This window comes from Pseudomonas sp. LM13, from assembly GCF_041381355.1.
Taxonomy (GTDB): Bacteria; Pseudomonadota; Gammaproteobacteria; order Pseudomonadales; family Pseudomonadaceae; genus Stutzerimonas; species Stutzerimonas frequens.
Genome location: NZ_JACBXH010000001.1, coordinates 1 through 111,775 on the forward strand (window position 1 = coordinate 1; position 111,775 = coordinate 111,775).

Genomic DNA, 111,775 nt, shown 5'->3' on the forward strand with positions numbered 1-111,775 from the left:
TTAGGAGCAAAGAGGGCTCGAAGCTTTGTATTTGCGGAGCCGAAAGGTTGCCGTAGGCCCTAGCAAGCATTCCTCGCTCGCCGCCTCCGCGCGGGGCGAGGCTCTGGCGGCAGGTTACGGTCGTCGCAGGACCGCCCATTGCAATCATGCCCTCAGAAATAACACAGTCAGGCCAGCCGCTGCGCTGGCGCTTACTCAAGACGGCGCCAGAAGGGCAAGCAAGGGGAGCCATTCAGTTGTGAAACGGACGGGGCCTCATCTTGCATCTCACTTAAGCTCCACCACTTCCATTTTCGAATCGAGCTGCTTCAGCCCATATGCGATCCGATCAGCGCCAGGCCTGGGCAGCTTTGATGAATGCTCTATGCTGGTTCAATCCAGCCGCCCCGTAGCAAGGAGCCCCCATGCCCAGCCTCGAATATCTGATTACCTGCCTGGTCGTCGTGCTGATACCTGGCGCGGGAGTGATCTACACGGTTTCGATCGCGCTGGTGCATGGGCGTCGCGCCGGTATCCTGGCCGCGCTGGCCTGTACGCTCGGGATTCTGCCGCATCTGTTGGCGACTATTCTCGGTGTCGCCGCGATCCTGCATTCCAGTGCGCTGGTTTTCGAGACGCTGCGCTACGCCGGTGCTGCGTACCTGCTCTATCTCGCTTACGCGACTTGGCGCGATCGTTCCGCGCTGGCGGTGGGTGGCGATGGTGCGACACTCGACATTCGTTCGCTGGTTGCCAAGGCGCTGCTGGTCAACCTGCTCAACCCGAAGCTGACCATCTTCTTCCTCGCCTTCCTGCCGCAGTTCGTCCGGCCGGGCGCCGGTGACGAGCTTGTGCAGTTGCTCGGGCTCAGTGGGACCTTCATGCTGCTGACCTTTGTCATCTTCGCCATCTACAGCCTGCTGGCGCATGCCTTTCGCAAGGCGGTCATCGAGTCGCAGCGGGTCCAGGCCTGGCTGCGTCGTGGGTTCGCCGCCTCCTTCGCCGGCCTCGGTGCCAATCTGGCGTTGGCCGACCGATAGACGACCAGGCGATCGAGGCCAGACGAGCAGAAACAGCCCAAAGGCTACGGCAACAGCCCGATGACGCCGGCCCACGCTTCTAGCAAGTAACCTGGGTTATGCTGCGGCACGCCCGGCGCCTCAAGCGCTGAGCTTCCATCAGGAACCCTTGCGTCGTGTCGATTCGCTCCCGTCTGGTTTGGCTGGTCATTGCCGTCATCGCCCCGGCACTGGCGTTTGCGCTGTATGGCACCTATGCGGTCTATCGTGCGCAATCGGCCCAGGTCGACGAGGGCATGAAAGAGGTCTCGCGTGCCGTCGCGCTAGCCGTCGATCGCGAGCTGAATCGGTATGCCACGATCGTTTCGACGCTCGCCGCCTCCCCGACCATCATCAGGGGCGACCTGCGCACCTTCCACGAGCGCCTGCAGCAGACCAAACATGCGGTGGGCAGCAGCGTGACGATCTTCGATCCGCAAGGCACGCCCCTGGCTGATACGGACTATGCCTTTGGCACGCCGTTGCCGAGCCTGCCTGATTTTCGCAGATGCAAGACCGCGGCTCAGATCGAGGTCAGCCCGTCGTTCCGCGACCCGGTGAGCGGCGTGCAGAGCATCGCGATCCGCCGCCCGGTGATGCGTGACGGCGAAGTGGTGTATTACCTGGCCATGGAGTTTCCGGTCGCCAACATCGGCGCGCTGTTGGCGCAACAAGCGCTGCCGGAGAAGTGGCTCGGCGTCATCCTGGATCAGGACCACACCGTCGTGGCACGCACACGTGAACCCGACAAGCACGTCGGCCGGCATGCCAGTGCCGATTTCGTCAGTCAGCTGCACGCCTCGTCAAGCATCGATGGGAAAGTGCAGTCCGTCACTCGCGACGCCGTGCCGGTGACGACCTTCTTCAGCCATGCACCAGCGTCCGGTTGGACGGCGTTGATCGCCATTCCGCGCGATGATTTGCTGGCCAGCGCGCTCGCGCCGCTGGGCACTGTCGTGCCGGGCATTCTGGTCGTTCTGGCGTTGGCGATCATACTGGCGATTGCCGTCGGTCGAACCATCACGCGACCGCTGGCGCAGCTCGATGACGCCGCCAGCGCCCTGGCGCGAGGCGAGGTGTTCGATCCGCCCAACACCGGAATGAATGAAACCGACCGAACCGCGCAGGTGATGGCCCAGGCCAGCGTGACGATCCACCGCTCCAGCCAGGAGATGGCCCGCAGGGTCAAGGATGCGGTTGCACAGGCCGAGCGCTCGCATCAGGCGCTGCTGCAGGGACAGAAGCTCGAAGCACTGGGCAACCTGACGGCGGGCATCTCCCACGAGTTCAACAACCTGCTGCAAAGCATGACCATGGGCCTGCAGCTGGCCGAAATGCTGACCTCGCACCCGCGCGCCAAGCGTGCCATCGAGGGCTGCCAGCGCTCCGCGAACCGGGCTACGCGGCTGACGCGACATCTGATGACCTTCAGCAGAAGCCGCACCGCCGACGCCGAGCAGGTCGACCTGCGCCTGTTGATCCTCGGCATGCACGAGCTGCTGACCGGTGCCCTTCCCAACCGCGTGACACTGACGCTGGAGCTGCCAGAAGGGGCGTGGCCGGCGGTACTCGATCCGGTGCAATGCGAGCTGGCCATCCTCAACCTTGCGATCAACGCCCGTGATGCGATGCCGGAAGGTGGCCCGCTGGTCATTGCCCTGCATAAGCTCACCCTGGTGCAGGACAATCCGTTCGGCCTGGCGCCGGGGCCCTATCTGTGCGTGGACGTCGAGGATTCCGGCTGTGGCATGAGCCCGGACGTCCAGGCACACGTGTTCGAACCGTTCTTCACCACCAAGCCGGTCGGCGAAGGGACGGGGCTGGGTCTGGCCAGGTCTATGGTTTCGCCCGCCAATCCGGCGGGACGGTGTCGCTCCAGAGTGAGGTCGGCAAGGGAACCCGTGTCTCCCTGCTGCTGCCGCGCAGGGAACACGACGCCGCCGCCGCGCTAGAGGATCAGCAAGTATCCGTGCGCGCCGGGCGCCCGGCGCGGGTGCTGGTGGTCGATGATGACGCCGAGGTACGCGAGGCGATGGTCGCGATGCTCGACGAGCTGGGTTATCAGGTCGATGAGGCGCCCTCGGCAGATGAAGCGCTGGCGAGGCTGGCCGACCGGCGTCAGCCGGCCATCGACATCCTGCTGTCGGACGTAGTCATGCCTGGCCAGCTGGACGGTGTCGGGCTCGCCGAAGAAGTGCAGCGGCTCTATCCAACGATCCCGATCGTCCTGGCGACCGGCTACACCACGCGGCTCACGGTTGCGTCAGCGTTTCGCGTACTGGCGAAACCGTTCAGCCACCAGGCCCTCGCCGAGACCCTGGCGGAAATCCTCGACTCGAACACGCCCGAGCCATAAGCGTCCGCCCAAGGTGCTGTGATTCCGCCGGTTCCTCTGCTTGCCGTCGGAATCACTCAGACGCACTCAGCCGTAGATCGCCGGCTCCCGATAGTGCCGAGTGCACGCCTCGCCGTTCTCGCGGAACAGGTGGCACTTGTCGGCCTTCAGGCCGGCGGCAAAGGTCTCGCCCTCGGTGACGCGCAGGTTGCCGTCGACGCAGAGGGTGATGACGTCCTGCAGACGCTCGAGGGTGAGGTAGAGCAGGTTGTACTGGCCCAGCCGCTCGGCGACGGCGATCTGGCCGTGGAAGGTGAAGTCGGCTTCTTCCGGCATGACGAAGTGCTCGGGGCGGATGCCGAGGGTGAGCGGGTCGCCTGGGCTGACGTCGCTGCCGTCCACCGGCAGGGTCAGTGGGTAGCCGCTGGGCAGTTCGATGGTGACCGCCTCGGGGCTGGCGGAAATGGCGCGCACCTCGACGAAGTTCATCTGCGGCGAGCCGAGGAAGCCGGCGACGAAGCGGTTCTTCGGGTAGTGATAAAGGTGCAGCGGCTGGCCGACCTGGGCGATCTCGCCGGCGTTGAGCACGACGATCTTGTCGGCCAGGGTCATGGCTTCGACCTGGTCGTGGGTCACGTAGATCATGGTGGAGCGGATGCGCTGGTGCAGGCGGGCGATCTCGATGCGCATCTGCACGCGGAGGAAGGCATCGAGGTTCGACAACGGTTCGTCGAACAGGAAAACCTTCGGCTCGCGGACCATGGTGCGGCCGATGGCGACGCGCTGGCGCTGGCCACCGGAAAGATCCTTGGGCTTGCGTTCGAGCAGCTTGTCAAGCTGCAGGATCGCCGCGGCCGCCTCGACGCGGCGCGCGATCTCGCGCTTGTCGACACTGGCGAGCTTGAGGCCGAAGGCCATGTTCTCCGCTACCGTCATGTGCGGGTAGAGCGCATAGGACTGGAACACCATGCCCACCGAACGATCCTTCGGCGGCAGGTCGTTGACGCGCTGGTCGCCGATCAGCAGATCGCCCGAAGTGATGTCCTCCAGCCCGGCGATCAATCGCAGCAGCGTGGACTTGCCGCAGCCGGACGGGCCGACGAAGACGACGAACTCACCGTCTTCGATATCCAGGTCGATATGCCGGGTGATCGGCGTACCGTCATAACTCTTGCAGATGTCGCGCAGCGTGACACTGGCCATCGTTGTTGTTCTCCGTTGCTGCGATGCACTCGTTTCGATGGCAGCGGCGGGTCATGCCCACCGCTGCCGGCACGCCGTCAATCCGCGAGCCGCACATAGCCGAAGCCATGCGCAGGCAGCCGCGCCCAATGACCGTCGTACTCGGCGAAGCTCGCCGGCACGTCCACCAGCGGCACCGCTTGCGCCGGCAACTCGTAGCTGCGCGGCAGGTCGCCGAGGTTGAACAGGCAGAGCCAGGCTTCCCCGCCCAGCCGGCGCTCGAACACCAGCAGGGCGTCGTCATGGTAGACCATGCGGATGTCGCCCTCGATCAGCAGGGGCTGTTCGCGCCGCCAGCCGAGGAAGCGCCGGTAGCAGTTGAGCATCGAATGCGGGTCGGCATCCTGCGCGGCCACCGACAGCGAGCGGTGCGAATCATCCACCGGCAACCACGGCTGGCTGCCGGTAAAGCCGGCGTGATGTGCCTCGCTCTGCCACGGCATCGGCGTGCGGCAACCGTCGCGGCCCTTGAATTCCGGCCAGAAGGTGATGCCGTACGGATCGACCAGATCCTCGTAGCGCAGTTCCGCTTCCGGCAGCCCCAGCTCCTCGCCCTGATAGAGGCAGACGCTGCCACGCAGGGACAGCAGCAGTGCCATCAGCAGGCGACCGCGTTCTGGGTCGGGCCGACCATTGAGGGCCCAGCGGGTCATCACCCGCACGACGTCGTGGTTGCCCATGGACCAGCAGGACCAGCCATCGGCCAGCTCGCGCTCGATGCCCTCCACCGTGCGGCGGATGTAGGCCGGGCTGCACTGCTCGGTAAGCAGGTCGAAGGAATAGGCCATGTGCAGGGTGTCACCGCCGCTGGTGTAGGCGGCCATGGTGCGCAGCGATTCGTCGCAGCCGATCTCGGCCACCGACGAAGCGCCGGGATAGCGCTGCAGCAGGGCACGCAGACGACGGAGGAATTCCAGGTTCTCCGGCCGCGTCTTGTCGTAGATATGCCGCTGGTAGGCGTAGGGGTTGTCGATGCGCACGCCGATGCTGCCCTCGCGAATCTCCAGATTCGGCGGGTTGTCGCGCAGCTCGGCGTCATGGAAGTAGAAGTTCGCCGCGTCCAGGCGGAAACCGTCCACCCCGAGCTTGAGCCAGAACTCCATGTCGTCGAGCAGCTGTTCCTGTACGGCCGGGCAATGGAAATTCAGGTCTGGCTGGCTGGACAGGAAGTTGTGCAGGTAGTACTGCCGGCGCCGGCTGTCCCAGCTCCAGGCCGGGCCACCGAATACCGAGAGCCAGTTGTTTGGCACGCTGCCGTCGGGCTTGGGATCGGCCCAGACGTACCAGTCGGCCTTGTCGTTGTCGCGGCTGGAGCGGCTCTCCGCGAACCAGGGGTGCTGGTCCGAGGAATGGTTGAGCACCTGGTCGATCAGCACGCGCATGCCGCGCTCGTGGCAGGCCTCGACCAGGCGGACGAAGTCGTCCAGCGTGCCGAACAGCGGGTCGACGCCGCGGTAGTCGGCCACGTCGTAGCCGAAATCCTTCATCGGCGAGGTGAAGAAGGGCGACAGCCAGATGGCGTCGACGTTGAGGCTGGCGATGTAGTCCAGCTTGTGCAGCACGCCGGGCAGGTCGCCCACGCCATCGCCGTTGCTGTCGAAGAAGCTGCGCGGGTAGACCTGATAGATCACCCCGCCGCGCCACCAGTTCTGAAGTTGCTCGGACATACCACGTACCTTGAGTGAGCGTGAAGACGGGGCCACTCTAGGTGCGGCAAGCGGTCGCAACATCCTCCGGCGGCGGGCTCTTGCAGGCGTAAGGGCCGGGCGTAGACCGCCCGCTGGCCGAGGGCGTAGAGCGGCCCAGCGAGCCGGTCAGCGCACCCGCGCCGGGTTGCCGACCACGGTGGCGCCGGCCGGCACGTCGCGGGTGACCACGCTGCCGGCACCGATCAGCGCATCGTCGCCTACCGTCACACCCGGGAGGATGATCGCCCCGCCACCGACCCAGACGTTGCTACCGATATGGATCGGCCGGCCGAACTCCACGCCCGAACGACGCGCCTCGGGGTCACGTGGATGGTCGGCGGTGTAGAGCTGCACCGCCGGCCCGATCTGCGCGCCGGCGCCGATGTGCACCTCGACCACATCGAGAATCACACAGTTGAAATTGAGAAAGGCGCCTTCGCCCAGGTGGATGTTGTAGCCGTAGTCGCAGTGGAACGGCGGACGGATCACCGCGCCGGCACCGACCGAGGCCAACCGCTCGGCCAGCAGCGCCCGGCGCTCGTCCGGCGAGGCTGCCAGCGCTGCGTTGTAGCGCACCATCCAGGCCTTGGCCGCGGCCTGGTCGGCGAGGATTTCCGGGTCGCCTGGGTGGTACAGCTCGCCCGCCAGCATCTTCTGCTTTTCACTCATCGTCATCGTGGCGCCTCCGTTTTGCGAAGCCTCGAAGGTGCCACAGCTGGTCGCCGCCCTCCTCCTCCCTGACGGTCGCGAGCGGATGAGACGATCGACGGTCGCGCCTTCGCATTAACCGCCGGGCTCGACTAGGGTTGCTGCACCTCTACCCGTCCGGAGCACTGCCCGTGAAACTGATCGGTCGCTACATGTCGCCATTCGTCCGCCGCGTCGGCGTCAGCCTGCATCTGCTGGATATACCGTTCACCAACGAGCCCCTCAGCGTTCTGACGGATAGTCTGAAGATCCGCGAATACTCGCCGCTGGGTCGAGTGCCCGCCTTGGTGCTGGACGATGGCCGGGTGCTGATCGACAGCAACGCCATCCTCGACCATTTCGATCAGCAGGCGGGCGCCGAGCGAGCGCTGCTGCCGCTGTCCGGCGCCGAGCGCAGCGAGGCGATGAACCTGCTGGCCTTCGCCGTCGGTGCCTGCGAGAAAACCGTGGCGGCGTACTACGAGCGCGATCGTAGGCCGGAAGGGCTGGTGTGGGACGATTGGTACCGCCATTGCGAAGACCAGGCGCGTGGCGCGCTGGCCTTGCTGGATGCACGCCAGGCCGAGCGCGGCGAGCGGCCCTTGCTGGGCGAACGCATGAGCCAGGTGGATATCAGCGCGGTGGTCGCCTATGACTTCGCCCGCCTCACCCTGCCCGACACGCTGGCGCCGGACGGCGCATTCCCCCACCTGGCCTCAGCGTCTCGGCGCGCCAACGCCCTGCCCGCCTTCGCTCAGACGCAGTGGAAGGGCTGACCTCTACTCGCCCTGAATCTTGCTCAGCAGGTCGCGCGCCAGCTGCACCGCCTCACTGCGATGGGTGATGTTGAGCTTCTGGTAGAGGCTGCGGATGTGCGTCTTGATGGTGGTCGGCGCGACGTTCAGGTGATCGGCGATCTGCTCGTTGGACTGCCCGGCGTGGATCAGGCTCAGCACCTGCCATTCGCGCCGGGTCAGCGGCGAACGGCGAATCAGCTCCGGCACATCGGGGCGGTTGATGATGTCCTGAATCACCGCCTCGTCCAGCGTGATGCGAATGGCGCGGCTGAAATCGCGCTGCTGCTGCGCCAGCTGGATCAAGCGCGCGGCGCGCTGGGCCTCGGCTTCATCGAGGGTGCGCTCGTGCAGCAGGCACTTGAGCATACCGATGATCGGCTTGCCGACGCGCAGGAAGCTGCCGATCGCGCCACTGCCGCTGGCCAGGGTCATGGCCCGTTGCAGGTGATCCAGCGCCTGCTGGCGTTCCTCGCGCAACCAGTGCAGCTGCGCCAGGAGGATATGGTTGCGGTTGCGGTCCATGATCAGGCCGTGGCGCTCGGCATCGGTCAGCAGCTGGCGCAGGATCGGCAGGGCGCGCTCCAGCTGCCCCAGCGCCAGGTGAGCACGGGCGTGATTGCGTGCATTGAGCTGGGCGAAGTGGTTGGCGCCGCCGCTCACCGGCGGCGCGCTGAGCAGCCACTGGCGGATCGCCTCGCGATCCTGGCTGGAGTCCCAGTAGGCGAGCATGATCGCGTGGGCATTGGCCAGCCAGTCGATGTGGTAACGGTCGTCGGCGAGCATCGTCTGCAACTGCGCGATGTAGTCGGCACAGGCGTGCTGCTGGCCGCGGGCGTAGGCGACGCCGGCCAGCAGCGCGTAACTCTGCAGGCGCCAGCGTGGGTCGTCCAGTTCGTCGAGGATCTGGATACCCTGCAGCGCGCACTGCTCGGCAGCGTCCAGCTGGTGCCACTCCAGCAGCACCTGGCCGCGCACCCGGTAGATGAACTCGACGATGGGCGTGGCCTGCAGGTTCTGCTGCTCGATGTACTGGATGGCGCGCTCCTGCAGGGTATAGGCCTTCTGCAGATGCCCCTGGGCGATGGCGATTTCCGACAGCTGGCCGAGACTCCAGACCACCAGGTGCGAGGCATTGATCTCCCGCGCGCGGCGCTCGGCTTCCTCGTACTGTTTCTGCGCCTGCGGCAGTTCGCCCTGGACGAAATGCGCCTCGGCCAGGCCCGACATCGCCGCTACCCGTGAGGTGCGCATGATCAGCGGCTCGCGGGTCAACGCCTCCCGCGCCAGGGCGATGGCGCGCTGCTCGTCGCCCTGGTTCATCGCCACCTGCGCGCGTACGGCATTGAACTCGCAGACGATGCGCGCCCAGTCCTGCTCCGAGCAGCTGCGCTGCAGCGCCAGCTCGCCGGCCTTGAACCAGCGCTCGACATGATCGAACTGATAGGAGTTCTGCGACACCCAGGCCTGCAGCAGGGTGAGCAGCGGCGAGCCGGCGATCACCGGTTCCGGCAAGGTTTCCAGGCACTGTTGCAGCAACCCGAGACGACCCTGGCGATAGAACGCCCGGCCGTGGCGCTGCAGGATCTCGTCGACCTGCTGCGGGTCGCCGGCCTGCACGGCATGGCGCGCAGCTTCCTCGGGCATGTTCTCGGCCAGCAGCGCGGAGGCTGCACGCAGGTGCAGCTGGTTGACCCGCTGCGGCTGGTGGGTGCGCAGCTCGCCCTGCAGGAACACGGCGAACAACGGGTGATAGCTGTACCAACGGCGCAGGCTGTCCAGCGGCTGGATGAACAGGCCGCCACGCTCGAGCCGTTCGAGCATCTCGCGGCCGTGACAGGCTTCGGTCAGGCGATCGGCCAGGGCGGCGTCGAAGCGGTCGAGCAGGCAGGTCGCCTCGAGAAAACCGCGCAGGTCCTCGGGCAGCCCCTCGATCACCTGTTCGCGCATGTAGTCGCGGATGTCCGGGTGACCGAGCTGCAGGTTCTCCAGGAACAGGTCCATGCCACGGCTGGTCTGCACCTCCTGCAAGGCCAGCTGCAGCGCGCAGGGCCAGCCACCGATGCGGCGGTTGAGACGCTCGACCTGCTCGCGATTGATGCTGACCGGCACGCCCAGCTCCAGCAGCGCCTGCACTTCGTCATCCTCGAAAGCCAGCTGGCGCGCGTCGAGCAGCAGCAGCTGATGCTTGACCCGCAGCTCGGCGACACCCAGTTCGGGCAGGCGCCGGCTGCACACCAGCAGGGTCATCCAGCTCGGCATATGGCGCAGGAAGAAGCGCAGGCCGGCGATCAACTCGGCGTCGTGCAGCACCTCGAACTCGTCGAGCACGATCAGGATCGCCTCGTGCTCGTCCGGCAGCTCGGCCAGCAGCTGGGTGAACAACGCATCCAGCGATACCCGGCCCTGCTCGGCCAGCGCCACGGACAGAGGACAGCCGGCATCCAGCTGGCGGTCCAGCGCCTGGGTCAGGTAGCGACCGAACTGCAGCCCCAGGTTGTCGCTGGCATGCAGCTGCAACCAGGCGATACGCCCATCGAAGGCCCGCGCCCACTGCGCCGCCAGGGTGGTCTTGCCGAAACCGCTGGCGGCATGCAGCACCGCCAGGCGCACCTGCGGCAGGCGCTGCTGCCACTCGTCCAGGCGCGGCCGTTCGAGCAGGCCCGGCGGCAGCATGGGGATCGCCAGCTTGGTGGGTATCAATGGCAGTAGAGGTGGCATCGCGGCATTCATGGACGGTTCCCTGTTCTTGTTCTTGTCGTGGCCTGGCGCACCGGTTCGCACCGTTCTCGCTCCCCGGTTCCGCGCCTCGTTCAACTCAGGTGGTCAGCCCTTCACCCCGCCGGCGGTCAGGCCACCGACGATCCACTTCTGGCAGTAGAGGAACACGGCGGTGATGGGCAGACCGGAGAGTACCGCGGCGGCGGCGAAGTCGCCCCACAGGTAGTTCTGCGGGTAGAGGTACTGCTGCGCGCCGACGGAAAGGGTGAGCTTGTCCACGTCCATCAGCAGCACCGAGGCGATGGGGTATTCGGTGACGCTGGTGATGAAGGCGAGGATGAACACCACCGCCAGGATCGGCACGCTCATCGGCAGCAGGATATGGAAGAACGCCTGCCAAGTGGTCGCCCCATCGACGATGGCAGCCTCCTCCAGCGAGGCGTCGATGCTCTCGAAGTAGCCCTTGATGGTCCAGATGTGCAGCGCCATGCCGCCCAGCGAGGCGACGATCACCGCGCCGTGGCTGTTCACCCCGAGCCAGCTGACGTGCTGGCCGAGCTGGTCGAACAGGGCGTAGATCGCCACCAGCGAGAGCACCGGCGGGAACATCTGGAAGATCAGCATGCCTTTGAGGATCGGCGCCTTGCCGCCGAAGCGCATGCGCGCGAAGGCGTAGGCGCTGGTGGTCGACAGGAGCAGGATCAGCGCCGAACTGACCAGGGCGATCTTCACCGAGTTCCACAGCCATAGCAGCACCGGGAACGGCGGGTTCGTCACGCTGCCGTCCTCGTGGGTGTAGGGAATGCCGAGGGCCAGCGACCAGTGTTCCAGCGTCGGGTTCTCGGGAAACAGGCTGCCGGTGGCGAAGTTGCCCTCGCGAAAGGAGATCGACACCACCATCAGCAGCGGGAAGAGGATTGCCGCGACGAAGGCCAGCAGCGCCGCGTGGGTCGCCCAGAGCCGGTAACGCGCGGATTTCGGTTGCACCATGGCCATGACCGTCTCCTTATACCTTCACTTTCGAGAGTTTGAGATTCAGCAGCGCCATGGCACCGACGAGGATGAAGATCATCGTGGCGATGGCCGCAGCCAGGGCGAAGTCCTGCCCGGAATCCTGGAAGGCAATGCGGTAAGTGTAGCTGACCAAGAGATCCGTGGTGCCGGCCGGCGTGGTCGCGCCGATGATGTCCGGGCCACCGCGGGTCAGCAGGGTGATCAGCACGAAGTTGTTGAAGTTGAAGGCGAAGCAGGCGATCAACAGCGGCATCAGCGGCTTGATCAGCTGCGGCAGGGTAATGCGCAGCAGGTTGTCCAGCGGACTGGCGCCATCGATCGCCGAGGCCTCGTACTGATCCCGCGGGATAGCCTGCAAGAGGCCCATGCACAGCAGCAACATGTAGGGGTAGCCGAGCCAGGTGTTGACGATGAGGATCATCGTGCGTGCCAGGGTCGGGTCGCTGAACCAGTCCGGGCGGATGCCGAACAGCCCCTCGAGCAGCAGGTTGATCTCGCCGAAGTTCTGGTTGAACAGGCCGCGGAACACCAGGATGGAAATGAACCCCGGCACCGCGTACGGCAGGATCAGCATCAGCCGGTAAAAGGCCTTGCCGCGCACCAGCTCCCATTGCAGCAGGCTGGCCAGCACCAGCCCCACGGCGAGGGTGAAGACCACGGTGAGCCCGGCGAAGGCGAAGGTCCAGGCGAAGATCTGCACGAAGGGTTCACGGATGCTCGGCTCGCTCAGCACCCGGGTGAAGTTGGCGAAGCCGGCGAACACGGTGAAGCCCGGCGGCACCGCTTTGCCCGTCTCGTCGACATAGAAGCCGCGCTCCATGTCGGCGGTCAGACGAGTACCGCTGCGGGTATCGACCAGCACGCCGGGGCCATCCTTACTGTAGACGGGTTCGACGGCGGCGACTTCACGCAATCCGTACAGCCGCAGCAGGCTGCCGTCCGGCCCCTGCATGACCCATTGTTCCAGCGCCTTGCGCCGCTGAATCACCTCGCGCAGCGGCAGCGCCTCGCCCAGCCCTTCGACGTCGTCGGCCGGCTGCAGCGTCAGCGGTGTTTCCGCATCCGGTTCGCCGGTCAGCGGCGAGCTGACGAACACGCCCTGCTCGCCCTTGTCCACCCGCAGCCGCTCGCCATCGGGGCTCGGGTGCAGGGTGAAGCGAAAACGCTCGCCGGCCAGGTAGGTCTGGCTCAGGTGATACTGCTCTACCTGGGCCAGGCTCAGCAGGTTGCTGCCACTGTAGTTGGTAAAGCCGATGCCCACCGTGTACAGCAGCGGAAAGATGACGAACACCAGCATCCCGGCCACCGACGGAAAGATGTAGCGCTGCGCGTACATCCGCCGGTTGATGAACAGGTAGCTGGCGATTCCGGTCACCACCAGCCCGAGCAGGGCGAAGGCCATCTGCCCCTGCACGTAGAGCGCGACCACCAGGTACAGCGCGAAGGCATTGAAGGTCATCCACGCCAGCCAGCGCAGGCCGTTGGTCAGGGAGCGGGGCAGGCCCCGGGAGGTCGTTCGGGTCATGGCTGGGCTGGGCAACTCGGCACGGGCATTCACGGGAGCGGAACCTTTGAGAACGGAGCATAGTCCGCCGGCGCGCCCGAGGCGGCGGCCGGCGACGGGTTCATCGGGTGATGCGCTTGGCGGCATCGTCCAGGGCGGCGTCGACATCCTGCCGGCCGGAGGTGATGTTGGTCAGCGCGGCGGCCATGGACGACCAGAACGCACCCATCTCCGGCACGTTGGGCATCGGCTGGCCCATCTGCGCGTTCTCGAAGGTCGCCTTGATGTGCGGATTGCTGGACAGCTCTTCCATGTAGGCGGTGTTAGCCACCGCACCCAGCGGCACGTCGGCGTTCACAGTCTTCAGGCCGTCGACCTCGAGCAGGTAGTTCTCGAGAAACTCCACGGCCAGGTCCTTGTTCGGGCTGGCGGCGTTGAGCAGCGCGGCGGCGACGCCGACGAAAGGCTTGCCCGCCTCGCCATCGATGGCGGGGATCGGCGCCACGCCGAAATCGATGCCGCTCTTCTCGATGTTCGACCAGGCCCATGGGCCGCTGATCATCATCGCCGAGTCACCCTTGTTGAAGGCTGCCTCGGCCACGCTGTAATCGGCACCCTTGGGCATCACGCCCTTGTCGATCAGCTCACGCAACACCTTGGCACCGGCCTTGGCGCCGGCGTTGTTGACCCCGGTGGACTTGACGTCGTAACCGCCGTCGGTCTGCTCGAACACGTAGCCGCCCTTGGCCGAGAGCAGCGGCCAGGTGAAGTAGGTGTTGTTGTAGTCCCAGAGGATGGCGCGCTTGCCCTGCGGGGCGAGCGTCTCGTTCAGCGCCAGGACGTCGTCGAAGCTCTTGGGCGGAGTATCGACCAGGGCCTTGTTGTAGATCAGGCCGATGGTTTCCACCGAGATCGGGTAGCCCCACAGTTTGTTGTCGTAGGTCACCGCCTGCCAGGAGAAGTCGGCGATACCGGACTTGGTCTCGGCGCTGGGTGTGACCGGGGTGAGCAGGCCGCTCTTGGCCCACTCGCCGATACGGTCGTGGGCCCAGATGAAGATGTCCGGGCCGTTGCCGGTGGCCGCCGCCTGCTGGAACTTGTCGGTGGCGCTGTCCGGGTGGGCCACTTCCACCGGAATACCGGTCTCGGCGGTGAACCGCTTGCCAACCTCTGCCAGGCCCTTGTAGCCCTTGTCGCCGTTGATCCAGACGACCAGCTTGCCTTCTTCGATCGCTGCCAGCGCCGGCAGCGGCAGGCTGAAGGTGGCCGCCAGGCCGACAGTGGCGATACACCAGAATTTCTTGTTCATGCTTCGCTTTCCTCGTGGCTTCTTATTAGTTGTTCCACCTGCTGCCGGCCTGAGGCTCTGACAGTCGTTCCATCCTCGGCGCGTCCCGTGCCATCTACATCCTCCCCCTCCAGGAGGCGGAGGGCGTAGATGTGGGGCGTAGGCAGTGGCCCGCAAGCGCACAAAATACGCCATCAGCCTAGCGCTTACGCCTATACCTGGCAGCCAACGCGCAGTCAAATGTGGCAAAAAAGCATAATGGAGCCACTTCGATGCGTGCCCACCGCCTACCCGCCCTGTCGCTGCTGCTCGGATTCACCCTAGCGCTGCCCGTACTGGCCGATCCCGAGCTGGCTGCCCGGCTGGATGGCCAGCCGCTGCCGTTGAACTGGAATACCCTGGCCAGCGACCGCTACGACATCGAGCTCAGCCTCGCGCCCGGCCAGTTGCAGTTGCGCATGCCCCAGGCCAGTGGCGAGGCCGTGGCCCTTGCGCCCTTTCGCCGTCAGCCGCTTGGCACAGACAGCATTTACCGCTACGAAGTGCCCGAGGCCGGACGCTATCGGCTGATCGTCGAGACCGGCGCCGCGCCGGCCCTGCGCCTGCTGCCGATCAAGGCCGCCGAGCCGCAGGCAGCCACCGCGGTCTGCAAGCCATGGGAGGGCGGCGCAGTGGAGGTGACCGTTGGCGAGGTGTTCCGCGACGGCGAAACCCTGCGCGACGCACTGTCCGGCGCCACGGCGGTGGTCCGCGACGGCCGGGTCAGGCTGCAGCCCGCCGCCGGCAGTGACGGTCTGCTGCTGCTCGAACGCGCCGAAGCGCCCGAGCAGCCGGTCGCACGCGACTGGCGCAACGCGATCGTCTACTTCGTGCTCACCGACCGCTTCGCCAACGGTGATCCAGGCAACGACCGCAGCTATGGCCGCGCACCGGATGGCGCCGAGGAGATCGGCACCTTCCATGGCGGCGACCTCAAGGGACTGACCGAACGCCTCGACCATATCGCCAGCCTCGGCGTCGATGCGCTGTGGATCAGCGCGCCCTACGAGCAGATTCACGGCTGGGTCGGCGGCGGCGATCGCGGCGACTTCCGCCACTACGGTTACCACGGCTACTACGCGCTCGACTTCACCCAGCTCGACGCCAACATGGGCAGCGAAGACGACCTGCGCGCGCTCATCAGCGCGGCCCATGCCCGCGGCATCCGCGTGCTGTTCGATGTGGTGCTCAACCATCCGGGCTACTCGACCCTGCAGGACATGCAGCAGCTCGGCTTCGGTGCTCTGCGCGACGGCATGGCCGAGTACCTGCCCGAGCAGTGGACAACCTGGCAGCCGGAAGCCCACGAGAATCTGCATGCCTACCACAACCTGGTGGACTACGAGCACCCGAGCTGGACCGCCTGGTGGGGTCGCGACTGGGTGCGGGCGGGCATCGCCGACTACGACACGCCACCCAGCAGCACCGTCGATCCACTCAAGGGCTCGCTGGCCTTCCTGCCGGATTTCCGCACCGAATCCGAGGCGGTCGTCGCGCTGCCGGAGTTTCTCGCGCGCAAGGCGCAGACCCGCGCCGAGCCACGCGAAGGCTACCGGGTGCGCGATTACCTGATCGAATGGCTGACCGGCTGGGTGAGCGAGTTCGGCGTCGACGGCTTCCGTGCCGACACCGTCAAGCATGTCGAACCCTCGACCTGGGCCGAGCTGCGCGTGGCGGCCGAGCGCGCCCGCGCCGACTGGGCCCGCGCCAACCCGGACGATCCCATGGCCGGCGAGCCGTTCTGGATGGTCGGCGAAGTGTTCGGTCACGGCCCCGAGGCCAGTGACTATCTGGACCAGGGCTTCGACGCGCTGATCAACTTCGCCTTCCAGGATCAGGCGCTGGCCGCCAGCGACTGCCTGGCTGCCGCCGAGCCCAGTTACGCCGACTATGCCCGGCGCCTGGCCGAAACGCCCGGGCACAACCTGCTGAGCTATGCCTCGTCGCATGACACCGCGCTGTTCAACAAACTGGTCAAGGGCGACCTGGCGCGCCAGCGCGGACTCGCCGCCGCCCTGCTGCTGGCGCCCGGCGCGGTGCAGGTCTATTACGGCGACGAGAGCGCCCGCGCCTTCGGGCCCACAGGTTCGGACCCCTTCCAGGGCACGCGCAGCCCGATGAACTGGGACGAGCACGAGCGCCCGGAGATCGCTGGACTGATCGATTACTGGCAGCGGGTAGGCCAGTTCCGCGCGCGCCACCCGGCGATCGGCGCGGGTACGCATCGACTGCTGTCGTCCGGGCAGCCCTATGCCTTCGCCCGCACGCTGGGCGACGACCGCATCGTCGTCGTGCAGGCCGGTGCATCGCTCACCCCCTGAATCGCCCGTCCCGGGCCGCAGCCCGGGACGCAGCCGCCCCTGCCTGGAGCCCGCAATGAACGCAACCCTGAACCCGCGCCAGCAGGCGCAGCTGGCCTTTGTCGCCAGCGGAGCGGAACTGCAAGTCGGCCAGCCGCAGGACTGCCCGCTGCCGCTGGCCACGCTGGTCGCCACCGACGGCAGCGAACCCTATGTCAGTCGCACGCTGTCCGGCGGGCTCACCGCCCACGTCTACCGGATCGAAGCCGCAGGCCGTAGCTGGACGCTCAAGCGCGCCCGCGAGCGCTGCCTGGTACAGAACGCCGATGGCCAGACCTCGTTTCTCAACGAGGTCCAGCGGCGCGCCGACCTGCGCGCGCTGAAGGCCCGGCCCGAGCTGGCCGAGCCGCTCGCCGGGATCGTCGACACCTGCTATGCGAGTTTTCGTCACGGCGTGCTGCTGTCGCCCTGGATCGACGGCGAGGTCGTCGGCGACTGGGATGAAACGCGCCTGGCAGACCTGTTCGACTGCGTCATCACGCTCGCCTCGGCCGGCCTGTTCGAGTGGGACCTGTGCCCCGGCAACGTACTCGACGACGGCCGCATCCGGCTGTTCGACTTCGGCTACCTGTACCGCTTCGATCCGCTGCGCGAGTTCAACAGCGATGGCCTCGCCTGCCCGGGCTTCCACCCGGTCGAGCGTTTCGAAACGAGGCAGTTCTTCGCCTGGCTGCTCGGCCAGGAGGCACTCGGCAGCGCCCGTGCGCTGGCGGCGTTCCGCCTGGAGAAGGCGATCGCCCTGGACCGCTACCGGCGCTGGCGGGCCGAACTGGCCGGCCGCGGCGCCAGTCCGGCCGTGCTCGAACGGCTGGACCGGCTGATCGACAGCTGGCGCACCGCCCTTGCCGGCTCGGCCGAGGCGCTCTACCTGCGCGAGGCCTGGCGCTCGCATCGCCTCGACCTGGCCGACGATCTCGACGGCCAGACCTGCACGCCGCAAACACTGCAGCGCCTGGCCTGGCTCAGGGAAACGGTTGGCGCACGCCACGCCGACCTGCTCGCCGCCGACGCCCTGGCCCATGAGCGGGCCCCGCAACGCGCCGCCCTGCTCGACGAGCTGCGCCGCGCCGAAGCACAGGCCATCGGCTGGCAGGTGCCGCGCGCCTAGGCCAGACGGGGACAGCCGGACCGTAGCCGCCGCCCGGTCGCGCTCAGGTGCGGTAGCGCGCGCAGAGCGCCTGCTGCTCGGCGGACATGCGCGCCTGGCGTTCGCTGCTGTCGCTGATCGCCACGACGCTGTCCATGTGCAGCTCGGCCGCGGCATCGATCGCATGCATGCCGCGCGACACCTCTTCGGCGGCGAGCCGTTGCTGGCCGGTGGCCGAATCGATTTCCCGCGACATGGTGGCGATGTGCTCGACCTGGCTGCGGATTTCCTGCATCAGCCGATCGGCCTGCCCGACCTGATCGAGGGTGCCCTGCATCTGCGCGCGACTGGCCTCCACCGAACGCACCGCCGAACCGATGCCCTGGGCCAGGCGTTCGATGCGCTGCTGGATCTCGCCGGTCGATTGCGCCGTGCGCCGGGCCAGGCCGCGCACCTCGTCGGCGACCACCGCGAAGCCACGCCCCTGATCACCGGCGCGCGCCGCTTCGATCGCGGCATTGAGCGCCAGCAGGTTGGTCTGCTCGGCAATCGCACGGATCACATCGAGAATCTGCCCGATCTGCTCGCTCACCGCCTCCACGTTGGCGATCTCGGCCACGCTGGTTTCCAGCTGCTCGGCCAGGGCTTGCGTGCCGATGCGGGTCGCGGCCATCCGCTGGCTGCCCTGCAGGGTCAGTGCCTCGACACTGCCGACCCGCGTGGCCGTCTCGCCGGCATGCTGCGCCACCTCGCCAAAACTGTTCTCCAGCTCGGCCAGGCTGACGGCGAGCGCTCCTATGCTGCTGCGCTGCTTCTCCAGCCCGGCACGCGCCTGGCTGCAGGCCTGGGCATTGCGGCGGGCGATCTGGTCCTGTTCGTCGGCGTTGCGCCCGAGCTGGGCCAGTGCGTCGCGCAGGCTACCGGCGACCCGGTTGACCCAATCGCCGACACGCCCGAACTCGTCCGCGCGCTGGTACTCGCAGCCGCCGCGCAAATCACCGTCGGCCAGGTGCTGCAGGCTGCCGCTGACGGCGGCCAGGGCCATGCGCATGGTGCGCCCCAGCCACAGGCCCATGGCCAGCGCCACCGCGATCGACAGCCCGGCCATCGCCAAGAGGCCGGCCACACCCTGACGATAGGTCTGCGCGGCCAGGCCCAGTTGCCTGTCGCTGGCCTGCTGGGCGCTGGCGATGAGCGTGCCGATGTCCTCGCGTGCCTGGCGCTGCAGCCGACCGAGCTGCAGTTTCCGCTCTCGGTTGGCCTGCTGGTCGGACAGCCAGGCGTAGTACTGCGCCACTGCACCATTGCCGGGTACAGTCAGTTGCTGCTCGATGGCGGCGAACGGCGCCTGGAAGCTGTGCGCGTAGTCGGTACGGCTGTCCTGGTGCGGTGCCAGATCGAGGAGAACGTTGTCCAGCTTCTTCTGCAGGGCCGGCAGCCGCTGCGCGATCTGCGCACCCGCTTCATCGAGTGCCTTGATCGAAGACACGCCGATGGCATCGAACAGCAGCGCCTCGACCTGCTCGAGCGGGATGATGAACTGCTTGATGGAATAGGCGACCAGCTCGTCGCCCGTCACGAACTGCGCCTGCAGCAGGTCCTGCTTGAGCCGCGAGAACTGCAGCTGCAGATCGCGCAGCGCGACGGCGTTGCGCCCCACGCGCGCGAGCAGGTCGCGCTGCGCATCGATCAGCGCCAGGCTGCGGCGGTCGAGCTCCGGCAACAGCGCCGCCAGGCGTTGCTTGGTCTCGGCATGTGCCGGCGTCACCCGCTCCAGCTGGGCGAACAGCTCGAGGGCCTGGTCCTGCAGCGTGCGATGCCGGCCGACATAGCCGTCGAGCTGGTCAGGTCGGTCCTCGGCCAAGGCGTCGGACAGGTTCTGCGTCAGGCTCTGCAACGTACCGAAGAAGCTCTCGCTGACCAGCAGACGCGACGCGGTCGACGAGATTTGCTCGGCATTGCCTTGCAGGCGGCCGATGGCAACCAGGCTGGTGCCGGCTACCAGCATCAGCAAGGCCACCAGTGCGGCGATCAGCAGGTACAGCCGGGCCAGGAAGCCAAGCCGGAAAGGGGTCGAGCGGGTCTGGGCCAACATGAACAGCTCCTGATACGACAGCGCAGCGCGAAGGCTTTTATGGTTGTCGTGCCAGCATCGGCGGCCCGGCCCGTCGCCGGCCTCCTCCCTGCCCACCCTGGGTCGGGAGGAGCCGCCCGGCGTAGGCGTAGCCGAGGCCGGGCGGGCATGTCGTCAGAACGAGCCGCTGGTGCTCGCGCCGGCGGCGGCCTGGACCTGGTTGTTGCCGCCCGATTGCCACTGACGCACCAGCGTCGCGTCCGCCTCGTTGCGGATCAGGCACTTCCATTCCACATTCTGGCCGGCTGGCAGGGCGATGCTGCCCTTCCAGGTCGGATAGCTGCTGGTGTCGGTCAGCCGTACCGCGGAGGCCGGGCTCCAGTTGCCGAGCTGGCTGACGTTGCCCACCGCGTAGACGCTGTCGCCCATCTGCGTCACACCGTTGTCGCAGCGGAAGTTCACATTGACCAGGCCGCCCTCGCCGCCGTCATTCCCGCCGCCATCGCCGCTACCGCTGCGCCAGACGCGCACCTGGCCGTTGCTGGCGTTGACCGCCTCGCTGAAGCTGCCGCTGGCGACCTGGCCGGGGTTGGCCAGATCGGAGTTGAGCGCCACCACCAGGGTCTGCTGGCTGCCGCTGACGGTGGCGACCAGGCCGCTGTAGCCGCTATGGAAGCTGATCGCCGAATCGGCGCGCACGTCGGCGGTGCGCCGCACCTGAATCAGCTGGCGGATGAAGTCGCCGTAGCCCCAGTCGTACATGTGCGACCAGTAGACCACCGGCGTGCCGGGGCTGGTGAGGATGTAGGCGTAGGCCTGGCGGATCAGCCCGTCCTGCAGCGCCCAGTGGTGCTGGCCGCCGTTCTGCCCGGGCGAATAGCCGGTGTCGTGGTTGTCGACGAAGGTCACCGCCACCTCGCGCCAGCGCGGGTCGGGGTTGCCGTTAAGGCCATGCTTCCAGTCGGCGACCGAGCCGTTCTGCATGCGCTCCTTGAGGGCGAAGTCGAACACCGGGCACTTGGCCCGGTCGGACCAGTCCTTGATGATCTGCTGCCAGCTCGCCGTGTTGCGCCAGTCCCAGCTCGGGTACTCGGACGGGCTTTTCCACAGCTCGCCAACGCAGAAACTGCTGTCGGCGCTGTCGCTCATCCAGCTGTCGACCCGTTCGGGCGCATAGCCGCGAACGAAGTCGAAGCGGAAGCCGCCGGCGCCGTAGCCGCTGCGCAGGTTGGCAAGCTCGTCGCGAAACATGCCGTAGATCTGCGGATGGCCGGTGTTCAGGTCCGCATCGCCGCCGATGAAGCGGTCGCCGTCGTCGCAGTCATTGGGGTAGTTGCCCGGGTCGGCGCAGTCGTTGCGCCAGAAGCCCTGGCCGGCCGGCAGGTTGATTTCCTTGTTCGGGTAGCCGCGGTTCATGTGGTTGGGCACCACGTCGTAGAGCACCTTCACGCCGGCGCCACCGAGCGCGCTGGCGGCCTGACGCAACTGGGCGTCACTGCCATAGCGGCCGTTCTTGTTGAAGTCGTGCCAGAAGTAGCCTTCACCGCCGCCGGACTTGCTGCCGTCGCTCCAGCTGGAGAAGTCACGCCAGGGCACCGGCATCCAGATTGCCGAGAAGCCGTCGGCGGCGATGGTCGCGGCCTGCTGGCGGAGGATGTTGTACCAGTCGTTCGGCGCCTCGCGGACGACGTTCCAGTGGAAGCCCTGGAGGATGATTTCGTCGCCGCCGTGGTAGCGCACGGCGTTGGGGCTTTTGCCGGCCTGGTCGGCCATTGCCGGCAACGGCAGCAGGATTGCCGCCAATACGGCGGCACGCAGGATGTGGCTCATCGCAATACTCCGGTTCTTGTGCTTGTACGGGTAGCCGACGGCAGAGCCGCCGGACGAGGATGAACGCCGGTCGGAGCATCGACCGGCCCGCGCAGGCTGCTCCTGCACGCCACCGTCACCAACCTCCCCCGCCGAGTTGCCGGCGGCGTAGTGGCCAGGCCGAAGGCGGCTGGCAATCATCTGCGCCCCTCTCGTCCCAGCCCCGCCCCGGGGATTACGCCGCTCTCATCCTGATTACGCCCTGGCGCTGCGCCAGCGAAATCCGCGCCGCGGAGGATGCCGCCCCCGGTGCCATCCCCGAGGCTTTCGCCACCGCGCTGCACCGTCACCGGCCGACAGCGAAGGCGTGAACGTTCGGCATTAACAAGAAAAACAAGGACCTCGTCATGAAGCACACCGCGCACCCCAGCTTTGTTCTCAAACCCGCCTGCCTGCTCGCCGCCCTGCTGGTCGGCGGCCCGGCCCTGGCGGTCGATTTCCACGGTTACCTGCGTTCGGGCGTCGGCGCCACGGCCGGCGGCGGCGATCAGGCCTGCTTCCAGGCCGCTGGCGCACCGGCGAAATATCGCCTGGGCAACGAATGCGAAACCTACGCCGAGATCGGCCTCGGCCAGGAGGTGTGGAGCGAAGGCAACCGCAGCTTCTACGTCGACAGCATGATCGCCTACCGCTCCGATCAGGGTAACGACTGGGAAGCCGGCGGCACCGATACCGATGGCGACGAGAACAACCCGTTCGACGAGGCCGGCACCACCTCCATCCGCCAGTTCCACGTGATCGGCAAGAACCTCATCCCGAGCCTGCCGGGCGCGGCGATCTGGGCCGGCAAGCGCTACTACAAGCGCCACGACGTGCACATCAACGACTACTACTACTGGGATGTCTCCGGCCCCGGCGCCGGCATCGAAGACATCGACCTGGGCTTCGCCAAGGCCAGCGTGGCGTGGATTCGCAACACCGACGGCGACTGGGTCTACCAGGGCTCGGGCACCGGCACCAACCTGGCCAACGACACCCTCGACTTCCGCCTCGGCGGGATCGACGTCAACCCGGGCGGCAAGCTGGAGATCGGCTACGACTACGGCAAGGCCAACCTCACCGACGAGCAGGAACGCGACCCCGGCTACGAGGACCAAAAGGGCCATCTGGTCACCCTCGAGCACACCCAGAGCAACTGGTTCGGCGGCTACAACAAGCTCGCCCTGCAATACGGCACCGACGGCATCATCGGCAGCAGCGGGCGCAACAGCACCGGTAACAGCGACGGCAAGATGTTCCGCCTGGTCAACCAGGGCGTGGTCGGCCTGAGCGACAACATCGAGATGATGTACGTGCAGATCTACGAGGACCGCGACTTCGACAACGACTCCGGGCAGACCTGGGCCAGCTTCGGCGTGCGCCCGGTGTACAAGTGGAGCGACGTGATGAGCACCGCGCTGGAGTTCGGTTACGACCGCGTCGATCCGCAGGCCGACGGCGAACGCAGCCGCGACCTGAAGAAGCTCACCCTCGCCCAGCAGTGGTCGGCCGGCAACAGCTTCTGGGCGCGCCCGCAGATCCGCGTGTTCGCCACCTACGCCAAATGGGACGGCGGCCGTTACCAGGCGGCCAGCGAGTCCATTGATGCCGGCGACGACGACGGCCTGACCTTCGGCGTGCAGGCCGAAGCCTGGTGGTAAGCCGCAACGTTTAAGTGCCGTCGCGGACCGACCGCGACGGCTCCCCTTCCGCTCCCACCGTCCAGACGGTGCCTTTGCCCCGACGCTGGCAGGTCGGGGCATTTTTTTGTTCGGAGAACCACCATGCATCGGATGTTATTTCTTGCCGCCGGGCTAGCCGCCCTGACGGTTGCCGGCTGCAGCAGCGAGCCGCTGCGTCGGGTCGACGCCCTCGCCGCCAGCCCGGCGCCGCTGCAAGGCTCGGTCGAACAGGCGCGTGATGCGCTGGCCGCCGCACCGACCTGCTGCAGCAGTATCGACCAGCTGCCCTTCCAGCCACTCGAGGCCGGTTTCACCGGCGACGTGCTGATCAACACACAGGCGCCGGCCTACAACTTCGAAACCGGCAAGAGCTTCTTGCGCGCCTTCACGCTGCCAGCTGGCGGTCCATCATTCGAGATCCGCCTCTACAGCCAGGCCGGCAGCAGCGTGCTGGCGCCCAACGCCATGCTGCTCGACAGCCGCATGCGTCCGACCCGCCTGCTGGATGCCGACGATTTCGTCTACGTTCCGCCGACCGGGCTCAAGGGTGACAGCCTGGACGCGCGCCTGCGCATCGACCGCTCGCAGCCGGAGCACCCGGGCAACGAGCGCTATCTGATCCTCTACACCAGCGAGGCGCAGATGGCCGGCCAGACCGTTCTGCAGCACCCGGCCAAGGCCTACGCCAAGGCGCTGGGCAACGAGCCGCCGAGCATTCCCGATCCGGTGGCGCAGCACTCCCCGGTGGGTGTGATCAAGCTGGTGATGATCCCCGACAGTGCAGCCGGCTCGACCGCCAAGGGCTACGTGCCGGGCTACAGCATCGGCCAGGAGATGGGCAACGAACTGCCCGTCGCGCCGGCCCCGGCAGTGCTGCCGGAAACCTCGGCCTACTACCGCCAGGCGATCGATGCCGCGCTGGCGCAGAAGGATCTCGAACGCGCGCTGCGTCTGGCCGACGAGGCGGCGCGGGTGGGCGATACCACGGCCAAACGCCATTTGCTGGAGCGTATCCAGATCAAATGACCCGTACGGGGCGCCGTGAACGCCCCGATTTCATACGCAGGATGCAGCCATGAAAATAACAAGATCTGCCTTGAGCCTTCTGCTTCTGCTCAGCACGCCGGTACTGGCACTCGAGCGTGATGCCCTGACGATCTGGATCAACCAGGACAAGGGCTACAAGGCCCTGGACGAAATCGGCAAGGATTTCACCAGGGCCACCGGCATGCCGGTAATCGTCGACACCCCTGACGACCTGGCGGTCCAGTTCGACCGCCTCGCCACGACCAGCCGGGGCCCGGACATCGTCATCTTCGCCCACGATCGCTTCGGTTCCTGGATCAACAACGGGCTGCTCGAACCGGTGGAGCCCAGCGCGCAAGCCCTGGCGCGTGCGCCAGCGTTCGCCTGGGAGGCGGTGACCATCGGCGCGCGCTACTACGGTTATCCGCTGGCCACCGAGGCGGTCAGCCTGATCTATAACCTGGACCTGGTACCCGTGCCGCCACGCAGCCTGGCGGAAGTGGCGACGCTGGATCGCCGCCTGCGTGCCGAGGGCAAGCGCGCGATCGAATGGGACTACCGCAACCTCTATTTCTCCTGGCCGATTATTGCCGGCAGTGGCGGCTATAGCCTGAGGAAGAACAACGGCATCTATGACCTCACTGACATCGGCCTCAATACGCCGGGCGCCATCGAAGGCATGGAGTCGATCAAGCGCCTGCTCGACGACGGGCTACTCGATCCCGCCGCGACCTATCAGAGCATGATGGAAGGCTTCAAGGACGGGCGCACGGCCATGATCATCAATGGGCCCTGGGCCTGGAACGAGGTACGCCAGGCCGGTATCCGCTTCGCGGTCGGCGACATTCCCACCGCCGACCCGGCGCGCCAAGGCAAGCCTTTCGCTGGCGTGCTCGCCGCCGCGATCAACAGCAACAGCCCGAACAAGGCCGCAGCCCATCGCTTCATCGAGGACTACCTGACCAACGCCGACGGCCTGGCGCGGATCAATGCAGAGAAACCCCTCGGCGCAGTGGCCAACCTGGCCTTGATGGAACGCCTGCGGCACGATCCGCTGATCGCCCACACCTATGCTTCGGCACAGGCGGGCGAAATCATGCCGGACATTCCGGAAATGAAGCGCCTCTGGGCGCTGATCACGCCCCGCATGGAGCCCATGCTGAGCGGCCGCAAGCCCATCGCGGATACCCTCGACTACATCGCCGAGCGCTTGGCCAAAGGCTCGCAGATGCAATCCTGGCGTCGCCGGCATTATCCGCTGAGCCCCAATCTGGCCGAGCAGCGATAACCGCAGTCACCGTGCTGACGAGAGGTGCCAAGCGCATCGGCTGGGCTTCAGCCCATCCGATGCAGAAAGTCGCAAGTCGCCAACGCGCGAACGAGGCGACTTGCACGCCTGGACACTGCGGTGGATGGGTGGAGCGTCACCCACCCCACGATCGCTGCTGTAAGCGTCGGGTGGCGCTTCAGTCCACCGGATGCGGGGCCCGGTGGCCGAACCGGCTCCTGGGCACAGCGGGCCAATGCGCACCGCCTCAGGCGGTCAGCTTCAACCCCACCAGCCCGGCCAGCAGCAGCACGACGCTGAGCAACCGCGCCGGCGAGGCGCTTTCGCCAAAGATGACGATGCCCAGCGCCACGGTGCCCAGCGCACCGATACCGACCCATATCGCATAGGCGGTACCCACCGGCAGAACCTGCATGGCACGGGCGAGGAGGAAGAAGCTGGCGGCCATGGCCACCAGGGTGAGCACGCTCGGCAGCGGGCGGGTGAAACCTTCGGAAGCCTTGAGGCCAATGGCCCAGCCCACTTCGAGCAGGCCGGCGATGATCAGCATGATCCAGGCCGAATGCATGACGATGACTCCAGCAACGGCAGGGCCGTCCCCGCATGATTCGACACGCCGACGGGTCGTCCCGCGGCGGATGCGACCCTAGCACAGCCGCGCACCGTTTTGGACCACTCACAGCGCCCGTTGATGAATAGCGTTCCTAAGCGGGGGATATGCCGAACCATCGCAGATGCCAGCGGTGGTTGGATGAAGCGTCATCCACCCTACGAGCCCCCGTAGGGTGGAAAACTGCGAAGCATTTTCCACCTTGAATAGCGGACAGATGCCCCTGCCTCAGGCCACCTCATGCCCGCGGGCCGCTTCGCTCAGGTAGAACCAGGCGGGACGCTCCAGCTCCAGTTCGGCGCCCAACAGCGCCTCCTCGATCCGCTCCCAGCGCAGGCTGCCGAGGATCGGCAACGGCCGGCCGGGCAGCTGGCGCAGCCAGGCCAGCGCCACCTGATTGGGCGTGGCGCCCAGATCTGAGGCGACTTCATCGAGTGCGCTGCACAGGCGCTCACCGAAGCGTCCTCCGCCCATGGGCGACCAGGCCAGCACCTGCAGGCCGGCCGCCTGCAACGCATGCAGGCTGCCATCCCATACCCAGTGCTGGGCCTGCAGCGACAGCTCGATCTGGTTGCAGCGCAGCGGCACGCACTGGGCCAGGGCCTGGCAATGCTGGATGCCGGCGTTGGACAGCCCCACCCAGCCGACCTTGCCGCTGGCGACCAGTCCGTTCAGCGTCTCGGCCACCTCGTCGACCTGCAGCAGCGGGTCCGGGCGATGCAGCAGGAAACCATCGAGTCGCTCCACGCCCAGTCGCGCCAGGCTGCCTTCAACCGCCTGGCGCAGGTAGCGAGCACTGGAGTCGTAGTGCTTGACCCGCCAGCGCGAGCAGTCCTGCCCCGCCGGCACGATGTCGGCCTTGCCGATGATCTGCAGGCGCTGGCGCACCCCCGGGGCCCGGCGCAAGGCAGCACCGAAGTGCGCCTCGCAGCGCCCGCCGGCATAGATGTCAGCATGGTCGAAGCCGTTCAGCCCGCGCTCCACACAGCGTTCGATAAAGCCCAGCAGCGCCTGGGGCTCGCCCAGCTCGGGATATTCCAGCAGGCGCATCATGCCCAGCAGCAGCGGCTGGGCGAGCACGGGTGCGGCCATCGTGGCGCTCCGTCAGAAGATGTAGTCGGTGGTCAGGAAGCTCGACTGGCGGTCACGGATGATCCGGTCGACCAGCTCCTTGTTGGCCTCGTTGAAGCGCGTCGCCACCAGGGTACGGATGGAGAACACGCGCAGGGCGTCATGTACCGACAGCGTGCCCTCGGCGGAATTCTTGCGGCCGTTGAACGGGTAGCTGTCCGGCCCGCGCTGGCACTGGGCGTTGATGTTGATGCGGCCGACCTGGTTGACGAAGGCATCCACCAGCCGGCCCACCTGCTGCGGGTCGTTGCCGAAGATCGACAGCTGCTGGCCGTAGTCGGACGCGGTGACGTAGTCGATCACCTCCTGCAGGTCGCGGTAGGGCACCACCGGCACCAGCGGGCCGAACTGCTCTTCGTGATAGATGCGCATGGAGGAATCGACCGGGCTCAGCACGGCCGGCTGGAAGAAGCTCTGGTGCGCTTCGCCGCCACCGGCGTTGATTACCCGCGCGCCCTTGGCCACCGCATCGTCGAGCAGCCGGTTGAGGTAATCGACCTTGCCGGCCTCGGGCAGCGGCGTCAGCGCCACGCCCGGCTCCCAGGGCATGCCTGGCTTGAGCGCATTGACCCGTGCGGCGAAACGCTCCAGGAAGCCATCGAGCAGGTCCTCATGGACGAAAAGGATCTTCAGCGCGGTGCAGCGCTGACCGTTGAACGACAGCGCGCCGGTCACCGCCTCCTCCACGGCATTGTCGAGATCGACCTGCGGCAGGACGATGCCCGGGTTCTTCGCATCCAGCCCCAGCGCGGCGCGCAGGCGGTGCGGACGCGGGTGCAGTTTCTTCAGATCGGCGGCGCCCTTGTGCGTGCCGATAAAGGCGAACACGTCGATCTTGCCGCTGGCCATCAGCGCGCTGACCGTCTCGCGACCGCGACCATAGATGACGTTGATGACCCCGGCCGGGAAGCTGTCGCGGAAGGCCTCGAGCAGCGGGCGGATCAGCAGTACGCCGAACTTGGCTGGTTTGAACACTACGGTGTTGCCCATGATCAGCGCCGGGATCAGCGTGGTGAAGGTTTCGTTCAGCGGGTAGTTGTACGGCCCCATGCACAGCGCCACGCCCATGGGCACGCGGCGGATCTGCCCGAGGGTGCCCTGCTCCAGCTCGAAGCGGCTGGAGCTGCGGTCCAGTTCCTTCAGCGCATGGATGGTGTCGACGATGTAGTCGCAGGTGCGGTCGAATTCCTTCTCCGAATCCTTGAGGTTCTTGCCGATCTCCCACATCAGCAATTTGACCACCGCCTCGCGCTGCTCGCGCATACGCGCCAGGAAGGCCTCGACATGGGCGATACGCTCGGCCACGCGCATGGTCGGCCAGGCGCCGCGGCCGTTGTCGTACGCCGCGACCGCCGCATCCAGCGCCTCGAGCGCAGCGTCGGCATCCAGCAGCGGCGTGCTGCCTAGTACGACCTGGCGCTCGCTGCCGTCCGCCTCGCGCAGGAACACCGGGCTGCGCACTTCGGCCAGCGGGCCGTGCCACTGCCGCAGCTCGCCATCGAGCAGATAGTCGCGCTGCTCGACCGGTGCATCCGGTTGGTAGGCAGCGGGAATCTCATCGAGACGGGGAAACAGCTCGGCAAGCGGGCGCGCGGTAGTCATGGAACCTCCAGGTAGCGAATCGGGATGATCGCGGCAGGCCCCACGCCCACCGCGACGGGGTCGGACGGATTACAGCTCGCGCTGTTCGGCGCGCTCGGCACGCAGATCGAAGTCGCGCGGCAGTTCGGCAGGCGGCGCTGCGTCCAGCGCCTGCAGGGCCTGGCGCGTGGCGCTTTCGATGGCGGCCCAGTCGCCGGCACGCACGGCCTTGGCATCGACCATCCAGGTGCCGCCGACACACATCACGTTGGACTGCGCCAGGTAGTCCCTGGCGTTGCGCGCGTTGACGCCACCGGTCGGACAGAAACGGATATTGCCGAACGGCCCTCCCAAGGCCTTGAGCGCGGCGACGCCGCCACAGACCTCGGCCGGGAACAGCTTGAAGCGGCGGTAACCCAGGGTGTAGCCGAGCATGATTTCCGAAGCGCTGGCCACGCCCGGCAGCAGTGGCAATGGACTTTGTAGAGCGGCATCCAGCAGCTCGGCGGTGCTGCCCGGAGAGACGATGAATTGCGCACCAGCGGCCTCGGCCTCGGCCAGCATGGCGGCATCGAGCACGGTGCCGGCACCGACGATCAGCTCGGGGCGCTGCTCGCGCAGCAGGCGGATGGCGCTCAGCCCCAGCGCCGAGCGCAGGGTGATTTCCAGCACCTTGAGGCCACCGGCGGCCAGGGCGTCGGCCAGCGGCAGGATGTCCGCCTCTCGCCCGATGGTGATCACCGGGAGGATGCGCGCGGCACTGCACCACTGGTCGATCAGGGCGATCTTGTCGGTCATGCTGACGGCGCGGGTTTGGGTAGATGTCATGGAAGATTCCTTGCGGCCTCAGGGGCACCAGTAGATTTCGAGGGGACGGGCGAGGAAGGCGCGGATCGGCATCGCTTCGTAGGATTCGCCGGCCAGGGCCTGGTTGAGCGTGGCCAGCTTGCCCGGGCCGTGCAGGGCGAGCAGGGTCAGCCGGGCGCTGGCCAGCAGCGCCAGGGACATGCTCAGGCGCTGGCGCGGCACGCTCGGCGCCTGCATCGGCAGGCAGCGCCGCGCACCACCCGGGTCGAGCGCCGCTTCCAGGTTCGGGCTGTCGGGGAACAGCGAGGCGGTGTGGCCGTCCTCGCCCATGCCCAGCACCAGCACGTCGATCGGCGGCAGTTCGGCCAGCACGGCATCAGCACGCTCGGCAGCCTGTTCCAGGCTTGCCGCGCTCTGGTACAGGCCAACCAGGCGCGCCGCAGCGGCCGGGCCCTGCAACAGATGGCGGCGCAACAGGCCTTCGTTGCTGTCGGGATGGCTGACCGGCACCCAGCGCTCATCGGCGAGGCTGATGGTGACCTTGGCCCAGTCCAGCTCCTGCTGCGCCAGGCGCTCGAAGAAGGCGATCGGGCTGCGACCGCCGGACACCACCAGCGTCGCCGCACCGCGCTCGGCGATCGCACCGCGCAGGGCGTTGCTCACCGTCAGCGCCAGTTCGCCGGCCAACTGGTCGGCGTTGCCAAGGCTGAAACCGAGGGTCTGCACCGGGAGATCGAGGTTAGAGATCGTCATACCAACTCCTGCCGTCACGGCTGATCAGAGCAATCGAGGCAGCCGGTCCCCAGCTGCCTGCTGCGTAGGGTTTGGGAGGCGCGCCGACGCGTTGCCAGCCGTCGATCAGCTGGTCGCACCACTTCCAGGCGTATTCGATTTCGTCCTTGCGCACGAAGAGGTTCTGGTTGCCCTTCATCACTTCCAGCAGCAGACGCTCGTAGGCGTCGGGGATGCGCGGGCTCTTGTAGGTTTCCGAGAAGTTCAGCTGCAGCGGGCCACTGCGCAGCTGCATGCCCTTGTCCAGGCCCTGGTCCTTGGTCATCACCAAGAGCGAGATGCCCTCCTGCGGCTGCAGGCGGATGATCAGCTTGTTGCCGATCAGCTGGCGCTGTTCCGGGGCGAAGATGTAATGCGGCGGCGCCTTGAAGTGGATGACGATCTGCGACAGCTTCTGTGGCATGCGCTTGCCGGTACGCAGGTAGAACGGCACGCCGGCCCAGCGCCAGTTGCAGATCTCGGCCCGCAGGGCAACGAAGGTCTCGGTGTCGCTCTGGGTGTTGGAGTTTTCTTCCTCCAGATAGCCCGGTACGTGACGGCCAAGGATGCTGCCGGCCACGTACTGCCCGCGCACCAGCTGCTGACCGAGCTGCTCCGGGGCGATGGGCGCCAGCGCCTTGAGCACCTTGACCTTCTCGTCGCGGATGCTGTCGGCCGAGAGGTCGCTGGGCGGGTCCATGGCGATCAGGCAGAGCAGCTGCAGCAGGTGGTTCTGGATCATGTCGCGCAGCTGGCCGGCCTGGTCGAAGTAGCCCCAGCGGCCCTCGATGCCGACGGTTTCGGCGACGGTGATCTCCACGTGGGAGATGTGGTTCTGGTTCCACTGCGTCTCGAACAGGCTGTTGGCGAAACGCAGGGCGATGAGGTTCTGCACCGTGTCCTTGCCCAGGTAATGATCGATGCGGTAGGTGCGGTCTTCCGGGAAGAAGCGCGCCACCGCGTCGTTCACCTCACGGGACGACTCCAGGTCATGGCCGATGGGCTTTTCCAGCACGACGCGGGTGCGCTCGGCCAGCCCCGCCTCCGCCAGCCCCGCGCAGATCGCGCCGTAGACGGAAGCCGGCGTGGCAAAGAAGGCGACGATGCGTTCGGCCTGCCCGGCCTTGTCCGCCAGCGCAGCGAAATCCCCGGCGCGTCGGAAATCCATACTCAGGTAGTCCAGGCGGGCCAGGAAGCGCTGTAGAACGGCTTCGTCGAGGTCGCGTTCGCTGACGTGGCGGCGCAGATGTTCTTCGATCATCGCCAGGTGACTCGCCGCCTCGCCGCTCTCGCGAGCCAGTGCAAGCAGTCGCGTTTCGGTTGGCAGCAGGCCGGCGCGATCGAGCTGATAGAGCGCGGGAAACAGCTTGCGCAGGGCCAGATCACCGAGGGCGCCGAACAGCGCCAGGGTGCAGGGTTCGACAGATAGTGGCGTCATGATGTTTGTTCTTCTACTAAAACTGCACTATGAATACACGGCGACGCCCTGCTATTCAAGTTTAATGTAGTAATAAAAACAACATTTACCGTAAATCTAGATACCTGTGGCCGCTCCGCACCGCCCTCAGTAGCATAGGCCACCCCTTTGGCAAGCCGCATCAGGATCGTCATGGACCGCGTACACAACCTGCTCGAGCAGATCCAGCGTCGCATCGAAGACCTCAACAAGGCCGAGCGCAAGGTGGCCGAAGTCATCCTGCGCAACCCGCAGCAGGCCACCCGTTTCAGCATCGCCGCGTTGGCGCAGACCGCACAGGTCAGCGAGCCGACGGTGAATCGCTTCTGCCGCTCGTTCGGCGTCAGCGGCTATCCGGAACTGAAGATGCAGCTGGCGCAGAGCCTGGCCAGCGGCGCCGCCTATGTCAGCCAGGCGGTAGAGCCCGACGACGGCCCGGCGGAATACACACGCAAGATCTTCGGCTCGGCCATCGCCTCGCTGGACAGCGCCTGCCAGAGCCTCGACCCGCAGCTGGTCAGCCGCGCCGTGGACCTGATGATCCAGGCCCGCCAGATCCACTTCTTCGGCCTTGGCGCCTCGGCCTCGGTGGCGTTGGATGCGCAGCACAAGTTCTTCCGCTTCAACCTGGCGGTGACCGCGCATTCGGACGTGCTGATGCAGCGCATGCTGGCCTCGGTGGCGCACACCGGCGAGCTGTTCGTGATCATTTCCTACACCGGACGCACCCGCGAACTGGTGGAAGTGGCGCGCATTGCCCGCCAGAACGGCGCCTCGGTACTCGGCCTGACCGCCGCCGGCTCGCCGCTGGCGCAGGCCAGCACGCTGAGCCTGAACATCCCGCTGCCCGAGGACACCGACATCTACATGCCGATGACCTCGCGCATCATCCAGCTGACGGTGCTCGACGTGCTCGCCACCGGCATGACCCTGCGCCGCGGCGTGGATTTCCAGCCGCACCTGCGCAAGGTGAAGGAAAGCCTGAACGCCAGCCGCTACCCGGCGGATGAAGAGCCGAGCTGACGAAACCAGCACGAACGCGGGATGTTGCTATAACAACATCCCGCCATCACACACCCGAACCACCAGATCAGCGCACCAGCGCCTGCTCCAACGCCACACCGGCACCCTCCAGCCCCGGATAGTCCGCGGTAACCAGCCACACCGGCACATCGGCGAGATAGCCGCTCATGCAGCCCTTGCTGGTAAAGCCGCGGGCGAAACCACTGGCCGCGAAGAAATCGGCGAAACGCGGCACCACACCACCGACGATATACACCCCACCGCGTGCGCCCAGGGTCAGTACGTTGTTGCCGGCAACCCGCCCGAGCCACACGCAGAACTGCTCCAGGGTCGCCACCGCCACATGATCACCCGCGAGCGCGGCCGCGGTGACCTCGGCCGGTGACGCCAGTCGCGGCGTCAAACCGGCCAGGGCGCAGACCGCACGGTAGAGCAGCAACAGGCCACCGCCACTGAGCACATCCTCGGCACGCACATGACCAAGCTGCGCAAACAGCATCTGCCACAGCGCCACTTCGTGCGCATCCGCCACGGGCAAATCGACGTGCCCGCCCTCCCCCGGCAACGCACGCCAGCTGCCCCCACCCAAGGGCATCAGCGCGGCAACGCCAAGCCCGGTGCCCGGCCCGATGACCAGCGCCGGCGCATCCGGCTCTGCCTCGCCCGCACAGATCGCGCGCCGCCCCGCTTCACCTACTCGCGTCATGCCTAGCGCCATCGCGGCGAAATCGTTGATCAGCAGCAGCTCATCCAGCTGCAGAGCGCCGCAGAAGTCGCTTCGCGTCAGCCTCCAGTGATTGTTGGTGAAGGTGAACTGCTCGCCCTTGACCGGCCCGGCACAGGCCAGGCACGCCGCACCGACGCTGCCCGGCGCAAGACCGAGCGATGCCAGGTAGTACTCGACCGCCAGCTCGGGCGTGGCGAAATCCGCCGTCGCCAGTACCCTCACCGACTCCAGCCGCGAGTCGCGCCACAGCGCGAAGCGCGCGTTGGTGCCACCGATGTCACCGACCAGCGCCAGCCTCATCGCAGCACCTCCAGCCCGGCGGTGAACACACTGGCGCCCTGTTCCGCCGAACTGAACGCCGCCCGCATGAAGCCGAACAGCTCGCGGCCGCAACCCTGCACGCCCCCCGCCGGCGCCACTACCGGCAAGCGATCGGCCAGCCCGGCGGCATCCACCAGCACCTCAAGCACGCCGCCCTGGCCGTCGACGCGCAACAGATCGCCATCGCGCAGCCGCGCCAGCGGCCCGCCATCGATCGCCTCCGGGCATACATGGATCGCCGCCGGCACCTTGCCCGACGCGCCGGACATGCGCCCGTCGGTAACCAGCGCGACCTTGAAGCCGCGGTCCTGCAGCACGCCGAGATAGGGCGTCAGCTTGTGCAGTTCGGGCATGCCATTGGCGCGCGGCCCCTGGAATCGCACCACGGCAACGAAATCACGCTCCAGCTCGCCGGCCTTGAACGCCTCCACCAGCTCCAGCTGATCGGAGAAGATCCGCGCCGGCGCCTCGACCACGCGATGCTCCGGCGCCACGGCGGAGACCTTCATCACCCCGCGCCCGAGGTTGCCGCTCATCAGCCGCAATCCGCCCTCGGCGGAGAACGGCCGTGCCACGGGGCGCAGGATGCTGTCGTCAAGGCTTTGCGCAGCCCCTTCACGCCAGGTCAGCCGGCCATCCTCGAGGAAGGGTTCCTGGGTATAGCGATGGAGGCCACGCCCCATCACGGTATGCACATCCTCGTGCAGCAGGCCGGCGTCGAGCAGCTCGCGCACCAGCAGCGCGACACCGCCAGCGGCATGGAAGTGATTGATGTCCGCCGAGCCATTGGGATAGACGCGCGCCAGCGTCGGCACCACCTCGGAGAGGTCGGCCATGTCTTGCCAGGTCAGCTGAATGCCCGCCGCCTGGGCGATGGCCGGCATGTGCAGGGTGTGGTTGGTCGAGCCGCCGGTGGCATGCAGCGCGACGATGGCGTTGACCAGCACGCGCTCGTCGACCTGCTCGCCGAGGGGCGTATAGCAGCCCCCCTGAGGCGTGAGCCGCGTGACCTGACGCGCCGCCTCGATGGTCAGCGCATCGCGCAGCGGCGTACCCGGATTGACGAAGGACGAGCCCGGCAGGTGCAGCCCCATCACTTCCATCAGCATCTGATTGGTGTTGGCGGTGCCATAGAAGGTACAGGTGCCAGGGCTGTGATAGGCCTGCATCTCGGCAGCGAGCAGCTCGTCGCGGCCAGCCTTGCCTTCGGCGTAACGCTGGCGCACCGCGGCCTTGTCCTTGTTGGCCAGGCCGGAGGGCATCGGCCCGGCCGGCACGAAGACGGCGGGCAGATGACCGAAGCGCAGCGCGCCGATCAGCAGCCCAGGGACAATCTTGTCGCAGATGCCGAGCAGCAGCGCGGCGTCGAACAGGTTGTGCGACAGCGCCACCGCCGTGCTCATGGCGATCACCTCGCGGCTGGCAATGGCCAGCTCCATGCCCGGCTCGCCCTGGGTTACGCCATCACACATCGCCGGCACGCCGCCGGCCACCTGACCCACCGAGCCGACCTCGCGCAGCGCCTGGCGCAGGCGCTCCGGGTAGTCCTCGTAGGGTTGGTGCGCCGAGAGCATGTCGTTATAGGCGGTGACGATGGCGACGTTGGCCGCATCAGGCAGCCGCAGGCGCTGCTTGTCCTGGGCGCCACAACCGGCTACACCATGGGCGAAGTTTGCGCACTGCGCCCCGTTGCGGGCCGGCCCGGCGCTCGCGGCGGCACGAATCATGGCGAGATAGGCCTCGCGCGTCGGACGGCTGCGCTCAATCAGGCGCTCGGTGACTTCGACGACCCGGGGATGCATGGAACCTCCAAGATTGTAGTTTTTATAACAAACAGGAGCGCATCATAGCCGCACACACCAGCTATTCGAAGCAATATGTTTGTACAAACAACAAATTTCAGCGCCGCAGCAGCTCGATCTGCCGACACAGCTGGGCGACGTGGGCCTTTTCCGCGCGCAACCCCGATGCCAGCTCGGCCTTGTCCTTCTCCAGCCGCACGATCACCTGCCCTAGGCCGTCGAGCAGTTCACGCAACACCGTCAGCTCGCAGCGCTGGCTCTTGCGTTCCAGCCACAGCAGCCATAGCAGAACCAGCAGCACCATTACGCTGCACAGCGATCCTCCGATCAGCAGCCAGGCCAGGCTCATCCCGTTCATTCCTTCGCTCCTTCCATAACGGCAGAATGCCAGTCCAGAGCTGCAACGATATGTAGCCTTATACGACAGGTCGATAATGTTTACTTGAACAGGTAAACAAATGCAGCGGGTTCGCGGTGGCGCAATGGCCATCGCGATCAAGCCCGCGCTGGAAGCGCGATGAGAAAGCCGAACGACATGACCTGAAACCTTACTTATCAGCGCAAACGGGCGGACCTATTCGCCCACGTCAACCGCACGCCGCGAGTCATCGTCGTGGCCGGGGTCGCGGGGCTCCAGCTGCAGGAACAGCGCGGCCGCGAGCATGGCCATGGCACCCACGCAGAGGAAGGTCAGCTGGAAGGCGTGCAGCACCTCGCTGCCCGCCGCACCCTCCACGGTGAAGCCGCCGAGCAGCGCGCCGGCGGTGGCGACGCCAAGGCTCATCGACAGCTGCACCACCACCGACAGCAAGCTGTTGCCGCTGCTGGCATCGGCATGGCTGAGGCCGATCAGGGTGACGGTGTTCATCGCGGTGAACTGCATGGAGTTGACCATGCCGATCAGCCCGAGATGCACCAGCAGCAGCCAGGTCGGCGTCTGCGTGCCGATGGTTGCCAGGCTGGCGATCAGGCAGCCGAGCAGCAATGTGTTGCCGATCAGCAGGCGGCGATAGCCGAGGCGGTCGATGATCGGCTTGGCCAGGGATTTCACCGCCATCGCGCCGAGCGCCAGCGGGATCATGCTCATGCCCGCCTGCGCCGGCGAATAGCCCAACGCCACCTGTAGCAGCAGCGGTACCAGGAATGGCAGAGCGCCGCCGCCCAGGCGCGCGAACAGGTTGCCGAAGATGCCGACCGCGAAGCTGCGGGTATGGAACAGCTTGGGGCTGAACAGTGGCGCCTCGATGCGCCCAGCACGCAGCCAGTAGGCAGCCATGCAGGCGGCACCGCCGAACAGCAGCAGCGTCACCCGCGCATGCGGCATGTGCATCTCGCCGAGCCCTTCCAGGGCAATGGTGATCAGCACCATCGCGACACCGAACAGCACGAAACCCAGGGTATCGAAACGCACCCGCTCCGGCCCCTTGAGGTCCGGCATGAAGCGCAACGCGGCAATACAGCCGATCACACCCACCGGCAGGTTGATCAGGAAGATCCAGTGCCAGGACGCATACTCCACCAGCCAGCCGCCCAGGGTCGGCCCGAGCAGTGGCCCGACCAGCCCCGGCAATGCGATGAAGGCCATGATCCGCACGAATTCGCTGCGCGGAAACGCCCGCAGCACCACCAGCCGCCCGACCGGCAGCATCAGCGCGCCGCCCAACGCCTGCAGCACGCGGGATGCGACGAGCTGGTTGAAGCTGGTGGACAGCGCGCAAAGCAGCGAGCCCAGGGAAAACAGCACGATGGCTGCGACGAAGATCCGCCGACTGCCGAAACGATCGGCGATCCAGCCCGATGCCGGAATCAGCAACGCCACCGTGAGCATGTAGGCGATCACCACACCCTGCATGCGCAAAGGGTTCTCGGCCAGGTCGCGGGCCATCGCCGGCAGCGCGGTATTGAGAATGGTGCCGTCCAGCGTCTGCATGAAAAACGCGATGGCCACCAGCCACGGCAGGATTCGCGCGGTGCGGGCATCGAGAGCTACGGGCGGTTGCATGAAATCCCCGGAAACGAAAGGTGCACCATCTTAGAGGATTCCCCGGCGACGGTTCGCGCCGCCGCGGCTTCGTCAGCGCAGCCGTTCGGTCCACCGGAACGGCGACGTGCTGCAGCGAGGCTTCGGCACGATCGGAGTCAGTGCCACGACGGCGCTGTGACGACCGGTCGCAGCAGTCCGCCGACGCCCACGGAGAGCGGTCTGCAACCGCATACGGGCTTGCATACGACCACCGGTAACAAAATATTTCTTGGGAAATTGACGCGAATCATTATCATTCGGAAGCGCAGATGCAATCTTCACTCCGTCCTTTTCTGCTTTTCCGGAGGCTTCCCCAATGCGCATCCCCGCCACACTCGCCATCACGTCCCTGCTGCTCACCCCGCTCGCTCAGGCGAAGGAATACCCCATCGGCGAACCGCAGCAGTGCGGTGGCATGGAGGTCGGCGCGGTGTACCTGCAGCCGGTCGAAATGGACCCGCCGGGCATGATGCGCGCCGCCGCCGAGTCCGATGTGCATCTCGAGGCCGACATCAGCGCCACCGAGGACAACCGCAACGGCTGGCAGGAAGGCAGCTTCGTGCCCTACCTGAGCATCCACTACACGCTGCGCAAGAAGGGCTCCGACGAAGTGGTCGAAGGCGATTTCCATCCGATGGTGGCCAACGACGGCCCGCACTACGGCGACAACGTCAAGCTGCTCGGCCCCGGCAAGTACCAACTGACCTACAAGATCCTGCCGCCGGGCTCCGGCCATGCCATGTTCGGTCGCCACACCGACAAGGAAACCGGCGTCGCGCCCTGGTTCGAAGGCTGCGAGCTGAACTACGAGTTCACCTACGCCGGCATCGGCAAGAAAGGGGGCTACTGATGGGCCGCGCCGGGCGTTCGCTGCTCGGCGTGCTGCCCCTGCTGGCCGGGCTCGCGGGCCCGGTGCAGGCGGCGCTGCCGACCTACGAGCTGACCATCCGTGACGGCCACTTCGAGCCGGCGACCCTGGAGGTGCCGGCCCGTCAGCGCTTCAAGATCATCGTGCACAACGCCGGCAGCGGGCCGACCGAGTTCGAGAGCACGCCGCTGCGCGTCGAGAAGGTGCTGTCACCGGGCGTGACCTCCTTCGTCGTGATCCACCCGTTGAAGCCGGGCCGCTATCCGTTCTTCGACGAATTCCATATGGATCTTCCCGAGGGCGAGATCGTCGCCAAGTAGTTAAGGAGCACATCCATGGGCCAATCCATGTTCATCGTCTGGCGCGAAAGCGTCGAGGCCCTGCTGGTCATCGGCATCCTGCATGCCTGGCTACGCCAGCAACCGGGCGCCGGCAACGCCCTGCGCATGCTCTGGGCCGGCGTTGCTGCCGGGCTCGGCCTGGCCGTCGCGCTGGGCTGGGGCGTGCTGCAGGCCGGCGACTGGCTGGCCGGCAGCGGCGGCGAATGGTTCCAGTGCGCGATGCTGCTCGTAGCCAGCCTGCTGATCCTGCACATGGTCGGCTGGATGCACCAGCACGGCCGGACCCTGAAGACCAGCCTGCAGAACAGCGCGGCGGACAAGCTCAGCCAGGGCAGCGGCTTCGGCCTGCTGGTGCTGGCCATGCTCGCCGTCGGGCGCGAGGGCAGCGAGACGGTGGTGTTCCTCTACGGCATCGGCAACCAGCAGCAGGGCCAGGACCTCACCGGCTTCGTCATCGGCGGGGTCCTGGGCTTCGTCCTCGCCCTGCTCAGTTATGCCGCATTGCAGGCCGGCAGCCGCTACTTCAGCTGGCGGCGTTTCTTCCAGGTCAGCGAGGTGATGTTGCTGCTGCTCGGTGGCGCCCTGCTGATGGCCGCACTGGACCGTTTCAGCGGCCAGCTGATGGGCATGGACGTGCCGGAAGTGCTCTACACCGTGTTCGGCGATCCGCTCTGGGACACCTCCGCCCTGCTGGATGACGGCAGCGCCCTCGGTGGCACCCTGGCCGGCCTCACCGGGTACCGCGCCATGCCGTCACTGGCCGCGGTGGTGACACTCGCCTTGTACTGGCTCGCCGCATGGGCCTGGCTCAAACCGCGGGCGCAGGTGCAGCTCGCTGCGAGGCCGGCATGATCAGCCAGGCGCCATGGCTGGCGCGACTCGGTGACCTGCTGCGCCAGCATGCGAAGGCCATCCGCACGCTGCAGTGGCTGGTGGTGGGCTTCTACCTGACGCTGCTGGTGATTCCCGCCTTTCTCGACCTGCCGCCGGCCCAGGCCGGCATGCTCGACAACCTGACGGTGCTGGCGCAGTTCATCTTCTGGGGGCTGTGGTGGCCCTTCGTGCTGCTGTCGATGATCTTCTTCGGCCGCCTGTGGTGCGGCGTGCTCTGCCCCGAGGGCTCGCTCAGCGAGTGGATCAGCTGGCGTGGGCTGAACAAGCGCACGCCGCGCTGGGTGCGCTGGAGCGGCTGGCCGACCATTGCCTTCATCCTCACCACCGTCTATGGCCAGCTGATCAGCGTCTACGACTACGCCCAGGCGGCGCTGCTGATTCTCGGCGGCTCCACCGTCGCGGCGATGCTGGTGGGCTTTCTCTACGGCCGCGGCAAGCGCGTCTGGTGCCGCCATCTGTGCCCGGTCAGCGGCGTGTTCGCCCTGCTCGCCCGGCTGGCGCCGGTGCACTACAAGGTCGATGAGCAGCGCTGGCTGGAAAACCGCGAACCGCACCTGCCAACACCCAACTGTGCGCCGTTGATCGACATTCGCCGCATGCAGGGCAACGCTGACTGCCATGCCTGCGGCCGCTGCAGCGGACAGCGCGGCGCAGTGCAGCTGAGCGCCCGCTCGCCGAACGCCGAAATCCTTATCGTCGGCGGCCAGCGGCAAGGCGAGCACTGGGACAGCACCCTGCTGCTGTTCGGCATGATCGGCCTGGCCATGGGCGCCTTCCAGTGGACCGTCAGCCCCTGGTTCATTGCCCTCAAGCAGGCGGCGGCGGAATGGCTGGTGGATCGCGACATCTTCTGGCCGCTGGAAGCCAACGCGCCCTGGTGGCTGCTGACCCATTACCCGCAGGCCAACGATGCCTTCACCTGGCTCGACGGCGCCGTGATCCTCACCTACATCTTCGGTGCCTCGCTGCTCGTTGGCGGTGCGCTGTGGCTGCTGCTGCGTGCGGCTGTACGCGTCATGCGCCGCAGCGACAATGTGTTCCAGCACCTGGCGTTGGCGCTGGTACCGCTGGGTGGCGCCGGGCTGTTTCTCGGCCTTTCCGCCACCACGGTGAAGCTGCTGCGCTACGAGGGCTTCCTGCTGGCCTGGGCGCAACCGGCACGTGCCGCGCTGCTCATTGGCGCCGTGGCTTGGAGCCTGTATCTGGCCTGGAACGTGATCAGCCGTCACGGCGGCAATGGCCTGCGCCGGCTACTGGCATTCGCCTGCGTCAACGCCGGCTGTGCGCTGGTCGGCTACGGCTGGTGGTTGCAGTTCTGGGGCTGGTGAGTCGCCTGTTGTAGGTGGGCTGAAGCCCACCCTACAGAGCGTGGAGGACCATCACGGTAGGGGCGCCTGCGCTCCCCTTCCCCGCACCGCATGCACGACCAGGGGGTGCAGGGAACGCCTGCGACTAACCGCGCAATACGAATGACGGGAACAGCTGGTCCAGGCGTTCCCACAGCCGCTGCTGGTCGTAAGGTGCGCGGCTCTCGGCAAGGTTGTCGTCGAGCATGCGCGCGGTGCGCACGCATTGCACGGCGAAGCGTTCGACACCCAGTCGGCGCAGGCGCTGGGCCATGTCCCACAGGCTGTCGGCATCGAACAGCTGCCAGTGCACGGTGGTCCGGCATTCGTGCTCGACGCCACTTTCAAGCAGGTGTTCGAGACTCTTCCAGTTGGCCTTGCCGCTGCCATCCACGCCGGTGATCGCGGTGCTGTGCTCGGGTAGCGCCTTGATGTCGAAACCGACCCAATCCACCAGCGGCAGGATGTTGGCGAACAGCTTCGGCTTGATGCCGGCGCTGTGCAGGCCGACCTTGTAGCCCAGCGCCCGCACCTGGGCGATGGCGTCGGGCAGCGCGGTCTGTAGGGTCGGCTCGCCACCGCTGAACACCACCGCCTCGAGCAGGCCGACGCGTTGCTCGAGGAACGCCAGAATCTCCGACCAGGGCTTCTCCTCATTGCCACAGGCAGGAATCAGCTGCGGGTTGTGGCAGTAGCGACAGCGCCAGCCGCAGCCCTGGCAGAACAGCACGCAGGCCAGATGGTCGGGAAAGTCCAGCGTGGTCAGGGGGACCAGCCCCCCGACGCGAAGTGCTGCGGTCACCGCGCCGCCGCTTCAGTGAAGTGCAGGCGCTCGCGATGCTCGGACTGCTTGCCCGGATTGAAAGCGGCGACCGGGCGGTGATAGCCCATCACGCGGGTCCAGACTTCGCAACGCTGGCGCTGGTCCTGGGGCAGTTGGCTGGCTTGGCTCATGTTGCTTCTCCTTACTTGCTGGGGTGTGAGTATGCAGCGCCGCACGGTGCGGAGCTGCGGGGCATGGGGTCGCAGTTCAGACGGCCCGGGCCGCTTCGGCCTGCTGCAGCAGCGCCTCATCGCATTTCGGGCAGAACTCGTGCTCGCCGGCGAGATAACCGTGCACCGGGCAGATCGAGAAGGTCGGCGTCACCGTCAGGTAAGGCAGGCGGAAGCGCGACAGCGCATTGCGCACCAGCTTCTTGCAGGCCTCGGCCGAAGAAATCTGCTCGGCCATATAGAGGTGCAGCACCGTGCCGCCGGTGTACTTGCACTGCAGTTCGTCCTGCAACGCCAGGGCCTCGAACGGGTCGTCGGTGAAACCCACTGGCAGCTGCGACGAGTTGGTGTAGTACGGCGCCTCGGCCGTACCCGCCTGGAGGATGTCCGGGAAACGCTTGCGGTCTTCCTTGGCGAAGCGATAGGTCGTGCCCTCCGCCGGCGTCGCCTCTAGGTTGTAGAGGTGCCCGGTGTCTTCCTGGAACTGCACCAGCCGCGCCCGCACGTGGTCGAGCACCTCGAGCGCCAGCGCGCGACCGGCTTCGCTGTGCAGCCCCTCGGCGTCATCGGTGAAGTTGCGCAGCATCTCGTGCAGGCCGTTCACGCCGATGGTGGAGAAGTGATTGCGCAGGGTGCCGAGGTAACGCTTGGTGTAAGGGTAGAGCCCGGCATCCATATGCTGCTGGATGACCTTGCGCTTGACCTCCAGGCTCTGCCGCGCCATCTCCAGCAGGCGATCCAGCTGCTGGAGCAGGGCCGCCTTGTCGCCGCGGTAGAGGTAACCCAGCCGCGCGCAGTTGATCGTCACCACGCCCAGCGAACCGGTTTGCTCGGCCGAGCCGAACAGTCCGCCGCCACGCTTGAGCAGCTCGCGCACGTCCAGCTGCAGGCGGCAGCACATGGAACGCACCTGATTGGGCTGCATGTCCGAGTTGAGGAAGTTCTGGAAGTACGGCAGCCCGTAGCGCGCGGTCATCTCGAACAGGCGCTCGGCGTTGTCGCTGTCCCAGGAGAAGTCGTGGGTGATGTTGTAGGTCGGGATCGGGAAGGTGAACACCCGGCCGAGGCCGTCGCCGGCCTGCATCACTTCTATATAGGCGCGGTTGATCAACTCCATCTCCGCCTGCAGCTCGCCGTAGGCGAAGGGCATTTCCTCGCCGCCGATATAAGGGATCTGCTCGCGCAGGTCCTCCGGGCAGACCCAGTCGAAGGTCAGGTTGGTGAACGGCGTTTGCGTGCCCCAGCGCGACGGCACGTTGAGGTTGTAGATGAACTCCTGGATCGCCTGACGCACCTCATCGAAACCCAGCCGGTCCTTGCGCACGAAGGGCGCCAGGTAGGTATCGAAGCTGCTGAACGCCTGGGCGCCGGCCCACTCGTTCTGCAGCGTGCCGAGGAAGTTGACCATCTGCCCCAGGGCGCTGGACAGGTGCTTCGGCGGGCCCGCCTCGACTCGCCCGGGAATGCCGTTGAAGCCCTCGGTAAGCAGCGTGCGCAGCGACCAGCCGGCGCAGTAGCCGGCGAGCATGTCCAGGTCGTGGATATGCAGATCGCCTTCGCGGTGCGCCGTGCCGATCTCCGGGCTGTAGACCTCGTCCAGCCAGTAGTTGGCGGTGACCTTGCCCGACACGTTGAGGATCAACCCACCCAGTGAATAGCCCTGGTTGGCGTTGGCCCGTACGCGCCAGTCTTCGCGCGAGAGGTATTCGTTCATCGAGGCCGCGACGTCCACCACCGCCTTGCGATCGCGGCGCAGGCGCGCGTGGCGCTCGCGGTAGACGATGTAGGCGCGCGCCGTGTCGAAGTGGCCGGCAGCCATCAGCGTGCGCTCGACACCATCCTGTACCTGCTCCACCTCCACCGCCGTGCGATGGGCCAGCTGCAGGCAGACTGCCTCGGCCAGGGCATGAGCCTCCGACGCACCGAATTCGCCCGTCGCCGCGCCGGCAACCGCGATCGCACGCTCGATCTTCGCCAAGTCGAACGCCGCCAGGCGGCCGTCGCGCTTGCGCAATGAAACCGGTTTTGTCACTTCTGCCTGCCTGGGCATCCACGCCTCCATACCATATGTAGTGTTGTTTCTGACTTAAAACACAATATGGTGCGACTTTAGAGGCGGAACCCTGTTACCGAATTGACCATCGTCAAGCCAGCTCAAGCGATTGCCGAGCGGTCGCATCGCCATGGCCGGCAGACTTGTCCAGCGTCAAGGAACTCTCCGCGTGCCGCCTCCTAGGATGCAGCCTGGTAAACCCGGTTTCGTCCGGGGGAGGACACATGCTCACCGAACATTCGCTGATCGCCGAATTGCGCCGCCATCATCTGTTCAGCCGGTTGCCGGATGCCGCGCTGCAGGAAGTCTGCGCCTCGGCCAACCTGAAGCGCCTGCCGACCGGTGCCTCGCTGTTTCATCAGGGCGACAGTGCTGACCGCTTCTATTTCCTCTTCAGCGGCCAGATCAAGCTGCATCGAGTGGTCTGCGACGGTCAGGAGAAGCTGGTGGAAGTGATGCGCGCCGGTGAGTCCTTCGCCGAAGCGCTGCTGTTCAAGGGCACGCCCAGCTATCCGGTCAGCGCCACGGCGCTCAAGGCCAGCCTGGTCGCCAGCCTGAACGGGCCGCACTACCGGCGCATTCTCGAGCAGCAGCCGGATATCTGCCTCGACATCCTCGCCACCCTGAGCATCCGCCTGCACCAGCGCATGACCGAGATCGACACCCTCACCCTGGCCAACGCCAGTCATCGGGTGGTGCGCTTTCTCGCCCAGTCGCAGCAGGACGACAGCGGCGTGGTGATGCTCGACGTGCCGAAGCGGTTGATCGCTTCGAAGCTGGGCATCCAGCCGGAAACCTTTTCGCGCATCCTGCATCGCCTGATCGACGCCGGAACCATCTCCGTCCAGCGCCGACGCATCGAGATCCTCGACCACCGCAAGCTGGCGGCCTATGACGAATGACCTGCGACAGAGCGCCTCAGCGTTCTTGACTACTGTCAAAGCCAGCCAGGCATTCGGCTTGGAAAATGGCCAGCGTCAAGACGCTGCCGGGAACATGCCATGACTGTCACCACGCCCCTGCCGCTAGTCTACTCCTGCTCGGGATGCTCGAACGTCGCCCAGCTGGCCAACACCCTGGCGGTGCGACTCGATCGCGCCGGACTCGCGGAAATGTCCTGCATAGCCGGCGTCGGTGGTCGTGTCGCGGCGCTGGTGAAAAAGGCCAATTCCGGCCGGCCGATCCTGGCCATCGACGGCTGTCCGATGCATTGCGCGCGTGCCTGCCTAGCGCAGCACGGCGTGACGCCCGACGTGCACATCACCCTTAGCAGCTACGGCCTGCGCAAGCGCTACCGGGAAGACTGCAGCGAGGATGAGATCATGGCGCTGTTGGAAGACATGAAGGCGATCATCGCCAGCGACCGCATGCAGCTGCGCGCGGGGTGAGATTCCGCAGGGTTGGCCTGCTACGCGAAGCGACGCCAATAGCGCACCGGGATAGTCACCGGCGCGCTCAGCGCTCCACGATCAGGCGTTGGCGGCCTGCGCCCGATTGGCCGCGGCCACCTCCTCTCCCGCGCCCTGCAGCAGCTTCCACAGCCAGCTCGGCAGAGTGTCGGGGTCGAGGCTGTCGATCAGGTTCTTGATCGCCAGGCCCAGTTCGGTGTCCCCCTCGATGACCAACCGGCGGCGGAAGAACAGGGTGTCCGGGTCTTCCTGACGGCTGGCCAGCAAGAGGAACTCGCGCCAGTTGCCGCGGATGGTCACCTCTACCGGCGCCTGTGCGGCGATGCGCAGCTTGCCGCGCTCGCAGGTCAGGCACCAGGCGAGTCCGAGGTCGGCGACCTCGAGCTTCATCCAGTGGCCATCGAGCACGTCGAACGCACCATCATCCAGGGCTTCGGCGAATACCTGGTTGAGGCTGCGCTCCAGCGCCAGGCGCTGGAGCAGGAATGGCGTCTTCGCCGCCAGCGGCAGCAGACGGCCACCGAGATTCACCAGATGGGCTCGCGGCTTCAGCATAAACCGGCCTCCTCGGCACGCAGCATGCCCGGCTGGCCATGCCAATAACCATTGCAACCATCCACCGCCAGCGGCGGCAGCGCGCCCTTGCGCACCGCATCGAAGGCGCCGATCACCTCTTCCATGCCGGCGGCGCGCGGGCTCAGGCGCAGCAGGTCGGCACCGCTGTCGACCAGGCCGGCGTAGTCGGCGAGCAGGTTGCTGACCGAAGCAGACATGGTCTGGATACCGTTGATGGTGAACAGCGCCTCGCCCTCCTGGCTGAGCAGCGGAATGCCCTCGGGGTAGTTCTGGCAGCAGAACTGGCAATCGTCCTTGGGCCGGTTCTCGGCTCGCGCGGTGAAGCAGCGCGCCGAATAGGCCAGTGGCAAGTGCCCGTAGGCGAAGATTTCGATTTCCGGCAGCGCCACGCCCAGTTCCTGCAGTTGCGCGCGGGCGCTCTTGATCAGCTTGCCGGAGGCTTCCACCGGCGGCACCCAACGGCTCATGCCGCTGGCCACCAGCTCGGCCAGGGCATGACCGTTGTAGAGGTTGAGCGCCGGACCGCCGACGAAGGGCAGCTTGCGCTCGGACATCAGTTGCACCGCGCCCATGTCGTTGGCTTCGACCAGCAGCTCGCCGTTGTCGCACAGGCGGCGCAGGCTGGACAGCTCTGAAGCCGCCTCGACCAGCGTCAGGCCGGACAGGACCAATTGAGCCGAGGAGGCCTCGGCCAGGTCGCGAGCCAGCCCCAGCCAGTCGTCGAGCATCATGGCGCGGCGCTTGGAGCAGACCGTTTCGCCGAGATAGATCACGTCCAGCGGCTGCTCCGCCATGTTTGCGTAGAAATCCAGCGTCTGCTGGCGATCCCAGTAGAACAGCACCGGGCCGAGAGAGAGTTTCATGCGTGGCTCCTCGTTCATTGCCAGGCGCGGTGGTAGGCACCCAGGGTGGTCTGCGAGCCTTCGGAAAGGCCATCCAGCACCTGCCGCCAGCCGGGTTCGACCGCATAGCGCTGCGGCGCCTTGAGGTAGCTGTCCAGCGCGGCGCGCCAGACCCGGGTGACCTGCTCGACATAGGCCGGGCTGCGCTGACGACCCTCGATCTTCATCGCGGTGACGCCGATGGCGGAGAGTTCCGGGATCAGGTCCAGGGTGTTCAGGCTGGTCGGCTCCTCCAGGGCGTGGAAGCGCTGGCCGTTGACCATGAAGCGGCCCTTGCACAGCGTCGGGTAACCGGCCGATTCGCCTTCGGCGTAGCGGTCGATCAGCACGTTGTTCAGGCGCGAGGTCAGTCCCTCAGGCTCCTCGCTCCAGCGCACCGCCTTGGCCGGCGAGCAGACGCCACAGAGGTTCGGCGACTCGCCGGTGAGGTACGAAGACAGGTGGCAACGGCCCTCGGCCATGATGCACAGGCTGCCGAAAGCGAATACCTCGATCGGCACCGGGCTGCTCGCCGCGACCTGCTTGACCTGCTTGAGCGAAAGCACCCGCGGCAGCACCGCACGGCTGATGCCGTAGCGCTGCTGATAGAAGCCCAGCGCCGCGGCATTGGTCGCCGAGCCCTGTACCGACAGGTGCAGCTTGAGCTTGGGATGGCGCTTGCTGGCATAGCCGAGCACGCCTGGGTCGGCGGCGATCAGCGCATCGACGCCCATGTCGGCAGCCTGGTCGACGGCGCGCTGCCAGCGATTCCAGCCGTCCGGCTGGGCATAGGTATTGACGGCAATGTATAGCTGCCGGCCCTTTTCGCGGATCAGCTGCAGGCCCTTGTCGAGCTGCTTTTCATCGAGATTGAGGCCGGCGAAATGGCGGGCGTTGGTGTCGTCGCGAAAACCGACATAAATGGCATCGGCGCCCTGCTGGACGGCGGCCTTGAGCGCGGGCAGGCTTCCTGCCGGGCAGACCAGGTGCATGACAACTCCTAGACATTCGGGTACATGCGCGCCACGCACAGGCGGCGCGGCGGTCGTTCGGCTGAACGGAAAACAGCCGGCAGTCTAGGCAGCTGACCAGTGGCCAGCATTGATAGGGGTCAAGATTGCTCGGACGTGACCAATGCGACGAAATGCAGCGGATCGGCCAGCATCGCGGTGGGTGCCAAGCGCAGGCAGTCGCTGTCAGATGCCCTCGTCACCCTCAAATTCCTCGGTCGCCCGCGCCACCATCTGCCGCCAGGCGCCGGATTCCTCGCCGAGCAGGCGCATGGCCTTGAGACTGGCAGCGAACGCGTCGCGGTAATGCACTGGATTGTTCTCGCTGGCGGCGCGCTCGGCAAAGGCTTGCGCTTCGTTCAGCAGCGCTTCGAATTCGTTCTGGTCCAGGGCCATTGGCATCTCCTCGAGGTTGTGCTGTGAGGTTAGACCATGGCGCGCCGGCGACGACTCTGGCTGCCCGACAGGCGCTACTTGAGCTTCAGCCGCCGCGCCAGTTTGTGCAGGTTGCTCGGGTCGACATCCAGCAGTCGCGCCGCCTGCGCCCAGTTTTCGGCGGAGGCTTCCAGGGCGTAGACGATGGCCCGGCGCTGCGCTGCATCCACCGTCTGGCGCAGCGACAGTATCTCGTCGACCGCCACCGGCTGCTCGGCCAACGCCGGCGCTTCCGTGCCCGCGGCGTGGCTATCCAGATCCAGCAAGTCGGGCTCCAGGGTGAGGATTTCGCTGCGCGAGGCGCCGCGGCTGAGCAGGCGCAGGGCGGCGCGACTGACCACATGCTCCAGTTCGCGCACGTTGCCCGGCCAAGAATAAGCCAGCAGCGCGCGCTCGGCCGCTGGCGACAGACGCATGCTGCGCAGCCCAAGGCGCGCGCGGTTGAGTTCGAGGAAGTGCCCGGCGAGGATCAGCACGTCGTTACCACGCTCGCGCAAGGGCGGGATCGGCGCCGGATAGACCGACAGGCGGTGATAGAGATCGGCACGGAAATGCCCGTCACGCACGCTGTCGCGCAGGTTGCGGTTGGTCGCGGCGATGATGCGCACGTCCACCTGGCGCGGCTTGTCTGCACCGAGGCGCTGGATCTCGCCGTTCTGCAGGGTACGCAGCAGCTTGGCCTGCACCGTCAGCGGCAGCTCGCCGACCTCGTCGAGCAGCAGCGTGCCGCCGTTGGCTGCATCGAAACGACCCGGACGATCGGTAGTGGCGCCCGAGAAGGCGCCTTTGACGTGGCCGAACAACTCGCTTTCGGCCAGTGATTCTGGCAGCGCCGCGCAATTCACATGCACCAGCGGCTTGTTGCGTCGCCGCGAATGGCGATGCAGCCAGCGCGCGAACAGCTCCTTGCCGACCCCGGTTTCGCCCAGCAGCAGCACCGGCAGCTCGGAATCGGCGACTACCTGCAACTCGCGCAACAGCTCGCGAATCGCGTCGCTCTGACCGAGAATTTCGCCTTCGCCGTGATCCTGCGACGACTCCAGCACATCACTGCGGGCCAGACGCAGGCCGCGGTTCTCGTGCTCCAGTCGGGTGACCCGCACGGCGGCCTCGATGATCAGCGTATAGCGCTGCAGGTCGCAGCGGGCGGCGTCGCCGAAGGTGCCGGCATGCAGCGCATCGAGGGTCAGCGCGCCCCAGAGCTTGCCCTCGACGTAAAGGCTGACGCCCATGCAGTCGTGCACCGGCAAGGGCTCGCCGACGTGCGCGTCGAGCAACCCGTCGTAAGGATCGGGCAGGCGGCTGTCCGGCTCGAACCAGGTCGGCTCGCGCTGGGAGAGGATCGCGGCCAACCGCGGATGCTGGGCGACGACGAAGCGCCGGCCGAGCGCTTCCTGCACCAGCCCGACCGCGGCCAGCGGACGCAGACTGTCCTCGTCCAGGCGCAACAGCACCACCGCGCCGCAATTGAAATGCTGCTGCAAGGTATGCACGAGGCGCTGCAAGCGCACGGCGTTGGGCAGCTCGGTGGTCAGGTCGGCAAGCAATGCGTCAGCCATCATGGTTCCAATTACCCTCCGGGTTTTGGACACCATAACCACTCGGGGTAGATTTCACCAGCGGAAGCGCCAAAACGCCGGCTGGCGCCGGCCCGGCTTCTGGCACGCCTGTTGCGATGGCCCGTGCATGTTTATCAGCACGCATCAGGATCGCTGCCATGACCGACCTACTCGACCAGACCCTCGGCAATCTCGCCTGTTCAGTGCCGGGCGCCACACGCGTGTTCCGCCAGTACCGCCTGGACTTCTGCTGCGGCGGTGATCTGTCGCTGCGCGAGGCTGCCCAGCGCATCGAAGCCGATCCGCAACATATCGCCGATGCGTTGCTCGCCCTGGAACCGGACGCCGAAGACAGGGACTGGCGCAGCATGCCCGCGGGGCAGCTGATCGAATACATCCTTGCGCGCTTCCACGAGCGCCACCGCGACCAGCTACCGGAGCTGATCCGCCTGGCCAGCCGCGTCGAGCAGGTCCACGGCAGCAAGCCCGGCTGCCCCAACGGCCTGGCCGAGCACCTGTGGAACATGCAGCAGGAACTGGAAAGCCACATGCTCAAGGAAGAACAGATCCTCTTCCCGATGCTGCAGCGCGGCATGGGCTTTCCACAGGCCCAGGGGCCGATTTCGGTGATGCGCTACGAGCATCAGGAACACGGCAACGCGTTACAACGACTGGCGCTGCTGACCAACGACATCACCCCACCGGCCAACGCATGCAACACCTGGCGAGCGCTTTATCGTGGGCTGGAGGAGCTGCGTGACGATCTGATGCAGCACATCCACCTCGAAAACAACGTGCTGTTCCGCAACGCCGAAGCGCCGCTCGCCGCCAGCGCGGACGAGGCTCAACGCATCGGGGTGACACAGCCATGAAACAGTACCTGCAACCGCTCGCCTGGGGTGTGGCCATGGCCTCCATGGTCGCCATGGCCAGCGGCTTCGCCCTCAGCATGGTGGCCGGCACCGCCCAGGCGGCAATGGCCCACGATCATGGCCAGCATGACCAAGCGGCAGTGATCGAGCCCCGGCCGGGTGTCCGCTGGAGCACTGACGAGGCCCTGCGCGAGGGTATGACGCGCATTCACCAAGCGGTCCAGCGCAGCCTGCCGGATGCCCCGGGCCAGCCGATCGGTGACCAGGCGGCCGCCGAGCTGCAGCGCGACATCGAGGCGGCGACCAGCTACCTCGTCGCCAACTGCAAGCTGCCGGAAGCCGCCGATGCCGCGCTGCACGGTTTGCTGATCGATCTGCTCCGCGGCGCCGAGGCGCTGTCCGAAGCCGACCAGCGCGAGCAGGGCCTGCAGCGCCTGGTCGACGCACTGGAGCGCTACCCGCAGCTGTTCGCCGCGCCGCTCTGGCGTGACGGTTTCGTCGCCCGCCTGTATTGATCGCACCGGGCGGCGGCGCTCACTCGCACGCCGAACCTTGACGTTGGTCAACGTCCGACATGCGCCACCGACACCACATGCGGTAGGCTGAGGCCAACGTTGTAGTAATCGTTCCACTGAAACAGGACGCCTTGCATGGTGCTTCACCGCGTACACCACCAGATTCTCCGCAGCCATCACCTGTTCGAACCGCTCAACGAAGAGCAGATGGAAGAACTGCTCAACTCCAGCCAGCTGCTTAACCTGGACAAGGGCGATAACCTGTTCCACCAGGGCGAGCCGGCGCACAACTTCTATTTCGTCATCTCCGGCGCAGTGAAGGTCTACCGCCTGACGCCGGACGGCCAGGAGAAGGTCTTCGAGGTCATCGGCAACCGCCAGACCTTCGCCGAAGCCATGATGCTGATGGACACGCCCAACTACGTCGCCTCGGCCCAGGCGGTCTGCCCGTCGCAGGTCTACCGCTTCTCCAACGCGGCCTACATGCGTCTGCTGGAGGCCAACCAGCGACTGACGTTCGCCCTGCTCGGCAAGCTCTGCGTGCGCCTGCACCAGCGCATCAACGAGATCGAGACGCTGTCGCTGAAGAACGCCACTCACCGCGTGGTGCGTTATCTGCTGACGCAACTGGCGCGGGTGAAGGACGACAGCAACAGCTTCGAACTGCCGATGGCCAAACAGCTGGTGGCCGGGCACCTGTCGATCCAGCCGGAGACGTTCTCACGGATCATCCGCCGACTGATCGACGAGGGCATCATCACCCAGGAAGGTCGGCAGATCGCCATCCTCGATCGCCAGCGGCTCGAGCAGTTCGAGTGAGTTGATCGCCATCAAAGTCGACGGCGCGGGCCGCGTGTCAGGCTTTGCTGGCGAGGAGGAGCACCATATGCCCAAGTGCCTGTACTGCCAGCAAGACAATCCGCCGGGGGACGCCGAATGCAGCAACTGCGGCATGCCCCTGCCGGAACACGCCGATGGCGCCCCGGAACGCCGCCAACGGCGTTTCCTCTGGTTCTGCATCGCCCTCAGCGTCTTCTGCGCGGTGATGATCGTCTGGCTGCCGCGCTATCTGTTCTGATCGCCAGGGCGAATCACGCTTAACCGATCCGTACGAAGGTGCGCCGCGGGCGTGAACAGCGCCACCCACCCTACATGCCACGCCAGCCGCCCGGCCAACGAACCCCGTCGGTCGCAGGATGGATCGCGCCTCACCGATTTCACGGAATGGCCATCCACCGAGCGGCTGCTCGGTGGACGTGAAAAGCTACATCCACCCTATCGTCCTGCAATACAGAACCGCGGCGGCTGTAGCACACCGCGATATCCGCCATTGCCCGCCTACGGCTGGGTCAGCTGCTTGTACAGCTGCGGCAGGCGGAACGGCAGCTGCTGCGGCTCCTTGATCAGGGTGTAGCCGTTGGCGCCGAACATGTACGGCAGGTAATCGCCGGCCTCGCGGTCGATGGTGATGCAGAACGGCAGCAGGCCCTGCTTGCGCGCCTCCATCACCGCCTGGCGGGTGTCCTCGACACCGTAGCGGCCTTCATACAGGTCCAGGTCGTTCGGCTTGCCGTCGGTCACCAGCAGCAACAGCTTGCGCCTCTGCTTGCAATTGCCAAGCAGTTCGGTGGCATGGCGGATGGCCGCGCCCATGCGGGTGTAGTAGCCGGGCTTGAGCGCCTGAATGCGGCCGCGGGTTTCGTCGCCATAGGGCTGACGGAAGCTCTTCAGCTCCTGCATGCGCACCTGCTGACGACGCAGCGAGGAGAAGCCGTACAGGGCGAACGGATCGCCTACCGCCGACAGCGCCTCGCCGAACAGCAGCAGGCTGTCGATGACCACATCGATCACGCGGTGTTCGTTGTCCAGGTGCGCGTCGGTGGACATGGACAGGTCGGCCAGCAGCAGGCAGGCCAGGTCGCGGCGGTTCTGCCGTTGCTCCATGAACAGACCACGCTCGGCGCACTGGCCGTTCTGCCGCTCGACGTGAAAGTCCAGCCAGGCCTGCATGTCCAGCTCGGAACCCTGCGGTTGCTGACGCAGCCATTGCCGATCATTGCGCAGGTGCTCGAACTGCCGGCGCAGGCGCCGCGCCAGCGGCGACAGGTGCAGTGGCAGCGGCTTGGCCTCGGCGCCGCGGGGCAGCATCAGCTGCAGGTTGACGAAGTCCTTCTGCAGGCACTGCTTGCGATAGTCCCACTCGGGCAGCTTGATGCCTTCGCCCAGCGGCACATCGTCGAAATCCGCGGCCGGCAGGTCCAGGTCCAGCTTGAGCCCGCCGCCCTGGCGCATGCGCTGACGCGACAGCGCCAGCTCGTCGAGATCCTCGGCGACACGGGCCGCGTCGAGGTCCTCGGTGTCGTCGCCGCAGCGATCCAGTTCGATGTGCTCGGACCAGCTGAACAGGTTCTCCAGCCGGAACAGCAACAGGCCACCCTTGCTGGAGCTCTCGTCCACTCGCCGTGCGCGCTTGCGCTGACGCGATTCGCCGCCGGGCGGGGCTTCCAGATTGCCCTCGCCCTCTTCGGCGCGCTGGGCGGCCTGGGGTTCACCAAGATTGTCCGCCGGATACAGCCACAGAGGCAGCGGCCAGGGCGCGCGCTCGCTGCGTGGAAACTGGCTGACACTGCCCGGCTCGCGCAGGGCCTGGCACAGCGCCGCTTCCAGCGCGGCCTCGGCCTTGGGCAGCTGGCTCGGGTCCGGGCGCAGCTGCAGATGGGCTTCGACCAGACGCTGATAGCGCGGGCGCATGGCCGGAAAATGTTCAAGGATTGCCTGCGTCCAGCGCTGGTTGTCGCGCGCCCAGTGGCGCATCGGCCCGGCCTGCGCGGCGAGCAGCGCCAGCCAGCGATACAGATCCTGGTTCAGCGAGACTTCCGGATAGACCGCCAGGCTCTGCGGCAGCCGCAGGTTGCTGGCGTCGCACCAGGCCACCGGCAGTTGCTTGCAGGTCCCGGCGACCTGTTGCAGCAGGTTGCGCCTGAGCAGCAGATCACGCGCGCTGGCGGCTTCTACGCCGACACCGCTGGCGCCACCCATGGCGCGGAACAGCAGCGACAGCGGCCGCTGCATGCTCTCGAGATCGACCCGTGCTTCCGGAAAATCCGGGTTGGCGCGACGGGTGATGAAGCGGTGCCAGACACTACCGACCCACTCTTCCACTTCGATGGTAAAGGCCATGGCGGTTACTCCGTGCAGGCACTGAAAAAGCAAAACGGCCCGCTGTTACCAGTCGGGCCGTCGATCCTCATTGCGACTCGTCTCAGGCCGCGGCGGCAGATGCTGCTACGACCGGTACCCGACCGCGCTGGCGGAAGCTGTACAGGTAGCAGACCAGGCCGATCAGGAAGAACACCCCGGCGATCAGACGCAGCCAGAAGAAGATGGCCAGCTGGTCAGCGGTGTTCATGAACGACATGGCAGCGCCATCGGCAGGGATCCGCTGCAGCCACACCTGCACCACGCCGGCTGCGGTGAGGAACAGGGTGATCGCGACCATGGAGATGGTCATCAGCCAGAAGCCCCAGACTTCGATGCGCTGAGCACGTGCATCCGGTGCTTCGCCCAGGCCACGCAGACGCGGCATGGCGTAGCTGATCATGGTCATCACGATCATCGCGTAGGCGCCGTAGAAGGCCAGGTGGCCATGCGCAGCGGTCAGCTGCGAACCGTGGGTGTAGTAGTTCACCGGGGCCAGGGTGTGCAGGAAGCCCCATACACCGGCGCCGAGGAAGGCGGTCACGGTGGTGCCGATGGCCCACAGCGAGGCGGCCTTGTTCGGGTGTTCGCGGCGACGACGGTTCACCATGTTCAGGGCGAACAGCACCATGGCGAAGAACGGCAGCGGCTCAAGGGCGGAGAAGATCGAGCCCAGCCACAGCCACACGGTCGGTGCGCCGATCCAGAAGAAGTGGTGGCCGGTGCCGATGATGCCGGTGATCAGCGCCATGGCGATGATCACGTAGAGCCACTTCTCGACCACTTCGCGGTCCACGCCGGTGATCTTGATCAGGACGAAGGCCAGCATCGAACCCATGATCAGCTCCCACACGCCTTCCACCCACAGGTGCACGACGAACCACCAGTAGTACTTGTCGCGCGCCAGGTTCTCCGGGTTGTAGAAGGAGAACAGGAAGAACACCGCGAGGCCGATCAGACCGGTCATCATCACCGTGCTGACCACGGTCTTGCGACCCTTGAGCATGGTCATGCCGATGTTGTAGAGGAAGCCCAGCGCCACGATCACGATGCCGATCTTGGTGATCGTCGGCTGCTCCAGGAACTCGCGCCCCATGGTCGGCAGCAGCTCGTTCTTGGTCATTTCCGCCAGGCCCGCATAGGGCACGAACAGGTAACCGAGAATGGTCAGCACGCCGGCGGCGGCGAACACCCAGAACAGGATGATGGCCAGTTTCGGGCTGTGCAGTTCACGGTCCGCTTCCTCGGGTATGAGGTAGTAGGCCGCGCCCATGAAGCCGAACAGCAACCAGACGATCAGCAGGTTGGTGTGCACCATCCGCGCCACGTTGAACGGCAGCAGCGGGAACAGGAAGTCGCCCACCACGTACTGCAGCCCCATGATCAGACCGAACAGGATCTGACCGACGAACAGGATCAGTGCAAACACGAAGTAGGGTTTGGCGACCGCCTGCGATTGGAATTTGAGATGCGGGTTAATGATGCCCATCTCGTGGCCCTCCTTTGAATTCGGAAACAAAGACGTTCATCACTCAACCTTCCTTGTTTGGCGGCCAGTTGTTGGTGTCGATCTTCGAAGTCCACTTGAGGAACTCCGCCATATCGTCAACTTGCTGCTCGGTCAGATTGAATTGCGGCATCGCCCGGCGTCCGGGGGCGCCGAGTGGCTGAGCCTTCATCCAGGCGTGCAGGAAGGGCTTGAAGGCCTCCTCACCGCCCCGGCGGACGAACACGTTGCCCAGCTCCGGCGCGAAGTAGGCGCCTTCACCCAGCAGGCTGTGGCAGCCGATGCAGTTGTTGTTTTCCCAGACCGCCTTGCCGCGCACCACCGCCTCGGTCATCTCCGATGCATTGGTTCGTTCGGGGAAAGTCTGCTCTGTGTGGTAGGTAAGGCCGAGGAATACCAGGAAGAAGAACACGCTTCCTCCGAAGTAAATATTCCTGGCCATTCCTTTGGTGAAGGTCTCGGACATGGTCGCCTCCTCATGGCTTGGCGTGGCCAGTTTAAGAAGGGGGCTATCGAAACCTGCTTGATGGCAATCAAGAAAAACCCGAACGCAACAGTCAGGCTTTCAAGGGGGATCGAAGGCAGGCCGCAAACCCTTGCGAGGCAAGGGCTCCAGCGGTTTTCATGCGCACCGGCCGGGCATCGGGCCGCTGCGCTACGGGCTTGCGAACCCGGTAGCCGGGGCTGTCGGCGAGGGCGAACGGCAGTACCGGCGCAGGCTCAGGCGCGACGCTGGGCGGCCAGGCGCAGGCCGGTCTTCTTCAGGATGCGACTGGACACCAGCATCTCGTTCGCCCGGCAGGCGCTGCCGAGCAAGGCGCGGATCTGGTTGCGGTAGGCCTCGATGTCACTGGCATCGCGCCCGTGCACCATGGCGAACAGGTTGTAAGGCCAGCCGTCGCGGCGCGGCCGTCGGTAGCAGTGGCTGACGAAGGGCTGCGCGCCGATCAGCGCGCCCAGGCGGTCGATCTCGGCATCGTCGACATCCCACACGGTCATGCCGTTGTGCCGGTAACCCAGCCGGTAGTGGTTGGGCACCGCGGCGATCCGGCGGATCGCCCCCTCGGCCTGCAGGCGCTGCAGCAGCGCCAGGGTGTCGTCCACCTCGAGCCCCAGCTCGGTGGCGAGCCAGGCCCAGGGGTCGGCCACCAGAGGCAGTCCGGCCTCGGTGAGTTCGACCAACCGACGCACCAGCGCTTCGTCAGACGGGGAAGTGCAAACCGACATGATAGGTTTTCTCCTTCGGCAGGTTGAGCACCGTCAGGCCGGTCTGCGCCTCGATGCGGGCGATGGCTTCGGTGACACCCGCAGGCGTCTCGCAACCGAGCACGAACCACATGTTCCACTGGTGCTCACGGCGGTAGTTGTGGGCGACCTCGGGCATCGCCTCGAGCTGCGCGGCAACCTCGTCGAAGCGCGCCTCCGGTACCGCCAGCGCGGCCAGGGTGAAGGCGCCACCGAGGCGCTCGACATCGAACATCGGCCCGAAGCGGGTCAGGGTGCCATCCTCGAGCAACGCCTGGACCCGCTGCCGCAGAGTCTCGGAGCTGCTGCCCAACTCCGTGGCCAGCGCTTCCCATGGCTGGCGGACCAGCGGCAGGCCGTGTTGCAGGCGATTGATCAACAGTCGATCGAAGTCATCCATTGGCGACGTCCGGCAATGGCGGCGCGAAACGTCCGCCACACTGTTTGAAGGCCCGCGTGCTGAACAGCAATTGGTGCGGCACATCGCTCAGACCGTGCTCGGCCAGCAGCCGCTCGATCAGTCCGCAGACCTGTTCACGTTCGCGACCGTGAACCATGCAGAACAGGTTGTAGGGCCACTGTGGCAGGCGCCGTGGCCGCTGGTAACAGAGATTGACCCCGGCGGCCTGGCCCAGGCGGCGGCCGATCGCGTCGACCTGCTCGTCGGGAATATCCATCACCAGCATGGCATTGGCGCGAAACCCCAGCGCCCGGTGTTTCAGCACCAGCCCAACGCGGCGGAACAGCCCGGCCTCCTGCCACTGTTCGACCTGTTCGAGCACCTGTCGCTCGCTGCAGCCGATCTGCTCGGCAAGGCGCTGGTAGGGCCTTGCCGCCAGTGGCAGGCCGGCCTCGAGCAGGCGGCGCAGCTGCATCGCCTGCAAATCGTTGAGGCAGTCGTTCATGACGGTTCTCCCAAGGGAAAGCCCAGATCGATGCGAAACGCGTTGAGCATCGGCAGGTCCAGGGGCACCAGCCCGGTGTCGGCTTCGATCTCGGCGAGCACTCGGTCGATGTGCGCACGGTCCGGCCCGGTCAGCACGAACCAGAGGTTGTAGCGATGCTCGCGCAGATAGTTGTGATTGACCTCGGAGAAGGCACTGATGCGTGCCGCAACCTGCTCCAGCCGCGCTTCGGGCACGGCCAGTGCCACCAGGGTGCTCGCACCGGCTCGGCTGTGTTCGAACACCGGGCCGACGCGCGAAAGCCCGCCGGCGGCCTGCAGCTGTTCGAGGCGGTCCAGCACCTCGTCCTCGCTGCAGCCGAGTTCCTCGGCCATGGCGCGGTAGGGTTCGGCACACAGCGGCATGCCGTGCTGAAAACGGTCGATCAGGCGGCGACTGAGAGCGTCGATGTGCATGTCACAACCCCGTCTCGTGAGCGCGGCTGCTGAAGAAGATGCCGCTCGGGCTCTGTGCCGGCAGGCGCTTGATCAGCTTCAGGCTGTAGGGGTCCCACACCTGGACCTCGTTGCCGTCGCGCACCGACAGCCAGAGCTGGTCGCCACGGGCGGTGAATTCCATATGCAGCACGGCCGGGCCGGGCTCCAGGGTGGCGATGATCTCGTGGGTTTCGCTGTCGATGACCTGCACCTTGCCGTTGTCCGGGTGCGCGAAGTTGACCCAGATCTGCCGCGCATCCGGCCGCGCCATGACGAACACCGGCTGGCCGGCGACGTCGATGGCGTCGGTCTGCTTCCAGCTCTTCGAATCCATCACCAGCACCCGATGCTGGCCGATGGCGGGAACGAAGGTCTGGTCGCCGGCCACCGTCCAGCCCTCCAGGTGGGGCATCTTGTAGACCGGCAGTTTCTCCTGACCGCGGCCGTAACCGTCGACGATCCGCTCGACACCGCGGACGGTGTGCCAGAGGTCGATCTTGGCCATACCGTCCTCGCCGAACAGGCCGGCAATGTAGTAGCGGCCATCAGGGGTCAGCAGCGCATCGTAGGGCTGCTTGCCGACGTTCTCGAACCGCGTGACGGTCGGTGTATCACCCTGGCTGAAATCCAGCAGCCAGGTCTCGTTGGTGTCGAACAGGCTGTAGATGAAGCGTCGGCCAGGGGCGTCGAGCACGCCGACTACCCGCGAATTGCGGCTGCCATCGGCCAGCGGCGTGGCCGGGATGTCGGCGACCAGCTCAAGGGTCTCGGCATCGAATACCTTGACGCCGCCCGGCTCGTAGTTGCCCACCGCGATCAGCCGGCCATCCTGGCTGATCGCCCCGCCGATGCTGTTGCCTCCCTGAACCACACGGCGATCGATGCGCTGGCGCAGCAGGTCGACCTTGGTCAGCCCACCGTCGCGCCCGAACACATAGGCGTAACGCTGATCGCGGGAGAAGACCACCGAGGCATGGGACAGATCGCCCAGCCCTTCGACGCGCGCCAGCTGGCTCTGGTTGCTGCTCTCGATGATCTGCAGGCTGCCGGTGGCGCGCTCGACCACCACGCCGAGGTCACCGGTACCGCGCAGGGGTTGTTGCGCACAGGCGCTGAGCATGGCGGCAGCCGCGAACAGCAGGATCGGGCGAATCATGGCTTTGGATATCCTTGCAGGAGTTGGTCGACCAGCCAGGCGATGTCCTGCTCGTCGAGCAGCGCCTTCCAGCCGGGCATGGCGGTGCCGGGCCGCCCATGGGTGACGGTGGCGATCAGGCTTTCACGGGGTTTGTCGGCCAGTGCCGCGCGAGTCAGTGGCGGGCCGAGCCCACCGGTCATGCGCAGGCCATGGCAGGAGCCGCAATCCTGCAGGAGCAGGTTGTCGAGCTGGGCCTGGCGTTCTGCCGAAGGAGCAGCGGCCAGCGCGACGGGAATCAGGAGGAAGGACGCCAGGGTCAGCCCCAGACGTTTTACGGCGTGTCGGGCAACTGTCATGGCGTCCTCCGGTGCAGCTTACTTCTGACTAAGAATCCACTCGGCGAGGATCTTGGCTTCTTCTTCGGTTACCGGGTTTGGCGGCATCGGGATCGGACCCCATACGCCCTGGCTGCCGTTCTTGATGTGGCCGGCCAGCAGATCGGCAGCGCCGTCCTGCCCTGCGTACTTGGCGGCGACTTCCTTGAACGCCGGGCCTACCAGCTTGGCGTCGATGCTATGGCACGCGGCGCAAGGCTTGCTCTTGAACAGCGCTTCGCCGTCCTGTGCGAACGCCGGCTGCAGGGCCAGCGCGCCGCCAAGGGCGAGCAATGGGAGCAGAATTTTTTTCATGAGTACTTCCTCAAGGCTAATCGGGGGCGGATCTAGAGGCCCGCCCCCAGGTGGACTCAGTAAACGTCGTACTGAGTGTTGTGGACGTTAAATTTACCGGTTGGGGTAATCAACCTTTTGTCCTTGATCACTGTTTTGAGTTCTAGCGTCTTGTCATCTACGACAACAATCGCGGACTCCTCTTCCTGACCATTCCAGACCGAGAACCAGACTTCGTCGCCCGCCTCGTTGTACTCAGGCTGCACCACGCGCTTGGCACCTTCCTTCAGGCCGGCCCACTCGCCGATCGGCAGCACCTTGTAGCCGGCCGCCAGGTTGTTGATGTCGAACACCGCAGCCGACTGGCTGATCTTGGCATCCGGATGGAAGGTGGTGTCCAGGTAAAGGTGCTTGGACTTCGGATGGGTCTTGATGAACAGCGAGCCGCCACCCTGCCCTTTCAGGGTATCGACCACTTTCCAGGCGTTTTCGGGATGCTTCTGCGGATCGGTGCCGATCAGCGAGATGGTCTCGTCGCCCAGATGGCTGGTGGCCCATACCGGTCCGAACTTCGGATGCACGAAGTTGGCGCCACGGCCTGGGTGCGGAATCTTGCCGACATCGACCAGCGCGGCCATCTTGCGCTCTTTCGAGTCGATCACCGCAACTTTGTTGGAGTTGTTCGCTGCCGTCATGAAGTAGCGGTGGCTCACGTCCCAGCCGCCGTCATGCAGGAACGGCGCGGTGCCGATCATGGTGGTGGTCAGGTTGTTGATATCTTCGTAGTTGACCAGCAGGACCTTGCCGGTCTCCTTGACGTTGACGATGAACTCGGGATGTTCGTGGGAGGCGATGATCGCCGCGACGCGCGGTTCCGGGTGGTATTCCTGGGTACCGACGGTCATGCCGCGGGTGGAGACGATCTGCAGCGGCTCGAGGGTCTCGCCATCCATGATGGTGAACTGTGGCGGCCAGTAGTCGCCGGCGATCACGTACTTGTCCTCGTAGCCCTTGTACTTCGAAGTTTCAACCGAGCGGGCCTCGATGCCGACCTTGATTTCAGCGACCTTGACCGGCTCCTTGCCCCACAGGTCGATCATGTCGATTTTGGCATCGCGACCGATGACCAGCAGGTAACGACCCGAAGCGGACATGCGCGAGATATGCACTGCATAACCGGTGTCGATGGTCTTGACGATCTTCTTGCTGTCACCGTCGACGAGGGCGATCTTGCCGTCGTCACGCAGGGTGACGGAGAACAGGTTCGGCAAGTTCAGCTTGTTCATCTGCTTTTTCGGCCGATCTTCCGGCTTGACCAGCACATTCCAGGAATTCTTCATCTCCTTCATCCCCCACTCGGGCGGGGTCGGCGGAGTGTGCTGGATGTACTTGGCCATCAGCGTGATCTGGTCCTTGGTCAGCGCGTTGGACGTCCCCCAGTTCGGCATACCGGCAGGCGAACCATAGGTGATCAGCGCTTCCAGATAGGCCTGGCCACGCTCCTGGGTGATGTCAGGCGTCAGCGGCTTGCCGGTCGCGCCCTTGCGCAGCACACCGTGACAGCCGGCGCAGCGCTGGAAATAGATTTCCTTGGCGTGCTCGAACTCGGCGGAGGTGAGGTCCGGTGCGCCCGGTGAATGCACGACCTGTGCACTGGCCGGATCGACTGCCGACGCTTGCCCCTTATAGGCAGCCTCGGCTTTGTCTTCCGGATTGTTCTGTGCCTGAGCAATGCCCAGAGCGAGTAACGAGAAGCCGGCGACGAATCCAGCCAGTAGTGGTTTTTTCATGCTGTTTCTCCTCTGGAAACGCGGGATGCGCTTCCTGCTCAGGTGACGGCGGTACGGCAGATCCAGTTGTTGTTGATGCACGGGCATCCTATGAGAGCGGCTTTGCGGGTCCGCTTGACGACAATCAAGAGATCCCTCCTCACCCCCTGAGCGTGACGCCTTGTCGCGGGCAAACCTTGCGCTGGGTCTCGCTCCGCCACGCATCCGCAGCGGGCTTGATCGCAATCAAGCTTTGCCGGCAGGCTGCTTGAGCGGCCGGACCCGGATCGGTAGCGTGGCGATCGAGATAACCAACTGCTGCCGTGAGGTATTGCCTGTGAATGCGCTCGAGATCCCAACCGCCGCTGGCACACCGGATGCCCCGTTCTATCAACCACTGGGCAACGAGGAGCAGTTGTTCCAGCAGGCCTGGCAGCACGGCATGCCGGTGCTGATCAAGGGCCCGACCGGCTGCGGCAAGACGCGCTTCGTGCAGCACATGGCGCACCGGCTGAACCTGCCGCTGTACACCGTAGCCTGTCATGACGACCTCTCCGCCGCCGACCTGGTCGGCCGCCATCTGATCGGTGCCCAGGGCACCTGGTGGCAGGACGGACCGCTGACCCGCGCGGTGCGCGAAGGCGGCATCTGCTACCTGGACGAGGTGGTCGAGGCGCGCCAGGACACCGCCGTGGTGCTGCACCCGCTGGCGGACGACCGCCGCGAACTGTTCATCGAGCGCACCGGCGAGGCGCTGAAGGCGCCGCCGGGCTTCATGCTGGTGGTGTCCTACAACCCCGGTTACCAGAACCTGCTCAAGGGCATGAAGCCCAGCACCCGCCAGCGCTTCGTGGCGATGCGCTTCGACTATCCGCCAGCCGCCGAGGAAGAGCGCATCGTCGCCAACGAGGCGCAGGTCGATGCCGCGCTCGCCGCCCAGGTGGTCAAGCTTGGCCAGGCACTGCGTCGGCTGGAGCAGCACGATCTGGAGGAAGTCGCCTCGACCCGCCTGCTGATCTTCACCGCACGCATGATCCGCTCCGGCATGACGCCGCGGCAGGCCTGCCTGGCCTGTCTCGCCGAACCGCTGTCAGATGATCCGCAGACCGTTGCCGCGCTGATGGATGTGGTCGATGTCCACTTCGGCTGAACGCGTCGCCCAGCCGTCCCGGCGCCTGCCGGGTGACCTGGCGATGTGGTTCTTCATCCTCGCCGAGCTGACGGTGTTCGCCATCCTCATCCTGGCGTTCGCGGTCACGCAGATGTTCAACCCGCAGCTGTTCGGCGAAAGCCGCGCGGCACTGGACAGCTCCATCGGCCTGGCGCTGACGCTGAGCCTGTTGACCTCCGGCCTGCTCGCCGCGCTGGCGGTGGAGCAAGTCCGTCAGGCGCGGCAGGGTCGTGCGGCGTTGCTGCTGCTCGCAGCGCTGGCCTCGGCGTGCGTCTACGTGGTGCTCAAGCTCAACGAGTATGGCCACCTGTCCGGGCTCGGCCTGGGGATGGAGCACAACACCTTCTTCACCCTGTACTGGATTCTCACCGGCTTTCATTTCCTCCACGTACTGCTGGGCATGGTGATTCTCGCCTGGCTGGCCGAACGCTGCCGGCGCCGTGCCTACCGGCCGGACGACCACGGCGGCCTGGAATCCGGGGTGCTCTACTGGCACATGGTGGATCTGGTCTGGGTGCTGCTGTTCCCACTGGTCTACGTGCTGAACTGACGAGGTCGTCATGTCCGCTTCCAAGTTGCTGGTCGCCTGCTGGCTCGGCCTGGCCGCGCTTTCAGTTTCCACCGTCGTGCTCGGCAGTGCCGGCGCCACCCTGGCACTGACGGCAGGCGTTCTGCTGGCCGCATTCGGCAAGGCCTGGCTGATCACCGATGGTTTCATGGAACTGCGCCATGCCCCGCCAGCCTGGCGTCTGCTGCTGCTCGGCTGGCCGTTGCTGATGGCCATCGGCGTGCTGCTGACGCTGCTCTGACCAGCGGTACGGCCTGCCCGCCCGGCACCAATAGCCCTGCAACTTTTATTGTTTCTGATCAAGGTCAGCCCTATCTCGCTCGGTGATCCTGCCACTCAAGAGTTGGACGCGCGAGACGGCGCGCCCGGTGTAACACGCTGCCGAAGCGGAGCCGACCATGTTGAGAATCAGCCATTACCTGCGCGCCCTGGCCCGGCCGGCCACGCCCGTACTTGGTGCCCGCAGCGTCAGCGGCAAGCGCCCACCCGTGGTGATCTGGAACCTGCTGCGCCGTTGCAACCTGACCTGCAAGCACTGCTACGCCACCTCCGCCGACAGCGAGTTCCGCGACGAACTGGATACCGCCGAGGCGCTGAAGGTGATCGATGACCTGCACGAAGCCGGTGTGCGTGTGCTGATCCTCTCCGGCGGCGAACCGCTGCTGCGGGCCGACATCTTCCAGCTCGCCGATTACGCTCGCGACAAGGGCTTCTTCGTTGCGCTGTCGACCAACGGCACGCTGATCGACGAGAGCAACATCGAACGCATCGCCGCGGCGCAGTTCGACTACGTCGGCATCAGCATCGACGGCCTCGAGGCGGTGCACGACGAGTGGCGCCAGCTCAAGGGCAGCTTCGCCGCGTCCATGCATGCCATCGACCTGTGCCGCCAGCGCGACATCCGCGTCGGCCTGCGCACCACCCTGACGCAGAACAACTACCCGCAGCTGCCAGCCCTGCTGGCGCTGATGCGCGAACACGATGTGCAGAAGTTCTACCTCTCGCACCTCAACTACAGCGGCCGCGGCAAGCGCAGCCGCAAGGCCGACGCCCATCACCAGATGACCCGCGACGCCATGCGCCAGCTCTTCGAGCAGGCCTGGGACGATGTCCAGCACGGCCGCGAGACCGATTTCGTCAGCGGCAACAACGACGCCGACGCGGTCCTGCTGCTGCAATGGGTCGAGCAGCACCTGCCGGAACATCGCGAGCGCCTGGAAGGCATGCTGCGCGCCTGGGGAGGCAACGCCTCGGGCAGCGGCATCGCCAACATCGACAACATCGGCGACGTACACCCGGACACCTACTGGTGGCAGCACACCGTCGGCAACGTGCGCCGCCAACGCTTCAGCGACATCTGGCTGAACGAGCCGGCGCCGCTGCTGCAGGAGCTGCGCCAGCATCCGCGCGCGGTTGGCGGCCGTTGTGCCGAGTGCCGCTGGCTGTCGATCTGCAATGGCAACACCCGCACCCGCGCCTGGGCGCAGGGCGATCTCTGGGCCGAGGACCCGGGCTGCTACCTCTCCGACGAGGAGATCGGCCTGCCCGCCGTCGAGCGCATTCCCAGCATCGCCATCTGACCGATCAAGCGGCCGACCAAGCGCCGCAGCAACGCACTCCGTAAGCCCGATGAGAATTCAGGAGCACCGCATGGACCAGCCACTCACACTTCCCGCCTCGCTGAGCGCGGCGTTCGCCCCGGGCGAGGTCGCTCTGGTCGGTGCCGGTCCGGGCGATCCCGGGCTGCTCACCTTGCGCGCCTGGAGCCTGCTACAGCAGGCCGACGCGGTGGTCTACGACCGCCTGGTCAGCGACGGCCTGATGGCCCTGCTGCCTACCGCCTGCAGTCGCCATTACGTCGGCAAGACCAGCGGCTACCACAGCCTGCCGCAACCGGAGATCAACCAGCTGCTGGCCGACCTGGCCCTGCAGAACAAGCGCGTGGTACGACTCAAGGGCGGCGACCCGTTCATCTTCGGTCGCGGCGCCGAGGAGCTCGAATTCCTTCTGCAGCGCGGCATCGACTGCCAGGTGGTGCCAGGCATCACCGCCGCGGCCGGTTGCAGCGCCTATGCCGGCATCCCGCTGACCCATCGCGACCTGGCGCATTCCTGCCAGTTCATCACCGGCCACCTGCAGACCAACGGCGAACTGCACCTGCCGTGGGACGCACTGGCCCAGGGCGGCCAGACCCTGGTGTTCTACATGGGCCTGGCCAGCCTCGGCGAGATCTCGCGCAACCTGATCGCCGCCGGCCTGCCGGTGGATACCCCCGCCGCGCTGATCGGCAACGGCACCCGCGAGAACCAGCAGGTGGTGCGCTGCACGCTGCGCCAGCTGCCGGGCATGGCCGACCAGCAGCATCTCACCCCGCCGACCCTGACCGTGATCGGTCGGGTGGTGGGCCTGTTCGCAGATCGTCAGGTTCAGCACCCGGCACATCTGCAAGGTGATCCGATCAAGATTGCGGAGGCCTCATGCAACTGATTCCTGCCCTGCTGCTGGCGGCGGCGTTGCCGGCCGCCACCTTCGTCGCCCTCGACATGGCCGTCGCGGCCCCCTCGTCGACCGACGCCCAGGCGCTCTACCAAACGCATTGCCAGAGCTGTCACGGCGTCAACCGGCTCGGCGGCGCCGGGCCGGCGCTGCTTCCGGAGAGCCTCAGCCGCATCAAGCCGGCCGAAGCCCATGCGGTGATCCGTGACGGCCGCCCGGCGAGCCAGATGGCCGCCTATTCGCAGGTGCTGAACGAAGCGCAGATCGCCGGCCTGGTCGATTACCTCTATCAGCCCTCGGCCGTGCCGCCGACCTGGAACGACGCCGACATCCGCGCCAGCCACCGCATTCTCAAGGACCTCGCCACTCTGCCGACCACCCCGCAGCACGACGCCGACCCGCTCAACCTGTTCGTCGTGGTGGAAGCCGGCAATCACCACGTCCGCGTGCTGGACGGCGATCGTTTCGAGGAATTGGCGAACTTCCAGTCGCACTTCGCCCTGCATGGCGGGCCGAAGTTCTCGCCGGATGGCCGCTTCGTCTACTTTGCCTCCCGCGACGGCTGGGTCAGCGTCTACGACTTGCACAACCTGAGCATGATCGCCGAGGTCCGCGCCGGGCTGAACACGCGCAACCTGGCGGTGAGCAACGACGGCCGCTGGGTGCTGGTGGGCAACTACCTGCCGGGCAATCTGGTGCTGCTCGATGCGCGCGACCTGTCGCTGGTCAAGCACATCCCCGCGGTCGGCCAGGATGGCACGCCTTCACGGGTCAGCGCCGTGTACACCGCACCACCGCGCGACAGCTTCGTGGTCGCGCTGAAAGACGTGAAAGAGGCCTGGGAGCTCTCCTACGCCGGCGAGCCGACCTTCGAACCGCGACGCATCGAGGCCGCCGACTTCCTCGACGACTTCTCCTTCACCCCTGACTACCGCCACCTGCTGGCCACCTCGCGCAAGGCCCACGGCGGCCAGGTGATCGACCTGGATACCGGCAAGGCGGTCACCGATATCCCGCTGCCGGGCATGCCGCACCTGGGCTCGGGCATCTACTGGAAGCGTGACGGCAAGTGGGTGTTCGCCACGCCTAACGTCAGCAAGGGGCTGATCTCGGTGCTCGATCTGCAAACCTGGAAGCTGATCAAGGAGATTCCCACCGAAGGCCCGGGCTTCTTCATGCGCAGCCAGGCCAACTCGCCCTACGCCTGGACCGACGTATTCTTCGGCCCGAACAACGACGCCGTGCACCTGATCGACAAACAGACCCTGGAAGTCGCCCACACCCTGCGCCCGATGCCGGGCAAGAACGCCGCCCACGTCGAATTCACCAACGACGGCCGCTACGCCCTGCTCAGCGTCTGGGACACCGACGGCGCCCTCCTCGTCTACGACGCCAACACGCTGGAGGAGGTCAAACGCATCCCGATGAACAAGCCCTCCGGCAAGTACAACGTCGGCAACAAGATCGAATTCGCCGAAGGCACTTCGCACTGATCGTGAGCGGATCGCCCACCGATTCAAGGTGGGCGCCCCCACGACGGTCACAACCCCCTACAATCATCGGTTCCGTCACGTTCACTGCATTTAAGGTCGACCATGGATATTGATCTCGCCCGCACCTTTCTCGAGATCATTCGCAGCGGCAGCTTCATCGCCACGGCCGAGCGCCTGCACATCACCCAGACGGCCGTCACCGCGCGCATACAGAACCTGGAAAACCAGCTGAGCTGCCGGCTGTTCGTGCGCAATCGCGCCGGGGCGCGGCTGACGGCCGATGGCGAGCGCTTTGCCGCCTATGCCCGCCAGCTGGTGCAGACCTGGGAGGCCGCGCGGCGCGACCTGCCGCTGCCACGCGGTTATGGCGAACTGCTCACGCTCGGCGCCGAGGTGAGCCTGTGCAACCCGCTGATGCTGGCCTGGGTCCAGCGGCTGCGGCAAGCGCTGCCGGGCCACGCCGTGCGACTGGAAGTGGGCAGCGGCGAAGAGCTGCAGAAGAAGCTCGACCTCGGCGTGCTCGACGCCGCGCTGGTACACCAGCCGGAGTACCTGCCCGGTCTGCAGGTCGAACAGCTGCTGGAGGAAAAGCTGATCCAGGTGGTGCAGGCGCAGAATCCAACGCCGTATCTGTACGTGGATTGGGGGCCGGCATTTCGCAAGCAGCATAACCAGGCGCTGCCCGAATACACCCGCGCCGCGCTGTCATTCAGCCTCGGGCCGCTGGCCTTGCAGTATCTGGTGCAATGCGGCGGCCGCGGCTACTTTCGCACCCGCGTGGTCCAGCGCTATCTGGAAGAAGGGCTTCTCAAGCGAGTGGAGCAGGCGCCGGAGTTCAGCTATCCGGTCTACCTGGTGCATGCACGCGCCAGCGAATCGCCCGCGTTGCTCAAGGCCATCGAACTGCTGCGCGAAGTAGCCCTCGACGATTACGACTGGTCCCGCTGGTACTACGATATCTGAGCGTCGCGCCGGACTCGTGGCCGCTCAGTCCGGCAGCTGCTTGAGCCAGTTGCGGTACAGCGCGGCGATCAGATCCGTCTGGGTAATCATGCCGACCAGGCGCTGTTGCGCATCGACCACCGGCAGGCAGTGCAGGCCGCGATCCGAGAGTAGATAAACCAGTTCGACCATGTGCGTATCGGCGGTCACCGAGACCACTGGCGAACTCATGATCGCGCGTAGCTTGGTGCCGCGCAGGAAGTTCAGCTGACCGAAACTGAGCCGCCCCGGCCGCGGGTGGAAGTGCTTGAGCAGGTCCACCTGGGTGACGATGCCGACCAGCCGATGGTCGTCGCCCTGCACCACCGGCAGCGAGCGCAGCCGGTGCACCTGCAGGGTCTGCCAGGCCTGCTCGATGAAGGTATCCGGCGTGTGCCAGTACAGATCGCGTGACATCACGTGCGCCGCGGTGATCTCGCCCATGCTGCGCCGCAGGGCGTGCTTCTCGGTCTGCTTGATCAGTCGTTCGAGGTCGTCACGGGTGACGTCGACATACTCGCCGAATTCCTGCAGCGCCCGGTCAACGTCGTCATGGGTGAAGCTCATGCGCTCGCCCGGCGGCAGGTCGCGGGTGTGATGACTGTTCTCGCGGCTCAGCCGCGGCTTCGGATAGGGATGCCCGGTCAGGTTGTTGTAGACCAGCGCGACCGTCACCAGGAGCGCCGAATAGAACAGCACTGGCCCGACCAGCGCGTAACCCAGCTGATGCAGCTCCGGGCTGCCCACCGCCGCCACCAGCGCCAGCGCGATGCTCGGCGGATGCAGGCAGCGCAGATAGAACAGACAGAGCAGCGACAGGCAAGCCGCCAGCGCCAGCGAGGCGATACTGGGCAAGCCGCTCATGCCCAGACTGATGCCGATCAGCGCCGCCAGCAGATTGCCAACCAGAACCGCCCATGGCTGGGCGAACGGGCTGGACGAGGCGACGAACACCAGCACCGCCGAGGCGCCGGCTGGCCCCATGATCTGCAGGGTCAACGAACTGCCGACCAGCAGATAGCCGCTGCAGAACACCAGCGGCATGACGATGGCGACACCGAGGGCGGCGCGCAGCCACTCTTTCGGCGAGGCATTCAACGGGACGGGGAGGAACGAGCGAATCCAGAGAGAGAAAGAGTCGTGCATTGGTCCTGCTTGGGTCGAAATCAGAGACGCCGCCCGGCGGGCGGTGGAGCGGTCCGTCCGTGGACCTGTTTTGAGCGAGTAGCTACCTGGGCGCTCAGCCGGCCAGCAGCGGCGACGCCTGCGCGACCCGCTCGTCACGGCTGCGGCGCACGGTCAGCCAGGTGTTCAATGCCATCAGCAGCATGCCGCAGGCGAAAATGCCGCCGCCGGCCATGCGCACGATGTAGCCGGGATGGCTGGCTTCCAGCGCCTCGATGAAGGAGTAGGTCAGCGTGCCGTCTTCGTTGACCGCGCGCCACATCAAGCCCTGGGTGATGCCGTTGACCCACATCGAGGCGATGTAGAGCACGGTGCCGATGGTCGCCAGCCAGAAGTGCGCGTTGATCAGGCCGATGCTGTGCATCTGCTCGCGCCCCCACAGCCGTGGAATCAGGTGGTACAGCGAGCCGATGGAGATCATCGCCACCCAGCCCAGCGCCCCGGCGTGTACGTGGCCGATGGTCCAGTCGGTGTAGTGCGACAGCGCGTTGACCGTCTTGATCGCCATCATCGGGCCTTCGAAGGTCGACATGCCGTAGAACGCCAGGGAGACCACCAGAAAGCGCAGGATCGGATCAGTGCGCAACTTATGCCAGGCACCGGAGAGGGTCATCATGCCGTTGATCATGCCGCCCCAGCTCGGCGCCAGCAGGATGATCGACATCACCATGCCCAGGCTCTGCGCCCAGTCCGGCAGCGCGGTGTAGTGCAGATGATGCGGGCCGGCCCAGATGTAGATCGAGATGATCGCCCAGAAATGCACGATGGACAGACGGTACGAGTAGATCGGCCGCCCCGCCTGCTTCGGCACGAAGTAGTACATCATCCCGAGAAAGCCGACCGAGAGGATGAAGCCCACCACGCTGTGCCCGTACCACCACTGCACCATCGCATCGGTGGCGCCCGAATACAGCGAGTAGGACTTGAGCGGCCCCACCGGCACCAGCGCGTGGTTGATGATGTGCACCATGCCGGTGACGATGATGAAGGCGCCGAAAAACCAGTTGCCGACGTAGATGTGGCGGATGCGCCGGCGGGCGATGGTGCCGAAGAACAGATAGGCGTAGAGCACCCAAATCAGCGTCACCCAGAGTGCGATCGGCCACTCCATCTCGGCGTATTCCTTGGACGTGGTGTAGCCCAGCGCGTAGCTGATCGGCATTGCCACGCAGGCTGCCTGCCAGCCCCAGAACACCACGGCGGCCAGCCGATCGGAAATCAGTCGGGCATGGCTGGTGCGCTGGACGATGTAGAAGGACGAGGCGAACAGCGCGCCGCCGCCGAAGGCGAAGATCACCAGATTGGTGTGGATCGGTCGCAGCCGGCCGAAGCTGGTCCAGGGCAGATCGAAGTTCAGCTGCGGCCAGACCAGCTGAGCGGCGATGAAGACGCCGAGGCCCATGCCGAGCACACCCCAGACCAGCGTCATCAGGGTGAACTGGCGCACCACGTGGTAGTTGTAGGCAATCGGTTCGGGACTGTTGTGCAGTTCGCTCATGCTCGCCAGGCGGCCGACGCGGGCGCCCAGGAAACGAACATCGAGATCTGCCAGCGCAGCGCTGGCAATGGTCGACGGACCGGCACGCCGCATCCGCTCGCCGTTCCTCCTGGGATCGGTTCATATCGAGCGCGACGGAATGCCGCGCAGACGGAATGCGTGCGCATTGTCTGCGGCGAGTTAAATGTTATCTAACGAATAGTATTGATCGATAAGCGCAATATTCTTGCACTAAGTCCACCGTGAGGCGGAAACCGCAGCCTGCAGCATCAAGCCGCGCGGCTCGTCCCTTGCTCAAACTGATCGACCACCGCGGTGACGATGCGCATCACCTCCAGGTTGGCGTCCTCCATCTGGCCGAGGTGGCGCAGCGCAGTTTCCAGGGCGTTCTCGGCGAATGCATCCAGCGCCGCCTGCCCCTGGGCGTGCACTGCCGTGTGCGGTCGCTCGATCTGGCGGAAGCAGTCCAGCGCCTGGATATCGCGGTTGCCCTCGCCGTAATACCAGCGACCGAAACGACAGTCGCGCTCGCTCGGCAGCTGCGGAATCGGCTGTGCCTGGTCGCTCAGCAGGTGGTTGTAGACCACGAACTTCAGTGACAGCTCGTCGAGATTGGCCAGTTCAATGCCGGCCCGGAAGGAAGACGCGGCGCTGCTCGCACGCATCGCCCCGGCCAGCTGATAGAGCGTACGCATCGCCTCGACCGCGACCTCGGTGGTTCGGCTGAAGCCCTTGGCGTGGCTGCCCTGCAGCTGGATGTAGTCATGCACGTTGCGGATTTCGGCCTGCACTTCGCCAATCTTGCGCACGATGTCATCGGTCGCCAGCGCAGTCTTTTCCGCCAGGCTGCGAATCTCCCCGGCGACCACCGCAAACCCGCGCCCGGCTTCGCCGGCTCGTGCCGCTTCAATCGCGGCATTCAACGCCAGCAGATTGGTCTGGCTGGCGATACCGCTGATGAGATCGACGATGCCGTTGATCTCCTGCGAGCGCTCGGCAAGGGTATCGACCTTGCGCGAGGCCAGGCCGAGGCCCTCCTCCATCTCGGCGGCCTTGCCCTGCAGCTCGCCGAAATGCTTCTGGTTGCTCAGCGCCGCGGCGGCAACCTCGCCGGCACGGGCCTTGTTGTCGCCCAGCTGCCCGGTGAGAAACTCGAACGACTCGCCGAGATGGGCCACCGAGGTGCTGAAGCGGATCAGCTTTTCCGACACGCCGCGGTAATAGTCGAGCTGCCGCTGGCGTTGCTGACTCGCGGCCTCGGTCGCCTGTAGCTGCTGTTCCAGCGCTGCGACGCGGGCCGACTGCTCGGCGTGGCTGGCCTGCAACGCCTTGAGCTCCTGTTGCAGACGTATCGCGCTGCTTTTCCACTTGAACCACATGCCGGTGCCCTCAGCTGATGGTGTAACCGTTATCTACCACCCAGTCCTGACCGAACACGCCGCGCGCGCCTTGCGAGAGTTGGAACAGGATGACGTTGGCGACCGCCGCGGACTCGAGGAAATGCCCCGGCAGCAGGCGCTTGGTAACGCCATCGGCAACGCCTTCGAGCTGGTCGTCGGTCAGGCCCAACGTGCCCCAGATAGCGGTAGCGGTCGGCCCCGGCGAGACCATGTTGATGCGTACATCCAGCGGCGCGAACTCCACCGCCAGCGTACGCGCCTGCGCCGCCAACGCCGCCTTGCTGGCGATGTAGGCGGCCAGTCCGGGGAAGGTCGAACGGATCAGAAAGGTGCCGACGAACACCACCGAGGCTGGCTTGGCCAACTCGTTACGCATGACCGCGAGGGTATTCAGCGCACCGGCGCCATTGACCGCCCACTGCCGGTCGAAGGCCGCCATGTCGAGGCCATCGGCCAGTTCGGCGATGCCCGCATTGGGCACCAGGTAATGCACGGGGCCGAGCTGGGCCGCGCGCCGGCCCAGCTCGGCCAGGTCTTCGGCCGAAGTGACATCGCCACGCAGCCATTGCAGCTGCTCCGGATGCGTGGCCAACAGCGCCTCGAGACCGCCCAGGCTGCGCGACATCGCCAGCACTTGGGCTCCCCGCTGCAACAGGGCAGCACTCAGTGCCAGGCCGATTCCGGAGCTGGCACCGGTCACGACCGCAAGACGATCCTGAAACTCGCTTTTCATTCATCATCTCCGAGCTCGACACGTGTCGAGTCACAGGCCGCCTCGCCAGAGGCAGCGGTTTTCAAGCTGGTTAGGTGTGGCAGGTGCGACGGCACCTGCCGATTGCGACTTGCGCTGTTAGCCCGGGTGTCCATCCACACGGGGCGCGACCAGCATCGGCGCGTAGCGCCAGACGTAGAGTGCGAAGGCCAATGCCCAGCAGGCCGCCGCCAGCCACAGCCCGGCGACCGGCCAGATGACCGAGAGGAATACCCGCGCTGCCGTACCGAGGTTGAACAGCACGAAGGCCCCGACGATGCCCGCCGGCAACTGCAGCGGCCGACCGGTGTGGCCGAGGGTCACCCGGGCGATCATGGCCAGGATCAAGCCACTCATCGAGCCGACGCTCAGGGCATGCAGCGACGGGCTGGACTGCGCCAGCAGACCGAAATGCCAGAGCGCCAGGCCGAACGCCGCGACCACCAGCCAGAGCATCGCCAGGTGCAACGACCAGAGCAGGCCGACCTTCCAGATGCCCTTGTCATACCAGCGCGCCAGACGCAGCAGATGGCCGGCGCCGATAGCCGCGAACAACAGGCCCAGCACAGGGTGCGGCTGCATGGCGATGCCGACTGCATGCAACAGGGCGATCACACCGGTGCCCACCAGCAGGGCGACATCCAGCCATACCCAGGGCTTGAGCGCCTCGACCTTGCCCAGCCCGCGCTGGGTGAAGAACGGAATCACCCGCCCGCCGATCAGCGCCATCAATGCGGCCACCAGCCAGAGGCCGGCCAGCACGCCCTGGCGCTGCAGGGCATCGCTGCCTTGCAGCAGGCCGCTCAGCACCAGCAGGTCGGCACCGAGCATCAGGCTCAGCACCACCACGATCGGGTAGTTGCGCTTCTGCCGTACCGCCCAGAGCATCTGCGCCATCATCCAGGCCAGGGCCAGCAGGAACAGCAGGTCCAGCGGCGCCAGCCACTCGGCGGGCAGGCCGAACAACCAGCCCAGGCGTGCCGCCAGCCAGAGCAGCGCCAGTCCCATCAGACGGTTGCCGGAGGGCGCGGTCTGCCCGGTCCAGGTCTGTACCGCGGTCAGCAGGAAGCCGGCGACGATCGCCATGGCGAAGCCGAACAGCATTTCGTGACGGTGCCAGGCGAGCCAGCCGCCGGTGGGCTGAAAGCCCGGCCAGAGCCCGGTCCAGGCGGCGACCCAGAGCGGAATTGCCAGCAGCGCATAGACGCTGCCGGCGAGAAAGAAGGGGCGAAACGCGAGCCGCCAGATAGGCGGGATACTCAGGGCTTTTCGCCGGTCGATAACTTGCACGGAAGGCCTCCAGTATTGCCATGTCCCGTAGCGCACAGTCGTGGGCGCAACGGGCAGATGAGCGCTCCAGAAAGCGGGAGCCAGGGTTACTTTCTACAGGGTAGGAGCGCTCGGCAGACTTGATTGCGATCAGCTTTTTTCCGAGGCGGCGGAAAAGTGACATGCGGCGCCGAAGACCGGCTCGAAGATGCACCATTGCGGTGCAAGGCGGCCATGCGGCCGCGCGGGAAAGCGAAGCTGACCTGCAAGCGCGGACAGGCGCGCCGGCAGGTCTCGGATCGGCGACCGGGTGGACCGGCGCCGCAGGAAGGCAGACGCTTACTTGAGTTCCTGCTTCACCGTCTCACTGCTCGCGGTCGTTTCACCGTCGCTCACCGACTTGCGAAAACCGCTGATCGCGCTGCCCAGGTCGGAGCCCAGACCGCGCAGGCGCTTGGTGCCGAACAGCATGACGACGATCAGAAGAATGATCAGAAGTTGCCAGACGCTGATACCCATCATTGTGCTTACCTCGGATGTAGCGGAATTGATCGCGGCTCAGTGACCCGCGTGTGCATTGTGTCGATCGGCCGGCATGTGCTCGTGCATGCCGCCATGCTGCATGCTCGCCGCCTCCTGCAGCAGCGCCTGATCGATCTGATCGAAACGCAGCACGCGGCCACCGTGTTCCTCGGCCAGACGCTTGGCCGCCTGCTCGTCGGCGAAGGTCGCCAACGATGCCCCCATGGCCCCCTTGAGCGACGTGCCGACCACATAGTAGGCGCTGGTTGCGTCGATCAGGTGACTGTCATCCGGTTTTTCCCAAACGCTGCGGCCCATGTCGTGCACGTACAGCTTGGCGTCGAGCAGGCGGTTTTCCGGCTGCAACCACCAGCCGAGCATCTCGGCGGTGGAACAGAACTTCTTCACCCCACCCTTCTCCACCGCCTGGCCCTTGGGCCCGGGGAAGTCGCTGATGATCATGCCGCAGACATGGCATTCGTCGCTGTCGTGGAAGGCCACCGGGTCCAGCGCCTGCTCGACCTCTTCCTTCTCGCCGCAGCCGGCCAGGCCGACAGCAAGCAGCAGAGCGAGGAAGGTTCCGGCGCCGATGCGATGCGGTGCGTTCATAGAGGGATTTCCTTTTTGATTCATGAATTCAGGCCAGCCGACGGCGGAAGATGCCGTAGGCCAGCAACAGCGAAACGCCGACCCAGGCCAGCAAACAGAGCCAGAGCACCGCGCCCGGCACCGGCAGGTCGGCACCGAGCGAGAGCACGCCCATGGCGCTGCCGCTGCCCTCGAAGCCGGACAGATTGATCAGGCGGTAGATGTCGGTGGGGTTTAGCAGCAGCAGCCAGGGCAGCAGTTCCGGGTTGAACTTGCCTTCGCTGAGCACCAGCAGCGCAAGCAAGACCAGATCGAACACCAGCACGAAGAGAAACCACACCCCGAGCGCCAGCCCGGCGGCGCTGGACTTCTCATTGACCTTGCCGCTGAGCACGTAGGCGAAGGCGAGGAACACCCAGCCGAGCAGCGTCGAGGAGATCATGAAGCGGCCGAACGCCCAGAACAGCATGCCGAGCTCGACGCCTTCGACCAGCACGGCGATGGCCAGCGCCGCGCAGCCGAAGCCGATCAGCACCGCCAGGGCGAGGATCAGCCCGTGACCGACGAACTTGCCGAGCAGGATCTGCCCGCGCCCCAACGGATAGGTCAGCAGCAGCATCAGCGTGCCGCCCTCGTCCTCGCCGACGATGGCGTCATAGGCAAGCAGCAACGCGATCAGCGGCATCAGAAAGGTGGCCAGACTGGCCAGGCTGGCGATGGTCGCCGGAATCGAGGTGAAGCCGAGCTGGCCGGACGCCGCAGCGCCGAGCCAGGCGATGCCCACCGCAAGCACGGCGAAGAGCAGGCTGATGGCGAGCAGCCAGCGGTTGCGCAGGCCGTCGCTGAGTTCCTTGCGGGCGATGTTCCAGACCTGGTTCATGGGCGACCCTCCTGGGCGCGTACGTCACCGGCGCGCTCCATGTAATAGCGGTAGAGGTCTTCCAGCGACGGCTGGTGGATCTCGATGTCCTCCGGCTCGCTCTCGCCGAGCAGCTGGCGCAGCAGCACCAGCTTGTGGCCATTGATCGCAACCACTTCCAGACTCGTTTCGCTGAGGCCACGGGCGCTGTGCCCGGCATCGGTCCAGCGCTGCAGCCAACTGTCGCGCTCGCTGATGCCGCTGGCGCGGATGCGCACCGGCAGCCCGGCCTCGGCACGCAGTTGCGACAGGCTGCCGACCGCCTGCAAGCGACCCTTGGCGAGGATCGCCGCGCGGTTGATGTGCGCCTCGACGCCCGGCAGTACGTGGGAGCAGAGGATGATGCTGGTGCCACGCTGACGCAGGCGGTCGATCAGCTGGTAGAGATCCTGCGTGGCGATCGGATCGAGGCCCACGGTCGGCTCGTCGAGCAGCAGCAGGCGCGGTTCGCCGAGCAGCGCCTGGGCCAGGCCGAGGCGCTGGCGCATGCCCTTGGAATAGGTCTTCACCCGGCGGTCGGCGGCATGGGCCAGGCCGACCTGCTCGAGCAGCTCGCCTACCTGGCTCAGGGCTGCGCCCTTCAGGCGAGCGAAATGGCGCAGGGTTTCGCGGCCGCTCAACTGCGGATAGAAGGTGACGTTCTCCGGCAGATAGCCGAGCTGACGGCGCACCTGCGGATCGTTCGGCGCGCGGCCGAGGACTTTCACCTGGCCCTCGCTCGGCGCGAGCAGGCCGAGAATCAGCTTCATGCTGGTGGTCTTGCCGGCGCCGTTATGGCCGAACAGCCCGAGCACCTCGCCCTCACCGAGGTTCAGGTTCAGATCGTGCAGCACGGTCATACTGCCGTAACGCTGGCTTACGCCCTGGATCTCGACGGCATTCATGACGTTGGTTCCTGCTTTTCGGTTAGGAGTTCTTCAGTCGGCAGCTTCATCAGCGGATGGCTGTCCTGCACGCCCGGCGACTTGACCACCGGGAAGGCCCGCTGCACCCAGCGCAGCACTTCGATGCTCGGGCTGTTCATCAGCAGGCGCACCTGCGGGTAGAGCCAGAGCAGGCGGTCGACGTTGTCGTTGGGTTCGTAGGCGACATCGCCCAGCCCGTCGTCATTGCGGTCCCAGCCCAGGTAATCGCTCCAGTAGTTGCCACGGCCGTCCACCGACCATTCCTGGGTGCGGGTCGCCACGTATTTGACCTGCTGCTGGTTGCCGACGAAGGCGTTGCCGGAAATGCGGTTGTCTTCGGAGCCGGCGGTCAGGTGGATGCCCAGCGAGCTCTTCTCGAAGTGGTTGTTCTCGATGGTGTTGAACAGCGAGTTGTAGATGAACAGCGCCTTGCCCTCGCCGCCGCTGATCATGCTGTCACCACCGGTATCGCCACGCTGCACGTCGCTGACGAAGTTGCCGGTGATAGTCGAATAGGTGATGTAGTTCATCAGGATGCCGTAGTTCTGATCCTGCTCGGAGCGGTTGCCCGTGACGATCAGCTTGCGGCTCTGCATCAGCGCGTAACCGGTGCGGGTACGGCGGGTGACGTTGTCGATCACGCTGTTGTCGTTGGCGAACATGTAATGCACGCCATAGCGCAGATCCTCGAGGACGTTGGCCTCCAGGTGGTTGCCGTTGGAGGTGTCGATGTAGATGCCATCGCGGACGTCACGTACCCGATTGCCGACGATGCGTGCACCGTTCACCGCGAACAGGTGAATGCCGTTGCCGCGGTCCTGCGAGCGAATGCCCACCTCGCCGACGATCTCGTTGCCGATCACCTGCACGTTGGCGGCGCCATCGACGAACACGCCGAAGCCCGGCCCCTGCATACGGTTGTTCTGGATCAGGGCCCGCGGCGCGGCTGGCAGGACGAACACCGCCGAATCCATGGCCGTGAGGTCGGAGCCCCAGTCGCGCAGCGTGCAGCCGTCGACGAGCACGTCGGGCGCGCTGATGAGCAGGCTGCTGCCCTGCCCTTGCGACTGGATGGTCGCACCCGGCTCGCAACGCAGCTGCATGGGTTGCTCGATGGTGAACTGCCCCTGATATTCCCCGGCAGGCAGGCGCCAGCGGTTCTCACCGTCGGGCTGCAGCGGCAGGGTGGTGATCGACTGCGGTGCCGCCTGAGCCGCTCCGCCGAATAAAAGCAGCAGCATGACTGCTGTGGGGTATCGCGAGAAAAAACCAGCCTGAGCTTTGAACACTGCGTTTTGACCTTCTTCAGCTTGCAGGCGAACGGCGGTTGCCGGAAGGGTCGCGGCGGCATGCCGAAACCCTTCGCGGATTGCGACGCCATCGCCCGACCGCAAACGGGCGATGGCTGGAGCCGCTTACGCGGGCTCGACCATCATGCGGCCGACCATTTCCATGTGCAGCGCGTGGCAGAACCAGCTGCAGTAGTACCAGTGCAGCCCCGGCTTGTCAGCGATGAAGGTGATGGAAGAGGTCTGTTGCGGGCTGATCTCCATGCTCGCACCGTGATTGACCATGACGAAACCGTGGGACACGTCTTCGATCTGGTCGATGTTGGTGATGGTCACGGTGACTTCGTCGCCCTGCTTGACGGTGAACTCCTGCACCCCGAACGCCGGCGCCATGGAGGTCATGTACACGCGCACCTTGTTGCCGTCGCGGATGACCTTGTTGTCGGTCTCCAGGTTGATGCCATCCTTCTTCGCCCTTTCCACGGTCGGCGCGAAGAACGGATCGTTGCGGTCCCAGAGCTTCTTCGGCTTGATCTGGTCGCGACGGGCCATGATGCAGTCGTGCGGCTCGGCATAGGTCGGGCCGTCATGCACCAGCTTCATTTCCTCACCGGAGATGTCGATCAGCTGGTCGTTTTCCGGGTGCAGCGGGCCGGTCGGCAGGAAGCGGTCCTTGCCGAACTTGCACAGCGCGACCAGCCACTTGCCATCGGCTTCGCTGGTTTCGCAGAGCGAGGCATGGATGTGGCCCGGCTGGTAGTGCACGTCGAGCTTCTGCTTGATGTAGTTGACCTTCTCGCCCTTGTAGGCGCGAACCGCATCGGCCATGTTCCACTTGACCACTTGGCTGTCGATAAACACGGTGGTGTAGGCGTTGCCGCGACCGTCGAAGGTGGTGTGCAGCGGGCCGAGGCCCAGTTCCACTTCGGCGGCGATGGTGTCACGCGGATCGGCCAGTTTGTCGGCGAACAGGTCAGGCAGTTTGGCGATTTCGATCATCGACACGGTCGGCGAGAGCTTGCCGTTGGCGATGAAGTACTTGCCATCGGAAGAGGTGTTCAGGCCGTGCGGGTTCTTCGGCACCGGGATATAGCGGGTGAACTGGCTGTCCTTCTCGGCCTTCTTGCGGCCGTCGAGCACCGGCACCTTGGAGTCGCCAAGGGTGATGAACTTGCCGGCCTTGACCGCCTTCTCCGCCGCCTCGATATCGAATACCACGACCCAGTCGCGCTCGTTGCGCATCATGCCGCCGAGGTCGTAGGCCTTTTCCGAGTTGTAGCAGGTGGCAGCGGTGAAGCGGCCGGTGTAGTCGGCGTCGGTGTTGTCGAGGTTGCCGTCGACGATGATCTGGAAGGCCATCTCCATCTTTTCGGCGTCGATGACGTTGTACATGGTGTAGCTGTTTTCATCCTGCAGATCGAAGACCTTGCCGTCGTTCGGGTGCGGGATGACGAATTCGGCGTTGGCGAACACGTACTTGGTGTGCGGCACCTTCTGCAGACGCAGGCCGTGGATGGCCTGGCAGTTCGGCACGGTGATCATCTTGTCGCACTTCATGATATCCAGGCGGATACGAGCGACGCGGGTGTTGGCCTTGTCGTTGATGAACAGGTACTTGCCGTCGTACTTGCCGTCGGTCATGGAGATGTGCGGGTGGTGGCAGTCGCCGTTGAGGAACTTGGCGCTGTCGCCCATGATCGCGCGGCTTTCGTTGGTCAGGCCCCAGCCGGTGGCGGAGTCGACGTTGAACACCGGGATGCGCATCAGTTCGCGCATCGACGGGACGCCCATCACGCGCACTTCGCCCTGGTGGCCGCCGCTCCAGAAGCCGTAGTAGTCGTCCAGTTCGCCTGGCGCGACGTAGATGTTCTGCCGCGCTTCCTTGACCGCTGCGGCCCAGGACTCGCGGCTCATCACTGCGCCACCGAAGGCGGTGGCCGCAACGGCTGCGCCGGTAACCGCGCTGGCGCCGAGGAAGCCACGACGGCTCATGCCGCCCTTCTCCAGCACCTCGGGATTGTTCTTGCTCTTGTCACTCATGGGGTTTCGCTCCTTTGGGACATCTGCTTCAAACACATCGATCGAGTACTTCGCCTGCGGCGATGACTCAGGGTTCCACTACTTGCACTACGGGAATCAGCGACGGGTCGGCCGGTGCCTTCTTGCCGCGCTTGGCGCGCTTGTTCTTCAGGATCAGCGGCGGGCACTTGTTTTCGTTGTGATAAGTCATCTGGCAGTCCAGGCAGTAATGGCACTCGTTGTGGTTGATGTGCCCATCCGGATGGATGGCCTGGATCTCGCATTCCTTGGCGCACAGCTGGCAGGGGCTGCCGCATTCCGGGCGCCGCTTGAGCCAGTCGAACAGGCGGACCTTGCTGCTGATCGACAGCGCCGCACCCAGCGGGCAGACGTAGCGGCAGTACACCTTGCGTGTGAAGATGTTGATGACCAGCAGGAACACCGCGTAGGCGACGAACCACCACTGGCGGTCGAACTTGAGGGTGATGGCGGTCTTGAACGGCTCAACCTCGGCGGCCTTCTCGGCCATCATCATCGACTCGAGCGAGAGCCCGAACAGCACCAGCAGGACGATGTACTTGATCGCCCAGAGCCGCTCGTGCACCGCGAAGGGCAGCTCGTACTGCGGAACCTTCAGCTTGCGTGCCGCCTCGTTGATCAGCTCCTGCAGCGCACCGAACGGGCACAGCCAGCCGCAGAACACGCCACGGCCCCAGAGCAGAATGCTGGCGGCGGTGAAGGTCCAGATGATGAAGATCACCGGATCGGAGAGGAACAGCTTCCAGCGGAAATCCTGGAACAGCGCGTGGACGAAGGTCAGCACGTTGACCACCGACAGCTGCCCCAGCGCGTACCAACCGATGAACACCACGGTGAACACCAGGTAGCCGCGACGCAGCCAGTGCAGGAACCGCGGCCGCTGAGTGAACTTGTCCTGCAGGAACAGGATGACCGTCAGCAGGCCCAGCGCCGCGAGGATCACGCCAATCTGGAATGACTTCTGGTACCAGATGTTGACCCACATCGGCCGGTTGGCCTCTTCGATGGCGGCCAGCTCCTCGGCGGTCGGCTGCGGACGCTCGATGTACTGCTCGGGCATCTGGTAGGGCAGCTCGAAGCTGGTGAACATGCCGCTGATCGGGCCGGTCTGGCGGCGCACCAGCAGCTCCAGCGTCCAGGGTGAACCGGGATCGAACGCCGCATGCTCGCGGACGATGAAGATCGCCATTTCCCTGAAGTCGGGCATGCCTTCGGCATAGACGTCGTCCAGCCGCTGGAAGTCCATGTCGCGGAAGCTGATGACATTGCCGAACTGGCGCAACTGGACCCGATCGAAAATGCCGCCGCGCACATAGCCCGAGCCCTTGAACGAGTATTCGCCGCTGCCCATCACCGCGATGGCGTGCTCGCCTGGCTTGAGCTCGTCCATCAGCGTGCGGTAGTGCGCATCGCCGAGCAGCGCGCGGCCGATGGTCGGCGGGTTCAGATGCGTGGCGTAGAGGTCGATGAAGGTGTCCTGCACCTCATCTGCCGCCGCCTCGTCGATGCCTTCGCCCTCGGTGCCCTTGAACGCCTCGTCGATCTCGCCCTTGGTCAGGTGCAGCCGACGGATCGCGCCGTTGCCGGTCAGGTCGCTCCAGGTTGCCGGCTCGTAATAATCCGCGCGGACGGTGGCCGGTTTCTGCGCGACGCCCGCCTTGCTCTCCACCAGCCCCAGCGACACCGCGACGTCATGCGCCGCGCGCATGACGATCTCGTTGACCACCATCACCGTGACGGTGGCACCAGTGACCGCATCGATGGTGACCGCATTCTCGTCCCGCGAACGGCCGACAACCACGCGCTGGTCAACGTGGATACCCTGGTACTTGGCATTGAAGGCGTGCAGCTCTTCTTCGGGGATGCCGATCAGCAGGATCGGTTCATGGTGCTCGAGCACGTAGGCATCGACGATCACGCCCTTAGGGTCGAGCAGCACCTGCATGTTGATGGGTTTGCCGGAATAGGCGGGGATGTCCACCACGTTGATGGACTGGAAGGCATAGCCAAGGATCTCGTCGCCCTTGGTGATCGTGCGGACCTGGTAGTCGCCCTCGGCTGCAGAGACGCTTGCGCCGGGGAAGAACTTGTCGAGACGCTGCTGCTCGGCTTCGTATTCCCTGGCCTGTAGCGGCAACGCGCAGAGGCTCAGGATCAGCAGAATGAAAAAGCCCTTGACCCAGGTACTGAACGTACCGGCCAGCGACCAGATTTCACGGGAAGCCATCGAATTACCTGCTTGTACGGTTGGCGTAAGCGGATGGTAGGTGAGCGTCTACATCCCTCCCCTTGATTGCAATCAAGGACTCCCCCGGCGACTGTTTTCGTTGTCCCATGTCAAAGAACACCATGACCGTGAACAAAGACGTTGTTATAACTAGCCTAGGCCAGTAGGAGAGAGACGCAAGCTAGCGCACCAGGACGGAGCATACACGAGAAGGGAGATAGGCCGCGCGCAGTGGCGTCGCGCGGCCAGCAGCAGTCACGATCAGTGACGACCAGGCGGGGTGAGATAAGCCGCCGTGGCACCGCGGCTGGCTTCACTGGCCTTGATTTCCATTTTCGCGATGCTGCGCAGATGCACCTGATCCGGGCCATCGGCGAAGCGCAGGGCGCGGCCGCCGGTCCACATATCGGCCAGCGGCGTGTCCGGGGTCAGGCCCATGGCGCCGTAGACCTGGATCGCGCGGTCGACCACGTTGATGTGCATGCGCGGCACCAGCGCCTTGATCATCGAGATTTCCTTGCGCGCCGCCTTGGCGCCGACCTCGTCGATCATCCAGGCGGTCTTGAGTACCAGCAGCCGCGCCTGCTCGATCTCGATGCGCGACTCGGCGATCCAGTCGGCGACATTGGAATACTGCTGCAGGTACTTGCCGAACGCCTTGCGTTCCTGGCAGCGCTCGACCATCAGCTCCAGGGCCAGCTCGGCCATGCCGATCGAGCGCATGCAGTGGTGGATGCGCCCTGGCCCCAGACGCGCCTGGGCCATCATGAAACCGTCTCCTTCCCTGCCCAGCAGGTTGCTCGCCGGCACCCGCACGTTGCGCAGCAGCAGTTCACTGTGGCCTTCCGGGGCGATGTGGTTCATCACCGGAATGTTGCGCACCAGCTCGACACCGGGCGTGTCGAACGGCACCAGGATCATGCTCTGCTGCTGATGGGTCTCGGCGTCCGGGTCGGTCTTGCCCATGACGATCAGCAGCTTGCAGTTGGGATGCGAGGCGTTGGTGATGAACCACTTGCGGCCGTTGATCACGTAGTCGTCGCCGTCGCGGCGAATCAGCGTCTGGATGTTGGTTGCATCGGAGGACGGCACGTCCGGCTCGGTCATGGCGAAGGCCGAGCGGATCTCGCCCTCCAATAGCGGCTTGAGCCAGCGCTCGCGCTGCTCGGGCGTGGCGAACATGTGCAGCAGCTCCATGTTGCCGGTATCCGGCGCGTTGCAGTTGAACACCTCGGAGGCCCAGTGCACGCGCCCCATGATCTCCGCCAGCGGCGCGTACTCGAGATTGCTCAGGCCCATCCCCGGCTCGTCTTCGCCGAGCGACGGCAGGAACAGGTTCCACAGCCCTTCCGAACGCGCCAGCGCCTTGAGGTCGTCCATGAAGGAGACGGGATACTGTCCGACCGCAACCTCGGCATGCCAGGCGCCTATTCGCGGCACGATGTACTGGTCCATGAAGGCGCGCAGTTGCTGACGCAGCGCCTCGACACGTGGGCTGTAGGCGAATTCCATGGGCAACCTCTGCTGATCGGGAAACGATGCAGCCACCTTAGTTCCCGCAGCCGCTAAAGCAACGAGGCTGCGATGACTGAATCAGGCCCGATAAACATGCAACGAAGCCTCAACAGAATTGACCGTGGTCATCACCGCAACCGACGAAACTGGGTATGCAGCGCAGCCTCACCAATGCACGTAGAACATGCCCTTGGCCAACAGCACGATGCCGATCATCTGCACAAAGATGGCCCAGTGGATCGCCCGATAGCGGGCCGGCGTCATGCGCCCCTTGCGCAGCAGGATGGCGACCAGGCCGAAGGTGAAGAACACGCCGATCGCCAGCACAATCTTCAGCGTCAGCAAGGTGGCGAAGCTGCTGGCCAGCGGGTCGGCCAGCGCTTCGCGGTGATACCAGCCCAGGCCGATGCCCGCGCCGTAGACGAACAGCACGACCCAGTGCAGCACCACCCGCGAACGCACACCGACGGCGCGCTCGACCAGCGGCATGGTCTGCTCGCCGATCTGCTCGCGGATACGGCCGAGAATCATCACTTCAAAGAACAGCGTACCGATGAAGAAGATCGCGGCCAGCAGGTGCACCACGTGCAGAACGGAATAACTCATCTGTGCCTCCTCTGGCGATGTCAGCCCCGATCATCCCGCAAACAGCGCGCCACGCACTACCCGCCGGCGATCATTCTGCCGAGGCGGTGATCCGACTGCCGTCGCGCTCGATATGCTGTCCGCGCAGGAAGCGGTCATCGGAGGTACGGATGCGGGCGACGCTGCCGTCCTCACGCCGGACCACATAGCGCGTTTGCTCCAGCCCCGCCGCCTGCTGTGCGCCCTGCCCCAGCAGGTAACCGACGCCGCCGCCAACCAGCGCACCGATCGGGCCGCCCGCCGCCGCCCCGAGCATGAAACCGCTGAGCCCACCGAAACCACCACCAACGGCACGGTCCTGATGCACTTCGAGAATCTCGTCCGCCCTGACCAGGCTGCTGCCCAGAACTACCACGGTCGCCACCACTACCATTACCTTTCTCATGTCACGCTCCTGTCGGATATAGGTTTTGCCACCCCATCTTCTCTACACGAAGCGTGCCGACATTTAATGCCTATAAAATCAAAGAGATAAAGCGTTTCGGGTATTTTTAACCCGAAAGATTTAGGTCCTAAAAACCTACACAAGAGTTTTTTATACCCTGAGCAATCCGTATTTTTTACCTATGCTTGACGGATCAGGCTGCGGAGACCCTTCCCGATGATTCGCTGCAGACGCGTATATGAGCCAGCAAGCGAGACCGATGGCCAACGTGTGCTGGTCGACCGGCTTTGGCCCCGGGGCTGTCGCAAGGACCGCCTGGCGCTGGCGGCATGGCTGCCAGACGTCGCGCCTTCGACCGCGCTACGCCAGGCTTTCAAGGGCGGCACGCTCGACTATGCGGAGTTCCGTCGGCGTTACCAGAAGGAGCTGGCGGCCCGCCCCGAGCACTGGTGGCCGCTGCTGGCGATGGCCGAACGCGGCCCATTGACGCTGCTCTACGCCGCACGAGACGAACAGCAGAACAATGCCCAGGTGTTGGCCGAATGGCTGGAGGATGAAATGCAGCGGCTGGGGCGCCCCAGCTCGCCGGCCTGCCTGGCCGGGGAGCTGGGCGGAACGATCAACGACGACGGTTGACCGTCATGGCGGCGCGGATCAGGTCGGCACCGATATCCGCTTCGTAGGACTTCCACACCGGCAACATCTGCTCGCGCCAGGCCTGACGCTCGTCCGGCGTCAGGGTGATCAGCTGGCTGCTGCCGCTGGCAAGGATCCGGTCGCGATCACGGCGATTGACCGCAGCAGCCTCGCGGTTCACCGCCTGGGTCACCTCGAGAATGATCCCCTCCAGCTCCGAACGCACGGCGAACGGCATGCTCAGCCAGAACTCGTTGTTGGTGATCAGCATGTAGTCGAGCACGCCATGGTTGCTCTCGGTGATATAGGGCTGAACACTGTGCATGTTCTGGCTGAGGATGTTCGACCAGGGGTTCTCCGCGCCCTGCACGACACCGCCCTTGAGCGACTCATAGACTTTGGCGAAAGGCAGCACGACGGACTGGGCACCAACCGAGGCGAACTGCGCCTCCAGCACCGGCGACGGCTGAATACGAAACTTCAGCCCTGCGGCATCGCTCGGCTTGCGCAGAGGTACGGTAGCCGATAGCTGCTTCAAGCCGTTGTTCCAATAGGCAAGCCCGTACACCCCGTGCTCGGCCATCGAGTGCAGCAACTGGCGTGCGGCTTCACGCTTCTGGAAGCGCTGCAGTGCCTCGGCGTCATCGAACAGGAACGGCAGGTCGAACACCTGCAGTTTCTTGGTGTACGGCGCGAACTTGGACATCGACGGCGCCAGCAGCTGCACCTTGTTGTCGAACAGCGCTTGCATCTCTTCGGCGTCCCCGACCAGGGTCGAGTTCGGATAGACCTCGACCTTGATCTTGCCCGCCATGCGCTCCTCGACCAACTGCTTGAGCAGCAGCGCCCCTTTGCCCTTCGGCGTGTCGTCCGCTACCACGTGGGCGAACTTGATGACAATCGGACCCTCTTCGGCGGCCATCGCCGGCGCGGCCATTAGGAACAACGCCGCACCCAGTGCAGCCAAGCAAGACCTGAACATGTAACCCCCAAATGCAAGTGCCCGGCCGGCGCCTCGTGAGCACCGCCGGGTCGTTCCATGATGTGTTCGGGACACAAAGCGGTGCGCGTGCACCAGCCCCATCGAGCGGAGGGGCAGCTCATTCCGGCGCTGTTCGCCGACGGCTACCTTTATTGGAATCGACTGCATCGCAAACGCCCTCTGTCGCCTGCGGCAGCGATGCGAAGTGTTCGGCATCCGCCAGAGCGCTACAAGCACGACGCCATCATGCGAGGTCCTTTTGCCAACTGTTTCACGCTAGATCGCTACGGGAGAACGACGTTTCGCAGCCATATCGCACCGCACCATGCAAGCCACTGACACGATCGGCGCTGGTTTTTGTCGGATCTGCCCTCACTGCATTTCAGCCCTCGCCGTGGCCGGCCATCGATTCCGGCGAACTTCGCGACCTGGTTGCTCTTCATAACAGACATGTCCCAGACCTCGACGCCCTTTGCCATGACCAGCACACCCCCCGCGCCCACTGCCGTCGGCTACGACTGCCTGATCGTCGGCGGCGGCCCTGCCGGACTGACCGCCGCGCTGTACCTGGCGCGTTTTCGCCGCAGCTGCCTGGTGGTGGATGCCGGTTCGAGCCGGGCGTCCTGGATCCCACGCTCGCGCAACTATCCGGGCTTTCCGCCGGGTATCTCCGGCAACGACCTGCTGGCCAGACTGCGTGAACAGGCCAGCGGTTATGGTGCACGGCTCGAACATGGCCGCGTCGAACATATCGAACCCGGTGCCGAGGGTTTCAGTGTTCGCTTCGGCGCGACCACCTGCACGGCACGGCGCATCATTCTTGCCACCGGTATCGAAGACACCTTGCCGGACATGCCGGGTGCCGAAGACGCCATCGCCGATGGCAAGCTGAGGCTCTGTGCGATATGCGATGGCTACGAAGTGGATGGCGATAACGTCGCGGTCTACGGCGAAGCGGAGAATGCCATTTCCCATGCGGTCTTCCTGCGCACCTTCACCGACCGGGTCACCGTGGTCGTGCATGGCGAGCAGGATGCCTGTGACCAGGCCATCGCGCTCGCCGAGCACTACGCCATCCAGGTGATCGGCGACCGCGTCGAATCGCTGCATCCCTGCGAAACCGGTATCGAGCTGCTGACCTGCCGCGGCGAGCGACATCACTTCGACATCATCTATCCCAGCCTGGGCGCCCGCTTTCGCTCCGAGCTCGCCATCCAGCTCGGCATCGACTGCGACGAATGCGGCGCCCTGCAGGTAGACGCGCACCTGCAGACCTCGCTGCGCGGCCTCTACGCGATCGGCGACGTAACCCCGGGGCTGAAGCAGATCAGTGTCGCCATCGGCCAGGCTGCCCAGGCCGCGACCGCCGTGCACAACAGCCTGGAGGCCAACCCCTGGGGCGGCTCGCGGTGAGCGGCGCAACGGTCATCGCCAGCGGGCACAAACGCCTGCCGATGAGCAGCGAGCCAGACCGATCGCGATCAACCTTGTTGACCGCGGAACGGTCTAGGCTGATACAAGCCCTGCCTCGGAGCACCCCATGTCCCTCAGCGTCTTCGACCTGTTCAAGATCGGCATCGGCCCGTCCAGCTCGCACACCGTCGGCCCCATGCGCGCCGCATGGCGCTTCGCCGACGGGTTGCAGCGCGACGAACTGCTGGCCGCCACTGCCAGCCTCAGGGTCGAGCTGTACGGCTCGCTCGGCGCTACCGGCAAGGGCCACGGCAGTGACAGGGCCGTGCTGCTCGGACTGGAGGGCGAGCAGCCCGAATCGGTGGATACCGACAGCATCCCGGCCCGCCTCGCGACGATCCGCGAGCGTGGCGAACTGCAGCTGCTCGGCCGGCATCCTATTCCCTTCGACAGCAAGGCTCAGCTCGCCTTCATTCGCAGGCCGCTGCCGTTCCATCCCAACGGCATGGTGTTCCGCGCCTTCGACGCCGCCGGTCTGCAGCTGCGCAGCCGCGAGTACTACTCGGTGGGCGGCGGCTTCGTCGTCGACGAGCAGGCCGCCGGCAGCGACCGCATCGTCGAGGATGCCACCGCGCTGGCGTACCCCTTTCACAGCGCGGCTGAACTGCTCGATCACTGTGCCGCGCAAGACATGAGCATCAGCCAGCTGATGCTGGCCAACGAAGCCGCCTGGCGGCCGGAAGCAGAGACCCGCGACGGACTGCTGCGCATCTGGCAGGTCATGCAGGATTGCGTCGATGCCGGTTGCCGCACCGAAGGCGTGATGCCCGGCGGGCTCAAGGTGCGCCGCCGCGCTGCCGGGCTTTACCGCCAGCTCAGCGAGCATCCCGAGGCCAACCTGCGCGACGCGCTCAATGTCCTCGACTGGGTCGACCTCTATGCGCTGGCGGTCAACGAGGAGAATGCCAGCGGCGGCCGCGTGGTCACCGCGCCGACCAATGGCGCGGCAGGCATCATTCCGGCGCTGCTGCATTACTACATGCGCTTCGTCCCGGGCGCAGACGAGGACGGCGTGGTGCGCTTCCTGCTCACCGCCGCTGCGATCGGAATCCTCTACAAGGAGAACGCCTCGATTTCCGGGGCCGAAGTCGGCTGCCAGGGCGAGGTGGGCGTGGCCTGCTCCATGGGCGCCGGCGCGCTGTGCGAAGTGCTCGGCGGCACCCCGCAGCAGGTCGAGAACGCCGCCGAGATCGGCATGGAGCACAACCTCGGGCTGACCTGCGATCCGATCGGCGGGCTGGTCCAGGTGCCCTGCATCGAACGCAACGCCATGGGCGCGGTGAAGGCGATCAACGCGGCGCGCATGGCCTTGCGTGGTGATGGTCGGCACTTCGTCTCGCTGGACAAGGTGATCCGCACCATGCGCCAGACCGGCGCCGACATGAAAAGCAAATACAAGGAAACCGCTCGCGGCGGATTGGCGGTGAACATCATCGAGTGCTGAACCGGAGCGCTCCTCCGCCCTGCGTTCAGTTTTCCGACTTGCCCACCCCATGCTCGCGCAGTTTGTTGGCGATGGTGGTGTGCGACACGCCGAGCCGCTTGCCCAGCTGGCGGCTGCTCGGGAACTGCTTGTACAAGCCCTCCAGCACGGCCTTCTCGAAGCGCCCGACGATGCTCGCCAGATCACCCTCCAGGGAGAAATCGCCCAGCGGCTGCGCCGCACCGTAGCCCGGCAGGCGGATGTGCTCGGGCTTGATGGTGCCGCCCTCGCACAGCGAAACCGCCTGGAACAGGGTGTTCTCCAGCTGCCGCACGTTGCCCGGCCAGTGATAGCCGGCCAGCCGCTCCAGCGCCTGCGGCGAGAGCGTCGGCAGCGCACAGCCGATCTGCCGGCTGGCCTGGTCGATGAAGTGCAGCGCCAGCGGCTGCAGGCCGTCGAGGCAATCGCGCAGCGGCGGAATGTGCAGCGACAACACGTTGAGCCGGTGATAGAGATCCTGGCGAAATTCACCCTTGGCGCAGAGTTCGGACAGATCGAGCTGGGTCGCGCAGATCACCCGCACATCGAGATAGACCTCCTCATCGCTGCCGACCCGACGGAAGCCGCCGTCCTGCAGGAAGCGCAGCAGCTTGGCCTGCAGCCGCGGGCTCATCTCGCCGACGCCATCGAGAAACAGCGTACCGCCTGCGGTCAGCTCCAGCAGGCCGAGCTTGCCTTCCGGCCGCGCGCCTTCGAAGGCGCCGGGGCCGTAACCGAACAGCTCGGTCTCGGCCATCGACTCCGGCAGGCCGGCGCAGTTGAGCGCCATGAAGGGTGACTGCCCACGCGGGCTCGACAGGTGACAGGCGCGCGCCAGCAGTTCCTTGCCGGTGCCGGTCTCGCCCTCGATCAGCAGCGGCGCATCCAGCGGTGCCATGCGCCGTGCCTCGCGCACCACCGCGGCCATCACTTTCGAGCTCTGGAAGATGCTGTCGAAGCCTCGCAGCTCCTGCTTGCGCACCTGGTAGATGCGTTCACCGACCCGGTCGGCGCGATGCAGGGTCAGCACCGCGCCGGCCAGCGCCTCGCTGTCGTCGTGTTCGGATTGCAGCGGGGCGATGTCGGCGAGGAACACATCGCCCTTGATCTTCACCCGCAGCCCGTTGATCCGCGCCTTGTTGGCGCGCACCAGTTCCGGCAGGTCGAAGTCCTCGGCGTAGCGCGACAGGCTCATGCCCGGGACCTCGTCGACGCGCACGCCAAGCAGCTGCGCAGCGGCACGGTTGGCGGCAACGATGGCACCGCTCATGTCGATGGAAAGGACCGGGAATTCCAGCGCGCCGAGCAGTGCATTGAGCTCCAGGAAGTGCCGCTCGCTGGGCATCAGGCTGACCTTGCGCAGCTCGAACACGCCGGGCAGCGCCTCGATCTTCGGCCGCAGCGCCTGCAACTGCAGGTTCATCAGGTTGGGGCAGTGCAGGTAGACGGCATTGCCCTGCTCGCCGCCTACCTCGCCGCGGGCCACGTTGATGCCGTAGTCCACCAGCAGGTTGAGCATGTCGCGCAGGATGCCGACGCGGTTCTGGCAGAGAATCTTGATACGCATGGCGGAGCCCTGTTGTTTTGTTGTGGGGCCGGCGCTGCAGTGCAGCGCAAATTATCGTCAAGATTATTTGACAGTTTGCTCGATTGGCAACGCCGCCGATCCGGCTGCCGACCTACCTGTCATGGATTTCTTACAGCCTAACATCGTGCACATGCGACATTGCGCCACAGCGCCTCTCCCCCGCGGCACGCCTTCGCGTTCGAATGAGGGCAACAACAAGATGCCCAAGCGGCCCAGGAGAAGCGATGAAGACCACCCACTACGTAGCCCGCGAACCGGACGCGCAGGGGCATATTCATTACCCCGACGCCGAGCACGCGGTGTGGCAGACGCTGGTCGAGCGTCAGCTGAAACTGCTCGACGGGCGCGCCTGCGACGAGTACCTCGACGGCCTCGAGCAGCTCGCCCTGCCCCACGAGCGCATCCCGCAGCTCGGCGAGATCAATCGCGTGCTGGCCGCCACCACGGGATGGCAAGTGGAGCGCGTACCGGCGCTGATCCCCTTCCAGCGCTTTTTCGAACTGCTGGCGAGCAAGCGTTTTCCCGTCGCGACCTTTATCCGCACCCCGGAAGAGCTGGACTACCTGCAGGAGCCGGACATCTTCCACGAGATCTTCGGTCACTGCCCGCTGCTGACCAACCCCTGGTTCGCCGAATTCACCCACACCTACGGCCAGCTCGGCCTCGAGGCCAGCAAGGAGGAGCGGGTGTTCCTTGCCCGCCTGTACTGGATGACCGTCGAGTTCGGCCTAGTGGATACGCCCGCCGGCCGGCGCATCTATGGCGGCGGCATCCTTTCCTCGCCGAAGGAAACGCTCTACAGCCTGTCCGCCGAGCCTGAGCGGCAGCCGTTCGACGCCATGGAAGCCATGCGCACGCCTTACCGCATCGACATCCTGCAGCCGCTGTATTTCGTCCTGCCGGATCTCAAGCAGCTGTTCGATCTGGCCCAGCAGGACATCATGGCCATGGTGCGCGAGGCCATGCGCCTGGGCCTGCACCAGCCGAAGTTTCCGCCGAAGGCGGCGTGATCCGGCGCTGTTCGATACTCGTGGTGGGCTGAAACCTACCCTACGGGCGCCATCTGTTCTGTAGGGTGGGCTTCAGCCCACCACTTGCCTAAGCTTCAACCTTCAAAAACGACTTCGATCATCAAGAAAGGGACCTACACCATGACCGCCCTCGCCCAAACCCAATGCGAAGCCTGCCGCGCCGATGCACCCAAAGTGTCCGATGAAGAACTGGCCGAGCTGATCCGCGAAATCCCCGACTGGAACATCGAAGTGCGCGGCGACCACATGGAGCTGGAGCGTGTCTTCCTGTTCCGCAACTTCCGCCACGCCCTGGCCTTTACCAACGCAGTCGGCGCCATCGCCGAGGAAGTCGGCCACCATCCCGCCCTGCTCACCGAGTGGGGCAAGGTCACCGTCACCTGGTGGAGCCACGAGATGCGCGGCCTGCACCGCAACGACTTCATCATGGCCGCCCGCACCGACCAGCTCGCCGCCAGCGCGGAGGGCCGCAAGTAATGCACTTCGGCCAGATTCCCCGCGTGCCCGGCGACCCGATCCTCGGCCTGATGGACCTGTATCGCGCCGACACCAACCCGGCCAAGCTCGACCTGGGTGTCGGCGTCTACAAGGACGCCCAGGGCCTGACGCCGATCCCGCGCGCGGTGAAGCTGGCCGAGCAGCGCCTGGTGGACAGTGAGCAGACCAAGAGCTACATCGGCGGCCACGGCGACGCCCAGTTCGGTGCCCTCTTGCTGCGTCAGGTGCTCGGCAGCCGCGCCATTGCCCTCGGCGAGCAGCGTGCCGGCTGCACCCAGGCGCCGGGCGGCACCGGCGCGCTGCGCCTGGCCGGCGAGTTCATCGCCAAATGCCTGCCCGGGCGCAGCATCTGGCTGAGCGATCCCACCTGGCCGATCCACGAAACCCTGTTCGCCGCCGCCGGCCTGCGCGTGCAGCACTACCCCTACGTCGGCGCCGACAACCGCCTCGATGTCGACGGCATGCTCGCCACGCTGCAACAGGTGCCGCCTGGCGACGTGGTGCTGCTGCACGCCTGCTGCCACAACCCCACCGGCTTCGACCTGAGTCACGACGATTGGCTGCGGGTACTGGACGTGGTGCGCGCACGCGAATTGCTGCCGCTGTTCGACTTCGCCTACCAGGGCTTCGGCGACGGACTGGAAGAGGACGCCTGGGCAGTTCGACTGTTCGCCGAAACGCTGCCGGAGATGCTCATCACCAGTTCCTGCTCGAAGAACTTCGGCCTCTACCGCGAGCGTACCGGAGCGCTGATCGCCGTCACCAGCGATGCCGAGCGTCTGCTCGACGTGCGCAGCCAGCTCGCGTCGCTGGCCCGCAACCTCTGGTCGACGCCACCGGCCCACGGCGCCGCGGTGGTGGCGACGATCCTGGCCGATGAGCCGCTGCGGCAGATCTGGCAGGACGAGGTGGAGCGCATGCGCCGGCGCATCGCCAGCCTGCGTCAGGGGCTGGTCGAGGCGCTGACGCCCTATGGGCTGGCCGAGCGCTTCTCCCACATCGCCCGGCAGCGGGGGATGTTCTCCTATACCGGCCTGACCGCCGAGCAGGTACGCCGGCTGCGCGCCGCAGATTCGGTGTATCTGGTGGAAAGCGGTCGCGCCAACGTCGCCGGGCTGGATGCCGAGCGCCTGGACGATCTGGCCAGGGCCATTGCACGGGTGGTGCAGGCCTGAACGATGTGAAGGTGCGCGCCGGTGACGCCGCTTCTGGCGACGCCGCCGGGTGCGCCGGAGCGAGAGAGCAGAGGCGCGGCTCGTGACCACGCGACTGGCTGCCGCAGCAGCGCCGGCACAGTAGCGCCGCAAGCTTTCAACCGGCTTTCAACGCGCGGCCGAGCTGCCTATGCTGGAGTCTGGCGCTCTACCCGGCCGATGCCATGACCGACTCCGTCACCATTCGGCAACAGCTCGCCGCCCTGCATCAGCAGGGCTTCGTGCTGCTGCCTGCCGTACTCGATCCCGCGGGCATCGCGACGCTGCGCGAAGCCATCGATGGCCTCGAACCCATCCACTGGGATTACCAGGGCCTGGTCGACGACCACTACAAGTGCGTCTTCAATCGCTCGCCGTTCTGGCTGCGCTTTCTCGATCTGCCCGGGGTGATCGGACTGGCCGAGGCGGCACTCGGGACGGACTGCCATATCATCGGCCAGACCGCCTGGCGCAGCCGCCCGGGCTTTATTGGCGGCGAGCTGCATGCCGACTACCTGGCCATGGAGCTGCCGGAAAGCCTGCTGGCCGATCCCGCCTTCGAACTGCCGATGCAGATCTGCACCGCACACCTGTATCTGGATGACATCGACGCCGACCTCTGCCCGACGTTGGTGATCCCCGGCAGCCACCGCGCCGGGCGCAAACCGCAGCCGGGCGAAACCCAGTGGCACGGCCGCGCGGCCGAGCCCGTGCTGTGCAAGGCCGGCGACGTGCTGCTGTTTCGCAGCGACCTCTGGCACGCGGGCAGCCGCAACCGCAGCGCCGAGCGCAGCCGCTACCTGCTGCAGATCCACTACGGCCGACGCATGGTGGCGCAGAAGTTCTCGCCCTACCTGCACTTCAGTTTCAATCCCGAGGTGCTGACTGCCGCCACGCCGCGCCAGCGCCGCCTGCTCGGCGAGCACGAAGCAGCCGAATACGACTGAATCCCCTGGCACCGAACCTGCATCGACCGAGGCCGCCGCGCCCGCGCGGCCATTGACTCGTATTCCCCAGATGAGGATTCGCCATGATCAGCAGTCGTGAACAGGTCACCCAGATGATCGTCGCCGCCAAGGTGCGCAAGGGCCTGAAGTGGGCACATGTCGCCGAAAGCATCGGCATGTCCAAGGAATGGACCACCGCCGGTTGCCTCGGTCAGATGGCCTTCGACAAGGCCCAGGCCGAGACCCTGGGGCAGCTCTTCGAGCTCTCCGACGAGGCCGTCGCCTGGCTGCAGATCGCCCCCTACAAGGGCTCGCTGCCCACTGCGGTGCCGACAGATCCGCTGATCTACCGCTGGTACGAGCTGGTCAACGTCTACGGCACCACCATCAAGGAACTGATCCACGAGGAGTTCGGTGACGGCATCATGAGCGCCATCGACTTCTCCATGGATATCCAGCGCCAGAGCGACCCCAAGGGCGATCGCGTCAACGTGGTGCTGTCCGGCAAGTTCCTGCCCTACAAGAGCTACTAAGGGTCCGGGCCAAACCCATCAGCAGGTGCGGACCTCCCCGCGCGCCAGGCTTTCCACGTTATTGCCCAGCGGAGCCCGCCGCGTTCAGGTCCGCACCACGCTCGCGCAGCGCCTGTAGCAATTCCTTGCGCTGGTCGGGATCGCACTCGGTGGCCAGCTACGGAGAGAATGTCGCTCCGCTTGTGGGAGCCTCGCGCTAGGGCGCCATTCCGGTGCGCGCAGCCAGCTCGTTGCACCAACGCGAGCCAGCCTTGATGAAGGCGTCATCGCGCCGCGCGCCGAGTTGGCCGATCGGTCAGCAATGGCATGGCATCTGCACCGCTGCCGCATCCACCTTGCGGAGCATCCAACATGAAACAGCCCGTCGATACCGACTACCCCCTCAGCGAAGTGCCCGCCGGCGCGCGCAAGGGGCTGTGGTCCACCTCCATCCTGCTGTTCGGCTTCACCTTCTTCACCGCCACCATGTTCGCCGGCGGCAAGATCGGCCTGGCCTTCGACTTCAAGACCATGCTCTGGGCCGCGGTCATCGGCAACCTGCTGCTCGGCGCCTACGCCGCCGCGCTCGGGCTGATCGCCTGCCGCAGCGGGCTGAACTCGGTGCTGATGGGGCGCTTCTGCTTCGGCGAGGTCGGCAGCCGGCTGTCCGATTTCCTGCTCGGCTTCACCCAGATCGGATGGTATGCCTGGGGCACGGCGACCATCGCCATCGTCCTGGTGCGCCTGCTGGCGTTGCCGGAAAGCTGGACGCTGCCGTTGATGGTGCTGTTCGGTTTCGGCTTCTGCCTGACCGCCTTCGTCGGCTACCAGGGCCTCGACCTGCTCTCGCGCATCGCGGTGCCAGCGATGCTGATTCTGCTGATTGCCTCGCTGTGGACTGCCACCCGTGACATTGGCGGGCTGGACGGCCTGCTCGCCGTGCAACCGGGCGACACCCTGACCCTCGGCATGGCCATCACCATGATCTTCGGCACCTTCGTCAGCGGCGCGACCCAGGCCACCAACTGGACGCGTTTCGCCCGCAGCAGCAAGGTCGCGGTATGGGCCAGTTTGATCGGCTTCTTCATCGGCAACGGCCTGATGATCATCGCCGGCGCCTACGGAGCAATCGTCTACCAGCAGCCGGACATCGTCGAAGTGCTGGTGCTGCAGGGGTTGTCGATGGCCGCGGTGGTGATGCTCTTTCTCAACCTCTGGACCACGCAGGACAACACCATCTACAACTTCGCCGCGGCCGGCTGCAACCTGCTGCGCACCGAGCGCCGCCGACTGGTGACCCTTGGCGGCGCCTTCGTCGGCACGCTGCTGGCGCTGGGCGGCATGTACGAACTGCTGATCCCCTTCCTGATCCTGCTCGGCTCGATCATCCCGCCCATCGGCGGCGTGATCATGGCGGACTATTTCTACCGCCATCGCGGGCAATACCCGAAACTGGCCGAGGCGCGCCTGCCGAAATACAACAGCCTGGGCCTGGCGGCCTATGTGCTGGGCGCCGCCTGCGCCTATTTCTCGCCCTGGGTGGCGCCCATCGTCGGCATACTGGTGGCCGCCGCAGCCTATATTGTGCTGTACGAGGGTCAGCGCCTGGCCCTGTCGCGCACGGTGCTGACGCAAACCGACGCACGCTGATCAAGGAGTCACCATGAACATCCTCAACGCCCGCCTGCGCGGCCGCAGCGGCCTGTACCGCATCGAACTGGACGGCGCGCGCATCGCCGCCATCAGCGCGCAGCAGGCGCCGGCCGAAGCCAGCGAGGGCGATATCGACGCCGCCAGCAATCTGGTGGTGCCGCCCTTCATCGAACCGCACATCCACCTGGACGCCACCCTTACCGCCGGCGAGCCGGCCTGGAACATGAGCGGCACGCTGTTCGAAGGCATCGAACGCTGGGGCGAGCGCAAGGCGCTGGTGACGCACGAAGACACCAAGGCGCGGGCGAAGAAAACCATCGACATGCTGGTCGATCATGGCATCCAGCATGTGCGCACCCATGTCGACGTTACCGACCCGACGCTGTCGGCGCTCAAATCCATGCTCGAGGTGCGCGAGGAAACCCGTCACCTGATCGACCTGCAGATCGTCGCCTTTCCGCAGGAGGGCATCGAGTCGTTCAAGGGCGGTCGCGAGCTGATGACCGAGGCGATCGCCATGGGCGCCGATGTGGTCGGCGGCATTCCGCACTTCGAGAACACCCGCGACCAGGGCGTCAGCTCGATCAAGTTCCTCATGGACCTGGCCGAGCGCAGTGGCTGTCTGGTGGACGTGCACTGCGACGAAACCGACGACCCGCAGTCGCGCTTTCTCGAAGTGCTCGCCGAAGAGGCACGCGTGCGCGAGATGGGCGAGCGCGTCACCGCCAGCCACACCACGGCAATGGGCTCCTACGACAACGCCTACTGCTCCAAGCTGTTCCGCCTGCTCAAGCTGTCGAAGATCAACTTCGTCTCCTGCCCGACCGAGAGCATCCACCTGCAGGGCCGCTTCGACACCTACCCCAAGCGCCGCGGCCTGACCCGCGTGGCCGAGATCGACCGCGCCGGGATGAACGTCTGCTTCGGCCAGGATTCCATCGTCGACCCCTGGTACCCGCTGGGCAACGGCAACATCCTGCGCATCCTCGAGGCGGGGCTGCATATCTGCCACATGCTCGGCTACGAGGACTTGCAGCGCGGCCTGGACCTGATCACCGACAACAGCGCACGCACCCTGAACTTGGGCGAGCGCTACGGACTGGAGGTGGGGCGACCGGCCAGCCTGCTGGTGCTGTCGGCGCCGGACGACTACGAGATGCTGCGCACCCAGGGCCATGCCCTGCTCTCGGTGCGCAACGGTGAGGTGCTGATGCGCCGCACGCCGGCACAGATCCAGCGTTACTGAGCGGCGGCGGTGGTCTTGCGCAGACGGTTGATGTTGGCCATTTCCTCGGCAGGCGTCAGCTTCAGCTGCGACAGATAGGCCGCCAGCGCCTCCACATCCGCCGCGGAAAGCTGCGCGGCGACGCCAATCATTACCGAGCCGGCGCGGCTCGGGTCGTTCTCGCGGAAACGCGTCAGCGCCTTGCGGATGTATTCGTCGGGCTGCCCGGCCAGGCGCGGCATGGTCTCCATGCCTTCGGCATGAGCCCCGTGGCAGCCGGTGCAGGTGGTTTGGAAGATCTTCTCACCGCTTCCGCGCAACGCAGCATTCACCGGGCCCTCGGGCGGATTGACCTTCTGCTGGCTGAAGAACACTGCGATGTTCACCCGCTCCTCCATGCTCAGGTTTTGAGCCAGCTTGGACATGACGAAGTCGGTCCGCTCGCCGCTGGCGAACTTCTCGAAGGCATAAAACAGGTACTGCGGATTCTGCCCAGCCAGATTGGGGATGTGCTTGCGCTTGCTGTTACCGGTTTCACCGTGGCAGTAGGCGCAGAATACCGCGCGCTCCTGGCCGGCCAGGCTGGCCTGCTCGCGCCGCTGCTCGTCGGCAATGATTTGGTTGAAGCGCTCGATGGCCTCCTCGCTGGCATGGGCGAGCGGAACGAAGCAGGCAAGCAGAGCGAGAACGAGCTTACGCATTGGGGGAGTATCCGTACTGAGCCGATGGGTATTTGCGGGCGCTTGACTATAGGCAACCCACCACCCGCCGACCCCGGCACAGGTCAACGAAAGCGGTCGTGACGACCGAGACCGTGAACTTTCGTGACACAAATCACAGCGCACCAGAGGGCCATGATCCGATAGGACATGGACGCCGTAATGAGTGGTTTATCGGCCAAATGCGAACAGTGCGCGCCTTTGCCGCATTGACGATAGAAAAAAACGATGAAGCGTTTTGCCAGATAGTCCAGACAGGAAGGAGGCATTCGACTAAAGTAGCAACCCTTCACCACCGAGGAGCCGTAACCCCCATGCTAGATGGACATGCAGAGCTGACCATGACCGTGCTGATGACGCCGGACAAAGCCAATTTCTCCGGCAACGTACATGGCGGCACGCTGCTCAAGTACCTCGACGAAGTCGCCTATGCCTGCGCCAGCCGCTATGCCGGGCAGTACGTCGTCACCCTCTCGGTGGACCAGGTGGTGTTCCGCCAGCCGGTGCATGTCGGCGAGCTGGTCACCTTCCTCGCCTCGGTCAACTACACCGGCACCACCTCGATGGAAATCGGCATCAAGGTCGTAACCGAAGACATCCGCTCGAAGACCGTGCGTCACACCAACAGCTGCTTCTTCACCATGGTCGCCCTCGGCGAGGACGGCAAACCGGTACCGGTACCGCCGCTGAATCCGAAGACAGCGGAACAGCAACGCCGCTTCGCCCAGGCGTACCAGCGCCGCGAGATCCGTCGTGAGCTGGAACACCGCTACAGCGAACTGCGCGCAGGCAGCGAGCGCCTCGCCGCGGTGAATTAGACATCGCCCTCGACGGCACAGCGGGTCTTCGGCGGCGCCGGAGTCCCGCAGCCCCCGATTTGTAACAAAACCTTATACAATGCACGGCTTTCCGCACCTCCACTGAAGGACCCGCCGTGAGCACGCTGCCCCCCTGCCCCAAATGCAATTCCGAATACACCTACGAAGACGGCCAGATGCTGGTCTGCCCGGAGTGCGGCCATGAGTGGTCCGCCACTGAAAGCGCAGCGGCCGCGGGCGAAGGCGACAAGGTGATCAAGGACTCGGTGGGCAACACCCTGCAGGACGGCGACACCGTCACGGTGATCAAGGACCTCAAGGTCAAGGGCTCGTCGCTGGTGGTCAAGGTCGGCACCAAGGTGAAGAACATCCGCCTGGTCGATGGCGACCACGACATCGACTGCAAGATCGATGGCATCGGAGCGATGAAGCTGAAGTCCGAGTTCGTCAGAAAAGTCTGAGCCGCGATGCTCGTCCGAAAGCCCGGCATTCGCCGGGCTTTCGCGTTTCAGATCAAGCGCAACAACCAATCCAGCCGCTCGCGGGTAAAGCCGCTGCCGATGAACAGCAGATCGATCCAGAACGCCTGGTGCAGCACCACGATCAACCAGAACGCCAGCTGATAGCTCAGCTTGCGGGTCTTGTGGCGAAACACCTGCTGCGCGACGAGCGCACCCGGCCAGCCGCCAGCCAGCTCGAAGAAATGCAGCGTGGTTTCCGGCGTGCGCCAGCGATCCTTCAGCGCGCTGTGCTTGTCACGCCAGTAGAGGAAGAAGGTCAGCAGGCTGGCGAGGGCGTAGATTGCCAACGGCAACACCGCCCCGAGGCGCAGGAGGCTGCCCGCCAGCGGCAGCAGGCAGAGCAGCGCGAACAGCACCAGCTTGAGCGGAAGCCGCTGAATGTTACCGGCGACCAGCTGCCGCGCTGGCTTGCCGGCGGCACGCGCCGTGGCGCGCGGGCGGTCCTGAGGATCGCTCTTCTGCCGCTGACTGCCCGGCCGCTGGCGAATCGCCGGCTGATCCAGCGTCAGCGGCGCATCCAGCCGCAGATGCTCGGCGCGCAAGCGGCCCTGAGGGTCGCGCCCGGCCACGTAGAGCACCCGGTCGCCCACCAGCGGCCGGCGCTCACCATGCACGGCCGAGATATGCGCGAAGACATCCTCACCGCCCTGCTCCGGGCGAATGAAGCCGAAGCCCTTCTGGTCGTTCCAGCTTTTCAGCGTGCCTCGCTGTTCCATGCACCGCAATCCATGTGATCAAAGCCGCGCATGCTAACCGAGCTCGGCATGCGTTGGCAGCACGCCGCTATGGCCACGGCATGGCGGTCGGCGTTATGGTCAGGCGATCATCAGCCCAGGGATGAACCATGGCCAGCAAGCCCAGCAGTGCGAACAAGCAGAAACACCTCGCGGTCCTGATCGACGCGGACAACGCGCCGGCGGCCATCGTCGAAGGCCTGTTCGAGGAGATCGCCAAGTACGGCGTCGCCAGCGTCAAGCGCATCTATGGCGACTGGACCAAGCCCAACCTCGGCAGCTGGAAGAGAGTGCTGCTCGACCACTCGATCCAGCCGATCCAGCAGTTCGCCTACACCTCCGGCAAGAACGCCACTGACAGTTCGCTGATCATCGACGCCATGGACCTGCTCTACACCCGGCGCTTCGACGGCTTCTGCCTGGTTTCCAGCGACAGCGACTTCACCCGCCTGGCCGCACGCATCCGCGAGGAAGGCCTGACGGTGTATGGCTTCGGCGAACAGAAGACGCCCTCGCCATTCGTCTCGGCGTGCGACAAGTTCATCTATACCGAGATCCTGCGCGCCGACGCCACCAAGGTCGCTGCCGAGCCGTCGACGGAAAAGCTCGCCGCGGCCGCCGCACAGGTAGAAGAAAGCAGCAAGCCGCCGAAAACAGGCGACAAGGGCGACACCATCAAATGCCAGGCGGTGCCGGTGGACTTCATCGCCAAGATTCTCGACGACCTGACCGAGGAGGACGACTGGATTCAGCTCGGCACGCTCGGGCAGAACATCAGCAAGCTGCGCCCGGCCTTCGATCCGCGCCTGTATGGCTGCAAGAAGCTCAGCGACCTGATCGCCGGCCAGCCCAAACGCTTCGACCTGGAGTCACGCGGCAGCAGCGCCACCGGCGGCAAGGATCTCTACGTCCGCTTGCGCAAGGCCGGCAAGCACTGAACGGCGAAGCGGCCCGGCTACTCGTCCGACGCCAGCCAGCAGACGCGATCACGACCGTCGTGCTTGGCGCGGTAGAGCGCAGCGTCCGCACGCCGTAGCAGGCTATCGGCAGTGTCCACCGGCCCTAGCTCGGCAACCCCGGCGCTGAGGGTCTGACCGCGGCCAGTGCTGAACATGGATGTCCGCGACTGTTCACAGAGGCGCTCGGCGAACGCCAGCGCCTGCTGACCATTGGTTTCCGGACACAGCAGCAGAAACTCCTCGCCACCCCAGCGGCCGACGGCGTCACTGCCGCGCAGACCAGATACCAGCAGGTCGGCGAATTCCTTGAGAACGCGGTCCCCAGTCTGATGACCGAACTCGTCGTTTATGCTCTTGAAGTGATCGATATCCAGCATGACGATCGACAGCGGCCGGTTGTAACGCCGCGCCTGCTCCAGCGCCCTGGCGAAGCGCCGGTCGAGTTCGGCACGATTGGCCAAGCCGGTGAGAGCATCGGTCTGCGATTTGATCTGCAGCTGCTCGTTCAGCCTCCGTAGCCGCCCGATCCAGTACAGGCTGGTCAGCAGCATCACCGAGAAAACCACCACGATCTGCACGACCAGCCGGTAGTCGGTACCCGACTCGATGCGAATCGGCGCATGCCGGTTGGCGATCTGGTTCAGCTCCCACGGCGTAATGGTCGCAATCGCCTTGTCCAGAATGCCGCGCAGCACAGGTTCGCTCTTCAGCACACCGATGCGAAACTGGTTATCGAGACTCGCCAGCTGTCCGGCGATTTTCAGGTTGAACCAGCCCTCGCGGCGCATGGTGTAGGCAGCCACGGTCAGCGACCGTATGGTCAGATCGGCTTTGCGCTCGTTTACCAACGCCAGCGCCTCGGCGTCGGTGTCGGTGATGATGACGCGCAGCTGGGGGAAATCCCGCCGAACGCTTTCCTCGATGAACGTGCCGGACGGCAGCGCCACCGTTGCGTTTTCCAAGGCGGACAGATCGGCCACGTACGGGTGGTCTTCCCGTGCGATCACCACATTGGCGTCGGTGAACAACGGCTGGGTGAAGATCAGCCAGGCATCACGCGCAGGCGTCTGGTTGAGAAAGCTGAGCAGCTGACAGCGGCCGGCCTGGGAGAATGCCACCGACTGGCCCCAGTCGCTGGTCGACACGATATCAAGTTGCAGGCCCGCCCGTTGCGCCACGAGACGCAGCAGGTCGGCAGCGATTCCTTCGTGCTCACCACGGGCGTTGAGCATCTCGAACGGCAGCCAGTCCGGATCGACACAGATGCTGACCGAGCGGTTGTCGGCCAGCCAGTCGCGCTCGACAGCGCTCAGGTCGAGCGTCACATCGACCGAAGCCGATACCGTGCCTGACAGGGCGAACAACGCGATGCACAGAAACCTTGTCACTTGAGCCACCCTCGCAAGGACCGCACGCAACCTTGGCACGGCTGGAGTTCAACACGGCACAACCGGCGCGGCAATAGACATCATGGCTTTGAGCCATCATAAATCGTGCCAACCAATTTTTTGACGCCTTTAATCATTTGCAACCATTGACTGACGCAGCGATCGAACCGACCCGTGGCAAGCCCTTCTAAAGGGCTGCAGATAGTGGAGGTTCCCATGAGCAAGCATTCATTCCTCGCCGGCGGCCTGGCACTCCTCGCCCCGCTGGTCTTCGCCCAAACGCCGCCGCCGGAAGTGGTCAGCCACCTCAACGGTCTCGATGTGGAGATCAGTCCGATGGGCGTGCCGGCCAAATCCGAAGGCGTCGAAGGTGAACTGCTTGGAGTGCGGGCAGTGAAGGTGATGAACCGTACCGGCGGGCAGATTACCTGCGAGTTCCATGTACCGAATGACGCGCGCTCGGATACCTCGGCGTCGCCGGTTTTCACCGTCGCGCCAAATACCCAGCGCACCGAGCGGGTTCCAGGCGAATACTCACCGGACGAGCCCTATGCGGAAATCACCTGCCGCTCGAGCGAACTCGCCCCGACACAGTGACGCCAACCAGCTCAGCGATGCCCGGCGCAGGTTTTGCGAATCGTGTTTGACGGGCCACCGTTCGCCTCCAACGACGCATAGCACGCGCAGCGCATAGCACTTGGCTCGTTTGTTTTGCCGTCCTGCCAGAACGCCGGGTTGCCCGCTCGGCCATTGGTGGTGAACTAACAGGCCAATGATGCGATCCCCTCTTAAGCACCGTCAGAGCGACCCGGGCAGCCAGACCATCGTGCTGGGCGGGTCCGATCCGAAGCGATGAGGAGTTCCTCGTGACCGTTATTACCCACCGCACCACCGAAACCACCCACAGCGTTTCCCGCCATGTGCCCGGCCCGCTGCATGCGACGCTGCTGGCCGGGGCCGTCCCCCTGTTTCTTGGCGCGCTGCTGAGCGACATCGCCTACTTCCGCAGCTATGAGATCCAGTGGGCCAACTTCGCCTCGTGGCTGATCGCCGGCGCGCTGGTGTTCTGCGGGCTGTCGGTGCTGTTCGCCATCGCCAATCTGGTCAAGGCCAGGCATAGAACAGGCCGACCTTTGATTTATCTGTTGTTGCTCGCCGTGGCTTGGGTGCTTGGTTTCATCAACGCACTGCAGCACGCCAAGGATGCCTGGGCGGTCATGCCGACCGGCCTGGTGCTATCGGTGATCGTCACCCTGCTGGCCTGCGCCGCCGCATGGGTTGGCCTTTCCAATCTGCGCGACGGAGGTGAAGCATGAAGCACACCCATGCCCTCTCCGTACTGACCATCGCCGTGTTGCTGAGCGCCTGCGGTGGCAACGAACAGGACGCTGCCAGCCGCTACGGCGCCAACCCCAAACTGCCGGAGCCCGAGCGCGGGCTGCTGCCGAGCATGACGATCGCCGACCCGGCTCCCTGGGGCGATGCGATGCCGACGGTACCGGACGGCTACAGCGTCAGCGCCATTGCCACTGACCTGCAGATTCCACGGCAGACGCTGGTGCTACCCAACGGTGACATCCTCGTGGCGGAAGGCCGAGGCGGCAATGCGCCCAAGCTCAAGCCCAAGGACGTGATTGCCGGCTATATCAAGGCCAAAGGCGTCACCTCGGTGAAAAGTGGCAATCGCCTGACGCTCCTGCGCGACGCCGACCGCGACGGTACCTACGAGCTGCAAAAGGTGTTCGCCGAGGACCTTAACGCGCCCTACGGACTGGCGTTCCACGACGGCACGCTGTACGTCGCCAATCAGGACGCACTGGTGCGCTTCGACTACCAGGAAGGCCAGACCGAAGCCAGCGGCCCACCGACGAAGATCATCGACCTGCCCTCGGAGATCAACCACCACTGGACCAAGGCGATGACCATCAGCCCAGATGGCCAGTACCTCTACGTCGGCATCGGCTCGAACAGCAACATCACCGAGCGCGGGATGGAAGCCGAGGTCGACCGCGCCATGGTCTGGCAAATCAACACCGAGACCGGCGCCTACAAGCCATACGCAACCGGCCTGCGCAACCCCACGGCCCTTGCCATATTACCCGGCACGGACCAGTTATGGTCGGTGGTGAACGAGCGCGACGAGCTGGGTGAAAACCTGGTGCCGGACTACCTGACCTCGGTGCAGGAAGGCGGTTTCTATGGCTGGCCCTACAGCTACTGGGGGCAGAACGTCGACGACCGCGTGCGTCCGCAGGACCCGGACAAGGTCAAGCAGGCGATCACGCCGGACTACGCACTGGGCGCCCACGTCGCCGCGCTGGGCCTGGATTTCTCCTCGGAAGTCATGGGTGAGCAATTCGCCGAAGGCGCGTTCGTCGGCGAGCACGGCAGCTGGAACCGGGAAGATCCGTCCGGCTACAAGGTGATCTTCGTGCCGTTCCGCGATGGCCGCCCGGCCGGCGAACCCATCGACTTCGTGACCGGCTTCCGCGAGGACGGCAAGACCCGCGGCCGCCCGGTCGGTGTGACCGTCGACCCCAGCGGTGCGCTGATCGTCGCGGATGATCTGGCCAACATCGTCTGGCGCGTGACACGCATCCAATGACCAGCAGCGCCCCAACCCTCCCGACAGCTTGACTACAGCCGCTGGGAGGGCTGTGGGCCGTTCTTCGCTCGACAGCCCCTAGAGGCGCGGAACAGGCGGGCGGCGGTGACTTCATGAAGAAAGGCCAGCGACGTTGCAGGCATAACGGGCGGGGCAAATGGCGCAGCAGCCGCCGCGACCCAACGTGAAACACCCATCAGGCAAGACGCAAAGCCTCGGCGGGCTATTCGTCGTACTCGCGGCATTGTGCTGGGGGCTGTCGGGCGGAATCGGCGGTGTTCTGACCGCCGAGGGCTGGAGCCCGATCGTGGTCTCGCTCTCCCGCGGCGCGATCGGGCTGCTAGTCGTGTTTCTCTGGCTTGCCTTGCGCCCGGCTGGCAGCGGTCTAATGAACGGGCGACTGTGGCTCTGGTCGGCAGTCGCCGGGGCGGCCGTGGCAGGCAATTTCTCGTTCTATTTTCTCAGCATCGCCGAGGGCAGCGTGGCCGTGGCGGCGACACTCATGTACTCCGCGCCGGTGTTCGTCTATCTCGTCTCGTTCGCGTTTCGGCTGGAGCGGCCCAGCGCATTCAAGTGGACGGCTATCGCGCTGGTGACGCTTGGCGTCATTCTGCTGACCGGCATCTACGACGTCGGAGCGGGCGACATCACACTGCTGGCGGTGGGTGCAGGACTGCTTTCCGGCGTGTCGTACGCCGTTTTCATCTTCGCCTTCAAGTATGCGGCCCCCCATGGCAGCCCTCAGGCGATTCTGGTGATCGCCTTCGCGGTGCTGGTGGCGATATTGCTCGGGCTGAGCGATGCGGAGCAGACTTTGGCCGTGCTGGGCACCTCAAGCTGGCCGCTGTTCGTCACATTAGGCGTACTCGGTGGCGGGCTATCGTTCGTCTTGTACATCGTCGGGCTCAAGCATACCGCGCCCGCGGCAGCGTCCATCCTGGCCATGGTCGAACCGGTGACCGCCTCGCTCTTCAGCGTCGTGGTGCTAGATGAAAGCCTGGCCGCCATGCAGGTCCTGGGCATGGCGCTGATTCTGCTGACGGTCACGGCGCTGGGCGTCCATTCGAGAAATCCGAATTAACTTATCGCGCTTGCTCAAGCAGATTCTTGAGCCGCTGCAGGTCCGCCGCCACCGCCTGAGCGTCCATCGCAAATTGCTCATCGCTCATGTCCGGTTGGCGGAACAGCGTGAAAACGAACTCAGACCCGCCGCTACACGGCATGACCCGCATGGGGTTGCGAACTATCGAACCCGACTCCAGTTCGACTTCGTGGTCCATCTCCCCGAGCGCATTCGGCGGTGCGAAGCGAATCCTCACTTTTCCAAAAGGCGCGTCAGCCACCCATGCATCGCCCTGCTGCGTGACCTCGGAACGCGCCAGCCCCGCCGCCCACTGCGGAAGATTGCGCGGGTCGGCGGCGAACGCATACACCTGTCCCGGATCACGGGCGATGAAGATGCTGATATGGCGGACGTGGTGGTGCATGGATCAGGCCCCCGATGATAATTTCCCGTCGGCAGTTGTACCCGACACACAGCCCGACCACGAGCCCTGAATCGAGCATGCTCAAGACCCTTCCTATTGCGTTCGTTCTGCTCCTGTTCGGCGCGAGCATTTACAACTTGGTGCGTGAACAGGCCTTCGTCGAAGGCTTCGTCGAGGCGCAGGCAAAGATCGTCGCCATTCGCAGCGAGCGCATCAGTCGAGGCGATGGGCGCCAGTATTCGAGCAATATCCATGCAGTGGTCGAGCACTACTTGAACGGCGAGCACTACCGATTCGAAAGCCAGTTCTTCGGCGTGCCGGCGTGGCGCGAGGGGCAGTCGGTGACAGCGCTGGTTTCGCAAACGTCGCCAAACATCGGCCGAATCAAGCGAGTCGACGATATCTATCCTCGCAGCGCCGGCTTAGGCGTCTTGGCCGCACTTGCTCTCCTGGCCATGGCAACGGGCCGTTTCCTGCGACAGCATAGACACCGCTCGGCAGTCGCCTGACCGTTTCAAAGAGGCAGACAAACCGCTGTCCCTTACCTTCAAGCACCGCCGCAAAACCGACGTGCTATCCAACCATCTCACAGGTCCGCCGATGCTCCGCTCCATCCACCACGCCGCGATCATCTGCTCCGACTATGCCGTCTCGAAGCGCTTCTATACCGAGACGCTGGGCCTTGCGGTGGTCGCCGAGCACTACCGGGAGTCGCGACAGTCCTACAAGCTCGACTTGGCCTTGCCGGACGGTGGGCAGATCGAGCTGTTTTCGTTTCCCGACGCCCCGCCTCGCCCCTCGCGCCCGGAAGCGCAAGGATTGCGGCATCTGGCCTTTGCGGTGGATGACGTCGCGCAGTGCAAGACGTGGTTGGAGCGTCAGGGCGTTGCGGTGGAGCCAATTCGGACAGACGAATACACCGGCCGCCGGTTCACCTTCTTCGCGGACCCGGACGGCTTGCCGCTGGAACTGTACGAGGCCGCCCCTTCCGGCGATTGATGCGATGCGCTTCGTGCGCCTCGGAACGATCAGGCCCTGCGGTCACCGAGAGGACACCTGCGGAGCGGCAGGCCCGCCCCGCATTGCCGCTCAGCTCTCGCGGGCGCGCTTGATGCGATGATCCCAGCGGCGCTTGGCGAAGCGGCGCATGTTCGGGATGTCGTCCGTTTCGTCCATGATCGGCTGGCCGATGATGGTTTCCATGATGTCTTCCAGCGTCACCAGGCCTCGCCAGCTGCCGAATTCGTCGTAGACCAGGCACATGTGCTGGCGCTCGTGCAGCAGCTGGGTCATGAGATTTTCCACGCTGGTCATTTCCGGTGCGACTTTCATCGATTTCATGATCGTCGACACCGGCGCTTCGTCGTCGGCCGCCGACAGGGCGTCATAGCGGAACACCACACCCAGCGGGCTCTCGTTGTCGCCAATCACCGGGTAGCGCGAGAACTGGCTGTTAGCGACCTGTTCCTTGAACGCACCGATGCTGGTCTCCGGCGACGTGTAGTCGCAGACGGTGCGCGGTGTCATCACGTCGCGCACCTTGATCTCGTGCAAGTCGAGGATGTTCCTGATGACGCGCAATTCGTCCTCGTCGAGGCTCCTGTTCTCGCGGCCGAGTACCGTCAGCGCCTTGATCTCCTGACGGATGTCGTGCTCCGGCTCCTTGCCGCCGACCGCCCGCATGATCAGGTCGGACAGGTAGATGAACGGTTTGAGCATCAGGATCATGCCGTTCAGCAACGGCGGCAGGTACGGCGCGAGCGTGCGCCAGTAACGGGCTCCGATGGTCTTGGGCAGGATTTCCGAGAGCACCAGGATCAGCACCGTCATGACAGCCGAGGCGATACCAACGTAGCCGTTGCCAAAGACCACGGTGACCTGGGCGCCGACTCCGGTGGCGCCGACAGTGTGGGCGACGGTGTTCAGCGTGAGGATCGCCGCAAGCGGCTGGTCGACATTGTCCTTCAAGCGTTTCAGGCGCTCGTAGAGCTTGGGTCTGACGGCTTTCTGGTGCGCGATGAAGCTGGGTGTCAGCGAAAGCAATGCAGCTTCGAGGATCGAACAGATGAATGAAACGAGGATGGATATGACAGCGAACGCTATCAGGAGGGTCATGTAAGGGTGGTTACGTTGCCAAAGGCAAGCCAATTTACCGCAAAGCCGCCCGACCAGTACGAAGGCGCATGCAACATTTCATTTCCCCGCGCGATGATCTGCCGATTACATCGATTTGACTGCTGCTACCGACGGAGTTCAGGTCGCGCCCGGGGTGACTTTTCGCCCATCGGCTTGTTCCGCCGTTTGACCTCGGCTAGGGTGCGGCGCTCGAATAAGCGGACCTCAGGAGTACTGCGAGTGATCAGAACAGGGATGTTGGCGCTGGGATTGTCGCTGGCGCTTCCGGCTCAGGCGGCCGAGCGGCAGGTCTACCTGGTGGCGACGATGCAACTGGACGGCTCCAGCCTGGCACAGAGCATCTTTCTCCACGAACCGGATATCACTGAGTTGCAGGGCTGCCTCGACGCGGTGCGCGACGGCCAGAGCAAGCGTGACTGGCAGCAATACCATCACATCTTCCGCCGCGACCGGATCAAGGGCTTCTCCGGGCATATGCGCTATCACTGCACCTACAGCGAGCAGCGCTTCAGCAGCTGGCACGACGGCCCACGCTACAACAAGCCGTACCTGATCCAGGTGAACGACGACGCCAAGCTCCGTGTGGTGCGCACGCCCAGCCAGGCGCAATGCATGTCCCAGCTGCGCGCGCTGCCGATGGCACGGCGGGCGCAGAGCTTCTGCGCCATGGGTAATCAGGAACTGCAACCCTGAAGCGGAACCACCCGGCCAACAGGCCA

Annotated in this window: 106 protein-coding genes and 3 pseudogenes; 47 read left to right on the plus strand and 62 right to left on the minus strand. The window is 65.5% G+C overall.

What is annotated here, in order from left to right:
* The first annotated feature begins 404 nt into the window (after positions 1-404).
* From HZR81_RS00005 to HZR81_RS00015, 3 genes are all read left to right on the plus strand, one after another.
* Positions 405-1,019, plus strand: coding sequence for a LysE family translocator (locus tag HZR81_RS00005; protein WP_500126998.1), 615 nt, complete (start codon positions 405-407; stop codon positions 1,017-1,019).
* A 155-nt stretch (positions 1,020-1,174) separates the two neighbouring features.
* On the plus strand, positions 1,175-2,989 hold the full coding sequence (locus HZR81_RS00010; protein ID WP_500126999.1) for a sensor histidine kinase: 1,815 nt from the start codon (positions 1,175-1,177) through the stop codon (positions 2,987-2,989).
* Between the two features lie 17 nt (positions 2,990-3,006).
* Entirely contained in the window at positions 3,007-3,393 is a 387-nt protein-coding gene (locus tag HZR81_RS00015; RefSeq protein WP_500127000.1) for a response regulator, read from the plus strand.
* A 66-nt stretch (positions 3,394-3,459) separates the two neighbouring features.
* On the opposite strand, the gene malK is transcribed toward HZR81_RS00015, so the two are convergent.
* From malK to HZR81_RS00030, 3 genes are all read right to left on the minus strand, one after another.
* Positions 3,460-4,575, minus strand: coding sequence for a maltose/maltodextrin ABC transporter ATP-binding protein MalK (gene malK, locus HZR81_RS00020; RefSeq protein WP_110775990.1), 1,116 nt, complete (start codon positions 4,573-4,575; stop codon positions 3,460-3,462).
* A 77-nt stretch (positions 4,576-4,652) separates the two neighbouring features.
* Positions 4,653-6,281, minus strand: a complete 1,629-nt coding sequence (locus HZR81_RS00025; RefSeq protein ID WP_500127001.1) for an alpha-glucosidase — start codon at positions 6,279-6,281, stop codon at positions 4,653-4,655.
* A gap of 147 nt (positions 6,282-6,428) precedes the next feature.
* Positions 6,429-6,977 (minus strand): sugar O-acetyltransferase, encoded by a 549-nt coding sequence (locus tag HZR81_RS00030; RefSeq protein WP_500127002.1) that lies wholly within the window; start codon positions 6,975-6,977, stop codon positions 6,429-6,431.
* 164 nt (positions 6,978-7,141) lie between these two features.
* On the opposite strand from HZR81_RS00030, the gene HZR81_RS00035 reads away from it, so the two are divergent.
* A complete protein-coding gene (locus HZR81_RS00035) occupies positions 7,142-7,765 on the plus strand; it encodes a glutathione S-transferase family protein (RefSeq protein ID WP_125865761.1) in 624 nt (207 codons plus the stop codon).
* A gap of 3 nt (positions 7,766-7,768) precedes the next feature.
* Here HZR81_RS00035 and malT read toward each other — a convergent pair whose 3' ends face one another.
* The 4 genes from malT to malE (HZR81_RS00055) form a co-directional block, all read right to left on the minus strand.
* Entirely contained in the window at positions 7,769-10,516 is a 2,748-nt protein-coding gene (gene malT, locus HZR81_RS00040) for an HTH-type transcriptional regulator MalT (RefSeq protein ID WP_500127003.1), read from the minus strand.
* Positions 10,517-10,609: 93 nt separating this feature from the next.
* Positions 10,610-11,500 carry a maltose ABC transporter permease MalG gene (gene malG / locus HZR81_RS00045; RefSeq protein WP_003283570.1) on the minus strand — a complete coding sequence of 297 codons (891 nt, stop codon included), beginning with the start codon at positions 11,498-11,500 and terminating at the stop codon, positions 10,610-10,612.
* Between the two features lie 10 nt (positions 11,501-11,510).
* Positions 11,511-13,076 carry a maltose ABC transporter permease MalF gene (malF, locus tag HZR81_RS00050; protein ID WP_500127004.1) on the minus strand — a complete coding sequence of 522 codons (1,566 nt, stop codon included), beginning with the start codon at positions 13,074-13,076 and terminating at the stop codon, positions 11,511-11,513.
* Between the two features lie 67 nt (positions 13,077-13,143).
* Entirely contained in the window at positions 13,144-14,331 is a 1,188-nt protein-coding gene (gene malE, locus HZR81_RS00055; RefSeq protein WP_048329814.1) for a maltose/maltodextrin ABC transporter substrate-binding protein MalE, read from the minus strand.
* A 251-nt stretch (positions 14,332-14,582) separates the two neighbouring features.
* On the opposite strand from malE (HZR81_RS00055), the gene HZR81_RS00060 reads away from it, so the two are divergent.
* Together HZR81_RS00060 and HZR81_RS00065 are read left to right on the plus strand one after the other, a co-directional pair.
* Complete coding sequence (locus HZR81_RS00060) at positions 14,583-16,670, plus strand: alpha-amylase (protein ID WP_500127005.1); 2,088 nt, start codon at positions 14,583-14,585, stop codon at positions 16,668-16,670.
* A 55-nt stretch (positions 16,671-16,725) separates the two neighbouring features.
* The gene (locus HZR81_RS00065) at positions 16,726-17,817 is read left to right on the plus strand and encodes a protein kinase family protein (RefSeq protein ID WP_045633476.1); all 1,092 of its coding nucleotides are present in this window, start codon (positions 16,726-16,728) and stop codon (positions 17,815-17,817) included.
* 43 nt (positions 17,818-17,860) lie between these two features.
* Here the strand turns inward: HZR81_RS00065 and HZR81_RS00070 are convergent.
* Positions 17,861-18,376: pseudogene (locus HZR81_RS00070) on the minus strand (methyl-accepting chemotaxis protein); the annotation flags it as partial.
* A 1,668-nt stretch (positions 18,377-20,044) separates the two neighbouring features.
* Positions 20,045-21,700, minus strand: coding sequence for a glucan 1,4-alpha-maltotetraohydrolase (mta, locus tag HZR81_RS00075; protein ID WP_500127006.1), 1,656 nt, complete (start codon positions 21,698-21,700; stop codon positions 20,045-20,047).
* A 386-nt stretch (positions 21,701-22,086) separates the two neighbouring features.
* Between mta and HZR81_RS00080 the strand changes: the two genes are divergently transcribed.
* The 3 genes from HZR81_RS00080 to malE (HZR81_RS00090) all read left to right on the plus strand — a co-directional run bounded on the left by HZR81_RS00080 (position 22,087) and on the right by malE (HZR81_RS00090) (position 25,714).
* Positions 22,087-23,379, plus strand: a complete 1,293-nt coding sequence (locus HZR81_RS00080; RefSeq protein ID WP_454911287.1) for a maltoporin LamB — start codon at positions 22,087-22,089, stop codon at positions 23,377-23,379.
* Positions 23,380-23,502: 123 nt separating this feature from the next.
* The gene (locus HZR81_RS00085) at positions 23,503-24,426 is read left to right on the plus strand and encodes a MalM family protein (RefSeq protein ID WP_500127007.1); all 924 of its coding nucleotides are present in this window, start codon (positions 23,503-23,505) and stop codon (positions 24,424-24,426) included.
* 49 nt (positions 24,427-24,475) lie between these two features.
* Positions 24,476-25,714, plus strand: a complete 1,239-nt coding sequence (gene malE / locus HZR81_RS00090; RefSeq protein WP_500127008.1) for a maltose/maltodextrin ABC transporter substrate-binding protein MalE — start codon at positions 24,476-24,478, stop codon at positions 25,712-25,714.
* Positions 25,715-25,961: 247 nt separating this feature from the next.
* Here malE (HZR81_RS00090) and sugE read toward each other — a convergent pair whose 3' ends face one another.
* The 6 genes from sugE to zwf all read right to left on the minus strand — a co-directional run bounded on the left by sugE (position 25,962) and on the right by zwf (position 32,052).
* Positions 25,962-26,282 (minus strand): quaternary ammonium compound efflux SMR transporter SugE, encoded by a 321-nt coding sequence (gene sugE, locus HZR81_RS00095; RefSeq protein ID WP_045633470.1) that lies wholly within the window; start codon positions 26,280-26,282, stop codon positions 25,962-25,964.
* A 270-nt stretch (positions 26,283-26,552) separates the two neighbouring features.
* Positions 26,553-27,416, minus strand: a complete 864-nt coding sequence (locus tag HZR81_RS00100; RefSeq protein WP_500127009.1) for an aldo/keto reductase — start codon at positions 27,414-27,416, stop codon at positions 26,553-26,555.
* A gap of 12 nt (positions 27,417-27,428) precedes the next feature.
* The gene (locus HZR81_RS00105; protein WP_500127010.1) at positions 27,429-29,057 is read right to left on the minus strand and encodes an NADP-dependent glyceraldehyde-3-phosphate dehydrogenase; all 1,629 of its coding nucleotides are present in this window, start codon (positions 29,055-29,057) and stop codon (positions 27,429-27,431) included.
* 69 nt (positions 29,058-29,126) lie between these two features.
* Positions 29,127-29,864, minus strand: coding sequence for a bifunctional 4-hydroxy-2-oxoglutarate aldolase/2-dehydro-3-deoxy-phosphogluconate aldolase (locus HZR81_RS00110; protein WP_500127011.1), 738 nt, complete (start codon positions 29,862-29,864; stop codon positions 29,127-29,129).
* An 18-nt stretch (positions 29,865-29,882) separates the two neighbouring features.
* Positions 29,883-30,596, minus strand: coding sequence for a 6-phosphogluconolactonase (pgl, locus tag HZR81_RS00115; protein ID WP_500127012.1), 714 nt, complete (start codon positions 30,594-30,596; stop codon positions 29,883-29,885).
* The gene (gene zwf / locus HZR81_RS00120; RefSeq protein ID WP_500127013.1) at positions 30,583-32,052 is read right to left on the minus strand and encodes a glucose-6-phosphate dehydrogenase; all 1,470 of its coding nucleotides are present in this window, start codon (positions 32,050-32,052) and stop codon (positions 30,583-30,585) included. Before zwf ends, pgl begins: the two co-directional genes overlap by 14 nt.
* Before the next feature lie 171 nt (positions 32,053-32,223).
* Here zwf and HZR81_RS00125 point away from each other — a divergent pair, with 171 nt between their 5' ends.
* Positions 32,224-33,093, plus strand: coding sequence for a MurR/RpiR family transcriptional regulator (locus HZR81_RS00125; RefSeq protein ID WP_013983959.1), 870 nt, complete (start codon positions 32,224-32,226; stop codon positions 33,091-33,093).
* A gap of 67 nt (positions 33,094-33,160) precedes the next feature.
* On the opposite strand, the gene HZR81_RS00130 is transcribed toward HZR81_RS00125, so the two are convergent.
* The 4 genes from HZR81_RS00130 to mdtD form a co-directional block, all read right to left on the minus strand.
* Positions 33,161-34,120 carry a glucokinase gene (locus HZR81_RS00130; RefSeq protein WP_500127014.1) on the minus strand — a complete coding sequence of 320 codons (960 nt, stop codon included), beginning with the start codon at positions 34,118-34,120 and terminating at the stop codon, positions 33,161-33,163.
* On the minus strand, positions 34,117-35,943 hold the full coding sequence (gene edd / locus HZR81_RS00135) for a phosphogluconate dehydratase (protein WP_500127015.1): 1,827 nt from the start codon (positions 35,941-35,943) through the stop codon (positions 34,117-34,119). Before edd ends, HZR81_RS00130 begins: the two co-directional genes overlap by 4 nt.
* A gap of 97 nt (positions 35,944-36,040) precedes the next feature.
* A complete protein-coding gene (locus tag HZR81_RS00140) occupies positions 36,041-36,301 on the minus strand; it encodes a hypothetical protein (RefSeq protein WP_172883704.1) in 261 nt (86 codons plus the stop codon).
* A gap of 216 nt (positions 36,302-36,517) precedes the next feature.
* Positions 36,518-37,945 carry a multidrug transporter subunit MdtD gene (gene mdtD, locus HZR81_RS00145; RefSeq protein WP_200597725.1) on the minus strand — a complete coding sequence of 476 codons (1,428 nt, stop codon included), beginning with the start codon at positions 37,943-37,945 and terminating at the stop codon, positions 36,518-36,520.
* 337 nt (positions 37,946-38,282) lie between these two features.
* On the opposite strand from mdtD, the gene HZR81_RS00150 reads away from it, so the two are divergent.
* Genes HZR81_RS00150 through HZR81_RS00165 form a run of 4 tightly spaced genes read left to right on the plus strand, consistent with a single transcriptional unit; the run spans position 38,283 to position 41,397 of the window.
* Positions 38,283-38,816 (plus strand): iron transporter, encoded by a 534-nt coding sequence (locus HZR81_RS00150; RefSeq protein ID WP_011914526.1) that lies wholly within the window; start codon positions 38,283-38,285, stop codon positions 38,814-38,816.
* Positions 38,816-39,154 carry a cupredoxin domain-containing protein gene (locus HZR81_RS00155; protein WP_500127016.1) on the plus strand — a complete coding sequence of 113 codons (339 nt, stop codon included), beginning with the start codon at positions 38,816-38,818 and terminating at the stop codon, positions 39,152-39,154. The genes HZR81_RS00150 and HZR81_RS00155 overlap by 1 nt, the downstream gene beginning before the upstream one ends.
* Before the next feature lie 15 nt (positions 39,155-39,169).
* Entirely contained in the window at positions 39,170-40,027 is an 858-nt protein-coding gene (locus HZR81_RS00160) for an FTR1 family iron permease (RefSeq protein ID WP_500127017.1), read from the plus strand.
* On the plus strand, positions 40,024-41,397 hold the full coding sequence (locus HZR81_RS00165) for a 4Fe-4S binding protein (RefSeq protein ID WP_500127018.1): 1,374 nt from the start codon (positions 40,024-40,026) through the stop codon (positions 41,395-41,397). Before HZR81_RS00160 ends, HZR81_RS00165 begins: the two co-directional genes overlap by 4 nt.
* Before the next feature lie 124 nt (positions 41,398-41,521).
* On the opposite strand, the gene HZR81_RS00170 is transcribed toward HZR81_RS00165, so the two are convergent.
* The 3 genes from HZR81_RS00170 to HZR81_RS00180 all read right to left on the minus strand — a co-directional run bounded on the left by HZR81_RS00170 (position 41,522) and on the right by HZR81_RS00180 (position 44,458).
* On the minus strand, positions 41,522-42,217 hold the full coding sequence (locus HZR81_RS00170; protein WP_500127019.1) for an anaerobic ribonucleoside-triphosphate reductase activating protein: 696 nt from the start codon (positions 42,215-42,217) through the stop codon (positions 41,522-41,524).
* On the minus strand, positions 42,214-42,369 hold the full coding sequence (gene nrdD, locus HZR81_RS00175; protein ID WP_003287967.1) for an anaerobic ribonucleoside-triphosphate reductase: 156 nt from the start codon (positions 42,367-42,369) through the stop codon (positions 42,214-42,216). The genes HZR81_RS00170 and nrdD overlap by 4 nt, the downstream gene beginning before the upstream one ends.
* Before the next feature lie 76 nt (positions 42,370-42,445).
* Positions 42,446-44,458: a ribonucleoside triphosphate reductase gene (locus HZR81_RS00180; protein WP_500127020.1), complete on the minus strand. Its 2,013-nt coding sequence runs from the start codon at positions 44,456-44,458 to the stop codon at positions 42,446-42,448.
* 227 nt (positions 44,459-44,685) lie between these two features.
* Between HZR81_RS00180 and HZR81_RS00185 the strand changes: the two genes are divergently transcribed.
* Both HZR81_RS00185 and HZR81_RS00190 read left to right on the plus strand, forming a co-directional pair.
* A complete protein-coding gene (locus HZR81_RS00185) occupies positions 44,686-45,363 on the plus strand; it encodes a Crp/Fnr family transcriptional regulator (protein WP_500127021.1) in 678 nt (225 codons plus the stop codon).
* 99 nt (positions 45,364-45,462) lie between these two features.
* A complete protein-coding gene (locus tag HZR81_RS00190) occupies positions 45,463-45,849 on the plus strand; it encodes a putative zinc-binding protein (protein ID WP_102838610.1) in 387 nt (128 codons plus the stop codon).
* An 81-nt stretch (positions 45,850-45,930) separates the two neighbouring features.
* Here HZR81_RS00190 and ubiT read toward each other — a convergent pair whose 3' ends face one another.
* The 5 genes from ubiT to norR form a co-directional block, all read right to left on the minus strand.
* A complete protein-coding gene (gene ubiT, locus HZR81_RS00195) occupies positions 45,931-46,425 on the minus strand; it encodes a ubiquinone anaerobic biosynthesis accessory factor UbiT (RefSeq protein WP_125842956.1) in 495 nt (164 codons plus the stop codon).
* A complete protein-coding gene (locus tag HZR81_RS00200; protein WP_218421850.1) occupies positions 46,419-47,309 on the minus strand; it encodes a U32 family peptidase in 891 nt (296 codons plus the stop codon). Before HZR81_RS00200 ends, ubiT begins: the two co-directional genes overlap by 7 nt.
* A 14-nt stretch (positions 47,310-47,323) precedes the next feature.
* Positions 47,324-48,319, minus strand: a complete 996-nt coding sequence (gene ubiU, locus HZR81_RS00205; protein ID WP_063542104.1) for a ubiquinone anaerobic biosynthesis protein UbiU — start codon at positions 48,317-48,319, stop codon at positions 47,324-47,326.
* 204 nt (positions 48,320-48,523) lie between these two features.
* Positions 48,524-48,733 (minus strand): hypothetical protein, encoded by a 210-nt coding sequence (locus HZR81_RS00210; RefSeq protein WP_500127022.1) that lies wholly within the window; start codon positions 48,731-48,733, stop codon positions 48,524-48,526.
* A 74-nt stretch (positions 48,734-48,807) separates the two neighbouring features.
* Positions 48,808-50,334: a nitric oxide reductase transcriptional regulator NorR gene (gene norR / locus HZR81_RS00215; RefSeq protein ID WP_500127023.1), complete on the minus strand. Its 1,527-nt coding sequence runs from the start codon at positions 50,332-50,334 to the stop codon at positions 48,808-48,810.
* 155 nt (positions 50,335-50,489) lie between these two features.
* On the opposite strand from norR, the gene ytfE reads away from it, so the two are divergent.
* The 4 genes from ytfE (at position 50,490) to HZR81_RS00235 (ending at position 52,796) form a co-directional block, all read left to right on the plus strand.
* Positions 50,490-51,203 carry an iron-sulfur cluster repair protein YtfE gene (gene ytfE / locus HZR81_RS00220; RefSeq protein WP_125871571.1) on the plus strand — a complete coding sequence of 238 codons (714 nt, stop codon included), beginning with the start codon at positions 50,490-50,492 and terminating at the stop codon, positions 51,201-51,203.
* Positions 51,200-51,718: a DnrO protein gene (locus HZR81_RS00225; protein ID WP_102838613.1), complete on the plus strand. Its 519-nt coding sequence runs from the start codon at positions 51,200-51,202 to the stop codon at positions 51,716-51,718. The genes ytfE and HZR81_RS00225 overlap by 4 nt, the downstream gene beginning before the upstream one ends.
* 135 nt (positions 51,719-51,853) lie before the next feature.
* Positions 51,854-52,537 (plus strand): Crp/Fnr family transcriptional regulator, encoded by a 684-nt coding sequence (locus HZR81_RS00230; protein ID WP_045633844.1) that lies wholly within the window; start codon positions 51,854-51,856, stop codon positions 52,535-52,537.
* 67 nt (positions 52,538-52,604) lie between these two features.
* On the plus strand, positions 52,605-52,796 hold the full coding sequence (locus tag HZR81_RS00235; RefSeq protein WP_014597673.1) for a hypothetical protein: 192 nt from the start codon (positions 52,605-52,607) through the stop codon (positions 52,794-52,796).
* A 260-nt stretch (positions 52,797-53,056) separates the two neighbouring features.
* Here HZR81_RS00235 and HZR81_RS00240 read toward each other — a convergent pair whose 3' ends face one another.
* The 11 genes from HZR81_RS00240 to HZR81_RS00290 all read right to left on the minus strand — a co-directional run bounded on the left by HZR81_RS00240 (position 53,057) and on the right by HZR81_RS00290 (position 62,645).
* Positions 53,057-54,898: a nitric oxide reductase activation protein NorD gene (locus HZR81_RS00240; protein WP_500127024.1), complete on the minus strand. Its 1,842-nt coding sequence runs from the start codon at positions 54,896-54,898 to the stop codon at positions 53,057-53,059.
* Between the two features lie 82 nt (positions 54,899-54,980).
* Positions 54,981-56,405, minus strand: coding sequence for a cbb3-type cytochrome c oxidase subunit I (locus tag HZR81_RS00245; protein ID WP_500127025.1), 1,425 nt, complete (start codon positions 56,403-56,405; stop codon positions 54,981-54,983).
* A gap of 43 nt (positions 56,406-56,448) precedes the next feature.
* Positions 56,449-56,889: a c-type cytochrome gene (locus tag HZR81_RS00250; protein ID WP_011914545.1), complete on the minus strand. Its 441-nt coding sequence runs from the start codon at positions 56,887-56,889 to the stop codon at positions 56,449-56,451.
* A 254-nt stretch (positions 56,890-57,143) separates the two neighbouring features.
* Positions 57,144-57,650 (minus strand): siroheme decarboxylase subunit beta, encoded by a 507-nt coding sequence (gene ahbB / locus HZR81_RS00255; RefSeq protein ID WP_437207800.1) that lies wholly within the window; start codon positions 57,648-57,650, stop codon positions 57,144-57,146.
* Entirely contained in the window at positions 57,625-58,068 is a 444-nt protein-coding gene (locus HZR81_RS00260; protein ID WP_003293325.1) for an Lrp/AsnC family transcriptional regulator, read from the minus strand. Before HZR81_RS00260 ends, ahbB (HZR81_RS00255) begins: the two co-directional genes overlap by 26 nt.
* Positions 58,061-58,573, minus strand: a complete 513-nt coding sequence (gene ahbB / locus HZR81_RS00265) for a siroheme decarboxylase subunit beta (protein WP_102838616.1) — start codon at positions 58,571-58,573, stop codon at positions 58,061-58,063. The genes HZR81_RS00260 and ahbB (HZR81_RS00265) overlap by 8 nt, the downstream gene beginning before the upstream one ends.
* The gene (locus tag HZR81_RS00270; RefSeq protein ID WP_013983978.1) at positions 58,570-59,028 is read right to left on the minus strand and encodes an AsnC family transcriptional regulator; all 459 of its coding nucleotides are present in this window, start codon (positions 59,026-59,028) and stop codon (positions 58,570-58,572) included. Before HZR81_RS00270 ends, ahbB (HZR81_RS00265) begins: the two co-directional genes overlap by 4 nt.
* A 1-nt stretch (position 59,029) precedes the next feature.
* Positions 59,030-60,205: a cytochrome D1 domain-containing protein gene (locus HZR81_RS00275; protein WP_013983979.1), complete on the minus strand. Its 1,176-nt coding sequence runs from the start codon at positions 60,203-60,205 to the stop codon at positions 59,030-59,032.
* A complete protein-coding gene (locus HZR81_RS00280; RefSeq protein ID WP_011914551.1) occupies positions 60,202-60,543 on the minus strand; it encodes a c-type cytochrome in 342 nt (113 codons plus the stop codon). The genes HZR81_RS00275 and HZR81_RS00280 overlap by 4 nt, the downstream gene beginning before the upstream one ends.
* A gap of 18 nt (positions 60,544-60,561) precedes the next feature.
* Positions 60,562-60,876 carry a c-type cytochrome gene (locus HZR81_RS00285; RefSeq protein ID WP_013983980.1) on the minus strand — a complete coding sequence of 105 codons (315 nt, stop codon included), beginning with the start codon at positions 60,874-60,876 and terminating at the stop codon, positions 60,562-60,564.
* A 56-nt stretch (positions 60,877-60,932) separates the two neighbouring features.
* A complete protein-coding gene (locus tag HZR81_RS00290) occupies positions 60,933-62,645 on the minus strand; it encodes a cytochrome D1 domain-containing protein (RefSeq protein ID WP_283259156.1) in 1,713 nt (570 codons plus the stop codon).
* 316 nt (positions 62,646-62,961) lie between these two features.
* Here HZR81_RS00290 and HZR81_RS00295 point away from each other — a divergent pair, with 316 nt between their 5' ends.
* From HZR81_RS00295 to HZR81_RS00325, 7 genes are all read left to right on the plus strand, one after another.
* On the plus strand, positions 62,962-63,774 hold the full coding sequence (locus HZR81_RS00295; protein ID WP_041771999.1) for a CbbQ/NirQ/NorQ/GpvN family protein: 813 nt from the start codon (positions 62,962-62,964) through the stop codon (positions 63,772-63,774).
* Positions 63,758-64,345 carry a cytochrome c oxidase subunit 3 gene (locus HZR81_RS00300; RefSeq protein ID WP_500127026.1) on the plus strand — a complete coding sequence of 196 codons (588 nt, stop codon included), beginning with the start codon at positions 63,758-63,760 and terminating at the stop codon, positions 64,343-64,345. The genes HZR81_RS00295 and HZR81_RS00300 overlap by 17 nt, the downstream gene beginning before the upstream one ends.
* 10 nt (positions 64,346-64,355) lie before the next feature.
* On the plus strand, positions 64,356-64,604 hold the full coding sequence (locus HZR81_RS00305) for a cytochrome C oxidase subunit IV family protein (RefSeq protein WP_013983984.1): 249 nt from the start codon (positions 64,356-64,358) through the stop codon (positions 64,602-64,604).
* Positions 64,605-64,761: 157 nt separating this feature from the next.
* Positions 64,762-65,943, plus strand: a complete 1,182-nt coding sequence (gene nirJ / locus HZR81_RS00310; protein ID WP_500127027.1) for a heme d1 biosynthesis radical SAM protein NirJ — start codon at positions 64,762-64,764, stop codon at positions 65,941-65,943.
* 70 nt (positions 65,944-66,013) lie between these two features.
* Positions 66,014-66,850: a uroporphyrinogen-III C-methyltransferase gene (cobA, locus tag HZR81_RS00315; RefSeq protein WP_500127028.1), complete on the plus strand. Its 837-nt coding sequence runs from the start codon at positions 66,014-66,016 to the stop codon at positions 66,848-66,850.
* Positions 66,841-68,352 carry a cytochrome D1 domain-containing protein gene (locus HZR81_RS00320; RefSeq protein ID WP_500127029.1) on the plus strand — a complete coding sequence of 504 codons (1,512 nt, stop codon included), beginning with the start codon at positions 66,841-66,843 and terminating at the stop codon, positions 68,350-68,352. Before cobA ends, HZR81_RS00320 begins: the two co-directional genes overlap by 10 nt.
* A 102-nt stretch (positions 68,353-68,454) precedes the next feature.
* A complete protein-coding gene (locus HZR81_RS00325) occupies positions 68,455-69,315 on the plus strand; it encodes a LysR family transcriptional regulator (RefSeq protein ID WP_013983988.1) in 861 nt (286 codons plus the stop codon).
* A 24-nt stretch (positions 69,316-69,339) separates the two neighbouring features.
* Here HZR81_RS00325 and HZR81_RS00330 read toward each other — a convergent pair whose 3' ends face one another.
* The 16 genes and pseudogenes from HZR81_RS00330 to HZR81_RS00405 form a co-directional block, all read right to left on the minus strand.
* Positions 69,340-70,479, minus strand: coding sequence for an HPP family protein (locus tag HZR81_RS00330; RefSeq protein ID WP_230357686.1), 1,140 nt, complete (start codon positions 70,477-70,479; stop codon positions 69,340-69,342).
* Positions 70,480-70,573: 94 nt separating this feature from the next.
* Positions 70,574-72,016 carry a cytochrome-c oxidase, cbb3-type subunit I gene (ccoN, locus tag HZR81_RS00335; protein ID WP_500127249.1) on the minus strand — a complete coding sequence of 481 codons (1,443 nt, stop codon included), beginning with the start codon at positions 72,014-72,016 and terminating at the stop codon, positions 70,574-70,576.
* Between the two features lie 269 nt (positions 72,017-72,285).
* Complete coding sequence (locus HZR81_RS00340; RefSeq protein ID WP_500127250.1) at positions 72,286-72,711, minus strand: CZB domain-containing protein; 426 nt, start codon at positions 72,709-72,711, stop codon at positions 72,286-72,288.
* 42 nt (positions 72,712-72,753) lie between these two features.
* Positions 72,754-73,020: pseudogene (locus tag HZR81_RS00345) on the minus strand (methyl-accepting chemotaxis protein); the annotation flags it as partial.
* A 385-nt stretch (positions 73,021-73,405) separates the two neighbouring features.
* Positions 73,406-74,149, minus strand: coding sequence for an SDR family NAD(P)-dependent oxidoreductase (locus HZR81_RS00350; RefSeq protein ID WP_500127030.1), 744 nt, complete (start codon positions 74,147-74,149; stop codon positions 73,406-73,408).
* Positions 74,150-74,266: 117 nt separating this feature from the next.
* Positions 74,267-75,457, minus strand: coding sequence for an NnrS family protein (locus HZR81_RS00355; RefSeq protein ID WP_500127031.1), 1,191 nt, complete (start codon positions 75,455-75,457; stop codon positions 74,267-74,269).
* A gap of 318 nt (positions 75,458-75,775) precedes the next feature.
* Positions 75,776-75,958: a twin-arginine translocase TatA/TatE family subunit gene (gene tatA, locus HZR81_RS00360; RefSeq protein ID WP_014597691.1), complete on the minus strand. Its 183-nt coding sequence runs from the start codon at positions 75,956-75,958 to the stop codon at positions 75,776-75,778.
* A 36-nt stretch (positions 75,959-75,994) separates the two neighbouring features.
* On the minus strand, positions 75,995-76,567 hold the full coding sequence (locus tag HZR81_RS00365) for a nitrous oxide reductase accessory protein NosL (protein WP_500127032.1): 573 nt from the start codon (positions 76,565-76,567) through the stop codon (positions 75,995-75,997).
* Positions 76,568-76,595: 28 nt separating this feature from the next.
* On the minus strand, positions 76,596-77,426 hold the full coding sequence (locus HZR81_RS00370) for an ABC transporter permease (RefSeq protein ID WP_279641561.1): 831 nt from the start codon (positions 77,424-77,426) through the stop codon (positions 76,596-76,598).
* Positions 77,423-78,349 carry an ABC transporter ATP-binding protein gene (locus HZR81_RS00375; protein ID WP_125866974.1) on the minus strand — a complete coding sequence of 309 codons (927 nt, stop codon included), beginning with the start codon at positions 78,347-78,349 and terminating at the stop codon, positions 77,423-77,425. The genes HZR81_RS00370 and HZR81_RS00375 overlap by 4 nt, the downstream gene beginning before the upstream one ends.
* On the minus strand, positions 78,346-79,659 hold the full coding sequence (locus HZR81_RS00380) for a nitrous oxide reductase family maturation protein NosD (RefSeq protein ID WP_125866975.1): 1,314 nt from the start codon (positions 79,657-79,659) through the stop codon (positions 78,346-78,348). The genes HZR81_RS00375 and HZR81_RS00380 overlap by 4 nt, the downstream gene beginning before the upstream one ends.
* 126 nt (positions 79,660-79,785) lie before the next feature.
* Entirely contained in the window at positions 79,786-81,699 is a 1,914-nt protein-coding gene (nosZ, locus tag HZR81_RS00385; RefSeq protein WP_046621477.1) for a TAT-dependent nitrous-oxide reductase, read from the minus strand.
* A gap of 67 nt (positions 81,700-81,766) precedes the next feature.
* On the minus strand, positions 81,767-83,944 hold the full coding sequence (gene nosR / locus HZR81_RS00390; protein WP_500127033.1) for a transcriptional regulator NosR: 2,178 nt from the start codon (positions 83,942-83,944) through the stop codon (positions 81,767-81,769).
* A 261-nt stretch (positions 83,945-84,205) separates the two neighbouring features.
* Positions 84,206-85,456, minus strand: a complete 1,251-nt coding sequence (locus HZR81_RS00395; protein WP_500127034.1) for an acyl-CoA dehydrogenase family protein — start codon at positions 85,454-85,456, stop codon at positions 84,206-84,208.
* A 168-nt stretch (positions 85,457-85,624) separates the two neighbouring features.
* Positions 85,625-86,065 (minus strand): CopD family copper resistance protein, encoded by a 441-nt coding sequence (locus HZR81_RS00400; protein WP_500127035.1) that lies wholly within the window; start codon positions 86,063-86,065, stop codon positions 85,625-85,627.
* A 70-nt stretch (positions 86,066-86,135) separates the two neighbouring features.
* A complete protein-coding gene (locus HZR81_RS00405; RefSeq protein WP_152481733.1) occupies positions 86,136-86,489 on the minus strand; it encodes a hypothetical protein in 354 nt (117 codons plus the stop codon).
* Between the two features lie 216 nt (positions 86,490-86,705).
* Here HZR81_RS00405 and HZR81_RS00410 point away from each other — a divergent pair, with 216 nt between their 5' ends.
* Positions 86,706-87,125, plus strand: coding sequence for a DUF488 domain-containing protein (locus tag HZR81_RS00410; protein ID WP_500127036.1), 420 nt, complete (start codon positions 86,706-86,708; stop codon positions 87,123-87,125).
* Here HZR81_RS00410 and HZR81_RS00415 read toward each other — a convergent pair.
* Entirely contained in the window at positions 87,109-88,107 is a 999-nt protein-coding gene (locus HZR81_RS00415) for a TRAP transporter substrate-binding protein (RefSeq protein ID WP_500127037.1), read from the minus strand. The genes HZR81_RS00410 and HZR81_RS00415 overlap by 17 nt on opposite strands.
* A 477-nt stretch (positions 88,108-88,584) precedes the next feature.
* Here HZR81_RS00415 and HZR81_RS00420 point away from each other — a divergent pair, with 477 nt between their 5' ends.
* Both HZR81_RS00420 and HZR81_RS00425 read left to right on the plus strand, forming a co-directional pair.
* The gene (locus tag HZR81_RS00420; RefSeq protein WP_102839649.1) at positions 88,585-89,520 is read left to right on the plus strand and encodes an NAD(P)/FAD-dependent oxidoreductase; all 936 of its coding nucleotides are present in this window, start codon (positions 88,585-88,587) and stop codon (positions 89,518-89,520) included.
* A gap of 127 nt (positions 89,521-89,647) precedes the next feature.
* Positions 89,648-91,024 (plus strand): L-serine ammonia-lyase, encoded by a 1,377-nt coding sequence (locus tag HZR81_RS00425; RefSeq protein WP_102838635.1) that lies wholly within the window; start codon positions 89,648-89,650, stop codon positions 91,022-91,024.
* 25 nt (positions 91,025-91,049) lie between these two features.
* On the opposite strand, the gene HZR81_RS00430 is transcribed toward HZR81_RS00425, so the two are convergent.
* On the minus strand, positions 91,050-92,609 hold the full coding sequence (locus HZR81_RS00430; RefSeq protein WP_500127038.1) for a sigma-54-dependent transcriptional regulator: 1,560 nt from the start codon (positions 92,607-92,609) through the stop codon (positions 91,050-91,052).
* Between the two features lie 245 nt (positions 92,610-92,854).
* Here HZR81_RS00430 and phhA point away from each other — a divergent pair, with 245 nt between their 5' ends.
* From phhA to cynS, 5 genes are all read left to right on the plus strand, one after another.
* On the plus strand, positions 92,855-93,640 hold the full coding sequence (gene phhA, locus HZR81_RS00435) for a phenylalanine 4-monooxygenase (protein WP_313486349.1): 786 nt from the start codon (positions 92,855-92,857) through the stop codon (positions 93,638-93,640).
* 141 nt (positions 93,641-93,781) lie between these two features.
* On the plus strand, positions 93,782-94,138 hold the full coding sequence (locus tag HZR81_RS00440) for a 4a-hydroxytetrahydrobiopterin dehydratase (RefSeq protein ID WP_500127039.1): 357 nt from the start codon (positions 93,782-93,784) through the stop codon (positions 94,136-94,138).
* The gene (locus tag HZR81_RS00445) at positions 94,138-95,334 is read left to right on the plus strand and encodes an amino acid aminotransferase (protein WP_230357695.1); all 1,197 of its coding nucleotides are present in this window, start codon (positions 94,138-94,140) and stop codon (positions 95,332-95,334) included. Before HZR81_RS00440 ends, HZR81_RS00445 begins: the two co-directional genes overlap by 1 nt.
* A 203-nt stretch (positions 95,335-95,537) precedes the next feature.
* A complete protein-coding gene (locus HZR81_RS00450; protein WP_500127040.1) occupies positions 95,538-96,299 on the plus strand; it encodes a phytanoyl-CoA dioxygenase family protein in 762 nt (253 codons plus the stop codon).
* An 83-nt stretch (positions 96,300-96,382) separates the two neighbouring features.
* Entirely contained in the window at positions 96,383-96,832 is a 450-nt protein-coding gene (gene cynS / locus HZR81_RS00455; protein ID WP_003279998.1) for a cyanase, read from the plus strand.
* 18 nt (positions 96,833-96,850) lie between these two features.
* On the opposite strand, the pseudogene HZR81_RS00460 reads toward cynS, so the two are convergent.
* Positions 96,851-96,989: pseudogene (locus tag HZR81_RS00460) on the minus strand (ankyrin repeat domain-containing protein); the annotation flags it as partial.
* Between the two features lie 194 nt (positions 96,990-97,183).
* Between HZR81_RS00460 and codB the strand changes: the two are divergent.
* Positions 97,184-98,461 carry a cytosine permease gene (gene codB, locus HZR81_RS00465; protein WP_500127041.1) on the plus strand — a complete coding sequence of 426 codons (1,278 nt, stop codon included), beginning with the start codon at positions 97,184-97,186 and terminating at the stop codon, positions 98,459-98,461.
* 13 nt (positions 98,462-98,474) lie between these two features.
* On the plus strand, positions 98,475-99,710 hold the full coding sequence (gene codA / locus HZR81_RS00470) for a cytosine deaminase (RefSeq protein WP_326428871.1): 1,236 nt from the start codon (positions 98,475-98,477) through the stop codon (positions 99,708-99,710).
* Here the strand turns inward: codA and HZR81_RS00475 are convergent.
* Positions 99,704-100,390, minus strand: coding sequence for a c-type cytochrome (locus HZR81_RS00475; RefSeq protein ID WP_102838641.1), 687 nt, complete (start codon positions 100,388-100,390; stop codon positions 99,704-99,706). The genes codA and HZR81_RS00475 overlap by 7 nt on opposite strands.
* 332 nt (positions 100,391-100,722) lie before the next feature.
* On the opposite strand from HZR81_RS00475, the gene HZR81_RS00480 reads away from it, so the two are divergent.
* Positions 100,723-101,226 carry an acyl-CoA thioesterase gene (locus tag HZR81_RS00480; protein WP_049325923.1) on the plus strand — a complete coding sequence of 168 codons (504 nt, stop codon included), beginning with the start codon at positions 100,723-100,725 and terminating at the stop codon, positions 101,224-101,226.
* 116 nt (positions 101,227-101,342) lie between these two features.
* Positions 101,343-101,687, plus strand: a complete 345-nt coding sequence (locus tag HZR81_RS00485) for a zinc ribbon domain-containing protein YjdM (RefSeq protein WP_044315091.1) — start codon at positions 101,343-101,345, stop codon at positions 101,685-101,687.
* Positions 101,688-101,734: 47 nt separating this feature from the next.
* On the opposite strand, the gene HZR81_RS00490 is transcribed toward HZR81_RS00485, so the two are convergent.
* Entirely contained in the window at positions 101,735-102,463 is a 729-nt protein-coding gene (locus HZR81_RS00490; protein WP_044315090.1) for a DUF1294 domain-containing protein, read from the minus strand.
* 128 nt (positions 102,464-102,591) lie between these two features.
* Between HZR81_RS00490 and HZR81_RS00495 the strand changes: the two genes are divergently transcribed.
* Positions 102,592-103,419, plus strand: coding sequence for an NYN domain-containing protein (locus HZR81_RS00495; RefSeq protein ID WP_500127042.1), 828 nt, complete (start codon positions 102,592-102,594; stop codon positions 103,417-103,419).
* Positions 103,420-103,436: 17 nt separating this feature from the next.
* Here the strand turns inward: HZR81_RS00495 and HZR81_RS00500 are convergent, their stop codons facing one another.
* Positions 103,437-104,828 carry a diguanylate cyclase gene (locus HZR81_RS00500; RefSeq protein WP_500127043.1) on the minus strand — a complete coding sequence of 464 codons (1,392 nt, stop codon included), beginning with the start codon at positions 104,826-104,828 and terminating at the stop codon, positions 103,437-103,439.
* A gap of 216 nt (positions 104,829-105,044) precedes the next feature.
* Here HZR81_RS00500 and HZR81_RS00505 point away from each other — a divergent pair, with 216 nt between their 5' ends.
* From HZR81_RS00505 to HZR81_RS00520, 4 genes are all read left to right on the plus strand, one after another.
* Positions 105,045-105,425, plus strand: a complete 381-nt coding sequence (locus HZR81_RS00505) for a hypothetical protein (protein WP_133455638.1) — start codon at positions 105,045-105,047, stop codon at positions 105,423-105,425.
* A gap of 269 nt (positions 105,426-105,694) precedes the next feature.
* Positions 105,695-106,144: a DUF2231 domain-containing protein gene (locus HZR81_RS00510; protein ID WP_500127044.1), complete on the plus strand. Its 450-nt coding sequence runs from the start codon at positions 105,695-105,697 to the stop codon at positions 106,142-106,144.
* Positions 106,141-107,433 carry a PQQ-dependent sugar dehydrogenase gene (locus HZR81_RS00515; protein WP_500127045.1) on the plus strand — a complete coding sequence of 431 codons (1,293 nt, stop codon included), beginning with the start codon at positions 106,141-106,143 and terminating at the stop codon, positions 107,431-107,433. Before HZR81_RS00510 ends, HZR81_RS00515 begins: the two co-directional genes overlap by 4 nt.
* Positions 107,434-107,590: 157 nt before the next feature.
* Complete coding sequence (locus HZR81_RS00520) at positions 107,591-108,514, plus strand: DMT family transporter (protein WP_500127046.1); 924 nt, start codon at positions 107,591-107,593, stop codon at positions 108,512-108,514.
* A 1-nt stretch (position 108,515) separates the two neighbouring features.
* Here the strand turns inward: HZR81_RS00520 and HZR81_RS00525 are convergent, their stop codons facing one another.
* Entirely contained in the window at positions 108,516-108,920 is a 405-nt protein-coding gene (locus tag HZR81_RS00525) for an SRPBCC family protein (protein ID WP_500127047.1), read from the minus strand.
* Positions 108,921-108,997: 77 nt separating this feature from the next.
* Between HZR81_RS00525 and HZR81_RS00530 the strand changes: the two genes are divergently transcribed.
* Positions 108,998-109,429, plus strand: a complete 432-nt coding sequence (locus HZR81_RS00530; RefSeq protein ID WP_500127048.1) for a DUF3592 domain-containing protein — start codon at positions 108,998-109,000, stop codon at positions 109,427-109,429.
* 91 nt (positions 109,430-109,520) lie between these two features.
* Positions 109,521-109,919, plus strand: a complete 399-nt coding sequence (gene gloA2 / locus HZR81_RS00535; protein ID WP_500127049.1) for an SMU1112c/YaeR family gloxylase I-like metalloprotein — start codon at positions 109,521-109,523, stop codon at positions 109,917-109,919.
* Positions 109,920-110,009: 90 nt separating this feature from the next.
* Here gloA2 and HZR81_RS00540 read toward each other — a convergent pair whose 3' ends face one another.
* A complete protein-coding gene (locus HZR81_RS00540) occupies positions 110,010-111,035 on the minus strand; it encodes a CNNM domain-containing protein (RefSeq protein ID WP_500127050.1) in 1,026 nt (341 codons plus the stop codon).
* 255 nt (positions 111,036-111,290) lie between these two features.
* Between HZR81_RS00540 and HZR81_RS00545 the strand changes: the two genes are divergently transcribed.
* On the plus strand, positions 111,291-111,749 hold the full coding sequence (locus HZR81_RS00545; RefSeq protein WP_270054516.1) for a hypothetical protein: 459 nt from the start codon (positions 111,291-111,293) through the stop codon (positions 111,747-111,749).
* The last annotated feature ends 26 nt before the right edge of the window (positions 111,750-111,775 follow it).

Excerpts from the sequence above, each read along its gene's own strand:
- HZR81_RS00240 (WP_500127024.1), bottom strand. The coding sequence starts at position 54,898 with ATGGCCTTTACCATCGAAGTGGAAGAGTGGGTCGGTAGTGTCTGGCAC.
- HZR81_RS00110 (WP_500127011.1), bottom strand. The coding sequence starts at position 29,864 with ATGACATCTACCCAAACCCGCGCCGTCAGCATGACCGACAAGATCGCC.
- HZR81_RS00105 (WP_500127010.1), bottom strand. The coding sequence starts at position 29,057 with ATGACTACCGCGCGCCCGCTTGCCGAGCTGTTTCCCCGTCTCGATGAG.
- ahbB (WP_437207800.1), bottom strand. The coding sequence starts at position 57,650 with ATGTCGGTTTGCACTTCCCCGTCTGACGAAGCGCTGGTGCGTCGGTTG.
- ytfE (WP_125871571.1), top strand. The coding sequence starts at position 50,490 with ATGACCGACCTACTCGACCAGACCCTCGGCAATCTCGCCTGTTCAGTG.
- HZR81_RS00325 (WP_013983988.1), top strand. The coding sequence starts at position 68,455 with ATGGATATTGATCTCGCCCGCACCTTTCTCGAGATCATTCGCAGCGGC.
- phhA (WP_313486349.1), top strand. The coding sequence starts at position 92,855 with ATGAAGACCACCCACTACGTAGCCCGCGAACCGGACGCGCAGGGGCAT.
- edd (WP_500127015.1), bottom strand. The coding sequence starts at position 35,943 with ATGCATCCCCGGGTCGTCGAAGTCACCGAGCGCCTGATTGAGCGCAGC.
- HZR81_RS00280 (WP_011914551.1), bottom strand. The coding sequence starts at position 60,543 with ATGACAGTTGCCCGACACGCCGTAAAACGTCTGGGGCTGACCCTGGCG.
- cobA (WP_500127028.1), top strand. The coding sequence starts at position 66,014 with ATGGACCAGCCACTCACACTTCCCGCCTCGCTGAGCGCGGCGTTCGCC.
- HZR81_RS00405 (WP_152481733.1), bottom strand. The coding sequence starts at position 86,489 with ATGAGAAAGGTAATGGTAGTGGTGGCGACCGTGGTAGTTCTGGGCAGC.
- HZR81_RS00025 (WP_500127001.1), bottom strand. The coding sequence starts at position 6,281 with ATGTCCGAGCAACTTCAGAACTGGTGGCGCGGCGGGGTGATCTATCAG.
- HZR81_RS00100 (WP_500127009.1), bottom strand. The coding sequence starts at position 27,416 with ATGGCCGCACCCGTGCTCGCCCAGCCGCTGCTGCTGGGCATGATGCGC.
- malK (WP_110775990.1), bottom strand. The coding sequence starts at position 4,575 with ATGGCCAGTGTCACGCTGCGCGACATCTGCAAGAGTTATGACGGTACG.
- HZR81_RS00150 (WP_011914526.1), top strand. The coding sequence starts at position 38,283 with ATGCGCATCCCCGCCACACTCGCCATCACGTCCCTGCTGCTCACCCCG.
- HZR81_RS00080 (WP_454911287.1), top strand. The coding sequence starts at position 22,087 with ATGAAGCACACCGCGCACCCCAGCTTTGTTCTCAAACCCGCCTGCCTG.
- HZR81_RS00230 (WP_045633844.1), top strand. The coding sequence starts at position 51,854 with ATGGTGCTTCACCGCGTACACCACCAGATTCTCCGCAGCCATCACCTG.
- nrdD (WP_003287967.1), bottom strand. The coding sequence starts at position 42,369 with ATGAGCCAAGCCAGCCAACTGCCCCAGGACCAGCGCCAGCGTTGCGAA.
- HZR81_RS00320 (WP_500127029.1), top strand. The coding sequence starts at position 66,841 with ATGCAACTGATTCCTGCCCTGCTGCTGGCGGCGGCGTTGCCGGCCGCC.
- codA (WP_326428871.1), top strand. The coding sequence starts at position 98,475 with ATGAACATCCTCAACGCCCGCCTGCGCGGCCGCAGCGGCCTGTACCGC.
- HZR81_RS00190 (WP_102838610.1), top strand. The coding sequence starts at position 45,463 with ATGACTGTCACCACGCCCCTGCCGCTAGTCTACTCCTGCTCGGGATGC.
- HZR81_RS00400 (WP_500127035.1), bottom strand. The coding sequence starts at position 86,065 with ATGAGTTATTCCGTTCTGCACGTGGTGCACCTGCTGGCCGCGATCTTC.
- ccoN (WP_500127249.1), bottom strand. The coding sequence starts at position 72,016 with ATGAGCGAACTGCACAACAGTCCCGAACCGATTGCCTACAACTACCAC.
- HZR81_RS00260 (WP_003293325.1), bottom strand. The coding sequence starts at position 58,068 with ATGGATGACTTCGATCGACTGTTGATCAATCGCCTGCAACACGGCCTG.
- HZR81_RS00030 (WP_500127002.1), bottom strand. The coding sequence starts at position 6,977 with ATGACGATGAGTGAAAAGCAGAAGATGCTGGCGGGCGAGCTGTACCAC.
- HZR81_RS00165 (WP_500127018.1), top strand. The coding sequence starts at position 40,024 with ATGATCAGCCAGGCGCCATGGCTGGCGCGACTCGGTGACCTGCTGCGC.
- HZR81_RS00275 (WP_013983979.1), bottom strand. The coding sequence starts at position 60,205 with ATGATTCGCCCGATCCTGCTGTTCGCGGCTGCCGCCATGCTCAGCGCC.
- gloA2 (WP_500127049.1), top strand. The coding sequence starts at position 109,521 with ATGCTCCGCTCCATCCACCACGCCGCGATCATCTGCTCCGACTATGCC.
- HZR81_RS00225 (WP_102838613.1), top strand. The coding sequence starts at position 51,200 with ATGAAACAGTACCTGCAACCGCTCGCCTGGGGTGTGGCCATGGCCTCC.
- HZR81_RS00450 (WP_500127040.1), top strand. The coding sequence starts at position 95,538 with ATGACCGACTCCGTCACCATTCGGCAACAGCTCGCCGCCCTGCATCAG.
- HZR81_RS00425 (WP_102838635.1), top strand. The coding sequence starts at position 89,648 with ATGTCCCTCAGCGTCTTCGACCTGTTCAAGATCGGCATCGGCCCGTCC.
- HZR81_RS00060 (WP_500127005.1), top strand. The coding sequence starts at position 14,583 with ATGCGTGCCCACCGCCTACCCGCCCTGTCGCTGCTGCTCGGATTCACC.
- HZR81_RS00340 (WP_500127250.1), bottom strand. The coding sequence starts at position 72,711 with ATGCGTACGCTCTATCAGCTGGCCGGGGCGATGCGTGCGAGCAGCGCC.
- zwf (WP_500127013.1), bottom strand. The coding sequence starts at position 32,052 with ATGACGCCACTATCTGTCGAACCCTGCACCCTGGCGCTGTTCGGCGCC.
- HZR81_RS00430 (WP_500127038.1), bottom strand. The coding sequence starts at position 92,609 with ATGCGTATCAAGATTCTCTGCCAGAACCGCGTCGGCATCCTGCGCGAC.
- HZR81_RS00415 (WP_500127037.1), bottom strand. The coding sequence starts at position 88,107 with ATGTTCAGGTCTTGCTTGGCTGCACTGGGTGCGGCGTTGTTCCTAATG.
- HZR81_RS00305 (WP_013983984.1), top strand. The coding sequence starts at position 64,356 with ATGTCCGCTTCCAAGTTGCTGGTCGCCTGCTGGCTCGGCCTGGCCGCG.
- HZR81_RS00300 (WP_500127026.1), top strand. The coding sequence starts at position 63,758 with ATGTCCACTTCGGCTGAACGCGTCGCCCAGCCGTCCCGGCGCCTGCCG.
- mdtD (WP_200597725.1), bottom strand. The coding sequence starts at position 37,945 with ATGCAACCGCCCGTAGCTCTCGATGCCCGCACCGCGCGAATCCTGCCG.
- HZR81_RS00395 (WP_500127034.1), bottom strand. The coding sequence starts at position 85,456 with ATGGAATTCGCCTACAGCCCACGTGTCGAGGCGCTGCGTCAGCAACTG.
- HZR81_RS00515 (WP_500127045.1), top strand. The coding sequence starts at position 106,141 with ATGAAGCACACCCATGCCCTCTCCGTACTGACCATCGCCGTGTTGCTG.
- norR (WP_500127023.1), bottom strand. The coding sequence starts at position 50,334 with ATGATGGCTGACGCATTGCTTGCCGACCTGACCACCGAGCTGCCCAAC.
- HZR81_RS00520 (WP_500127046.1), top strand. The coding sequence starts at position 107,591 with ATGGCGCAGCAGCCGCCGCGACCCAACGTGAAACACCCATCAGGCAAG.
- HZR81_RS00130 (WP_500127014.1), bottom strand. The coding sequence starts at position 34,120 with ATGAGGCTGGCGCTGGTCGGTGACATCGGTGGCACCAACGCGCGCTTC.
- HZR81_RS00245 (WP_500127025.1), bottom strand. The coding sequence starts at position 56,405 with ATGGGCATCATTAACCCGCATCTCAAATTCCAATCGCAGGCGGTCGCC.
- mta (WP_500127006.1), bottom strand. The coding sequence starts at position 21,700 with ATGAGCCACATCCTGCGTGCCGCCGTATTGGCGGCAATCCTGCTGCCG.
- HZR81_RS00210 (WP_500127022.1), bottom strand. The coding sequence starts at position 48,733 with ATGGCCCTGGACCAGAACGAATTCGAAGCGCTGCTGAACGAAGCGCAA.
- HZR81_RS00330 (WP_230357686.1), bottom strand. The coding sequence starts at position 70,479 with ATGCACGACTCTTTCTCTCTCTGGATTCGCTCGTTCCTCCCCGTCCCG.
- HZR81_RS00185 (WP_500127021.1), top strand. The coding sequence starts at position 44,686 with ATGCTCACCGAACATTCGCTGATCGCCGAATTGCGCCGCCATCATCTG.
- nosR (WP_500127033.1), bottom strand. The coding sequence starts at position 83,944 with ATGGCTTCCCGTGAAATCTGGTCGCTGGCCGGTACGTTCAGTACCTGG.
- malE (WP_048329814.1), bottom strand. The coding sequence starts at position 14,331 with ATGAACAAGAAATTCTGGTGTATCGCCACTGTCGGCCTGGCGGCCACC.
- HZR81_RS00285 (WP_013983980.1), bottom strand. The coding sequence starts at position 60,876 with ATGAAAAAAATTCTGCTCCCATTGCTCGCCCTTGGCGGCGCGCTGGCC.
- HZR81_RS00125 (WP_013983959.1), top strand. The coding sequence starts at position 32,224 with ATGGACCGCGTACACAACCTGCTCGAGCAGATCCAGCGTCGCATCGAA.
- HZR81_RS00370 (WP_279641561.1), bottom strand. The coding sequence starts at position 77,426 with ATGAACCAGGTCTGGAACATCGCCCGCAAGGAACTCAGCGACGGCCTG.
- HZR81_RS00445 (WP_230357695.1), top strand. The coding sequence starts at position 94,138 with ATGCACTTCGGCCAGATTCCCCGCGTGCCCGGCGACCCGATCCTCGGC.
- HZR81_RS00235 (WP_014597673.1), top strand. The coding sequence starts at position 52,605 with ATGCCCAAGTGCCTGTACTGCCAGCAAGACAATCCGCCGGGGGACGCC.
- HZR81_RS00530 (WP_500127048.1), top strand. The coding sequence starts at position 108,998 with ATGCTCAAGACCCTTCCTATTGCGTTCGTTCTGCTCCTGTTCGGCGCG.
- cynS (WP_003279998.1), top strand. The coding sequence starts at position 96,383 with ATGATCAGCAGTCGTGAACAGGTCACCCAGATGATCGTCGCCGCCAAG.
- HZR81_RS00440 (WP_500127039.1), top strand. The coding sequence starts at position 93,782 with ATGACCGCCCTCGCCCAAACCCAATGCGAAGCCTGCCGCGCCGATGCA.
- HZR81_RS00200 (WP_218421850.1), bottom strand. The coding sequence starts at position 47,309 with ATGAAACTCTCTCTCGGCCCGGTGCTGTTCTACTGGGATCGCCAGCAG.
- nosZ (WP_046621477.1), bottom strand. The coding sequence starts at position 81,699 with ATGAGTGACAAGAGCAAGAACAATCCCGAGGTGCTGGAGAAGGGCGGC.
- malT (WP_500127003.1), bottom strand. The coding sequence starts at position 10,516 with ATGAATGCCGCGATGCCACCTCTACTGCCATTGATACCCACCAAGCTG.
- sugE (WP_045633470.1), bottom strand. The coding sequence starts at position 26,282 with ATGCATTCGGCCTGGATCATGCTGATCATCGCCGGCCTGCTCGAAGTG.
- HZR81_RS00375 (WP_125866974.1), bottom strand. The coding sequence starts at position 78,349 with ATGAATGCCGTCGAGATCCAGGGCGTAAGCCAGCGTTACGGCAGTATG.
- HZR81_RS00505 (WP_133455638.1), top strand. The coding sequence starts at position 105,045 with ATGAGCAAGCATTCATTCCTCGCCGGCGGCCTGGCACTCCTCGCCCCG.
- HZR81_RS00250 (WP_011914545.1), bottom strand. The coding sequence starts at position 56,889 with ATGTCCGAGACCTTCACCAAAGGAATGGCCAGGAATATTTACTTCGGA.
- ubiT (WP_125842956.1), bottom strand. The coding sequence starts at position 46,425 with ATGCTGAAGCCGCGAGCCCATCTGGTGAATCTCGGTGGCCGTCTGCTG.
- HZR81_RS00290 (WP_283259156.1), bottom strand. The coding sequence starts at position 62,645 with ATGAAAAAACCACTACTGGCTGGATTCGTCGCCGGCTTCTCGTTACTC.
- HZR81_RS00160 (WP_500127017.1), top strand. The coding sequence starts at position 39,170 with ATGGGCCAATCCATGTTCATCGTCTGGCGCGAAAGCGTCGAGGCCCTG.
- malG (WP_003283570.1), bottom strand. The coding sequence starts at position 11,500 with ATGGCCATGGTGCAACCGAAATCCGCGCGTTACCGGCTCTGGGCGACC.
- HZR81_RS00540 (WP_500127050.1), bottom strand. The coding sequence starts at position 111,035 with ATGACCCTCCTGATAGCGTTCGCTGTCATATCCATCCTCGTTTCATTC.
- HZR81_RS00140 (WP_172883704.1), bottom strand. The coding sequence starts at position 36,301 with ATGAACGGGATGAGCCTGGCCTGGCTGCTGATCGGAGGATCGCTGTGC.
- HZR81_RS00420 (WP_102839649.1), top strand. The coding sequence starts at position 88,585 with ATGACCAGCACACCCCCCGCGCCCACTGCCGTCGGCTACGACTGCCTG.
- HZR81_RS00495 (WP_500127042.1), top strand. The coding sequence starts at position 102,592 with ATGGCCAGCAAGCCCAGCAGTGCGAACAAGCAGAAACACCTCGCGGTC.
- HZR81_RS00350 (WP_500127030.1), bottom strand. The coding sequence starts at position 74,149 with ATGAAAAGCGAGTTTCAGGATCGTCTTGCGGTCGTGACCGGTGCCAGC.
- HZR81_RS00180 (WP_500127020.1), bottom strand. The coding sequence starts at position 44,458 with ATGCCCAGGCAGGCAGAAGTGACAAAACCGGTTTCATTGCGCAAGCGC.
- HZR81_RS00155 (WP_500127016.1), top strand. The coding sequence starts at position 38,816 with ATGGGCCGCGCCGGGCGTTCGCTGCTCGGCGTGCTGCCCCTGCTGGCC.
- HZR81_RS00270 (WP_013983978.1), bottom strand. The coding sequence starts at position 59,028 with ATGCACATCGACGCTCTCAGTCGCCGCCTGATCGACCGTTTTCAGCAC.
- pgl (WP_500127012.1), bottom strand. The coding sequence starts at position 30,596 with ATGACGATCTCTAACCTCGATCTCCCGGTGCAGACCCTCGGTTTCAGC.
- HZR81_RS00475 (WP_102838641.1), bottom strand. The coding sequence starts at position 100,390 with ATGCGTAAGCTCGTTCTCGCTCTGCTTGCCTGCTTCGTTCCGCTCGCC.
- HZR81_RS00085 (WP_500127007.1), top strand. The coding sequence starts at position 23,503 with ATGCATCGGATGTTATTTCTTGCCGCCGGGCTAGCCGCCCTGACGGTT.
- HZR81_RS00065 (WP_045633476.1), top strand. The coding sequence starts at position 16,726 with ATGAACGCAACCCTGAACCCGCGCCAGCAGGCGCAGCTGGCCTTTGTC.
- HZR81_RS00490 (WP_044315090.1), bottom strand. The coding sequence starts at position 102,463 with ATGGAACAGCGAGGCACGCTGAAAAGCTGGAACGACCAGAAGGGCTTC.
- HZR81_RS00005 (WP_500126998.1), top strand. The coding sequence starts at position 405 with ATGCCCAGCCTCGAATATCTGATTACCTGCCTGGTCGTCGTGCTGATA.
- nirJ (WP_500127027.1), top strand. The coding sequence starts at position 64,762 with ATGTTGAGAATCAGCCATTACCTGCGCGCCCTGGCCCGGCCGGCCACG.
- ubiU (WP_063542104.1), bottom strand. The coding sequence starts at position 48,319 with ATGCACCTGGTCTGCCCGGCAGGAAGCCTGCCCGCGCTCAAGGCCGCC.
- HZR81_RS00480 (WP_049325923.1), top strand. The coding sequence starts at position 100,723 with ATGCTAGATGGACATGCAGAGCTGACCATGACCGTGCTGATGACGCCG.
- HZR81_RS00410 (WP_500127036.1), top strand. The coding sequence starts at position 86,706 with ATGATTCGCTGCAGACGCGTATATGAGCCAGCAAGCGAGACCGATGGC.
- ahbB (WP_102838616.1), bottom strand. The coding sequence starts at position 58,573 with ATGAACGACTGCCTCAACGATTTGCAGGCGATGCAGCTGCGCCGCCTG.
- HZR81_RS00525 (WP_500127047.1), bottom strand. The coding sequence starts at position 108,920 with ATGCACCACCACGTCCGCCATATCAGCATCTTCATCGCCCGTGATCCG.
- tatA (WP_014597691.1), bottom strand. The coding sequence starts at position 75,958 with ATGATGGGTATCAGCGTCTGGCAACTTCTGATCATTCTTCTGATCGTC.
- malE (WP_500127008.1), top strand. The coding sequence starts at position 24,476 with ATGAAAATAACAAGATCTGCCTTGAGCCTTCTGCTTCTGCTCAGCACG.
- HZR81_RS00545 (WP_270054516.1), top strand. The coding sequence starts at position 111,291 with ATGTTGGCGCTGGGATTGTCGCTGGCGCTTCCGGCTCAGGCGGCCGAG.
- HZR81_RS00365 (WP_500127032.1), bottom strand. The coding sequence starts at position 76,567 with ATGAACGCACCGCATCGCATCGGCGCCGGAACCTTCCTCGCTCTGCTG.
- codB (WP_500127041.1), top strand. The coding sequence starts at position 97,184 with ATGAAACAGCCCGTCGATACCGACTACCCCCTCAGCGAAGTGCCCGCC.